This is a genomic window from Pseudomonas sp. RV120224-01b (assembly GCF_003208145.1).
GTDB classification, from domain to species: domain Bacteria; phylum Pseudomonadota; class Gammaproteobacteria; order Pseudomonadales; family Pseudomonadaceae; genus Aquipseudomonas; species Aquipseudomonas monteilii.
Map to the genome: position 1 here is coordinate 1 of NZ_QKMQ01000023.1, position 112,449 is coordinate 112,449.

A 112,449-nucleotide genomic window follows, 5' to 3' on the forward strand; every position below is an offset into this window, starting at 1 on the left:
GCCCAAAATAGTCAATCGAGCAGCTCAAGCACTCAAGCAGGCTGCATCCAATGCTCGTAATGACAAGGGTTTCATTGGTGCATCGCACCGAGCCAGGCTGACTCGAATGGATACCAGCTGCGCCATCAAAGCCACTGCCCACCAGTTGGCACGACTGGTGTACAACCTGCTAACCAAGAAACAGGCTTATGTCGAAAAAGGTCTTGAGGAATTCGAAGCCAGGAGCCAAGACCGACAGGTCCGGGCTTTGCTTCGCAAAGCCCGGAAACTGGGGTACCAACTGGTGGCTGCCTGAGTGCTTAAAAAACAGTGGGTTGCATTTTGTTTGATGAGAGCGGGCAAGCCCGCGAAGAGGCCATCAGCTTGAAACTCAAATCTCGATCCCCCCACTGACCAACCCATAAACGGCAATCACCGCCCCCAGCACCACCACCGCAAACACCCCCCGTTCGAACCCGCTGAACACCTGCCGCTGCTGCTCCAGCCGGGCCTTGATATACAGCACCGTCCCCGGCCCATAGATCACCGCCGACAACAGCAGGTACTTCATCCCGCCAGCCCACACCATCAACACCGCGTACGCCGTGGCCAGCAAGGCGACAAGCAGGTCCTTGCCACGCTCAGCCGCATCGGTTTCGTACGTCTCCCGGCTTGCCGCCAGCTTTAGCGCATACGCCGCCACCAGCAGGTAGGGGATCAAGGTCAGCGAACTGGTCAGCTCCAGCGCCAGGGTAAAGGCGTACTCGGTAAACCATGTCAGCAACAGGAACAGTTGCACGAACAGCGTGGTGAGCCACAGCGCCGCCAAGGGTACCTGTTGCGGGTTCTGTCGGGTGAGAAAGGCCGGCATGGCCTGGTCGTGGGCGGCCGAGTACAGCACTTCGGCGGCCAGCAAGGTCCACGACAGGTACGCGCCCAGCACCGAGATGATCAAACCGATGCTGATGAAGATCGCCCCCCAGCGCCCGACTATCGCCTCCAGCACCCCGGCCATCGACGGCTGCCGCAGGCCGGCCAGTTCCGGGCGCAACATGACGCCGTAGCTGAGCAGGGTAATGAGCACCAGCAGGCACAGCACGCCGACAAAACCAAGTACCGTGGCGATGCCCACGTCACGGCGGTTGCGCGCATAGCGTGAATAGACGCTGGCACCTTCGATGCCGAGGAACACGAACACGGTCACCAGCATGGTGCTGCGTACCTGTTCGAACAGCGATTCGCCTGGCGGCAGCAGCTCGGCAGCGGCATGCCCGACCCGACCATAGTCGTCGAGGTGGGCCAGGTCGGCTGCCGGGCCGGCCACGGGGGTACCCCAGAAGTTCTGGCTGAACAGGCCACCGTCGAACGCGGCGATGATCACCACGATGAACACCAGGATCGGAATCATCTTCGCCACGGTGGCAATGGTGTTGATCACTGCCGCCTGTTGTACACCGCGCAGGACCAGGAAGTGGAAGGCCCACAACAACACGGATGAAGCGGCGATGGCAGCCACCGTGTTGCCGTCGCCAAAGACCGGAAAGAAGGCGCCGAGCGTGGATTTGATGAGGATGAAGTAGGAGACGTTGCCGATGCAGGTGCCGGCCCAGAAGCCAAAGGCCGAGGCAAAGCCCAGGTAGCTGCCGAAGCCGGCGCTGGCGTAGGCGTAGATGCCCGAGTCCAGGTCCGGGCGGCGGCGGGCAAGGGTCTGGAACACGAAGGCCAGCATCAGCATGCCCAGGCCGGCGATGCACCACGCAATGATGGCACCAAGGCCGCCGGTGGCACGGCCAAAGGTGGCCGGCAGCGAGAAGATGCCGGCGCCGACCATGGAGCCCACTACCAGGGCAGTGAGCGCCCAGACATTCAGTTTGCCTTCCGTTGCTGTGCTCATTGGCCTGGCTCTCCCTTGCGCTGAAGGGTTGAGTAAAGACCGAGGGGACAGTGTGTGCCAGCTTGCCGGCGAATGGGCCGCAGCGCGGCCCCGGCGATTCAGAAGGTAGCCTTGACCTGCAGGCCAACCACCAACGCGTTGTCGATGTCCTTCCCGGAGAACGCCCCTGGCTCGATGATGTATTGCACATCCGGGCGCAGGTTCAGCCAAGGTGTGGCCTGGTAGCCGTAGCTCAGTTCGATCAGTTGCTCCGCGCTGTCGATGTCGGGGAACTGCTGGCCAGCATTGAAGGCTGCATCTTCCAGTACGTCGCGGCTACGCGGGTTGGGTACGGCACGGCCATAACCCAGCGCCACGGTGTCTTTCGGCCGGCCTTCGAACGGCTTGTACAGCACCACGCCCGCGCCATACCACTTGGTGAACGGCGAGGCCGCCTTGCTCGACGCCGAGTACTGGCCGAAGGCGTGCAGGCTGCGGCCTGGCGAGCTTTGGTCGTTCCACACCGCCTGGTCAACCAGCAGGTAATGGCCGCCACGGCCAGACACTTCATCATCGCTGCCGATGCGTTTCACGTCGGAGCTGTCGTAGTAGTAGCCCAGCTTGTACTCGCCCGGCAGTTCACCCTGCAGCTTGTACACCAGCTCCACCGGCACCACGGTGCCCGTGGTGTGCTTGGGGCCAAGGTGCCAGGCACGGCTGGAGTTGCCATTGCTCTCGGGGTCGACGTTGAACGCCGCTACGCGCAGTTGCCAGGCAGGCGAAAGGTCATACTTTACCCGCACGCCCAGGTGGGCATTGGGGTAGTTGGTCCAGCCACTGCCACCCGACATGTTCAGCGGGTGGCCGCAGAAACCGGCGTTCATGAAGTTGCACAGGATACCGCTGTCCAGGCCGCCCAGGTCGTTGCCCATGGCCATGTAGCCCAGCTTGACGTTGAGTGCCGGGGTGAACAGGGTGCGCTCGTAGCTCAGCTCGGTCAGGCGGGTATACAGGCCGCCGAAGTTTTCCTGGATTGGCAGGCGGTTGCCGACCAGGTCTTCCGAGGCGCTGTTGCCGCGACGGTCGTTGATGGTCAGCTGGACCTTGCCACCGTTGTCCAGGCCATACAGTTTCGACAGGTCGAACTGCACGCCCAGCTTCAGGTTCTGCGAGTAACGCGCCGAGCGGTGCAGGCCACCGTGGGCGTTGTAGGCGGTTTCGCCGCTGTAGTCGCCGGTGAACTTGACGCCGTCGTCTTCCAGCTGATGGCGCAGGCCACCCCAGTCACCGGTCAGGGTGCTGCGGGTCATGAGGTCGCCGTCGGCCAGGGCGGTGGTGCTGGCCAGGGCCAGCAGCAGGGTGGGGGTGATGCGGATTGCGGATGGCATTGCTAAATCTCGAATTATTTTTGAGGGCCATTCGCGGGCAAGCCCGCTCCCACAAGGACTGCACAGTTCGTAAGGGCAGTGAGTATCCTGTGGGAGCGGGCTTGCCCGCGAAGCAGGCGACGCGGTCTTACGGCAGAGCGTAAGAAATCACGTAGTCGCCACGGTCAGTCGACTGGCGCGCGCCGCCAGCGGTGATCACCACATACTGCTTGCCGGTTTTCGGCGAGACGTAGGTCATCGGGCCGCCCTGGCTGCCCACTGGCAGGCGGGCCTTCCAGACTTCGTTACCGTTGCTGCTGTCGTAGGCGCGCAGGTAGAAGTCCTGGGTGCCGGCGATGAACACCAGGCCGCCTTGGGTCGACAGGGTGCCGCCCAGGGTTGGCAGGCCGATCTTGATCGGCAGGTGCATGCGGATGCCGAGCGGGCCGGTGTCTTCAACAGTGCCCACCGGAACCTGCCAGGCCACCTGACGGGTCTTCATGTCGATAGCGGTCAGGGTGCCGAACGGCGGGGCCTGGCACGGAATGCCGGCGACCGACAGGAAGCGGTTCTTGTTCACCGCATACGGGGTGCCCTTGAGCGGTACCGCGCCCATGCCGGTGTTCAGTGCTTCGCCACCGGACGCCGCGCCACCCTTGTTCTGCGACGGGATCATCTGGATCCACAGGCCCAGGCGCATGTCGTTGACGAAGATGAAGCCATGCACCGGGTCGGTGGAGATGCTGCCCCAGTTCATGCCACCCAGCGAACCCGGGAAGCTCAGCGACAGGTCGGTGCCCGGCGCGGTGTACAGGCCGTCGTAGCGCATTTTCTTGAAGTCGATGCGGCACAGCAGCTGGTCATACGGGGTGGCGCCCCACATGTCCGACTCGGTCAGGGTTTGTGCGCCGATCTGCGGCATGCCCACCGACTTCGGCTGGGTTGGGGAATACGGCTCGTTCGGGATGTTGCTTGGCTTGACCGGTACTTCGTCGACCTGGGTCAGCGGCTTGCCGGTGGCGCGGTCGAGCACGTAGATCTGCCCGGCCTTGGTGCCGATCACCACCGCAGGTACCGACTGGCCGTCGTCCTTGGTGAAGTCGATCAGGCTCGGCTGCATGGGCAGGTCGAAGTCCCACAGGTCGTTGTGAACGGTCTGGAACACCCACTTCTGGTTGCCGGTGGTGGCATCCAGGGCCAGCACCGAAGCGCCGTAGGTGTGGTCCAGTTTGCTGCGCTCCACGCCGTAGATGTCGGTGGACGACGAGCCCATCGGCAGGAACACGGTGTTCATCGCCGGGTCGTAGGACATTGGTGCCCAGCTGTTCGGGGTGCTGCGCACGTAGGTGCTGTCGCCCTGCGGCGCCTGGCGATCTTCCGGGTTGCCCGGGTCGAAGGCCCAGCGCATTTCACCGGTGATTACGTCGAAACCACGGATCACGCCGCCTGGCATGTCGGTCTGGACGTTGTCGGCAACACGGCCGCCGACCACCACGGTAGTGCCGGCCATCAGCGGTGCCGAGGACAGCTGGTAGTAAGAGTCCGGTACGTTGCCCAGGCCGGCCATCAGGTTGACCTGGCCGTTGTTGCCGAAGCCTTGGCAGAACTCGCCGTTGTCGGCGTCGACAGCAATCAGGCGGCCGTCGATGGTATTGGTCAGCAGGCGACGCTGACAGTTGGCACCGGCCGGCACGCTTGCCACCGTGATCGGCGAGCTGTTCGGCTGGGTCGGCTGGGCGATGGCGGCGGTGGCATCGAAGTACGCCATGCCACGGCAACGCTGCCAGACCTTGGACTGGGCGTTGATTGCGTTCTTCCACAGCTCTTTGCCGGTGTCGGCATCCAGGGCGATCAGGTTGTTGTGCGGGGTGCAGATGAACACCTTGTTGCCGATCTGCAGCGGGGTCAGCTGGTCTTCGGCACCGTTGCCGTCACTGATGGCCACGTCACCGGTGTGGTAGGTCCAGGCGACTTTCAGCTTGTTGACGTTGTCGCGGTTGATCTGGTCCAGCGCGGCGAAGCGGCTGCCACCTTCGGTGTTGCCGTAGTGGGCCCAGTCTTTCTGCTGCTTGCCATCTTCGACCGGGGTCATGCCCGGGCCGGTGCCAGTGGGGGCAACGCTTGGGTGGGCAACGAACATGTTGCCGGCGGCAATCACCAGCACCACGGCCATCACCCCGGCAACGCCGTAGGCACCACGGCCGGCGCTGGCGCCGTTGGCACGTGCCAGCAGCGGGTAGACCAACGCCACGACCATGCCGATTGCGCCGAACATGAACAGGCGCGAGAACAGCGGCCAGAACACCAGGCCGGCGTCGATCAGCGCCCAGAGGGCGGTACCCACCAGGAATGCCGCGTACAGCCAGGCGCCTGCCTGCTTGCGCCGGGCAATCAGCACACCGGCGATGGCCATGGCCAGGCCGCCGATCAGGAAGTACCAGGAACCGCCCAGGCCGGCCAGCTTGACGCCGCCAGCAGCAAGGAGGAGGCCGAGCAGGGCGATGATTACGCCCAGGCCGACCAGGAGGATGTTTGTGGCGCCAGAGGCGCGCGGTGTTTCGTTCATGCCAGGGATCTCAGCAGGTGGAATGCGCGCAGTCTAAGCCCTTAGCTTGCTAATTAACAAGTTGGTACATAATTTTGTGAGGCTGATTGTCGCAGGGCTGAACTTGCGAAGATGTGGCTAAAAGTCTAGAACATGTGCTTAAAAATGCATTAAACGATATGTTCATGTTGGTTAATAATTTTGCACTCATACTTTGGTCGAGTTGGTGTTTGGCCGTCGTCACACCGGCCAAGGCGCGCTGCTGCTGTAAAAAACGGCGAGCCAGACCGTCGCCACTCCAGGTGCAGTCCACTCCACGCGGTGGCGGTAGTGCGGCGGGATGTCCAGGCAATCGCCCGGCGCCAGCAGGCGGGTGTGCTGCTCGTGTTCGAAACGCAGGCCGGCAGCCCCGCTGAGTAGCACGATCCACTCACCTTCGGCCTGGTCGTACCAGAACCCGGGCGGGCTGGCCTGGCCGCTGGAAACGATACGCTCCACGCGCAGGCCTGGGCGGCTGAGCAGTTCATCGATACATTCGGCGCTGGTAGGGTCGCACGGTGGCAGGGCAGTCAGCAGGTTGCCGGGTGTCATGGGAAGCCTCGCTTGAATGGGAGTGGTTCCACTATGGACGCAATCGCCGCGTAGCGCGCTTCTTGACCCGCCCTGCGGTTTGTAAGAACTTTCTGAGTTTTGGAAAACGTGCAGCAGATGGACAAACTCCTGGCGATGAAGATGTTCGTAGCTACCGTCGATGCCCAGGGCTTTTCTGCGGCTGCGCGCAGGCTTGGGCTGGCGACGTCGTCGGTAACCCGCCTGGTCGATGCCCTGGAAACGGCCGTGGGCGCCTCGTTGCTCAATCGCTCGACACGCCAGGTCAGCCTGACCGAGGCCGGGGCCCGTTACTACGAGCGGGCCCGCAGCATTTTCGAAGCGCTGGACGAGGCCGATGCCAGTGTTGCCGACCGTGGCGAGGAGCCTGTCGGTGTCTTGCGGCTGTGCCTGCCGGTGGAGTTCGGCAGGCGGGTCATCGCCCCGCACCTGGGGCCGTTTCTGGCACGGCACCCGGCGTTGGAGCTGGACATCGACCTCAGCGACCGGCTGGATGACCTGCTGGACGGCCGTTATGACCTGTCGATTCGCCTGGGCGACCCCTCGCCCAATGACGAACTGGTGTGCCGCCAACTTGGCCGCTTCGAGCGGTGGCTGGTGGCCAGCCCGGCATACCTGGCCGGGCGTGACCCGCTGCACCACCCCCGGCAACTGTTGGAGCACGCCTGCCTGCGCTTCCGTTACGGGCAAAAGGCACGGCCCTGGCGCCTGGCGCGCGGGCAGGACAGCCTGGAGCTGAACGTAACCGGGCCGTTGCGCAGCGCCAATGCCGACATGTTGCGTGAAACCGCGCTGGCGGGCAGCGGCATCGCACTGCTGGCCGATTGGCTGGTACGCGAGGATGTGCAGGTCGGGCGCCTGCAGCGGGTGTTGCCCGACTGGCAGGTCAGCCCAGGCATGGCCAACAACAGCATCAATGCCCTGTACCTGCCCAACCACCGTGGCTCGCGGCGGGTGAATGCGTTCATCGACTTTTGCGCAGCGCTGCTGGAGCGGTAGGCGCGGCATTGCGCAGTGTGCAAAGCCGCGTTGCGCCAGCAGCGGATTCTCTGCACTGAGGCGTGTGGGTAAGGTAGCCGGCATATTCCACCCCTTGCCGAGGAACCTCGCATGAATCCTTCCCTTGCCGCCGCGCAGCCCGCAGCCACCGGCCTGAGCCGGGCCCTGGTCGTGCTGCTGGCGTTCTGCTGTGGCGCAATCGTTGCCAACATCTACTACGCCCAGCCCATTGTCGGCCTGATCGCGCCGGACCTTGGGCTGACCACCGAACATGCCAGCCTGATCGTGTCTCTCACCCAGTTGGGTTACGCCCTGGGGCTGCTGTTGCTGGTGCCGCTGGCCGACCTGTTGGAAAACCGCCGGTTGATGGTCGGCACCGCTGTGCTGGCTTGCGTCAGCCTGCTGTTGGCGGGCACCAGCAGCAGCGGCCAGGGCCAGCTGTTCCTGGGCTATGCACTGTTGATCGGGTTCAGCTCAGTGGCGGTGCAGATGCTCATTCCACTGGCAGCGCACCTGGCGCCAGAGGCGCAGCGTGGCCGGGTAGTGGGCAACATCATGGGCGGCCTGTTGCTGGGTATCCTGCTGGCGCGGCCGTTGTCCAGCCTGGTGGCCGACCACTTCGGCTGGCGCGCCGTGTTCATTGGCGCCGCCGGGGTGATGCTGGCGATCATCCTGCTGCTGGCGCTGACCCTGCCGCAGCGTCGGCCCGAGCACAAGGCCAGTTATGCCGGGTTGATGCTGTCGTTGCTCACGCTGTTGCGCCGTTATTCGCTGCTGCGCCAACGCTCGTTGTACCAGGCACTGATGTTTGCAGCGTTCAGCCTGTACTGGACAGCCGTGCCGATGGCGTTGGCGGGTGAGCATGGCCTGTCGCAGAGCCAGATTGCCGTGTTTGCCCTGGTGGGGGCGGTGGGGGCTGTTGCCGCGCCCTTGGCTGGCCGCCTGGCCGATGCCGGGCATGCTCGGGCCGGCTCGCTGTTGGCCCTGCTGCTGGCGCCGGCGGCCTTGTTGCTGGGGCTGACGGCGCCGGGTTACAGCGTGATCGGCCTGGGCCTTACCGGTGTGCTGCTGGATTTTGCGGTGCAGATGAACATGGTCATTGGCCAGCGCGAAGTGTATGCCCTGGACCCGGCAAGCCGTGGGCGGTTGAACGCGGTGTACATGACCAGCATCTTCCTGGGCGGGGCACTGGGTTCGGCGGTAGCCAGTGCGCTGTTCAGCCAGCTCGGCTGGCAGGGTGTGGCACTGGTGGGCGCAGGCTTGCCCGGCCTGGCATTGCTGGTGTTCCTGTTCAAGGCCCGGAGCAACTGACAAGGGGCGTCATCGGCCAAGCGGCAGCGCCACACCGATCAGGGCAAACAGGCTGCCGCAGCAACGGTTGAAACCTTTACCCCCCTTGGCCAGCCAAGGCCGAATACGAAATGCCAACCGCGCCAGCAGGTACTCGACCAGGAACTCGACGCTGGCGAAGGTCGCCGCCATCACCACGAACTGCAGCATCAAGCCGCGTTGCGGGTCGATGAACTGCGGCAGAAAGGCCCCATAGAACAGCAGCACCTTGGGGTTGGCCATGGCCGACAACAGGCCCTGGCGGAACAGGCCGGCATTGCCAAACCGAGCGCTGCGCTCGTTCAGTTCCAGGTGCAGCCCCGGGCTGCGCCACAGCTGGATACCCAACCAGACCAGATAAGCACCCCCCACCCATTTCAATACGCTCAGCACCGAGGCCGAGGTTTGCAGCAAGGCACTGAGGCCGAACATCGCCAGGGCGATGAGGGCGCTGAAGCCGAACACCCCGCCAACGATCGTGAACAACGTTCGCCGGGCGCCGTACAGGGCACCATGAGTCAGGGCCAGCAAGCTGTTGGGGCCTGGGGTCAGTGACAGGCCAATGCTGGCCAGCAGGTAGATCAGCCAGGTGTCGAGTGCCATTTGCGCAATTGCCTTGTTGGTGAGGAGGGTGCCAGTTTATGGCGCGAACTGCGCCTATGCAGGGTAGTATCTGGACATTGAACAGTTGTTTTTGGACGCAACACCATGCTGCCTGATATCCGTTTGCTGATCCTGCCGTTACCGGATTTTGCCCTGTTGCCGTTCGGCGCCTTTCTCGACAAGTTGCGCTTCAGCGCCGATGACGAAGACTACAGTCAGCAGCGCTACTGCAGCTGGACCGTGGCAGGGCTCAGCCTCGACCCGGTGCCATCGAGCAGTGGCGCGGTGGTTCAGGTCGAGGCCGATGCCGGGCAGGTCGATCTGACCCGTTTCGACTATCTGGTCGTGTTCGGCGGGCGCAATGCCATGGCCACCGCCGCGTTGGCGCCGCGCTACCAGGCCTTGCTCAGGCGGGCCGGCAAAGCCGGGGTCAAGCTGGTAGGGGTCGACAACGGCGCCTTCCTGCTGGCTGCCTGCGGGCTGTTGCAAGGGCACAAGGTGGTGGTGCATTGGCGCCACGAAGCCGAGTTTCGTGCAGCATTCCCACAGTTGCAGGTGCTGCGTGAGCAGCTGTATTGCATTGACGGCAGCCGTATCACCTGCGCAGGTGGCACTGCGGCTATCGACCTGGCGGTGGCGTTGTTGTCACAGGCTTGCGGGCGAACCCGGGCGCTCAAAGGGCTGGCTGACATGCTGGTGGACGAAACCCGCGACAGCCGTCATGCCCTGCGCTCGCTTGAGCTGGCCGCCGGGCAGGGGCGGCAAGTGCAGCGGGCGCAGGCGCTGATGCGCCATCACTTGGGCACGCCGTTGGCAGTGGAGCAACTGGCGGCTGAACTGGGCATCAGCCGGCGTCAGCTCGACCGGCAATTTCAGGCCAGCCATGGCATGAGCGCCAAGGCCTGGTGGCTGGAGATGCGCTTGCAGCAGGCGCGCTGGCGCTTGCTCAATTCCAGCCACAGCCTGGCGCAGATTGCCGATGAAGTAGGGCTGGGCGATGCCAGTTACCTGGGCAAATGTGTGCGACGGCGGTTTGGGTGTACGGCCTTGGCGTTGCGAGCAGACAATCATCCAGGATGAAACCCGGTGCACATCCTTGTGGGAGCGCTTACTGCGGTGTCCCGAACAACCCCGTCCAGTAGATCCCTGCATCACTCTTAGGGTCCACCGCATAAGCCGCACCCATTTCACGGAAGTCCGGGTTCATCAGCGTGGCGCAATGCCCCGGGCTCTGCAGCCAGCCTTCGACTACCTTGTGCGCGGTATCACGCCCGGCCGCAATGTTCTCTCCAATCTGCTGATACAGGTAACCCGCCAGTTCTGCCCGGTCACCCGGGGTACGGCCTTCCTTGTCGATGTGGTCGAAGAAGTTCTGGTTGGCCATGGCCCGTGTGTGGCTGGCGGCGACGCCGGCCAGTACGGTGCTCCAGCTCAGGGCGGGGGCGGCGGCGAAGGGTTGGCCACCGCATTGGCGCGGCACCTTGCGCGCGGCGTTGATTTCCTGCAGCACCTTCTGCCCTTCGGCCTGCCAGTCACCCAGGCGGCCACTGAGCAGTGGGCGGGCCAGTACGATGCGCCAGTCGCGGCCCTCCTGGCTGACACCGATATCGACGAACTGCGGATCGAGCACCACCTGGCAAAAGCTTTCTTCGATGGCATGCATGGCAGCGCGCGCATCGCGTGGCCCCGACAGGCTGATGGCCTGAACGTTGACCATGGGGTAGGCGGCGCGGGTCATGGCCTGCTGCAGGTCACGGGTGCCCTCTGGCGAAAGCGCCAGGCGGGTGTCGCTGTTGAGCGGCGGCAGCTCCAGCGACGCCTCGCCACCGCAGGGCTGGGCCTGGCTGCGGTAGACATTGATCGAATCGATCAGTTGCGCCTCTTCGCCGGTGACAGCCAGTGCCCCGGTCGAGACGACCAGGCCCAGCGACAAGGCGGCAACGGATGACAGGACGCGCATGTGGATCTCCCTATGACTGGCAGCGTCGTGGTATGCGCTGCTCATCCTACACAAGCCCGGGGCTTTTGGCCCCTGGCGGGTGCAAAGCAATGAAAACGCCGGCAATCGTTGCGGGCGGCAAAAGAGGGAGTAGACCACTGGTCGGCACAAAAGTGCGATCACTTGGTAATCATTCGTAACATCGGCTAGAAACAATACTCAAACGCTAACTGTTCCCAGTCTGCCAGGAAGGCCATCACCCATGACCCGGAGGCCTGCATGGCACGTGTCTTTGCGTATCAATCGACCTTGCTCGCGTTCTGCTGTTCCGTCGCCGTCGCTGCCCAGGCGGCCGACGGCGCTATCGAGCTGGATGCCACTGCCATCAACGCCGCGGCGGCCAAACCGAAGGGCGAGCCGCCGGAACCTTTCGCTGGCGGCCAGGTAGCCCGGGGTGGACAGATGGGTATCCTGGGTAACCAGGACATGATGGATGTGCCGTTCACCATGACCAGCTACACCTCGCAACTGATCGAGGACCAGCAGGCCGAAGACGTCGGCGACGTGTTGCTCAACGATCCGTCGGTGCGCCAGTCGTTCGGTTTTGGCAACCAGTCGCAGGTGTTCGTCATTCGTGGGCTGCCGCTCAATGGCGATGACGTGGCGTTCAATGGCCTGTACGGCGTGCTGCCTCGGCAGATGATTTCCACCGATGCCATCGAGCGCGTGGAAGTGCTCAAGGGCCCCAACGCGTTCCTCAACGGCGCCAGCCCCACCGGTACCGGGCTGGGTGGCAACGTCAACCTGCAACCCAAGCGTGCCGGCGACACGCCCACCCGCCGTTATACCCAGGACATCAGCAGCGACGGCAGGCTTGGCGAACACCTGGACCTTGGCCAGCGCTTTGGCGAAGACGACCGCTTCGGTGTGCGCCTGAACCTGTCACAACGCGAAGGCGAAACCGCCGTGGACGACCAGCATCAGCGCAGCAAGCTGTTCATTGTCGGGCTCGATTACCGCGGCGACAACTTCCGCCTCTCTACCGACATCGGCTACCAGAAACAACGGGTCAACCACATGCGCAACAGCGTGCGCCTGGGTGCCGGTCTGACCGACATCCCGAGGGCGCCGGATGCCGATCACAACTATGGCCAGGACTGGTCCTGGACCGAGACCGAAGACACGTTCGGCATGGTGCGGGGCGACTACGACTTCAACGACAACTGGAGCGCCTACCTGGCCGGTGGCGTCAAGCACACCCACGAGAACGGCTTCTATGGCACGCCGATTCTCACCGATGCGGCCAGCGGCGCTGCCACCATCGCCGGCTCCGAGATCCCTCACAATGAAGACAACACCACCCTCATGGGCGGCATCAATGGCCGCTTCCAGACCGGCCCGGTCAGCCACCAGCTGAACCTCGGTGCCGCCAGTATCTGGACCCAGCAGGAAAACGCCTTCGTCTTCTACAATTCGCAAGATACGAACATCTACCACACCGACCCGTTACCCCGGCCGACCACGCCTACCTTTACCGGGGGCAAGCTGGACGACCCCGGGGTCACCGGTAAAACCCGCAACCGCAGCATCGCGCTGTCCGACACCGTCGGGCTGTTCGACGACACCTTGCTGGTTACCGTCGGTGTGCGACGTCAGCAGTTGCGGGTGGAGGGTTATGCCTACGACGGCGAAGGCCCAGACCTGGGGCGCAACGCGTTCTACGACGAATCGGTTACCACCCCGGTGTATGGCATCGTCTACAAGGTCAACCCGTCTATTTCGCTGTACGCCAACCGCATCGAGGGCCTGGCCCAGGGGGCGACGGCCTCGGGGCAGGGTATCGTCAACGTGGGTGAAGTGTTCCCACCGGCCAAGACCAAGCAGGTCGAGGCGGGTGTGAAGCTTGATTACCAGAGCTTCGGCGCCAACCTTGCGGTATTTCGCATCGAGCGGCCCACCGATGGTTTTGTGCAAGGCAATGTGTTTGTCCAGGATGGCGAGCAGGTCAACAAGGGTATTGAGCTGAGCGTGTTCGGCGAGCCGGTGCAGGGCTTGCGCCTGATGGCCGGTGGCACGCGCATGGATACCGAGTTGAAGAAGACCCTGAACGGCGCCGACGACGGCAACCATGCCGTCGGGGTGCCAACCTTCCAGCTCAATGCCAGCGTCGACTGGGATGTGCCGGGCTTGCAAGGCGTGGCGCTCAATGCCCGCATGCTGCGCACCGGTGGGCAGTATGCCAACCCGTCGAATACGCTCAGCCTGCCGACCTGGAACCGCTTCGATGTGGGCGCGCGTTACAGCTTCAAGGTGCAGGAAAAGGCGGTCACCTTGCGCGTGAACGTGGAAAACCTCACCGACAAGAACTACTGGGCGTCGGCCAACGGCGGCTACCTGACCCAGGGTGACCCACGGCTGGTCAAGTTTTCAGGCAGCATCGATTTCTGATTCAAGGGCAATGCGTCAACGGGCTAATGCCTGATTCGGCTTGTAGAACAGGAAATGTGTGGTCTGCGCCGTCTTGCGGTAAGTCTTGGCCCAGTCGGGGTGCACGGTGCGGTCGTGGAAGTACAGGGCGCCGCCGGTGGGGTCTTTCAACTGTTGGTTAAGCGCCTTGCGTGCGATTTCCTTGGCCACATCGTAGCGTTGCGCTTCCTCGACCTGGTCCGGGCGCCCGTCGCACCACCAGGAAAACTGGCACGCCTTGGTTTCCACGCCCTGTTTGACCACGCCGCAGATGGTATCGGGGAACCCATCGTGGCCCAGGCGGTTGAGCACCACACTGGCCACAGCCGACATGTCTTCGGCGTCGGCGCCCTTGGCTTCCCAGTAGATGGTGCGGGCCAGGCAGGTGATGCTGTCGTCCAGCGGTGCCTGGCCGGCGGGATCGACCGCCTGGGCTTCACCTGGGGTCAGTTTTTCTGCTTTCTTGGGAGGCGGGGCGTCTTCCACCACCTTTTCTTCAAGCACTTCGGCCTTGTCTTCAGCCACTGCGGCCTTGGCGGTGTCGGCTGCGTGCAAGGGGCCTGCGAGCAGGGCCGAGGTCAAGCCGATCAGGATCCAGGCAAGGCGCATGGGCAAGCTTCCGAAAGAGGGGCTGATACCAGTCTAGCCAAGCGTAAGCATTAGTACCAAAGGCAGGGTGGCTGCGGCGGCCACGGTCTGCAGGGCAATGATGGTGGCCATCAGTGGGGCGTTGCCACCCATTTGCCGGGCCATTACGTAGGACGAAGAGGCCGTAGGCAGGGCCTGGAACAGCACCGCCACGACCGCTGCCTGGCCACTCAGGCCAACCAGGCGACACAAGCCCCAGGTGGTCAGTGGCATAACCAGAAATTTGAACGCCGAGGCGGCCATCAACGGGCGCACTTGCTGGCCCAGGCTGGCGCCACCCAGTGCCGCGCCAACGCACAGCAGGCCCATCGGCAGGGCGGCCTGGCCCAGCGCCTTGACCGTGGGTTCGATGCCGGGCGGCAGGCCCAGCCCCGTCACCCGCAGCAGTAAGCCGCCCGCGCAGCCGACGATCAACGGGTTGGCGAAAATCGCCCTCAGCACCGTGGCCGGTGAACTGTGGCGGGCGCTGAAGCGGGCGAACACCAGCACGCACAGCAGGTTGACCAAGGGCACGATGGCGGCATTGGCCACCGCGGCCAGGGCGATGCCGGCGCTGCCGTAGATGCCGGCGGCCAGTGTGGCGCCAATGTAGTTGTTGAAGCGGATACCGCCCTGGAAGACCGACGTGAAGTCGGCACCGTCGTGGCTCACTGCGCCTTGGTACAGCACCAGCAGCAGCGCCCCGGCCAGGGTCGACAGCATCAGCACACCGACCATCCCCAGCACTGGCACGCCGTCGAGGTTGGCCGTGGCCAGGCCGTGCAGGAACAGCGAGGGAAGCAATACGTAGTAGCTCAGGCGTTCGGCACCCGGCCAGAAGCTTTCGGCCAGAAAGCCGCGAAGGCGCAGGAAGGTGCCCAGGGTAATCAGCAGGATGATCGGTAGCAGGGTGGTCAGCAGCAACGGGAGCATGGTCGACGTTCCGTGGTCGGGTACGCGCACAGACTACGGGTGAGAAAGGGTTTGTAAAAACGTTGTTTTCTGCACTGACTGTTGAGAAAAAATGCACGCTAGATGCCCTACGCGTCATTTGTGGGAGCGGGCGTGCCCGCGAAGAATCCAACGCGGTGGATGGCACCGGCTGCGCCGGTGTTCGCGGGCGCGCCCGCTCCCACAGAGATCACGCTAGAGCAGGCAGCTATGTGCAACTACGCCTCCAGCGCAGTCTTCAACACCGCACTCAAATGCCGCCGCTGGCTTTTCTCATGCTCCAGCAACACCACCCGCCGGGTCAGTTGCGGTTCGCCAAACGGCAGGCACGTGGCGGGTGGCAGGCGTTGCAGGTCGTCGTCCGCCATGGGGATGATCGCCACGCCCAGGCCCATCACGGCCATGCGCGCCAGGGCCTCCTGGCTGTCCAGTTCCATCTGCTCGCTCACCTGCAGATGCTGCCGGCGCAGTTCCTGCTCGATCTGCCGCCCGGCCCAGGCGCGTTTATCAAAGCGCAGGAACGGTTGGCTGGCCAGCAACTCGGCTACGCTGTGCCCAGCCAGTTCCGGGCTGGCGATGGCCCAGAAGCGGTCCTCGAACAGCGGTGTGAAGTCCAGGCTTTGCGGGTAGGGGCTGACCGGTTCGGTGGTGATCGCTGCATCGAGTTCGCCGTCCTCCACGCGCCGCGCCAGTTCCGCCGACATCCCTGACGCCACGCTGATATGCAATTGCGGATGGTGGGTCTTGATCCAGACCAGCGCCTTGGGCAGGCGCCGCGCCAGCACCGTGTGGATGGCCCCCAGGCGCAGACGGCCACGCAGGCTCGGGCCGCTGGCCAGGGCGTCGGCCAGTTCGTCATAGGCGCCCAGGATGGTTTCGGCACGCGCCACGGCCAACTGGCCGGCCTCGGTCAGTACCACCTGCCGACGGCTGCGGTCGAACAAGGTCACCTGCAATTCGTCTTCAAGGGTTTTGATGTGCAGGCTCACTGCCGAAGGTGTGAGGCTGAGCAGGTCGGCGGCGCGGGCGAAGGTGCCGTGGCGGGCAATGGTTACCAGGGTGCGCAGGGCTTTGAGGGACATGCGGATGAGGTCCGGTTTCAAGCTGACAGAGCTGTATTCTCAGGCCCGGCCCTATCGCCGGCAAGCCAGCTCCCACAAGTACCCCACAGGCAGCGGCCATTGTGGTGACCTTGTGGGAGCTGGCTTGCCGGCGATAGGGCACGGGCAGGCAACACTGTTCAGCGCCCGTTGCGCCCATACGCCTGGCTGATCCGGTCAATCACCATGGCCAACGCGACAATTGCCAGCCCGGCCTCCACACCTTGCCCCACATTCAGCGTCTGGATCCCCACCAGTACATCCTCACCCAACCCGCGGGCGCCGATCATCGAAGCCATCACCACCATTGACAGGGCCATCATTACGGACTGGTTCAGCCCGGCCATGATGCTCGGCAGCGCCAGCGGAAGGGCAACGCGCCGCAGGCGTTGCCAGCGGCTGGCCCCCAGACCATGCGCGGCCTGTAGCAGCGAGGGGTCGATCTGGCTCAGGCCCAGTTCGGTCAATCGCACCAGCGGCGGCAGGGCGTAGATCAATGTTGCAAACACGGCGGGCACCTTCCCCAGGCCGAACAGCATCAGCACCGGGATCAGGTAAACGAAAGCGGGCAGTGTCTGCATCACATCCAGCACCGGTAACAGCAGCCGCTTTGCCAGTGGCCGGGCAGCCAGCAGAATGCCCAGCGGCACGCCCACCAGCACGCACAGGCCGGTACTCACCAGCACCAAGGCCAAGGTTTGCAGCAGTTTGTCCCATAACCCGATCATGCCGATCAGGGCCAGCAGCGACACCAGCACCGCACTGCGCAGCAGGCTTCGGCTGGCGTGCCAGGCCAGCACGCCGACCAGCAGCAACAACAGCCACCACGGCAACAGGCGCAGCAGGTTTTCCAGGCCTACCAGCAATTGCAGCAACTGGTCGGAAACGCTACGCAAATGATCGCCGTAGTTCAGCACCAGCCAATCGACCAGCCGGTTGACGCTGTCGGCAAAGGAAAACTGCAAGGCTTGCGGGAAGCCGTTGCTCACAGGCTGCCCTCGACCTTGGCGGCGACTTCACTGGGCAGCCAGGCCTTCCAGACGTCACGGTTGTCACGCAGGAAGGCGAGGGCGGCATCGCGCGGCGGCGTGCGTTTTTCGCTCATGTCGGCCAGCGCCTTGTTGAGCCGGTCGATCGGCAAGTCGACTTGTTCGAACACCGTCACCAGGTCCGGGTAGCCTTCACGGAAGGCTTTGGACACGCCAATCGACAACTTCGCCGGCAGCGAACGGCTGCCCTGCGGGTTGGGGTTGCTGGCATCGGTGAGGGTGGCCCAGGCCTGGGCATCGAACGGTGGTTCTTCAAGCCGGATGAGCTTGTAGCGCCCCATCAATGGGGTCGGGTTCCAGTAGTAGAACAACACCGGCTGGCCACGGCGGATGGCTGAGCCGATTTCGGCATCCATCGCAGCGCCGGAGCCACTGCGGAAGTTGGTGTACAGCTTGTCCAGGCCGTATGCCTTGAGCTTCTGGCTGTTGACCGTTTCCGACGTCCAGCCACTGGGGCTGTTCAGGAAACGACCTTTGTCGGGCGACTCGGGGTCACGAAATACCTGCGGGTAACGCTTGAGGTCGTCGACATGGCGCAATTCGGGCGCCATGGGCTTCAATTTGCGCGCGGCGTCGCCCTCGATCACATACGCAGGCACCCACCAGCCTTCTTCGGCATTCTTCACCGTATCACCCAGTGCGAATACCTGGCCTGCCTGCTCGGCTTTGACCCACGCCGGGCTGCGTCCGGCCCACTCTTCGGCAATCACTTGCAGGTCGTTACGGGCCAGGGCCACCTCCATGCTGAGCGTGCTGCCGGGCAGGGTGTCTGTGGGGTAGCCGTAGCCGCGCTCCACGATCAGCCGCAGGATTTCGGTGGTGAGGGCGCCGCTTTCCCAGCCGATGGCACCGAAATGGATGGGTGGGCGTTGTTCTGCCGAAGCGGCACTGTCAGTACTTGCCAGGCCTACGGCCAGCAGCAGGCCGGCCAGCAGTGTTGAAATCTTCTTCATCCAGACCTCGTCGTTTGCCGCGCCTTGGGTGCAGGCAAGTGTAGACGACGAGGTTTGAGCGGCATTCAGGGCCGCACGAGGCGGCCCTGCCTGCCTCAGACGCGGAACTGGTCCATCAGCGCCTGCTGCTGGTTGGCCAGGCTGTTCAGCGACTGGCTGACCCGCGCCGACTCGTTGGCCTGGCCCGACAGCGACTCCGTGACGTCGCGGATGGTCGCCACGTTGCTGTTGATTTCTTCAGCCACCGCGCTTTGCTCCTCGGCGGCCGAGGCGATCTGCAGGTTCATGTCGGTAATCACGCTCACCGCCTGGCCGATACGCTGCAATGCCGTCACGGCCTGGCCAACCTGCTCGACGCCGCCCTGGGCCTGGCGATGGCTGTTGTCCATGGCGCCGACCACTTCGCGGGTGCCGGCCTGCAAGGCTTCGATCACCTGGCGGGTTTCTTCCACCGACTCCTGGGTACGCCGGGCCAGGTTGCGCACTTCATCGGCCACCACGGCAAAGCCACGGCCGGCTTCACCTGCGCGGGCAGCCTCGATGGCCGCGTTGAGGGCCAGCAGGTTGGTCTGCTCGGCAATCGAGCGGATCACCTCCAGCACCGAGCCGATCTTCTCGCTGTTCTGCGCCAGGCCCTGGACCTCGGCCATGGCGTCGCTCATGTTGGCGGCCAGGGCGTCGATGCTGGTGGTGGTGTGGTCGATCACCGCCAGGCCTTCACGGGTGGCCTGGTCGGCGTCGCGGGCAGCTTGCGCGGCCTGGGCCGCGCTGCGGGCCACGTCCTGGGCGGTGGCGCTCATTTCGTGCGAGGCGGTGGCCACCTGGTCGACCTGGCGGTACTGCTGTTCCATGCCGGCGCTGGTTTCACTGGCAATGGCCGAGGACTGGTCGGCGGTACCTCGGGCGGCCTGCACCGAGCGTTTGACCTCGGCGATGGTCGGCTGCAGCTTGTCGAGGAAGCGGTTGAACCAGCCGGCCAGCTCGCCCAGTTCGTCCTGTTTCTGGTAGGTCAGGCGGCGGGTCAGGTCGCCTTCACCGCTGGCAATGTCCTTGAGCATGGCGGCCACGCCAAGGATAGGACGGGTAACGCCACGGGCCATCAGCCACACCATCAGCAGGCCGGCAATGGCTGCAGCCAGGCCCAGGCCCAGCTCAAGCAGGGTGCCGCTGGTGTTCAGTGTGTCCAGTTCCTGCTTCAGCTTTTCGGCAGGCCCTGTCAGGGCGTTTTCCGGCACATCCAGCAGCACGCCCCAAGGCTGGGCGTCGGGGATCGGCCGGAACGCGGCCAGCACTTTCAGGCGCTGTTGGTCGTGCAGGATGGTCATCTTGCCATCGGCCAGCTTGCGCACCAGCTCGGCGCCCTTGGTCGGGTCCACCTGATCGAAGCGCTGGGCCAGCTTGCTGGCGTCTGCGCTGTAGCCGGCCAGCAGGCCGACCGGGCTGAGGATGCCGACCGTGGTGCGGCCTTCGTACAGGCTGCGGCTGGCTTCCTGGCTCAGGGCCTGCAGGCTGTTGAGGTTGATGTCGATGGACAGGGTGGCAATGATCTTGCCGTTGACCGTCAGCGGGAAGACGATGCTGGTCATCAGCACCTGCTGGCCATCGATGTCGTAAAAGTACGGCTCCACCACGCACACCTTGCCGGTGGTGCGCGGGCACACCCACCAGGTGTTGGCCGGCTGGCCGCTGGGGCCGATCTCGGTGTTGGCCATGTCATGCTCGGGCAGCGCCATGGCGGTCAGCTGGCCGGCGCGTGGTTGCGACCAGTACAGGGCAAAGCGCCCGGTTTCGTTGCTGCCCAGCTCCGCCTTGCCGGCAAACAGGCTGTCCTTGCTGTCCAGTGCGTTGGGTTCGAACACCAGCGAGAGGCCAAGCAGGTCGGGGTTGGCCTGCAGTGCGGCGCGCACTTGGCGGGTAATGTCCTCGCGCAGGTCAAAGGCATCGAGAAAGCGCTTCTCTGCCTGTTCACGCAAGAACAACACTTGACGGGCGAAGCCGGCGCCGTACTGGTAGGCGTCCATGAACTGGCGGCGGATGTTCAACGCCTGCACCTCACCTTGCGATTCGATGCGCGACTGCGCCGCTTCGGTCAGCATTTGCATGCTGCTGGCCTTGACCAGGTCTGAGCTGTGGTCCATGCGGTACAGCGACAGGCCGACGAGCAAAGTGACGATGCCGGCCAGGCAGAGACCGGCGAGCAGGGTGATCTTCCACTGGATGGAAAGTTGTCGCAAAGGCATGGGGGCGGATCCCTTGTAATAAGAGTGTGGCTAGCGACTGTGTCGGCGGGCGCGGTTTTTTCTTTATTCAAACGTTCAATTTAATTGTTGCGGCCGCTTGCGCTCCCACAGTGATCACGTGTTCCTTCAGGCATTGGTAATGCGCCGCAACATGGCGCTTTTGACATCTGCCGCCCACTGCTTCAGAGTTCGCGCTTTTTTCTGTCGTAATGAGGTAAGCCAACCATGAATGCAGTGATCGCCGCGGTCGGCATCATGCTGATACTCAGCCTGTCCCGCGTGCACGTGGTCATCGCCCTGATCATTGGCGCCCTGGTCGGTGGGCTGGTGGGCGGCCTGGGCGTCGAAGGCACGCTCAAGGCCTTCAACGGCGGCCTGGGCGGTGGTGCCACGGTGGCTTTGTCGTATGCACTGTTGGGCGCTTTTGCGGTGGCCATCGCCAAGTCCGGCCTGGCCCATGCCTTGGCTGACCGTGCACTGGCCATGATCGATCGCCAGGGCCACGCCAATGGCGGCAAGGTCAAATGGCTGATGATTGGCCTGATGCTGGTGGTGGCGGTGTCGTCGCAGAACATCCTGCCCATCCACATTGCCTTCATCCCGCTGCTGGTGCCGCCGCTTTTGTATGTGCTGACCCGTTTGCGCATCGACCGCCGGCTGATCGCCTGCGTCATCACCTTCGGGCTGATTACCCCGTACATGTTCCTGCCGGTGGGCTTTGGCAACATCTTCCTCAACGAAATCCTGCTGGCCAACGTTGCCCGTGCCGGTGTCGATGTGAGTGGCGTCAATGTCACCCACGCCATGGCCATCCCGGCGGCAGGCATGCTCGCAGGCCTGTTGCTTGCCGTCTTCATCAGCTACCGCAAGAAGCGTGACTACGACCTGGCCCGCATCGAGCAGGTGGAGCAGGTGAGCGTGCAGTACAACCCGCTGACACTGCTGGTGGCCGGGCTGGCAATTGCCGCAGCGTTCATCGTCCAGCTGTTGCTGGATTCGATGATCATCGGGGCCATGGTCGGCTTCCTGATTTTCTCGCTGTCGGGCATCGTCAAATGGAAGGACACTGATGACCTGTTCACCGAGGGCATGAAGATGATGGCCATGATCGGCTTCATCATGATTGCCGCTTCGGGCTTTGCCGATGTGATGAAGGCCACCGGTGAGGTGAAAAGCCTGGTGGAAACCTCGGCGCAGTGGATCGACCACAGCAAGGGCATCGGCGCCTTGCTGATGCTGCTGGTGGGCCTGCTGGTGACCATGGGTATCGGCTCGTCATTCTCCACTGTGCCGATCCTGGCCGCGATCTTCGTGCCGCTGTGCGTGCAACTGGGCTTCGACCCGGTGGCCACGGTGTGCATCGTTGGCACTGCCGGTGCCTTGGGAGATGCGGGCTCGCCGGCTTCGGACTCGACCCTGGGCCCAACCTCGGGCCTGAACGTCGACGGCCAGCATCATCATATCTGGGACACCGTGGTGCCGACCTTCATCCACTACAACCTGCCGCTGCTGGCGTTCGGCTGGCTGGCTGCGATGACCTTGTAAGGCGGGGAGGGCGTCAGCCCTTGTCGGGCGGCGGCGAGATGCGGTTGAGCACGGTGCTGCCGTCCTTGCTGCGGGTCAGGTAGACCGGCAGCACCTTGGGCAGGTTGTTGACCAGGCGCCCCACTTCACGGGTGTTGTAAATGCCGCTGATGCGGATACGACCGGTGCTGGCATCGGCCAGCAGCAGCGGCGCGTCGAGGTAGCGGTTGATCACCGGCAGCGCCTGTTCCAGGCTCAGGTTGTCGAGCACCAGCTTGCCGCTGCGCCAGGCCAGGCTGTTGCCGTAGTCGTCGCTCTGCTCCAGTTGGGGCTCGAAATCGCCCTGGTGGTAGCTGGCCTGCATGCCAGGCCCAAGGCGATAGCCACCGGTGCTGCCGTCGCTGGACACCAGCACCGAGCCTTCTACCAGGGTGACCTTGACCTGGTCCTGGTATTTCCACACGTTGAACTGGGTGCCGGTGACCCGTGTCTGGCCGCGACCGGCGCGCACGATGAACGGGTGGTTGCTGTCGTGCTGAACCTTGAAGAACGCCTCGCCGCGCTTGAGCGTGACCTGGCGCTGGTCCTTGTAGTTGAGGTAGGTGAGCTCGGTATTGAGGTTGAGCTGCACCGTGCTGCCGTCGCTCAACTCCACGGTCTGCATGCGGTCACTGGCTTCGAAGTGCTGGTAGTGGTTGGGCAGCCAACCTTGTTCCCAGCCCACCCAGCCGGCCAGCGGCAGTACCGCCAGGGCGATGGCTGCGGCAGATGCCAGCGGGCGCCAGCTGCGTGGACGCGCAGGGTGTCGGGCAGGCGGGTTGAACTCGACGACAGTGGCGGTGCGTGGCAACAGGTCGGCGGTTTGCCAGATTTCCAGCATCGCCTCGTATTCCTCGGCATGCCGCGGATCTGCTGCCAGCCAGCGGGCGAAAGCCTCGCGCTCGCCAGCCGTGCAGTCTTCGGCGTGCAGGCGCATGCACCAATGCGCGGCGGCGTCGGTGATGGCATCGTCAGGGCTGGGATTGAGGCGGTCGTGGTTCATTGCGGCTCCGGGTTTTGCGCATTCTACCCTTGCTAGAGGGCTCCCGAGAACCGACGTAATGGCGAATGACTATCAGTTGTGCCGTTTTTTCGTCGGATTTGCAACGGTTTTTCAGCGTTTGAGAACCCTTCGCGCAAGTAAATGCAGGCTTGAGATCCTTGGGGCTGCTGCGCAGCCCATCGCCGGCAAGCCAGGCTCCCACAGGGACTGCACAAGGTTTGCGGCCTGTGCAATATCTGTGGGAGCCTGGCTTGCCAGCGATGGGGCCGGCGCAGGATTGTCAGAATTGTTCGGCTGGCATCCCATAAAGGCTGTCACTACCCGCCCGAATACTGGCCTCAAGCCCCATCCCACGCGGCAAAACCCGTTGGAAGAAGAACGCCGCACACGCCAGCTTGGCCCCATGGAAGTCAGCGTCCTCGCCCTGCTTGGCCAACGCCACTGCCGCCATCCGCGCCCACATGTAGGCATATGCCGTCAGCCCGAACAGCTGCAGGTACTCTACCGCCACCGAGCTGACCAGGTTGGCGTCCTCGCCGACACGCGCCCGCAGCCACGCACTGGTCGCCTCCAACCGCGCCAGGCTTGCCTGCAGGGCTTCGCGGTGCAACGGGGCATCCACGCTGAAACTCCGCACTTCGGCGGCAAAGCTGGCCAGCGCCTGGCCGCCGTCGGCCAGTACCTTGCGGCCGAGCAGGTCCAGGGCCTGAATACCGTTGGTACCTTCATAAATCTGTGCAATGCGCACGTCACGCACCCGCTGCTCCTGCCCCCACTCGCGGATATAGCCGTGGCCGCCATACACCTGCTGGCCAAGCACGCAGCTTTCCAGGCCGTTGTCAGTGAAAAACGCCTTGGCCACTGGCGTCAACAGCGCCACCAGGCGCTGGGCATGTTCGCGTTCGCCGGCGTCTTCAGCGTAACGGGCCAGGTCCAGCTGCTGTCCAACGTAGGCGGCAAACGCCCGGCCACCTTCGGTGAGGGTGCGCATGGTCAGCAGCATGCGCCGTACATCGCCGTGGTGGATGATGGGGTCGGCCGCCTTGTCCTGCGCCTGCGGGCCGCTGGCGGCGCGGCTTTGCAGGCGCTCGTTGGCGTAACGGGCGGCGCTTTGGTAAGAGGCTTCGGCACAACCGATGCCCTGGATACCGATGGACAGGCGCTCGTAGTTCATCATGGTGAACATGGCTGCCAGGCCCTTGTTCGGCTCGCCCACCAGGTAACCGATGGCACCATCGAAGTTCATTACGCAGGTGGCCGATGCCTTGATGCCCATCTTGTGCTCGATCGAGCCGCAATGGGCGGCGTTGCGTGGGCCCAGGCTGCCGTCGGCCTCGACCAGGTACTTCGGCACCAGGAACAGCGAGATGCCTTTGGCGCCAGCGGGCGCATCCGGCAGTTTGGCCAGCACCAGGTGGACGATGTTCTCGGTCAGGTCCTGCTCGCCGCCGGTGATGAAAATCTTGCTGCCACTGATGTGATAGCTGCCATCGGCCTGGGGTTCGGCGCGCGTGCGGATCAGCCCCAGGTCGGTGCCGGCGTGGGGTTCGGTGAGGCACATGGTGCCCGCCCAGCGGCCTTCGTACAGGGGTGGCAAGTAAGTGGCCTTGAGCGTTTCGCTGGCGTGGGCATCGATGGCCAGGCAGCTGCCAGCACTCAAGGCCGAATACAGGCTGAAGCTGCAATCGGCGGCGTAGAGCATTTCTTCGAACAGTACGCCCAGCATTTTCGGCATCCCCATGCCGCCATACGCCGGGTTACCGCCCAGGCCCACCCAGCCGCCTTCGCGGTAGGTGTGCCAGGCCTCGCGGAAACCGTCTGGCGTAGTGACCTGGCCTGCTTCGAAGTGCACGCCTTGTTCGTCGCCGTTGCGGCTGAGCGGGGCGATCAGCTGGCCGGTGACTTTGGCGGCTTCTTCGAGGATGGCGTCGGCGGTGTCGGCGTCGATGCGTTCGGCCAGGGCAGGCAGGCGGGCCCACAGGGCCGGGGCGTTGAATACGTCGTGCAGGACGAAGCGCATGTCGCGCAGTGGGGCTGAATAGGTCGTCATCGTTGGCTCTTGAAGGGGAGAAATCAGGTTTGGCTTCTTCGCGGGCATGCCCGCTCCCACAGGTACTACGCAACGTTTGGATTCGGTGCGTTCCCTGTGGGAGCGGGCGTGCCCGCGAAGAGGCCACTACGGGATCAGAGGGCTTTGGCCCGGTCGCGCAGCACGTACTTCTGGATCTTGCCGGTGGAGGTTTTCGGCAGCTCGCCAAACACCACGGTCTTGGGCACCTTGAACCCGGCCAAGTGCTCGCGGCACCAGTTGGTGATGTCGGCTTCGCGGGTGTCTTCCCGGCCAGGCTTCAGGGCTACGAAGGCGCACGGGGTTTCCCCCCATTTTTCATCCGGGCGCGCCACCACGGCGGCCTCGAGCACCGCCGGGTGTTTGTACAGGGCGTCCTCGACCTCGATGGTGGAAATGTTCTCGCCACCGGAAATGATGATGTCCTTGAGCCGGTCCTTGATCTCCACATAGCCATCGGCATGCCACACCGCCAGGTCGCCCGTGTGGAACCAGCCGCCGCGGAAGGCTTCGGCGGTGGCCTCGGGGTTTTTCAGGTAGCCCTTCATCACCGTGTTTCCGCGCATGAAAATCTCGCCCAGCGTGTTGCCGTCGCGCGGCACCGGCTCGAGGGTTTGCGGGTCGGCAACCATCAGGCCGTCGAGGGTCGGGTAACGCACACCTTGGCGTGACTTGATGCGCGCGCGTTCTTCCAGCGTCAGTTCGTCCCACTCGTCATGCCAGGCACACACGGTCACCGGGCCGTAGACTTCGGTCAGGCCGTAGGTGTGGGTAACCTGGATGCCCATTTCTTCCACGGCACCGATCACCTTGGCCGGTGGTGCGGCGCCGGCCACCATGGCCTGCACCGGGTGCTCGATGGCGGCCTTGGCGGCTTCCGGCATGTTGACCAAAGCGTTGAGCACGATCGGTGCGCCGCACAGGTGGCTGACCCGGTGTTCGCGGATAAGGTTAAGGATCTTCTGCGGGTCGACCCGGCGCAGGAAAACATGCGTACCGGCCAGGGCGGTGATGGTCCAGGGGTAGCACCAGCCGTTGCAGTGGAACATCGGCAAGGTCCACAGGTACACCGGGCGATGCCCCATGGCCCAGGTCATCTGGTTACCCAAGGCGTTCAGGTAGGCGCCACGGTGGTGGTAGACCACGCCTTTTGGGTTACCGGTGGTGCCGGAGGTGTAGTTGAGCGAAATGGCCTGCCACTCGTCATCCGGCCACTCCCAGGCATATTCCGGGTCGCCCTCGGCGAGCAGGGCCTCGTAGTCCAGCTCACTGACCGCACGGCCTTCGCCGTACTCGGGGTCATCCACGTCCACTACCAATGGCGGATGTTCGAGCAGCGCCAGGGCGGCTTCAATCACCGCATGGAACTCGCGGTCGGTAATCAGCACCTTGGCCTCGCCGTGCTGCAGCATGAAGGCGATGGCCTCGGCGTCCAGGCGTACGTTCAGGGTATTGAGCACGGCACCGGTCATGGGCACGCCAAAGTGGGCTTCGAGCATGGCCGGGGTGTTGGGCAGCATCACTGCCACGGTGTCGCCACGGCCGATGCCGCGGCCCACCAGGGCACTGGCCAGGCGGCGGCAGCGTTGGTAGGTGTCTTGCCAGTTGCGGCGGATGGCGCCGTGGATCACGGCGGGGTAGTTGCCGTAAACGGCAGCAGTGCGTTCGATGAAACTCAGCGGGGTGAGGGCGACATGGTTGACGGCAGCGGGCATCAGGCCCTGGGCATAGATCGACATGCGGTAATCCTGTAAGGGAGGCAGGCGCAGCCTGTGCGCTTGGCCCCCGGTGGCTGATTGTTAGCTCTGTTCAGGGTGCGGGAAGGCGTACGGTAGGCTGCCTTCCTCTGTCGCAGTTTTACGCGAACCGCTATGGTAGTAGGAATATCGACTATAGCAATATAGTAAAACTACTATAACAACGAGCCGCCTACCGTGGACAAGACCGCTTATCCCTTGCTCGCCAAGGACCCTCAACCCAGCCTGCTGCTGGCCGATGACGCCAGGCCGCTGGCGCTCAACCCCGCGCTGCAAGCCTGGGTAGATGAAGGCCCGGGGCTGGCCAGCTGGCTGCCGGCCAACTGCGCCGCGCTGGTACGTGCCTGCCTGCGCCAGCACCGGGCGATTGCCGATGTCGAAGTGCAGGTGGGTGAGCGCATCGTGCTGTGGACGTTCATGCCTGATGACCAGGGCCAGCAGGTGCTAGGGCGCTGCCGTGACGCCAGCGAAGAGCGCCAGGGCGCGCGTGAGGCCAGCCGTGCACGGCGCTTGTATCGGTTGATCATCGAGAACACCACCGACCTGATCTCCCGGCACAGCCCCGATGGCCGCTTTCTCGATGCTTCTCCGGCCGCATTCCGCCTGCTCGGGTTGTGGCCCGAGCAACTGCGCGGCATGCCCGTGCACAGCTTGCTGCACCCGCGCGAGCGGCGCCAGGTGCTGCGCCAGGCGGCAGCGGCGCTGGACCAGGATGGCTACCACACCATGACCTGCCGGGTACGCCAGGCTGCGGGTGGTTACCGCTGGTTCGAAATCGCCAGCCGGGCCATCCGCGAAACCTACACCGGCACGGTGGTGGAGGTGGTCAGCGTGTCCCGCGACATCACCTTGCGCATCGAAGCCCAGGAAAGCCTGGCGCACAGTGCCCGGCTGGCCACCCTCGGCGAACTGGCCTCGGGCATCGCCCACGAGATCAACCAGCCGTTGGCTGCGGTGGTCAATTACGCCAACGCCAGCTTGCGCTACCTGTCGAGCATCGAGCGCGACCCGCAGGCCCGTGAGCGTGTAGGGCAGGGGCTGCAACGCATCAGCGAACAGGCTACCCACGCCGCTGAAGTGATCCGCCGCTTGCGCGCCTTCCTGCGCAAGGGGCCACGGAACCTGCAGGCGCTGGACGTGACCGAGGTCGCCGAAGAGGCCATGCGCTTGTGCGCGTGGGAGGCCGCGCGCGACCAAGTGACGGTGGAGCTGCACATGAGTACGCAATTACCCTTGGTGTACGCCGACCGGGTGTTGCTGGAACAGGTTCTGCTCAACCTGTTGCGCAATGCCATCGATGCCAACCGCGAGCAGCAGGGCGAACGGCCGTCACGTATCCTGCTCGGCGCTGCGCGTGATGGCGACGGCGTGCTGGTCGAGGTGGCTGACCAGGGACCGGGTGTGGACCCCGAGCGCCTGGACGAAATCTTCACGCCGTTCACTACCAGCAAGGCCGACGGCCTGGGCCTGGGTTTGAGCATGAGCCGCAGCCTGATCGAAGGCTTTGGCGGCAGCCTGTGGGCGCGGGCGGGTGACAACGGCGGTCTGGTATTGTGCTGCCGCCTGGCGGTCAGCAGGGGATAAGGGGGGAGTTGAGGGTGCAAGCGAAAGTGTATGTGGTCGATGACGACCAAGGGATGCGCGACTCGACGGTCTGGCTGCTGGAATCGGTGGGTTTGCAGGCCTTGCCCTTTGTCAGTGGGCAGGCATTTCTCGATGCCTGCGTCGACGATGGGCCTGCCTGTGTGCTGCTGGATGTGCGCATGCCGGGGCTGGGCGGGCTTGCGGTACAGCAGGCAATGCGCGAGCGCGGCCTGGCGCTGCCGGTGATCTTCGTCAGTGGCCATGCCGATGTGCCGATCGTGGTGCGTGCGTTCAAGGCTGGCGCCTGCGACTTCATCGAAAAGCCTTACAACGACCAGTTGCTGCTCGACAGCGTGCAGGCCGCGCTGGAGCGTGCCACGCGTGCGCGGCAGGGTGATCAGGCATTGGCCCAGGTGCAGGCGCGTATCGACGGCCTGACGCCGCGCGAGCGTGACGTGTTCGTGCCGCTTGCACAGGGGTTGAACAACCGAGAGATTGCCGAGCAACTGGGCATCAGCGTAAAGACCGTGGACCTGTACCGGGGGCGTGTGATGAAGCGTTTGCAGGCGGATAGCCTGGCAGAACTGGTGGGCATGGCGATTGCCTGCGGGGCTGTTGCGGCACTTGGCCTGAGCGCACGGTATTAACAGCAATCACAGATCCCTGTAGGAGCGGGCGTGCCCGCGAAACAAGCAGCGCGCAGGATGGCACGGGCTTCGCCCGTGTTCGCGGGCGCGCCCGCTCCCACACTGAGAAGGGCGCAGGGCTTCAGATTTGCACTTGAATCATGAAATTTTACATAGCTACCTAATCAAAGCTTTGACATTCACTGCCTAGGCAGTAATATTTTCACACAATTACCCGAGCAATCCCCGATGGCCCATTTTTCCCCCGAAAACTTCCAGACCTGCGCCATCGGCATGTTGCTCGGCCGCGCAGCGATCCTGAAGGACCGCATTCTCGACTGGCACCTTGAGTCAGAGGGCGTCACCGCCGCGCAGTTCAAGGTGCTGATCATCGTCACCCAGTACCAGGTGGACACCCCGGCCGAGCTGTGCCGCTACCTGGGTCTGGACAGCGGTTCGATGACCCGCATGCTCGACCGCCTCGAACAGAAGGACCTGATCGTGCGCAACCGCTGCGCCGACGACCGCCGCCAGGTACGCCTGGCGCTCACCGCCGACGGCCAGCGCCTGGCCGACCGCCTGCCGGAAATTGGCGCTGCCGCCATGAACGAATTGTGCGGCGTGCTGGCACCGGAAGAGCTCAAGGCCCTGGAAGGCCTGCTGGCCAAGGTGCTGCTCAGTGCTGGCGACCCGTTGACGATCCGCCGTTTTGGCGACCGTTGAACCCTGTCACGAATTATCCAAGGTATTGTCATGGCCACTCCCGCAGACACCCCGACTCCCTCCGCCGCGCCAGAGCCGTCGCGCAAGCGCAAGGCCTGGCTGCTTGGCCTGGTGTTGTTGCTGATCCTTGCCGGTATCGGCACCTGGGCCTGGTACAGCCTGGTCGGGCGCTGGCACGAAAGCACCGACGATGCCTACGTCAATGGCAACGTGGTGGAGATCACCCCGCTGGTCACCGGCACCGTCACCAGCATTGGTGCCGATGACGGCGACCTGGTCCACGCCGGCCAGGTGTTGCTGCAATTCGACCCGGCCGACAGCGAGGTGGCCTTGCAGTCCGCCGAGGCGAAGCTGGCGCGCAGCGTGCGGCAGGTACGCGGGCTGTACAGCAACGTCGACTCGCTCAAGGCTCAGCTGGAAACCCGCCAGGCCGAATTGCGCAAGGCACAGCAGGACTTCAACCGGCGCAAGGTGCTGGCCGACAGCGGTGCCATTGCCGCAGAAGAGCTGTCCCATGCTCGCGACGACCTGAGTGTCGCCCAGGCGGCCGTCAACAGTGCCCGCCAGCAACTCAGCACCAGCAGCGCGCTGGTCGATGACACCGTGGTGTCTTCGCATCCCGAAGTGATGGCTGCTGCTGCCGACCTGCGTCAGGCCTACCTCGACCATGCCCGTACCACCCTGGTGGCACCGGTGACCGGCTACGTTGCCAAGCGCACCGTGCAACTGGGCCAGCGCCTGCAACCGGGCACTGCGACCATGGCGGTGATCCCGCTGGACCAGGTGTGGATCGATGCCAACTTCAAGGAAACCCAGCTGCGTGACATGCGCATCGGCCAGCCGGTGCAGATCAGCGCCGACCTGTACGGCAGCGAGGTCAAGTACAGCGGCACGGTGGACAGCCTGGGGGCCGGTACCGGTAGCGCCTTCGCGCTGTTGCCGGCACAGAACGCCACTGGCAACTGGATCAAGATCGTGCAGCGGGTGCCGGTGCGTATTCACCTCAGCCCTGACCAGCTCAAGGACCACCCGTTGCGCATCGGCCTGTCCACGGTGGTGGAAGTCGACCTGCACGACCAGAGCGGTCCGGCCCTGGCCCAACAGCCGCCGCAACAGGCCAGCTACACCACGCAGGTGTACGACCGTCAGTTGGTCGAGGCCGATAACCTGATCGCCCGGCTGATCCACGAAAACAGCGCAACCGGCAAGACGGCCCAGCGATGAGCAACAACGCCGCTGCCCAGTTCACGCCGCCGAGCCTGTTGCTGACCACCATCGGCCTGTCGCTGGCGACGTTCATGCAGGTGCTCGACACCACCATCGCCAACGTGGCGTTGCCGACCATTTCCGGCAACCTGGGGGTGAGTTACGAGCAGGGCACCTGGGTCATCACGTCGTTCGCGGTGAGCAACGCCATCGCCTTGCCGCTGACCGGTTGGCTGAGCCGGCGGTTTGGTGAGGTGAAACTGTTCATCTGGGCCACGCTGCTGTTCGTGCTGGCCTCGTTCCTGTGCGGTATCGCCCAGTCGATGCCGGAGCTGGTCGGCTTTCGCGTGTTGCAGGGGGTGGTTGCCGGGCCGTTGTACCCGATGACCCAGACCTTGCTGATTGCCGTGTACCCCCCGGCCAAGCGGGGGATGGCGTTGGCGCTGCTGGCGATGGTCACGGTGGTGGCGCCGATTGCCGGGCCGATTCTGGGGGGCTGGATTACCGACAGCTACAGCTGGCCGTGGATCTTCTTCATCAACGTACCCATCGGCCTGTTCGCCGCCGCCGTCGTGCGCCAGCAGATGCGTACGCGGCCTGTGGTCACCAGCCGCCAGCCGATGGATTACATCGGTTTGCTCACGTTGATCATCGGTGTCGGCGCGTTGCAGGTGGTGCTGGACAAAGGCAATGACCTGGATTGGTTCGAGTCTTCGTTCATCATCGTCGGCAGCCTGATTTCGGTGGTGTTTCTGGCCGTGTTCGTGATCTGGGAGCTGACCGACCGCCACCCTGTGGTGAACTTGCGCCTGTTCGTGCACCGTAACTTCCGGGTTGGCACCATTGTGTTGGTCGGGGGGTATGCGGGGTTCTTCGGCATCAACCTGATCCTGCCGCAATGGTTGCAGACGCAGATGGGCTATACCGCTACCTGGGCGGGCCTGGCGGTGGCGCCAATCGGCTTGCTGCCGGTGATCATGTCGCCGTTCGTGGGCAAGTATGCGCACCGGTTCGACCTGCGGGTGCTGGCGGGGCTGGCGTTTCTGGCGATCGGTACCAGCTGCTACATGCGTGCGGGCTTCACCAGTGAGGTGGACTTCCAGCATGTGGCCTTGGTGCAGTTGTTCATGGGTATTGGTGTGGCGCTGTTCTTCATGCCGACCTTGAGCATTCTGCTGTCTGATCTGCCGCCGCACCAGATCGCCGACGGTTCGGGGCTGGCGACCTTCCTGCGTACGCTGGGGGGGAGTTTTGCGGCTTCGTTGACAACCTGGATCTGGATTCGTCGGGCGGATCAGCACCATGCTTACCTGAGCGAGAATATCAGCCAGTTCGACCCGGCTACGCGGCATACGCTGGAGCAACTGGGTGGGGCTAACCCGCAGAGCTATGCGCAACTTGAGCAGATACTCAATGGGCAGGCGTACATGATGTCGACGGTGGATTACTTCACCTTGATGACCTGGGTGTTTGCCGGGTTGATCTTGCTGGTGTGGTTTGCCAAGCCGCCGTTTACGGCCAAGGCGGGGCCGGCGTCGGCGGGGCATTGAGCTGGGCTAGTAGGGCCAAAGCAAGATCAAGATTGAGAGCGGGGCGGTGTTTGGGCTGACTTTGGTCATTCCCATGCACAGCCGTTTCGCCTATTGTCGACTCTCCTTTCCCAAACGATTGGCACATTCATGGAGAACGTCATCGTCATCACGGGTGGTAGCCGTGGCATCGGCGCCGCCACGGCGCTGCTGGCTGCTCGCCAGGGCTACCGTATCTGCATCAACTACCACGCCGACGAGCAAGCCGCCGAAGACATCCTCGGCCAGGTCCGCGCCTTGGGCGCCGAGGCCATTGCCGTGCGCGCCGACGTCAGCGTCGAGGATGAAATCATCCAGCTGTTCCAGCGCGTTGATGATGAACTCGGCCCGGTCACCGCATTGGTCAACAACGCCGGCACCATCGGCCAGCAAAGCCGGGTGGAGGATATGTCCGAGTTTCGCCTGCTCAAGGTCATGAAAACCAATGTCGTCGGCCCCATGCTCTGCGCCAAGCACGCCCTGCTGCGCATGGCACGCCGGCATGGCGGGCAAGGCGGCGCCATCGTCAACGTGTCATCGGTGGCCGCACGCCTGGGCTCGCCCAACGAATATGTCGACTATGCCGCCTCCAAAGGCGCGCTCGATACCTTCACCATTGGCCTGGCCAAAGAGGTGGCAGGCGAGGGCGTGCGGGTCAATGGCGTACGCCCGGGCTACATTCACACCGGCTTCCATGCGCTGTCCGGTGACCCGGACCGCGTCAGCAAACTGGAACCCGGCTTGCCCATGGGCCGGGGCGGGCGCCCTGAAGAAGTGGCCGAGGCCATTCTCTGGTTGCTGTCAGACAAGGCGTCCTACTCCACGGGCAGCTTCATCGACCTGGGCGGCGGGCGCTGAACGCGCCCGTCAATCCTCAAGCAGGGTACTGACCCGCTCGGCCAGCGCCTCCAGTTCAAACGGCTTGGTTAGCACCAGCGTGCCTTGTAGCAGCTGGCCGTCACTGAGCGCCGCGCTTTCATCGTAGCCGGTGATGAACAGCACCTTGAGGTCCGGGTAGCGTTCGCGGCAGCGCTCAGCCACCTGGCGGCCATTCAGGCCGCCGGGCAAGCCGATATCGCTCAGTAGCAGGTCTGGCCGTTCGCCGTTTTGCAGGTAGGCCAAGGCAGTGGGGCCGTCCTCGAATGCATCAACCCGGTAACCCAGCTCTTCCAGCACTTCGCAAACCACCAGGCGCAAGGCCGTCTGGTCTTCGATCAACAGGATACGCCGCGCCACGGTACTGCCTTTTTCCAGTGCCTTGCGCTGCGGTTTGGGTGCTGGCGGCTTGGGTTGCTCGTAGTGGCGGGGTAAAAGCAGCTCGATGCGCGTGCCTTCACCCAGCGTCGAAAGTACACGCAGTTGCCCACCCGATTGGCGCACGAACCCGTAGGTCATCGACAAACCCAGGCCAGTGCCCTGGCCCATGGGCTTGGTGGTGAAGAAGGGGTCTACGGCCCGTTTGGCCACCTCCGCCGACATGCCATTGCCGTTGTCGATGATGCTCAGCCGCACGTATTCGCCGACGGGCAGTTCCAGCGCCTGGGCCTGTACCTCGTCAAGCAGCAGGTTGTCGCCGACGATATCGATGACGCCGCCCGCTGGCATGGCGTCGCGCGCGTTGATGCACACGTTGAGCAGGGCGCTTTCCAGTTGGGGTGGGTCGATGAATGTTGGCCACAGTTCGCTGGCAAACCGGCTGCTCAGGGTGATGGCCGGGCCAATGGTGCGGCGCAACAGCTCTTCCATGCCCGCCACCAACGTTGCCATTTGCGTTGAGCAGGGCTGCAGGGTCTGCTGGCGTGAGAACGCCAGCAGGCGGTGCACCAGCGAGGACGCCCGTTGAGCCGAACCGCTGGAGAGCTCCAGCAAGGGTTCGAGGGTGTCGAAGCGTGACTGGTCCAGGCGTTGGCGCATCAGCTCTTGCGCGCCCAGAATACCGCTCAACAGGTTGTTGAAGTCGTGGGCGATGCCGCCACTGAGCTGGCCCACGGCTTCCATCTTCTGCGCCTGACGCAGGGCCTCCTCGGCTTTGGCCAGGCGCTTTTGCTCCTGTACGCGCTCGCTGATGTCATAAGCGAACAGAAAAGCGCCTTGTATTTCGCCATCATGGTCGCGCAAGGCATTGAAACGCAGTTCGTAATGGTACTGCTCGGGCGCCTTGCCGAATGTCCCGATCTCGACGAATTGCTCGCCCGCCAAGGCACGCTGCCACATGGCCAAGCTCAACGTCCGAACGTTTGGCTCATCGTCGATCAGGTCTGGCAGGTAATCGCCAATTTCAGGCGTGCGCCCGAACAACCGTTGAAAGTCATGTTTCGCCTGGCGATTGATCGCCAGCCAACGCATGTCTTTGTCGACCACATGCACATTGACCACGCTGTGGTCGACCAGCTCGGCGAACAGCCGTCGCTCTGCCAGTGCAGCGCTTACCCGTTGCTCCAGTTCTTCGTTCAGGCGTTGCAGGGCCTGCTCTGCCCGACGGCGTTCGGTAACGTCCTTGAACAACACCGCTACCTGGCGTTTCTCGGCAGGCTCCACGCGGAAGGTGGTAACAGACAGCACGTGGCCGGTGGCGACCAGTTCCTGCTCGAAATGCAGGGGCTCGCCAGTGCGCAGCACCGCGCCGTAGCGGGCTACCCAGTCATCGGCTTCATCGGGCACCATCTCGCGCAGCTTCTGCCCGACCACGTTGGGGATGCCGGCGTGCTTGGCGTAGGCCGCGTTGGCCAGTACATGTACGTAGTCACTGAGCGGGCCGTGCGGGCCGTCGAAGAACTCGATGATGCAGAAGCCTTCGTCCATGGTGTCGAACAACGAACGGTAGAAGTTCTGATCGTGGTCCTGGAGGCTGGCAAGCTGTGATTTCAGTTGCGCGTTCTGCCGCTGGAGGGCTTCGACGTGTTGGCGCAGTGAGCGCAGGTCGCGGGAGGGCATGCCGACGTCCGACAAAAGGGGAGGCTCTGACTTTAGCGTGTTCACCTGCACGCGAATAGCGGGTCAACGCAGTTGGCGGGCGATGCCCGGCAGCCGTCGTTCGGCCGCCGGGCGTTCGATGGTCAGAAGGAGCGGATGATCCGCCCGAGGGTCTCCATGGCCCGTTCGGCGCCGTCATGCCAGGGGCTTCCGTAGTTCAGGCGGATGCAATTGCCAAAGCGCCGGGTGGGCGAGAAGATCGGCCCAGGGGCGATGCTGATGCCTTGCGCCAGGGCCATGTGGAACAGCTTGAGGGCGTCCATTTGTTCGGGCAACTCCAGCCACAGGAAGTAGCCACCGGAAGGCTGGCTGACCCGCGTCTGCGCCGGGAAGTGGCGAGCGATGGCCGCCAGCATGTTGGCCTGCTGGCCTTCCAGCGCGTAGCGCAGCTTGCGCAGGTGGCGGTCGTAGCCGCCGTGCTGCAGGTAGTCGGCAATTGCCGCCTGGGCCGGCATCGAGGCACACAGCGAGGTCATCAGTTTCAGCCGCTCGATCTTCTGCGCAAAGCGCCCGGCGGCGACCCAGCCGATGCGGTAGCCCGGTGCCAGGCTTTTGGCGAACGAGCCGCAGTGCATGACCAGGCCCTGGGTGTCGAAGGCCTTGGCCGGTTTGGGCGCCTGTTGCGAGTAATACAGCTCGGCGTACACGTCGTCTTCGATCAACGGCACCTCATGGCGCGCCAACAATTCCACCAGGGCCTGTTTCTTGGCTTCCGGCATGCTGGCGCCCACCGGGTTCTGGAAGTTGGTCATGCACCACACGGCCTTGACCGGGTGCTTCTCCAGGGTTTGTGCCAGCACGCCCAGGTCCATGCCTTCGCGCGGGTGCACCGGAATTTCCACCGCCTTGAGCTTGAGCCGCTCCAGCACCTGCAGGCAGGCATAAAAGGCCGGGGCCTCGATGGCCACCAGGTCGCCGGGCTGGGTCACTGCCTGCAGGCACAGGTTCAGGGCTTCCAGGGCGCCGTTGGTGATCAGCAGTTCTTCCATGGGCAGCATCAGCCCGCCAACCATGTAGCGCAGGGCAATCTGCCGGCGCAGTTGCGGGTTGCCGGGCGACAGGTCGGTGACCACCATGCGCGGGTCCATGCTGCGGCTGGCGCTGGCCAGCGAGCGCGACAGGCGTTGCAGCGGGAACAGTTCGGGGCTGGGGAAGGCCGAGCCGAACGGTATGGTGTTGGGGTCCTTGATCGAGTCGAGGATCGAAAACACCAAGGCGCTTACGTCGACATCGGTAGACTCGCTGACCGGCTGCAGCGCCTGAGGTTCGCTGAACTGGCGCGGGGCGTGGGCGTTGACAAAATACCCCGAGCGGGGCCGGGCGCGGATCAGCCCGCGCCGCTCCAGCAGGTAATAGGCCTGGAAAACGGTAGAAGGGCTGACCCCGTGGGTCTGGCTGGCGTAGCGCACCGAGGGCACGCGCTGGCCGGGGCCCAGTACCCCGGAGCGGATCAGTTCGGCAATGTCGTCGGCAAAGCGTTCGTAGCGTTTCATTCTGGCCTTCTGTCGAAGCCTGGCAGGCAAGGTGGCGTCAGTGTAAGGGATCAACGGTTCAGGGGGGCGACGAAGCGGCTGTGGGCCACGCTGCGGATGGCGGGGTCGTCGCGCTCGCTGATTTCGAAGCTGAGTGTTTGCGAGCTGCTGGTCGGGCGCTCGGCAAGCATCGCCACCGACACCGGCAGTTCACTCATTTCGCCCGCCGGGATGACCAGCGCCGTGTTGCCCTGCAAGGTGAAGCCGTCGGCGTCCAGCAGGCGCAACGCATAGTGCTGGGTGCGCTCGGTCTTGTTGATGACCTTGAGCAGGTAGATGTTCTCGATCTGGCCCTGGGCATTTTCACGGAACAGGCCACGGTCCTTGATCACATCCAGCGACACCATCGGGCGCAGTTGCAAGGCCACCACCAGCGCCGCGATCATCACCACCAGCGCAGCGGCGTAGCCGAGCAGGCGCGGGCGCAGCCAGTGAGTCGTACCGCCCTGCAGGCTGTGTTCGGACTTGTAGCCAATCAGCCCGCGAGCGTAACCCATCTTGTCCATCACCCCGTCGCAGGCGTCGATGCACGCTGCGCAACCGATGCAGGCCATTTGCAAGCCATCGCGGATATCGATGCCGGTGGGGCACACCTGCACACACAGCGTGCAGTCGATGCAGTCGCCCAGGCCCTGGGCCTGGACGTCGCTGCCCTTCTTGCGCGGGCCACGGGCCTCACCGCGCCGTGGGTCATAGGCGACGGCCAGGGTGTCCTTGTCGAACATCACACTCTGGAAGCGCGCATACGGGCACATGTGCAGGCACACCGCTTCACGCAGCAGGCCGGCATTGATGTAAGTCGCGGCGGTAAAGAACAGCACCCAGAACAGCGCCACGCCGCCCAGTTGCAAGGTGAACAGTTCTGCGGCCAGTGGGCGAATCGGTGTGAAATAGCCGACGAAGGTCAGCCCGGTGAGGATACCAATCGCCAGCCACAGGCTGTGTTTCAGGGTGCGGCGCCCCAGTTTGTTCAGGCTCCAGGGCGCGGCGGCCAGCTTGATGCGCTGGTTGCGGTCACCTTCGGTGACCTTTTCGCACCACATGAACAGCCACGTCCAGGTGCTCTGCGGGCAGCTGTAGCCACACCACACGCGGCCGGCGTACACGGTGATGGCGAACAGGCCGAAGGCGCAAATGATCAGCAGCGCTGACAACAGGATGAAGTCCTGGGGCCAGAAGGTTGCGCCAAAGATGTGAAATTTGCTGTTGGCCAGGTCCCACAACACGGCCTGGCGGCCGTTCCAGTTCAGCCACGCGGTGCCGAAGAACAGCACGAACAGGGCACCGGCAAAGCCGATGCGCAGGTTGCGGTACAGCCCGCTGAAGCTGCGGGTGTGAATGCCGCTGTCGGTGTGTCGCAGTCGGGGGCTGGCTGGGGTGGGGGCGATCTCTGTGAAAGGGATTCTATTGTTCATGGCTCGGTGCTCATCAGGCCTCGATCAGGCATGAGCACTATGGCCCTGAGGCTGTTATCAGCACAGGCTCAGATTTTGCGATAAAAACCATATCAGATTACCCGGCTTCGACCGCCAGGCCTTAAATTACCGAGCCTGGCACGCTGGCCTTCAGATGCCTGCGGCTATCCACCGCACCCGCTACGGTCAGTGCATCGGCCTCGGCTTCGGTGATGGGGACGCGCTGGCCTGCCAGCAGGGCCACTGACATGCGCAGGTGTTCGTCGGTGACGATTTCGATAGCAGGGCCATCGCCCTCGATGCGCAGGTTTTCGCCGATCAGGGTGCAGCGGCGGGTGGTTTCGTCGATTTCAACGGGCATGGTGTTGTCCTCCTTGCAGGGTTACAGGGTGGACCACAATGCAAGGCGGGTTACTGCATCAGGGGGCTGAAAGGAGAAGAAAGGAGGAGGGCGGGAAGCACTGAGGGGAGCCGAAGCTCCCCTCAAAGCGTTGTTGCTTGCTCTTTTTTTATTATTGGGACTGGCCTTTTGTTGTTTTTGTCAGCCTGTCCTGGTGTTGCGGGCGACCCCCATGCGGGGTCAAGAGCAAACGTATTTTTTTGAGCGCTGACCTGCTTTCATCATGGCTGATCCGAACCTGGCTGCTGCTACCTTGAGGTAGTTTTATTGTTCTGTGCCAGACCGCGGGGCGTACCCCTGAAAAGCGTGTCTACTCCAAAAAAATCTGCTTGCTACGCCTCTGCCGTGTTGTTCTTGTTATGTCAGAGCCGTTACCTGTTGTTTTTATTGGGTGTCACATTTTTATTGTTCTTGTACCAGAGATATAGCAGGGTGCGTGCCAACTTTTGAAAATCCTTTAAAATCAGCTACTTAGCGATTTTCTTCAAAAGTGCTTGGCCTGAAATTCTGCCGATTTGTTTCCCTGTTACCCGATTTTTTGCTGTGAAATGTGGGGGCGGTAACACTTCGCCCACACCTGTGTGACACCCGTATGACTTACTGCGCGCTACGCGCCCGTGCTACCCGCGACCCATTGCCGCGGCCCAGCACGCTACTGATACGCTGGCCGGCGGCGATCAGCCGGTCCAGGTCGATGCCGGTCTGAATACCCAGTCCCTGTAGCAGGTACACCACGTCTTCCGTGGCGATGTTGCCCGTTGCGCCTTTGGCGTAAGGGCAGCCACCCAGCCCGGCCACCGAGCTGTCGAATACGCTGATGCCTTCGAGCAGGCTGGCATAGACGTTGGCCAGGGCCTGGCCATAGGTGTCGTGGAAGTGCCCGGCCAGCTGCTCGCGCGGCACCTGGGCAGAGACCACCTCGAACAGGCGCCGGGTATCGCCGGCAGTGCCGGTGCCGATGGTGTCACCCAGCGATACTTCGTAGCAGCCCATGTCGTGCAGTGCGCGGGCCACCGGGGCCACCTGTTCGGCGCTGACCTTGCCTTCATACGGGCAGCCGAGTACACACGATACGTAGCCGCGCACGCTTATACCGTGGTTGCGCGCAGCTTCCATGATCGGCTCGAAGCGCTTGAGGCTGTCGCTGATCGAGCAGTTGATGTTGCGCTGCGAAAACGCTTCGGAGGCGGCCGCGAACACCGCCACTTCCTTCACCCCTGCAGCCAGCGCGTCCTCGAAACCGCGCAGGTTGGGTGCCAGTGCTGCATAAGTGACTCCGGGGCGCTGGTCGATACCGGCGAACACCTCGGCAGAGCCGGCCATTTGCGGCACCCACTTGGGCGAGACGAAGCTGCCCACTTCTATATAGGCAAGGCCTGCTTCGGTAAGGTCGTTGACCAGGCGCACCTTGTCGGCAACGCTGATGGGCTGGGCTTCGTTCTGCAGGCCGTCGCGGGGGCCGACTTCGACCAGGCGGACGTGTTTGGGCAAGGACATGGCGGGTTTCCTGTGGCGTTCAGCGGTTGTCTTTGTTGTTCAGGGTGGCGGCCAGGGCTTGTTCGCAACGCTCCTGGGCGGTGTCCAGTTCCAGTTGCATCTGGTGGATGTCGAGCATCTGCTGCTCCAGTTGGGCGCGGCGCTCGGCGATTTTCGCCAGCATGCTGTTGAGCTGTTTAAGGTTGCCGCTGGTGGGGTCGTACAGCTCGATCAGCTCGCGGCACTCGGCCAGTGAAAAGCCGATGCGCTTGCCGCGCAGGATGAGCTTGAGGCTGACCTTGTCGCGGGCCGAATAGATTCGCTCCAGGCCGCGGCGTTCGGGGCTCAGCAGGCCCTGCTCTTCATAGAAGCGGATGGCCCGGGTGGTGATGTCCAGCTCGCGGGACAGGTCGGAGATGCTGTAGGTCTGGGTGCTCATGCTGGGGCTCGGCGTGGGGTATGCGGGTATCCTGAAGGCAGGTTGACGTATACGTCAAGCAGCCTGCCGCAATCAGTCCGGCTGCGCCGCGCGCCGGTACCCGTTAGGCGTCTCCCCCGTCAACCGCTTGAACCACCGGGCAAAGTACGTCGGGTCTGTGAATCCGAGGCTATCCGACAACTGCCCGATACTCATCCGCGTATAAATCAGGTTACGCCGCGCCTCCAGCAGCAACCGCTGGTGCACCACCTGCAACGCTGTCTGCCCGCTCAAGGCCCTGCACAGCTGGTTCAGTTGCAGGCTTGGAACGTTCAGCCGTGCGGCAAAAGCCTCTACTGACAGATGCTCGCGGTAATGCGCCTCGACCAGCCGCAGGTACTGCCCCAGTAACTGCCGGTCGCGTTCATCGCGGTTACGCGGTGCCTGCCCCAGTTGCTGGCGGCGGTTGATCCACACCATCAGCGCGGTCACCAGCGCTTCGAGCATGGCCGCGCGCGCCGGGGCATTGCCCTGGTACTCCTGCTGCAAGGTGTCGATCAGGCTGCGCAGGTGCACACGGTCATGCCCAAGCGGGTAGCACGCAGGTTGGGCCAGCACCGCCAGCGGCATGCCCAGGCGCTGTTCCAGGTTCGCCACCAGCGCGGTGCCGAAGGTGAGCACATAGCCCTGGATATCGGCGCTGAAGCGAAAGCCATGCACGGTCATCGGCGGCACCACCTGGATCGCCGCTTCGCCGATGGCGCTGCGCAACCCTTCGATCTCCACCTGGGCCTGGCCGCGCTGTACATACAGCAACTGGAACAGCTCGGCATGCTGGTGTGGCTTGATCTCCCAGTGGTGCAGGCGGCTGCGTGCAGGGATCGATTCGCAATGCAGCAGGTCGGTGCCGGGCCAGGCCTGGTTTTCGCCATACAGCTTGAACAACGGAACGCCGGGGAGGGTGGATTTCATCAGGGGTAGTATGTCCGTTAATCGAACGTTTTTTATAAAAGTGCAGGTTTTAGATGGAATAGCACACTTCGGTAGCACTTTTTGCCAGTAAAAATGCAAGGGCAAACCCTAACAGCAGATGCCGCCCCACTGCCAGTCCAGGGCCGGCATCGTCCGAACAGAGACAACAACAATGAAAACTCAGGTTGCAATTATTGGTGCAGGTCCGTCTGGCCTGCTGCTGGGCCAACTGCTGCACAAGGCCGGTATCGATAACGTCATCGTCGAGCGCCAGACGCCTGAATACGTACTTGGCCGCATCCGCGCCGGGGTGCTGGAGCAAGGCACTGTCGACCTGCTGCGCGAAGCCGGTGTGGCCGAGCGCATGGACCGTGAGGGCCTGGTGCACGAAGGGGTCGAGTTGCTGGTCGGCGGGCGCCGCCAACGCCTGGACCTGAAAGCCCTGACCGGCGGCAAGACCGTCATGGTATACGGCCAGACCGAAGTCACCCGCGACCTGATGCAGGCCCGCGAAGCGAGTGGCGCGCCGATCATCTATTCCGCCAGCAATGTCCAGCCACATGAGCTGAAGGGCGAGAAACCCTACCTCACGTTTGAGAAGGACGGCCAGTTGCACCGGGTGGATTGCGACTACATCGCCGGGTGTGACGGCTTCCACGGTGTGTCGCGCCAGAGCATTCCCGAAGGTGTATTGAAGCAGTACGAGCGGGTTTATCCGTTTGGCTGGCTGGGCCTGCTTTCGGACACGCCGCCGGTCAATCACGAGTTGATCTATGCCCACCACGAGCGTGGTTTCGCGCTGTGTAGCCAACGCTCGCAAACACGCAGCCGCTACTACCTGCAGGTACCTTTGCAGGACCGTGTCGAGGCATGGTCTGACGAGCGCTTCTGGAATGAACTGAAAGCCCGCTTGCCCGCCGACGTAGCGGCTGACCTGGTCACCGGCCCGGCTTTGGAAAAAAGCATCGCCCCGCTGCGCAGCCTGGTGGTCGAACCTATGCAGTATGGCCACCTGTTCCTGGTGGGTGACGCCGCGCACATCGTCCCGCCTACCGGTGCCAAGGGCCTGAACCTGGCAGCGTCGGACGTGAATTACCTGTATCGCATTCTGGTCAAGGTTTACCGCGAAGGGCGCACCGACCTGCTGCAGCAATACTCCCCGCTGGCCCTGCGCCGGGTGTGGAAAGGCGAGCGCTTCAGCTGGTTCATGACCCAGTTGTTGCATGACTTCGGCAGCCACAAGGACGCCTGGGACCAGAAGATGCAAGAGGCCGACCGCGAGTACTTCCTGACGTCGCCAGCCGGGTTGGTGAACATTGCCGAGAACTACGTGGGCTTGCCGTTCGAGGAAGTGGCTTAGTTTTTTTCAGGGGGACGACAGGGTATCTTCGGGGCTTTTGAAGTTCGCAGGAAGCATGCCGATGTATTTCTCCCCACCCCTGATCAGCGCCCTTTGCCTGGTAGCCGCCAGTGGCCTGGCCTGTGCCGATCAGGTGCTGCCCGCACCTCCCGAGCTGGCCTCTGGCTACCGCACAGGCTTGCAGCCCGTGCAGGCCAGCCGCCATATGGTTGCTGCAGCCAACCCGTTGGCCAGCGAAGCAGGGCGGGCAATGTTGCGTGCCGGAGGCAGCGCCATCGATGCGGCCATTGCGATGCAGATGGTGCTGACCTTGGTCGAGCCGCAATCCAGCGGTATTGGCGGCGGGGCATTCATCCTTTATTGGGACGGCGAGCGTGTGCAGGCGTTCGATGGCCGCGAGGCCGCGCCGGCAGCTGTGACGGAAAGGCTGTTCCTGCAAGCCGACGGCACGCCGATGCCATTCAGGGCGGCGCAGATTGGCGGGCGCTCGGTTGGCGTGCCGGGTGTTCTGCGTGCTTTGAAACTGGCCCACGATCAGCACGGCAAGCTGCCTTGGCGCGATCTGTTCGCGCCGGCCATCGCGCTGGCACGCAACGGTTTCCCGGTGTCCGAGCGCCTTCACACCTTGGTGTCCGGTGACCCGTTCATTGCCCGGTCACCGGCAATGGCCCGCTACTTCCTGGATGAGCAGGGCAAGCCGCTGTCGGTGGGAACGATCCTGCGCAACCCCGAGCTTGCGGATGCCTTCGATCAGATTGCCGCGCAAGGCCCTGACGCGTTCTATACCGGCGAGATCGCCGAAGCCATCGTGGCCAAGGTGCGCAGCCATGCCAATGCCGGTTACCTCTCGTTGCAGGACTTGCAGCAATACCAGGCCAAAGAGCGCGAGCCCGTGTGCGGCCCCTATAAGGCCTGGCGCATCTGCGGCATGCCGCCGCCGTCTTCGGGCGGGGTGACGGTGTTGCAGACCCTGGGCATTCTCGAAGCCGTACAGCGCGCCACGCCGCAGCGCGATCTGGCAGCGTTGCGCCCGCTTGCGAGCGCATCCCCGGCTGGCCTGGAGGCATCACCACTGGCCGTGCACCTGATCGCCGAGGCTGAGCGTTTGGCCTATGCCGACCGCGCACAGTACCTGGCCGACAGCGATTACGTGCCGGTCCCGGTCAAGGCGCTTACCGACGCCAACTACCTGGCCAGCCGTGCAGCGCAGATTGGCGAGTACAGCATGAAGCGCGCTCGCCCGGGCCGACCCCAGGGCGCCGACTTGGCCCTGGCGCCGGATCGCTCGCCATTGCGCATTTCCACCTCGCACCTCAGCGCGGTGGATGACAGCGGCCAGGCCCTGGCCATGACCACGTCGGTGGAGGCGGCGTTCGGTTCGCACATGATGGTCAAGGGCTTCCTGCTCAACAACCACCTCACTGACTTCTCGTTCATTGCGCAGGAGCACGGCAAACCCGTGGCCAACCGGGTACAGCCGGGCAAGCGGCCGCTGTCGGCCATGGCGCCAACGCTGGTGTTCTCGCGAGCCTCGGGTGATCTGGTGGCCAGCCTGGGTTCACCGGGCGGCTCGCAGATCATCGGCTATGTGAACAAGGCGTTGGTTGGCTTGCTGGACTGGCAGCTCGACCCGCAACAGGCCGCAGGCTTGCCCAACTTTGGCAGCCGCAATGCCGGCACCGAGGTGGAAGCGGGGCTGAGCAGCCCGGCGCTGATCCGGCAGTTGGCAGCCTGGGGGCATGAGGTGACGCCCATGACCATGACCAGCGGCATGCAGATCATCCAGCGCAGTGGCGAGGGTTGGTCGGGTGGGGCCGACCCGCGGCGTGAAGGTGTGGCCCTTGGCGACTAGCCGTGATAGAACGCAGTCTTGTCATTCAGTAGTTGAATACCCAGATGTCCATTAGCGTTAAATCGAATAGGGCGCTGTTCGACCTCGACCTGCTACGCGCCATTGTGGTGGTGGCCGATTGCGGCAGCTTCACCACCGCTGCCGCTCGCCTGCACTCGACACAGTCGACCATCAGCCAGAAGGTACGCCGCCTGGAAGACATGGTCGGCCACCGTTTGCTGGTGCGGGGCAACCGCGATGTGCTGCCCACCGATGCCGGGCAAACCTTGCTCGGCTACGCCCGGCACATGCTGGCCTTGAACGACCAGATGCTCGAAGCCCTGGCCGGGGCGATGGTGGGCACCACCGTGCGCCTTGGGGTGCCCGAGGACTTCGTTGGCGGGCGCACCACCAATGCGCTGTCGGCCTTCAGCCGCCTGCACCCGCAGGTGAAGCTGGAAGTGACCAGCGGCCTGTGCCGCGACCTCAGCCAGGCCTACGACAACGGTGAGCTAGACCTGGTGTTGCTCAAGCAGCGGCGCAACACCCGCGAGGGCGTGGCCTGCTGGCCCGAGCGCCTGCAATGGATCGACAGTGCGCGCACCCCCGCCTTCGAGCTGGACCCGATCCCGTTGGTGACCTTCCCGCCGCGGGGGCTGTACCGCGAAGACATGATCACCGCCATCGAAGGCATGGGGCGGCGCTGGCGCATCAGTTTCACCAGCTCCAGTCTCAGTGGTATCCAGGCGGCAGTGGCCGATGGCATGGGTGTCAGCCTGCTACCGCCAAGGGCGGCCACTGGCGAGCATCGGGTGCTGGGGGCGGGGCAGGGGCTGCCGGAGGTCGACAGTTATGAAATCGTCATCGTGCATCGGCCGACGGCGGATGTGATGGTCAAGGCGTTGGCCGAGGTGATGACGCAGCTGCTGGCGGGCGGTGGTATCTGACACTATTGGGGCTGCAAAGCAGCCCCAATATTGCAGCGCCGACGCTAGCTTCTCGGCGACAGGTGAATGCCCGCAATCATGCAGCGCACCGAGCCACCGGCCATCTCGATGGTGGGCACATCCAGCGGCACCAGCCGCGCCGAACGCTCGATGCGCTGGCGCTGCTCATCGGTCAGGCTGTCGAAGGCCTTGCGTGATAGCGCCAGAATACGCCCGTCACGCCCGGACAGCTCGATGGCGTTGCCGGCAAACTGACTGATTTGCTGGTTGCTCAGGTCAATTACGTCGCGACCGGATTCGATCAGCCGCATCCGCACTTCCTCGGCCCGTGCCTTGTTGGTGAAGGTGTCAAAGCCCACCAGTGCGAACGCGGTCGCCACGCACATCAGCACGTTGGTGTGGTAAATCGGCGTGCCTTGCTCGTCGGCGGTGTCGAACACCATCGGCTCGAAGTTGAAGTGCGTGCTGAAGCGCTCAAGGGCAATCGGGTCGGCGCGGTTGGAGCGCGCGGTGTAGGCCACCCGTGACAGGTGGTCGAACACCATGGCGCCGGTCCCTTCAAGAAACAGCTCGTCCTGCTCCAGCCCGGAATAGTCGATGACATCCTGCACCCGGTACTCATGCTTGAGCATCTCGATCACATCCGCGCGCCGTTCGCGGCGGCGGTTGCGCGAGTACATCGAGTAAATCGCGATATGCCCCCCGGGGTGGGTGGAGAACCAGTTGTTGGGGAATACCGAGTCCGGGGTGTTGTGCTCGCCAAAGTCGTCGAACAGGTGCACGCGTACACCTTCGGCCTCCAGCCTGCCAGCGGCCTGGGTGACTTCATCGCGTGCCACATCGGCCAGGGCCTGCGCCGCGATGTCGGGGCTGCTGCGCTGGAACGAGTTGTCGGCTGCGGTTTCCGGGTTGGGGGTGAACGCATGTGGCCTGACCATGACCACTGCTGCCGGGGCTTGAATCGAACGCGTTGGAAATGCCATGTGGAAATACCGGGTAAGAGCTGGGTTAGGCAACGCGTCGGATGCGGTTTTTGGCAGCGCGGCCACGGGTGTGGCTGAACAGGTCTTTCGGGTCGTCTTCCACCCACGGCACCAGGTCGATCTTCGAACCCATGCCGCGTTTTTCGGCTTGCTGTAGTACGTACCGTAGTACGGTGTAGTCTTCCAGGGCGAAGCCAACCGAATCGAACACGGTGACCTGGCTGTCACTCTGGCGGCCTTCGGTTTCGCCGCGCAGTACACGCCACAGGTCGACGACAGGGAAGTCCGCCGGCAGTTGCTGGATATCGCCTTCAATACGGGTTTGTGGTTCGTACTCGACGAACACGCGGGCCTTGCGCAGTACATCAGCGTGCAGCTCGGTCTTGCCCGGGCAGTCGCCGCCCACGGCATTCAGGTGCATGCCGGGTTCGAGCATGTCGGGGGTGATGATGGTGGCGTAGGCCTTGTCGGCAGTAACAGTGGTGATGATGTCCGCGCCTTTCACGGCTTCGGCTACCGAGCCGGCCCGGCGGATGGTGAGGCCGCTGTATTCCTTGAGGTTGGCAATCAGCTTGGCGGTGGCCAGCGGGTCGGTGTCGAACGCAACGATTTCTTCGATACCCAAGTGCTTATGGAAGGCCAGCGCCTGGAATTCGCTTTGTGCGCCGTTGCCGATCAGCGCCATCTTGCGTGCGTTCGGCCGGGCCAGTGCCTGCGCGGCCATCAACGAGGTGGCGGCGGTGCGCAAGGCGGTGGCGATGGTCAGTTCGGACAGCAATACCGGGTAACCGGTGTCGACATCGGCCAGCACGCCGAAGGCCATTACCGTATGCAGGTCACGGGCAGTATTGGCCGGGTGGCCGTTAACGTATTTGAAGGCATAGCGGCTGTTGTCGGCAACCGGCATCAATTCGATAACACCCACTTCCGAATGGCTGGCAACACGCGCAGACTTGTCAAACTCCTGCCAGCGTTTGAAGTCTTCACGCAGGGCCTCAGCCAGTTCGCCTATGAACGGCGCTACGCCAATGTCATGTACCAAGTCCGACATGGTTGGAACATCAATGAAATACGTCATGCTCTTGCACCTTGTTATTGCGCTGTCACCCCGGTCACGGCAGGCGGCACGCTTAAGATTGTTGAAGTGGCATGAACATTTTGATGAAAGGTTGCGTCAATCGGAAGAATGCAGGTTGCCAGTTTCATCAACTTTCTAGACAATCTGCCACCCCAAAGTAGCAATCTGATTATTGGCAGGCGTTATGGATACGATCGATCGGGAACTGATTGCGCTGTTGCGGGACAATGCACGTACCCCTGTGTTGACCCTGGCGAAGAAGCTCAAGGTGGCCAGGGCAACCGTGCAAAACCGCATTACCCGGCTCGAAGAGCAGGGCGTGATCATTGGCTACACGGTACGCCTGCGCTCCGACGCGCTGGAGCAGGGCGTGCGGGCAATCACCAGCATCGGCATCAGTGGCCACCACGCCGCAGAGGTCAAGCACGCGCTGCGCGGGCATCCCAACGTGGTGGCCATCCATACCACCAATGGCCGCTGGGACCTGATGGCAGAGCTGCGCGCCGACACCCTCGAAGCCTTCGACCGGGCGCTGAACACCATTCGGTCGATCCCGCACATCGAGAATACCGAGACCAGCATCCTGCTCTCGACCTACAAGATGTGACCGCTGGGTCAGGCCTTTTGACAGACGCATTGCGCAAACTGTCACCTGGGCTTTTCACACTGCAAAAAATCCCTTTGCCGGTGTGCATTCTGTAGCGTTCCGCTTGACCTGGGCCGCTGGCAGAATGAAACGGCTTTCGCGGGACGGTTTCAGGCGCACGTTCTGACGGTGCGTTTAAACAATAAGAAAGTCCGTTGCGAAGTTGCATCGGGCATTAGTTTAATTTTTTGTTATTGCCTGCGCTCTCATCATTTAAATGACATGAAACCTGCACCTTGGTACCAACTTGTTGGTGCGCTGCGGGGCGTGGAAGTTTTACAAAAAAAGAATAAGAGGTTGACTATGCATCACACGTGCAACGCGCAAAGCACCGCGCCGGAAGAGGGCCGAGTGCTCAAACGACGGCTGGAAAACCGGCACATACAGCTTATTTCGATCAGTGGCGCAATTGGTACCGGGTTGTTCATGGGGTCGGGCAAAATCATTGCGCTGTCCGGCACTTCGATCATTCTGGTGTACGCCATCATCGGCTTTTTCGTCTTCTGCATCATGCGGGCCATGGGCGAAATGCTGCTGGCCAACCTGCAGATGGAGTCGTTCGCCGACCTGGTGCACAACTACCTGGGGCCAAAGGCCGGCTACATCCTCAGCTGGTCGTACTGGCTCAGCTGGGTGGTGGCGGCGGTGGGTGATGTGGTGGTCGTGGCAGGGTTCGTGCAGTACTGGTACCCGGACGTGCCCACCTGGCTACCGGCGTTCGCCACCATGTTCCTGCTGCTGGGGTTGAACATGCTGGCGGTGAAGGCGTTTGGCGAGGTGGAGTTCTGGTTCGGCCTTATCAAGATTGTGGCCATCGTGCTGCTGGTTGTGGCCGGCCTGGTCATGGTCGCCACGTCCTACACTTCGCCGACCGGGGTCACCGCCTCGTTCAGCCACCTGGTGGCGCCGGGCGTGGTCATGCCGCATGGCATCCTCGGCTTCCTCGCCGGGTTCCAGATTGCGATCTTCTCCTTCGTCGGCACTGAACTGATCGGCACTGCAGCGGCAGAGGCGAAAGACCCGGAAAAGACCTTGCCCAAGGCCATCAACACCATCCCTGTGCGCATCCTGCTGTTCTATATCTGTTCGCTGGTGTGCATCATCAGTGTCATTTCCTGGGCCAATGTTCCGGCCAACCGCAGCCCGTTCGTTGAGTTGTTCCTGCTGGGCGGGCTGCCCGCTGCTGCTGGCATCATCAACTTCGTGGTACTGACCTCTGCAGCCTCGTCGGCCAACAGTGGTGTGTATTCCGGGTCGCGCATGCTCTACGGCCTGTCGCATCAGCAGCAGGCGCCCGTGGCGTTCGGGCGCTTGTCCGGCTCGGGCACACCGGTGCGTGCGTTGGTGTTTTCGGGGGTGTGCATGGCGATTGCACTGACGCTGCTGTTCGTCATTCCGGAAGTGATGACGGTGTTTACCCTGGTGTCGACCATTTCTGCGGTGATGATCATCGTTACCTGGTCGCTGATCCTGCTGTCCTACTTCGCCTACCGTCGGCAAAACCCGCAGGCGCATGCACAATCGACGTTCAAGCTGCCTGGCGGCAAGGTCACCGCCGCGCTGTCGCAGCTGTTTCTGATCTTCGTGTTGTGCCTGCTGGCGCTGGAGCCGGACACCCGTACTGCGCTGTACATCATGCCGCTGTGGTACGCGGGCCTGTTGCTGGCTTACCGGCGCAGGGCCAAGGCCTGTGCTGCACCACAGACCGTTAGCGCCAGTTAGCGTTTCGGGGGGGGGCTTGTTCAGGTGGCTGGCGGATTGTCACGCAGCCAGTCCACCAGCCCCAGGATGGTCGGGGTCGTGGTGCGCCCATGAGGCACGACCAGGTAATAGGCCTCGCGCGGCCGCACCACCAGGTCGGTCAGGCGCACCAGCTCGCCGGAGGCCAGCAGGTGGTCGAGCATCCGCCCCCAGCCCAATGCCACCCCATGCCCGTGCAAGGCCCCCTGGATGGTGTCGGTGTACAGCTGGCAGCGCAGGTTGTAATGCAGCTTCGGCGGGTTGCCACCCAGCGCGCGGAACCACGTGGGCCAGGTCATCCAGCCTTCGGTGGTGGCATCGGCATCCAGCAGGTCGGCACGGTACAAGGCTTCCAGCGACTCCGGTTGCGGGTTGCGCGCCAGCCAGGCCGGGGCGCACACCGGGAAAATCTCTTCATCGAACAGGTGCAGGGCGCTGCCGTCTTCCCAGCGGCCATTGCCAAAACGCACCAGCAGGTCGACATCGTGGTTGCGCAGATCGCCGGTAAACATCTGCGTGGCCAGGCGCAGGCGTACCTGCGGCAGGGCGCTGCGCAAGCTGCCCAGGCGCGGCATCACGCGTAACTGGGAGAAGGTTGCGGTGGAGCTGAGCACCAGCTCCTGCTCGCTGTCGCCTTCGCTGAGGCGGTCGAACACCGAAGCGATCTTTTGCATGGAATCGGAAATCACCGCATACAGCGCCTGGCCTTCACTGGTCAGGCGGATGCCGCGGTGCAGGCGCTGGAACAGTTGGCTACCGAGGTTTTCTTCCAGTTGCCTGACCTGCTTGCTGACCGCTGCCTGGGTGACCCCCAGTTCCTGGGCGGCCAGGGTGAAACTGTTGTGGCGGGCTACCGCCTCGAATTCGAGCAGCGCTGTCATTGACGCAATGATGCGCCGATAGCCTTTGTGCGTGTTGCCGTTTTCTTGTGTGTTCATGCGACGTCCTGGCAAGCGCGACGCGCTGGTCCGCACCGCGCGGGCACAGTGGCAGAAATTGACTCAGGGCGATAGGGCCTGCACGCGATCAATCAGCGCTCGACGGCACTGTCTGCTGCAATGATGTTTCCCACGCGGCAACAGTGGGCTTCCCAGTGATCTGGAGGCAATTGCCTAAAGCCCGATGGGTTGGGTGGCGCATAGGATCTTTCGGGCAAGTCCCTTAATGTTGTTACAGGAAACCAAAATGAAAAAAATTGCATTCATTACACTGCTGGCCGCCGCAGGCCTGGTTCAGGTTGCCCATGCCAACGATGCCGTCTTCAGCGAGCAGCCTCAAGCTGACCGTGGGGGTGTCAACAGTATAGGCGTGCCAGAAATACCGTGCCCTGAGGGTACTTTCTTGACCCCGATCGGCACTTGCGAGCCAGGTTTCGATTTTGACTGATACCCAGGCGATCTGGTGGATAGCCCTCAAGGCTGACGTTCGGCGACAGCCCTCAGGGTTCTGAGGGTTACCACCGGCGCATCCACCACGAACCGATTGGCAAGCCAGCCCGGCACATCTCCGGCCGGGTCGGCTTGCAACTGGTACGTCACTTCGGTCAACCGCTCACCCAACGGTTTCATTCGCCACTCACCACTCAGGTGCTGCACCCGGATCAACCCGTCAACCTGGGGAATCCTGTCGGGCTCAGCGCTCAGGTGCCGCAGCAGCGTGCCGTCATCCAGGCGTTCGCTGCTCACCTTCAACACAATGTCCCGTGGCATGGTCGGCCAGGGCAGGTTGGTGGTCAGGTGCACCCAGGTATTGGCACCGTCCACGTCCAGCAGGCGCATCTGGTCACAGGCATACAGCCACTTGCAGGCCACCCGCAGGTTCTCCTGCAGGTCGGTGAGCGTGCGCACGCTGGCTTTCATGGTGCTCACACCACGAAACTGCTGGTAGGGCGAGTCGGGTACGCCACTGAGGTACACGCGGATGCCTTCGCGGTCGTAGGCGAGGTTCCAGGCATCGGCGGCCAGGGCAGGGGTGCACAGCAGCAGGAGGGTAAGCAGCAGGCAGCGGGGCATGGCCGGTACCGTGCGGGGGATGGGTGTTTCAGTATGCGCGGCAAATGGAAAGCCCGCCAGATTGGCGGGCTTAGGGCATCAGCCTGAGCTTAGCGCTTAGGATTCAGCGTCAAATGCACATGACGGTTCACGTCCTTGTACAGCAGGTAGCTGAACTTGCCTGGGCCGCCGGCGTAGCAGGCTTGCGGGCAGAAGGCGCGCAGCCACATGAAGTCGCCGGCTTCCACTTCGACCCAGTCCTGGTTCAGGCGGTACACCGCCTTGCCTTCCAGCACGTACAGGCCGTGTTCCATCACGTGGGTTTCCGCGAACGGGATCACGCCGCCCGGCTGGAAGGTGACGATGTTCACGTGCATGTCGTGGCGCATGTCGGCCATGTCGACGAAGCGGGTGGTGACCCAGCGGCCTTCGGTGCCCGGCATTTCAATGACGGTGGCGTTGTCGCGGTGGGTAACGAATGACTCGGGTACGTCCAGGCCTTCAACTTTCTGGTAGTGCTTGCGCAGCCAGTGGAAGGTGACATTGGACTTGCTGTTGTTGCGCAGGCTCCACTCGGCGCCCGGGGCCAGGAAGGCGTAGCCGCCCGGTACCAGGGTGTGATGCTTGCCTTCGACGGTGATGTCCAGCTCGCCTTCAACGATGAACACCACGGCTTCGGCGTTCGGGTCCAGCTCTGGGCGCTCGCTGCCGCCTTCCGGGGCCACTTCGACGATGTACTGGGAGAAGGTTTCGGCAAAACCGGTCAGTGGGCGGGCAATGACCCACATGCGCATCTTGTCCCAGAACGGCAGGTGGCTGGTGACGATGTCACGCATCACGCCTTTAGGGATAACGGCATAGGCTTCGGTGAACATGGCACGGTCAGTCAGCAGCTCGGTTTGAGCCGGGTGCCCACCGTGGGGGGCGAAGTACGAATGGTTCGACATGGACGATCTCGACTTGTTGTTCTCTCCCCATGCCGTGAACCGCACCGGCCGGTGCGGCGCAGGGGATGTGGCGACAGAATAGGGTCGAGCGCGTGGCATCCACAAATTAAATGTTGGAATACCCGGTATTTGATCGCTGAATGTCAACCTGACGCCCAATGTGCTGTGCCGGCAGCTGGTCGCCTTGGCCGAACAGCTTGTGGCGCAAGGTGCCCTCGGTGTAGTGCGAAGGGTAGCGGCCACGGCGTTGCAGTTCGGGCACCAGCAAATCGACGACATGGGTCAGGTCGTCCGGCTGCACGGCATAGGTCAGGTTGAAGCCATCGATGCCGGTCTGGTCCAGCCAGTTTTCCAACTGGTCGGCGACCTCGCTGGCTGAGCCGACCAGCACCGGTCCGCGACCACCCAGGCCAACGAATTCGGCGGCCTCGCGCACGGTCCAGCGGCGCTTGGGGTCGGCGGCGGTGAACGCGGCCAGGGCGGCGCGACCGGCATCGTTTTCGACATATTCGATCGGCGCGTCGGGGTCGAGGCCGGCAAAGTCGATGCCGGTCCAGCCCGACAGCAGTGCCAGGGCAGCGTCCAGGTCGACGTAGCGACGGTATTCGGCGAAGCGGGCCTTGGCTTCTTCCCGGGTGGGGGCGACGATCAGCAACGCCTGGGCATAGATCAGCACCTCATCACGACCCCGCCCGGCGGCCTCGCTGGCCTGGCGGATGCCGTCGGCGTAGCGGCGCAACACTGTGGGCGTCGGGCCGCTGATGAACACGCATTCGGCATGCTGCGCGGCAAATTGCTGGCCACGTGCCGAAGCACCGGCCTGGAACAGCACCGGCGTGCGTTGTGGCGACGGCTGGCACAAGTGCATGCCGGGCACCTGGAAGTGCTCGCCCACATGGTTGATAGGGTGCACCCGCGAAGGTTCGATATAGCGCCCACTGTCACGTTCCAGCAGCACGGCATCGTCGTCCCAGCTTTTCTCCCATAGCTTGTACAGCACCTGCAGGTACTCTTCGGCAAGGTCGTAGCGCTGGTCGTGGCCCAGTTGGCGCGCCAGGCCGAGGTTGCGTGCGGCGCTGTCGAGGTAGCCGGTGACGATGTTCCAGCCAACCCGGCCATTGCTCAGGTGGTCGAGCGTGGACATGCGCCGGGCGAAGGGGTAGGGGTGTTCGTAGGTCAGCGAAAAGGTAACGCCGAAACCGAGGTGCTCGGTGACCCCGGCCATGGCCGGTACCAGCAGCAGCGGGTCGTTGACCGGCACCTGCACACCACCGCGCAAGGCGGCTTCGGGCCCGCCTTGGTAGACATCGTAGATGCCCAGCACATCGGCGATGAACACGGCGTCGAACAGGCCGCGCTCCAGCAGGCGAGCCAGGTCGGTCCAGTAGCTCAGGCGGTTGAATGCCACGCTGGTGTTGCGCGGGTGGCGCCACAGGCCGGGGGACTGGTGGCTGGCGGCGTTCATGCTGAAGGCGTTGAAGCGGATCGGGCGGGGCATGGTGGCTGCGCTCCGCTCAAGGCAACACGGAAGCCGGGTAGACCGCGTCGGCCACCTGCAGCTTGCGTGGAATCAGGCCCAGGCCCTGGAAGGTATCGGCCAGTTTCTGTTGTTCGGCAACGATTTGCGGGGTGATGGCCACGGCATTGTAGTTACGCCGTTCGCTGGCCACTTCCAGCACGTTGGCGCTGATGCCCAGTTGCGGCGCCAATAGCGCGGCAACCTCGGCAGGCTTGGCGTTGGCCCACTGGCTGACCTTGCCCAGTTCGCTGAAGAAGGTTTTCAGCAGCGCACGGTGCTGGTCGGCATAGCTGGCGGTGGACAGGTAGAACGTCCGGTTGTTGGACAGGCCGCTGCCGTCACGCAGGTTCTTCAGGCCAGGCTGGCTTTCTGCTGCGGCGAGGAACGGGTCCCACAGGGTGACGGCCTGGACACTGCCGGATTGCAGGGCAGCCACGGCATCGGCGGCATTGTTGACGTAGGCGGGGGTGATGTCCTTGTAGGTAAGACCTGCTTGCTCCAGCGCTACGGCCAGCAGGTACTGGGCGTTCCAGCCGCGGCCGGTGGCCACGCGCTTGCCTTTCAGGTCTTGCACGCTGGCCAGGTGGTCCTGCTCGCGCACCACCAGGCCGATGCCGCGTGGGTAGGGTTGTTCGGCGGCCAGGTACACCACCGGTTTGCCGGCGGCCTGGGCGAACACGGACGGCGCATCGGCGGCATGGCCCAGGTCGATGGCACCCGTGCTCAAGGCTTCGAGCAACTGCGGGCCGGCGGCAAATTCGTGCCAGCTTACGGTTACACCTTGTGGTGCCAGCGCTTTTTCCAGGGCGCCGCTGCCTTTGAGGATGTTGATGCTGTTGAACTTCTGGTAGCCGATGCGCAGGGTCTTGGCGTCGTCGGCCAGGGCTTCGGACCAAGGCAGCAGGGCGCTGGCGACACTGGCCAGCAGGCCGCCGATCAACAGCCGGCGCAGGGGAGAGAAAGCACGGGTTGGCATGGGTTTGCTCCTTGAAACCGAGTGGGAAACGATGTGCCCAGCCTAAGGAGGTGGCGTTTGGCTTTCAATTTTTATATTCCTGTTTGTTAGAATGTTTAGTTATTTTTATATCCTTTTGTTTTTTGTAATGTTCTGCATTTTTCGACATTTTTTTCACATTCGCTTGCTAGCATCGCGGCAATCCCGAGGAGCCCCTACATGCCGCACATCCTGCGCAAGCGCAGCACCCGCATCGCCCTGACTGCCACTACCGGCCTGCTGACCGCCACCTTGGGCTTTTTCGCCTGGCAGAGCTTCTACCCGGTTCAGGCTGCCTCCGGCTGGGATGTCGAGGTACTGCACCGCGATGTGACCAAAGCCGCCTCGCTGCTGCCGCAAGCCGATGGCAGCCTGCTGGTCAGCCGCGAGCTGGATGATGGCCGTGGCAGCATCCTCAAGATCACCGCGACCGGCGACCGGGTCGTGGTCATCGACAACCTGTCCAAGCCCGACGGCATGGTGGCGGCTCAAGGGGGGTGGGTGTTCAGTCAGGAAGGCGGCCGGGCACCTGTCAGCCTGGCCCGCGATGGCCAGGTGACCCCCCTGTTCGACGGCGATAGCGTGCAAGGCCTGTGGAATGACGGCGACCACCTGTATGCCATCGAAGACCGCAAAGGCAATGGTCGCTTGATGCGTTACGACTGGAACAGCGGCCAGCTCGATGTGCTGCGTTCCGGCCTGACCGAAACCGAAGGGCTCACCCGCTGCGCGGGCCGTTTGCTGTACACCGAAAAGGCCAATGGCAAGGTCCGCGCCTTGTCCGACGATGGCAGCGACCCGGTGGTGGTCGAAGGCCTGCGCAACCCGACGTTCCTGTACTGTGACCAGCGCGGCTTGTGGATCAGCGAAGACAACACCCACCGTGCCCGGCTGCTGCGTGTTGACGCCGGTGGCGTTCAGCACACGGTGCTGACCTTCCTCAAGGCGCCACAGTCGATCGTGGCGGATGGCAAAGGTGGTTACTTGCTGGCCGAAGGCGGGCGTAACCGCGTGCTGCACCTGACCCCGCCGCTGGAGCGCAATACTGCCCAGCGGGAGTGATGCCCGCGGCGTGCCGTGAATGATTTCACGGCCAGCCACCCGTGAGGTTTTATGGCTACCCGACCAACAGCGCGCTTCCCTGCATGGCCGCGCTCACGGATAATCCCCCTCATTCCAATAAATAGCCTGTGAGTGGGTATGAGTGATTCCGTAGTTGGCCTCGGCCAGCCTGAAACCGAAGGGGGGCGCAGAACGCGCAAGAACAACCCCGAGAAAACGCGCGAGGATATCCTCCAGGCGGCCATCAACGAGTTCGTCCAGCAAGGGCTGGCCGGCGCCCGCGTCGACGCCATCGCCGAACGCACTGCCACCTCCAAGCGCATGATCTACTACTACTTCGGCAGCAAGGAGCAGTTGTACTGCGAGTGCCTGATCAAGCTGTATGGCGACATCCGCAAGACCGAGCAAAGCCTGGACCTGGAATCGCTGCCGGCCGAGCAGGCGATTCGTCGTCTGGTTGAGTTCACCTTCGATCACCACGACCGCAACGTCGATTTCGTGCGAATCATCTGCACTGAAAACATCCACTATGGCGAGTACGTCAAGCAGTCGCCGGCCATTCGTGAAATGAGCAGCCTGGTGCTCGAAGCGTTGGGTAACACCCTGCGCCGTGGTGTGCAGGAAGGGGTTTTCCGTGGCGGCATCGAAGTGATCGACCTGCACATGCTGATGAGCTCGTTCTGCTTCTACCGGGTGTCGAACCGCCATACTTTTGGCGAGATCTTCCAGATCGACCTGTTGGATGACGAGATCAAGCTGCGCCACAAAGCCATGATCTGCGACGCCGTGCTGCGTTACATACGCGCCTGAACGGCGCTCACTCGCCCAGCCGCTGCTCCCGCGACGGCGGGTAGCCGAAGTAGGCCGCATAGCACTTGCTGAAATGCGACACCGAAACAAACCCGCAGGCCACTGCCACTTCCATCACCGACAGGTCGGAATACTGCAGCAGGCGGCGGCTTTTGGTGATGCGCAGCTCCATGTAGTAGCGCCGCGGCGACGTGCCCAGCTGGGCCTGGAACAGCCGGTCGATCTGCCGTCGCGAGCGCCCGCTGTAGGCGGCCAGCTGGTCGAGGCTGAGGGTTTCCTCCAGGTTGTTTTCCATCAGTTCGACGATGGTGCGCAGGTGCAGGCTCATGGACTTCTTCGCCCCCGGCCCAACCTGACGGTAACGCGCTCCGGAGAATGACAGGATTTCTTCCACGCCTTCGGCCAGGCCATCACCATACAGCCGACGTACCAGGCCCAGCATCAGCTCCATGGCACCGTTGGGGCTGGCGGCGCTGAGGCGGTCGCGGTCGAGGGTGAAGCTGGCCGGGGTGATGCGCGTTTGCGGGCTGCGTTCGGACAGGCTGGCGCGCTGTTCGGGGTGGATGCTGCAACCGTAGTCGTCCAGCACCCCGGCGCGGCCAAGGAACCAGGCGCCGTTCCACAGGCCACCCAGGGCCATGCCGTGGGCCGCGCAGTCGTCCAGCAGGCGGTCGAGTTCCGGGTATTTCAGGGGCGTGCGCAGGCCGCCGCAGATCACCAGCAAGTCCAGCTCCTTCAGCGCCTCGGCGGACAGCTCGGTGGCCACCAGCTCCAGCCCCAGGTCGCTGAGCACCCGGTCGCCATCCATCGACAGCGGGGTGAACCGGAAGCTGTCCGCACGCAGCAGGTTGGCGGTGACCAGCACATCCATGGCGACGGTAAAGCTGGCCATCGAGAAATGTTCGAGCAAGACGAAGTCGACCCTGTACGGGGCCTGGGCATTGGCGCTGGTGGATTTCAGCCGCAGCATGTTGCTGGTACTGGTCTTCTTGCTGAACTGACGTGGCGTGGGCACTCTGGTCTCCGCTTCCTGGTTGGCCCGCAGAGTGTGGCGGCTGGCTGGGGGAAAGACAATCACCCGGGTGGGCGTGTCGTATTTCAGGTCGTGTTCAGGCAATCGCTTGCGGTGATGATTGCGAAGCTCCGCTCCTGCCGGAGGAGGGAAAACAATCTGAACCCTCGGCGCTTGCTGAAACCCAACCCATTACATGCCAAATGGGAGAGCGCTCATGGAAATCGGAACGATCTGGATCATTATCGCGGCCTTCGTCATCCTGCTGGAGGTCTGGGCGATCTGGCACATCATTGGCAGTGATCGGCGCGCCGAACGCAAGATGCTGTGGGTCGTCTTCGTGGTGTATGCGCCATTCCCCGGGTTGTTGTTCTGGGCATGGCGCGGGCCCAGGGCGGTGAAGGGCAGGGCGGTACTGCAGGAAAAGTGACGGTGTCCGGCATCAGGCGCGGGGGCGCCTGATGCCTGTGAGGCTCACTTGGGCAGGATGTCGAAGCGTATGGCGGGGCCTAGCCCGTTCACCATCAGGCAGCCGTAGAATTTCACGGTAGACAGCACACGCAGCTGCTTGAGCGCATTATGAATATATTCGTGAATCAGTTTCTCAGCCTCGCGCTTGCGCTCTGCAAGAGTGGAGCCCTTGAGTTCGACCGTCCCAAGCAAGGTGGTTTCAATGTGCTCAACGGTGCCCAGGCCGAGATTTTCCCGTAGATGCACCCGTGCCTGGGCGGCATCGGCGTCATCGCGTGCGGTGTGCGGCTTGATGGTATAGGCCAGCTGGAAATCAAAATTACTCATGCGCTTTTCCTTGTTGGATTCAGGCCTCCATGCCGGGGCTGGCAATCTAGCGCGTGACGGCCGCCGCGCAAACAGACGCGTGGTTCACATCAGTTCGCCTTCTGTGCGAAACGTCCTACGCTGCGCTTGACCTCGAGTTAACTTAAGGTCCGATACTCCGCCACTCTTCCATCCGATCGAGGGCATGTCGTGACCCATCCAGCCGTATTCCAGCTGAGCAACCCTGAGGGCCTTTACGATCCCAGTGGCAATGCCTATTCCCACGTCGCCGAGGTACGCGCCGACAGTCGGCTGTTGTTCATCGCCGGCCAAGGCGGGGAGGGCAGCGATGGCCAGCTGTCGCCTCTGTTTGCCGAACAGGCCCGCCAGGCGCTGGCCAACCTGGAGCTGGCGTTGGCATCCAAAGGCGCCAGCCTGGCCCAGGTGTTCAAGCTGACCTTGCTGATTGTCGAGCATTCCGAAGCGCGCCTGCGCCAATGGGTAGCGGAGGCGGACAGGGCGTGGGGGCCGTATTTGAAACCGACCTGCACCCTGATCCCGGTGCCACGGCTGGCGCTGGACGGCATGCTGGTGGAAATCGAGGCTGTGGCAGCACTGCAATGACGCGTTAACAGTCGCTGAGCGAACCTTGGCGTGGCCGGTGCCAGCCAACGCCTGGGGAAGTATCTTGTATATCGGCACTGGTCGTGACTACATTGCCGCTATAACAACAAGCTTCCCTCAGAGGTGACCACACCATGAGCACCGGCAGCACTGCGCTTACCGACCGCAAGGCTCGCGCCTGGGTCTGGCCTGCCCTCTTCAGCCTGGTGGCCTTCGCCGCCAATTCGGTGTTTTGCCGGCTGGCGTTGAAGGATGGGGCTATCGACCCGGCTTCTTTCACCGTGGTGCGTCTGGCCAGTGGTGCATTGTTCCTGCTGCTGCTCATCCGCCTGCGCAGACCTGCGTTGGCCATGGGCGGCAGCTGGCGTGGCGGCCTGGCGCTGTTCCTGTACGCGTTCCTGTTCTCTGCCGCCTACCTGCAACTGGGTGCAGGAGCCGGTGCGCTGCTGCTGTTCGGTGCCGTGCAAATCACCATGTTCGGCTTTGCCTGGTACAAGGGCGAACACATCTCGGCGCGTATGCTGCTGGGCATGCTGATCGCGTTTGCCGGCCTACTGGTGCTGCTGTTGCCCGGCGCCGCTGCGCCGCCGTTGGCCAGTGCCTTGCTGATGGGGTTGTCTGGCGTGGCCTGGGGTGTCTACACGCTGCTGGGCAAAGGCTCCCCCAGGCCGCTGGCCGACACCGCCGGCAATTTTACCCGCAGCCTGCCTTGCCTGGTGCTGCTGTTACCGATGCTGTTGGTGGGGGCCGGCCCGCACCTCACACCGTTTGGCTTGTGGTATGCGCTGGGTTCAGGGGTGCTGGCTTCTGGCGCGGGTTACGCCGTGTGGTATGGCGTGGTCAGGCAGGTCAGTGCGCAACAGGCTGCAACCCTGCAACTCAGTGTGCCTGTGATTGCCGCTCTGGGCGGTGTTGCTCTGATTGGTGAGCCGCTATCGCTGCGCTTGCTGATTGCGTGCGTGGTGGTGCTGGGTGGCATTGCGCTTGCTCTGGCACCGCGACGTTAGTGCGAGATGAAGAATGGGTGGGTAGGGGCCGCTTAGCCTCTGGTCGAACGGTCTGCGTCGGTCGCTTCCGTTACTACAGGCAGGTTGCCTGCGCGCTGGATGATCCGCCGTTGCTGCTCGTAGTCGTCAAGGGAAAGACCGCGACGCTGTAGCGCTTCCAACTGCAACTGGCGGGTTTCTTCGGCTGTGTAAGGGCGCAGTTCCGGGTGGCTGGCACAGCCGCTCATGATGGCGATGGCAAAAACGGCGAAGGTGGCGAAAAGCAGGCGGGCCAGGGTGTTCATCGGGGTAGCTCCAAGGGCCGGGGTCGTGGGCGGCGAGTCGATGGAGCAAGGTTATTAGGCCAAGGCGCCCGGTAGAAATTGCCCTGCTCGATAGTGACTATCGATGAACCGGGCGGGCTTTCGACACCTGGCCAAAACCGCCAGCATGGCTACGCTTAACCCACGCGGTCAGACCTCATGGGGAAAAGCGATGCGCATGCCATTGTTTGCTTTCCTGTCGGCGCTCCTGTGCCTGCACGCCGCGCCCGGCCTGGCGTTGGCGCAAGACGTACCGGCGCCTGATCCGGCCCCGCAAAGCGAAACGGTATTGACCAAAGACCCGGTCTTCACCCAGGAGCAACTGGACCAGATGCTGGCGCCGGTTGCCTTGTACCCCGATGCGCTGCTGGCCCAGGTACTGATGGCAGCCACTTACCCGGGGCAGGTGAGTGAAGCCGTGACCTGGTCCAAGGCCAACCCCAAAGCCTCGGGTGACGACGCGGTCAAACAAGTGGCGAAGCAGCCCTGGGACCCAAGCGTGCAAGCGCTGGTGGCTTTCCCGCAGCTGCTGGCGACCCTCGGCCAGGACCCGGTGTGGGTGCAGCGCCTCGGTGATGCCTTCCTGGCGCAACCCGACGATGTCATGGGCGCCGTGCAGCGCTTGCGCCATCAGGCACAGGCTGCCGGCAACCTGCAAAGCAACCAGTACCAGAACGTGACTGTGCAGGCTGCCCCGTCGACACAGGCGGCCAGCAGCGCGCCGTCCACCATCGTCATCCAGCCGGCCGACCCGCAGGTGGTGTACGTGCCCAGCTACAACCCGACCACGGTGTATGGCACCTGGGCCTATCCGGCCTCGCCGCCGGTATACTACCCGCCACCGCCGATGTACTACCCCGGCTCCGCGCTGGTGGCCGGCCTGGCCTTCGGGACCGGCGTGGCGATTGTGGCTTCGCTCTGGGGCGACTGTGACTGGGGCAACAACGACATCGATATCGACGTCAACCGTTACAACAACATCAACGCCAACAACCGCATCACCAACAACCAGAACAAATGGCAGCACAACGCAGCCAACCGCGATGGCGTGCCTTACCGTGATGCCCGCAGCCGCCAGCAGTATGGCCGCCAGCTGGACGGTGCCACCCAGCGCACGGCCTTCCGTGGCGACGACGTACAGCGTGCCCAGGCACGGGACAAGGCCAGGGCCTCGATGGACCGGGCCGGTATTGAACGGCCCGCCACCAGCAACCGCCAGGCGCGTCAGCAAATGCGTGAGGCGCAGACGGGCAACGCGGTGGGTAACCGTATGCAATCGCGTGCCGACAACCCGAGGGTCGCCGAGCGTCGGCAGGAACCCCGCACAGCCCAAGGCCGGCAAGTGGCCCAGAACCGACCCGCCAATACCGCCGGCCGGGCACGTAACAATGCGTTTGACGGCGTACGCTCGCCTTCACGTACCAACCTGCAGGCTAACCGTGGTCGCACCAGCCAGTCCTTCGCTCAGCGCCCGAACACCTCACGTGCCGCCGGACACCCGATCTCCCGACCCAGTGCGCCCATGCGTCGCGGCGGAGGTGGCCGTCGATGAACCGTCCAGCATTTGCAGGGTTGCTGTTCATTGCGAGCCTGGCCTGGTCCTGCCTGGCGGCTGCTCAAGAAACCTTTCCAACGCCGGAGAAGGCTGTGGCGTCCTTCGTTACGGCACTGGGCGCGGAAAAACCGGATGAAGCCCGCCTGGCGCAATTGCTGGGCGATGACTGGCGTACCTACATACCGCGTGGTGGTGTGCAGCGCAGCGACGTGGACACCTTCCTCGCGCAGTACGGTGCGCAGCACACCATCGACAGGACGGGCGAGGGCAAGGCCATTCTGGCGGTGGGCAGTGATCACTGGACCTTGCCTATTCCTTTGACCAAAAGCAGCCAGGGTTGGCGGTTCGACCTCAAGGCCGGCAGCGCCGAAATCCGCGCCCGGCGCATCGGCCGCAACGAACTGGGGGTGTTGCAGTCGTTGCTGGCTTATCACGATGCGCAAATGGACTACGCCACCGAGGACCACAACGGCAACGGTGCGCTGGAGTACGCGCAGAAAATCTTCAGCGAGCCCGGCAAACATGACGGGCTGTACTGGGACGAGGATGGCGACGGCGAGGTAAGCCCGTTGGGCCCGCTGTTCGGCCAGGATGTGGTTGGTGATGACTGGTACGGCTACCACTTCCGCATCCTCGATGCACAAGGCCCCTCTGCCCCTGGCGGCGCCTACAGCTACCTGATAGGCAACCAGATGAGCCGTGGTTTCGCCATGGTCGCCTGGCCGGCCAGGTACGACGACACTGGGGTGATGAGCTTCATGATCAGCCACGACGGCCAGGTGTTCGAGAAAGACCTCGGGCCACAGGGCGACAGGCTGGCCAAGGCGATGAAACGCTTCGACCCGGATGACAGTTGGCAGGTGGTGGACGTGGCGGCCGAAGACTGACTCCGGTCGCGCAGTGACCGCCGCTTGCACCGTTCAGTGCGTACGCGCAGCCCTGACCTCCCGTGCCGTGCACCCAAATTGCTGGCGAAATGCGCGGGTGAACTGCGCCTGATCGGCAAAGCCCCAGCGGAACGCCAGTTCGCCAATGGCCAGGTGGCAATACGGGTCGCGCAGTTGCCGGTGCACAGCCTCCAGGCGTTGCAGGCGCACCCATTCGCCAAGGGTATAGGGCGTGATCGCGAACAGCTTGTGCAGGTAACGCAACGACAGCCCGCAGGCGCTGGCGATGGTTTGTGGCGTGAGTTCGGGGTCGCCCAGATGTTGCAGCACGTACTGCTCCACCCGCGTCAGGTGCAGGGTGCTGAGGTTGCTGCCTTCGCTGCCCAGTACGCGGTCGTCCTGTTGCAGGGCCAGCAACAGGGTGGCCGAGGCCTGTTCCAGCAGCAGATGCCGGGCAGCCACAGGGCTGGCATCGAAATGGCGGGCGCACAGGTCCAGCTGTTCGACGAAGATGCGCCCCAGGCCCTGGCTGGCATCGAAGCAATGCCGGGTATAGCGTTTGTGCCCCAGCAAGTTGGCCTTGAGTGCCTGCTCAGGCAGCTTGAGCACCCACAGGTCGTTTTGTGTGCCGTAATGGAAGCGGTAGGGGGCGTCGCCGCGCTCGACGATGAAACCACCCGGGCGACAACTGATCGGGTGGCCGTCCTGTTCGAAGTGCACCTCGCTGCTGTGCGGCACGGTCACCAGGTAGAACGCTTCATGGTCCTGGCCGATGTGCGCCTTGCTGCGCGAGTAGCCCAACGGGCTGGAGCGCAGGCGCGACAGGCTGAGCGGCGTGCTGGGCGTGCTCCAGCGCTGCAGGTGGCCATTGAACGGCTGTTCGGCGGCAAACTGCAGGCTCAATGGGAAATAGGTGTCACTGATGGCTTCGGCCCAGCGCGCCTGGCGCTCCGGCTGAGCCCAGCCGTGGGTCGAGAGTTCTGTGGGCATGGTGGGTCCTTTTTCAAAGAGGGCAGCATTGAAAAAAGGAACTGCAGGCAAGCTACTCAAGCAGCTCTTGTTATTGTGCAAACCGCCCGGCAGCGCGAGGCTGCCAGGCGGCTTTCAGGCCCATGATCGGCGCACGCCAACCGTTTGATCAAGCCCCGCGTGTCACCCGGTAGGTGGCCGAAGGCTCCAGGCGCGCCTGCCAGCCCGGCGGCAAGACGATGTTGGTGGTGTCTTCCTCGATCACGCAGGGGCCCTGCACGGTCTGCCCCGGCAGCAGGCGATTGCCGTTGAACACGGGCGTGGGTTGCCACGCGCCGTCGGCGCTGAACAGCATCGGCCGGACGCTTTGCGGGGTGGCTGCCGGCGGTTCGGCCGGGCCTTGCAACTCAGGTTGCGGTGGGCGTGGCAGGTGGCCGATCACCGAACACTCCAGGTTCACCAGTTCCACCGGGCTGTCGGGTTCGCTGTACGAGTACAGGGTCTGGTGGCGGCTGTGGAAGCGGTTGATCAGCGCGGCCAGGCCTGCTTCATCCAGGGCATGCTGCGCCAGCTCCACGCTGCATTCATGGATCTGCCCCTGGTAGCGCATTTCCAGGGTGTAGTGGCAACTGCTGGCCTGGTCGCCAAAGCCGTCTTGGCGCAAGTTGGCCAGGCCTTGCTGGCGCAATTCGGCAAGGGCCTGGTTGAGTTGCTCGAGGTTCACGTGCCCGGCGTCCAGGCGCATCGACAGGCTGGTGAGCTGGTCGTAACGTACATCGGACAGGATCTGGCCGAACGCACACAAGCCCGAGGCCACCTTGGGGATCAGCACGGTCTGCATGCCGATTTCCTCGGCCAGACGCACCACGTGCATGCCCGCCGCACCGCCTGCGCCAATCAGGGCGAAGTCGCGTGGGTCGTGGCCGCGCTCAATGGATACGCGGCGAATGCCGTTGACCATGTTCAGGTTCACCAATGTGGTGATGCCGAACGCCGCCCGTTCCACGCTGATGCCCAGTGGCTCGGCGATCTTGCTGCGTATGGCATCCAGTGCGGCCTGGCGGTTCAGGCGGATGCTGCCGCCCAACAGTGCACCATCCGGGAGGTAGCCCAGCGCCAGGTTGGCGTCGGTTACCGTGGGCTCACTGCCGCCTTTGCCGTAGCACACGGGCCCCGGCATGGCACCGGCGCTGCGCGGGCCGACCTGCAGCATGCCGAACTCGTCCAGGTGGGCGATGGAGCCGCCGCCGGCACCCAGCGTCTCCACCTGAATCATCGGCACGCCAATGCGCTGGCGCAGGAAGTCCACATCCTTGCTGAAGTTGGTGCGCCCGGCGTTGGTCAGGGTGATGTCGAACGAGGTGCCCCCCATGTCCACGGTAATGACGTTGTCGATACCGAATGGCCGTGCCACGGCCAGCCCGGCCTGTGGCGCCGAGGCTGGGCCGGAGTTGATGGCATTGACCGCGCGCTCACGCATCAGGTGCCCCGGCGCCAGGCCACCGTTGGACTGGAAGTAACGCACCGGTTGTTGCACGCCAAGCTCGTGGAACAGGCTGTCGATGCGCGCCACATAGCGGGCCATCACCGGGCTGAGGTAGGCGTTGACCACCGTGGTGGAGGTGCGGGTGTACTCGCGAATCTGCGGAAACACCTCGCAGCCCGTGCAGACGAATACCCCGGGCAGGGCTGCCCGCACCAGCTCGGCGGCACGCTGCTCATGGCTGGGGTTGCGCACCGACCACAGGAAGGAAATGGCCACGGCCTCTACGCCTTCGGCACGGAAGTAGTCGATGGCGGCGTGGATGGCGCGTTCGTCCAGCGGGCTGTGCTCACGGCCATCGCCGAGGATGCGGCCACCAATCGGGCGGCGCAGGTGGCGGGGGGCGAGCATGTGCGCTGGCGGATAATGGGCGTCGTAGCGGTGGCCTTCTTCCTTGTGCCCCAGGCGGATTTCCAGGCTGTCTTCATGGCCCTCGGTGCACAGCAGGCCCACCTTGACCCCGGTACGCTCGATCAGCGCGTTGAGGGCTACGGTGGTGCCGTTGATGCACAGGTCACAGTTGGCAATCAGCTCGGCCGGGCTGCGGCCGGTGGCGTCGGCGATCTGCGCCAGCCCGGCCCGAATGGCCAGGGTGCCGTCCTGCGGCGTGGACGGGGCCTTGAACAGCTGCACGCCGCCGTCGCGGTCGGCCAGGATGAAATCGGTGAAGGTGCCGCCGGCGTCGATGCCCAGGCGATATTGGTTGCGCATGATGGGTCTCCGGTCAGTGCGGGGCGCGGGCAAGGCGGGTTGCGGGTTCATCCAGCTGGCCATCGGCATCGACGACCACGCCGTATTCCAGGGCTGCGCCCTGGGGCGAGACCAGGCCGTTGCGCAGGTCTTGCAGGACGGCGACAATCGGCCGGCGCAGCGGGTCGCCGTAGCCACCGCCACCGGGGTTGATGTTGATGATTCGCTCACCGGGCTGCAGGGTGAGCATCGGGTTTTGCGTGTAGTGGTCTTCGCTGCCATCGGCATGGCGGTGGATCAGCCGGCCCAGCTTGGGCTCCAGCAGCGCATTGCGTGCCCCGGCGGCCCCGGCGGTGGGCAGTTGCCGGCCTTCACCGAAGCCGACCACGGTCATGGCGTGGTCCAGCGGCTCGATCTCCAGCCGGGTGCCCGAACCACCGCGAAACTCGCCAGCGCCGCCACTGTCGGCCATCAGGCTGTAGCGGTGGATGAGCACCGGGTAGGCATGTTCCAGCAGCTCGATGTCACCGCTCATCAGCGCGCCGAAGCAGCACAGCGGGCCGCACGCGTGCCAGCCATCCATCACCTTGTTGGCACCGGCACCGGCAATGATCGAAGCCAGCACCATGGTCACGTACTCGCTGTTGCCGTTGCGCGGGTCATGGCCGGCGATGTTGATACCGCTGGTATGCCCCCAGGAGGCCGTAACCCGTTGTGGCGAGGCTTGCTCCAGCGCAGTGCGCACGGCATCGGCCAGTGTTTCCATCGGCGTGGTGGTGCAGTTGACGTGGGGTGCCGGTTCTTCGGCGTTGCACAGGGTACCCCTGGGCCCGACATCGACCGTGACGCAGCGGTACAGGCCTTCGTTGTAGGGCGGCGCTACCTGAGCGAACATCATCAGCCCCAGGTACACGCCCGACACCGAGTTGCCCTCGTAGGAGTTGATGAAGTAGGGCACTTGTGGCGGGCTGTCGATGCGCACATGGGCCTGGTCACCGCGAATCTGCACATGGGCGGTGATGGCCAGCTCGCCCAGGCCGTGGCCGGCATCTTCGAGCACGGCGGTGCCGCTGTAATCACCGTCCGGCACGTCGCGCAACAGCGCGCGCATGTGCCGGTCGGCCATGTTCTTCAGCTCGGCGATGCAGGCACGCACCTGGGCCACGCCGTACTTGTCGAGCAGCTCCAGCAAGTGCCGCTCGCCCACTTTGCAGGCGCCGTACTGGGCATTGAGGTCGCCTTCCTGGTAGGGGCGTGCGCGCATGTTGGTGAGCATGAAGTTGATCACGTCTTCGCGGCGTTTGCCTTTTTCCCACAGCTTGACGGGTGGAATGCGCAGGCCCTCGGCGTAGATCTCCTTGGCGTCGGGGTTGTAGCCGGCAGGCACCGGGCCGCCGATGTCGGTCAGGTGGCCCTTGCACACGGTCCAGAACACCAGCTCGCCCTGGTAGTACACCGGTTTGTACATGCAGCAGTCGAGAATATGGCTGCCCTTGTAGGCCGGGTCGTTGTGGTAGATCACATCGCCTTCGGCGATGTCGTCGCCAAAGAACTCGGCTACGCACTTCATGGCCGGGATCAGCGAGCCCAGGTGAATGGGGATGTCCTGGCCCTGCAGGATCATTTCCGGCAGGTGGTCGAACAGCGAGTTGGAATAGTCGTGGGCCAGGTTGAACACACTGGACCGGCCGGTCTTTTCCAGGGTCAGGGTCATTTCGCGTTGCGCTGTCTCCAGCGCACCCCGGACAACCGCAAGGGTGATCGGATCTACTGTCTGCATAGGTCACCAACGTTTGTTCTTGTGCTTTGGGTGCGTGCCGCAGCGGGGCGGCGCGTGGTGACAGGCTACGGGGGAGGGTGGGGGGAAGGCTTGTCGTTGGGTGTACTGGATCTTGCGTTTTGGTGCACAAGGGGCGCGAAAGAGAGCTACCGCCCCAGCATCTGCCGTACCAGCCACTGCCCCGCTGGCCCCAACGCCCGCCGGCTAGACCAGGCCACATCCATATCGACACGGCGCGGGTAACCCGCTATCTGCAACTCCACCAACTCAGTGCCAAACCTTGCCACCAGCGCCCTGGGCAGCTCGGCCCAGCCAAACCCGCGCACGGCGAACTCCAGCAACGTGAGGTAATCCGGTGCCGACCAAGCCTGACCACGGCCGTGATGCAGGCTGGGGGCGTAGGTCTTGATGTACAGTTGCCGCGCGTTTTCGAGGTGGTGCGTTTGCACCTGCCCAAGGCCCGCCAGCGGGTGCCCGCTGGCCACGTACACACCAAACTCCGCCTGTTCGGGCAAGCGGGCAACGGCAACGTCGGCGGGGTAGCCGGGTTGCGTGGCAAGGATGCCGACATGCGCCAGGCCCTGCTGGATCATGTCGATCACATCAGCGTCCTCCGCCGGGCCGCAGCGCAATTCGGTATGCGGATAGTGCTCGGCGAAGCGGGCCATTACCGCGCCCTGGAAGGTGACACTGTAGCTGTCCGACATCACCACCGACACCAGCGGCTCCACGTTTTCCGCCAGCCGCACCGCCAAGGCATCGAGCTGGGCGCTGGCATCAAGAATGGCCTCCACATGGCTCAGCACCTGTCGGCCTGCCTCATTCAGCGTGGGGTGGCGGCCACCCCGGTCGAACAGCGGGCAACCGATATCCGCCTCGAAATTGGCAATGGCAATGCTGACGGTGGACTGGCTTTTGCGCAGTTTGCGCGCCGCAGCGGAGAACGAACCGAGCGATGCGGCTTCGACAAAGGCAACCAGAGCTTCGGGTGAGTAGCGCATGGTATTGATAAAACCGATGGTAGCTATGTCGCGAGTATCAGTTTTACCAAAGAAAATGGAAAGCACGACTTACGCAATGGATGGATTTTGCAATGAAAAACGTGTCTTTCACCGAACGCCTGGTTCACGCCGTGGGTTACGAAGTGTTCGCGGTGTTGTTGTGCGCGCCGCTGTTGTCCTGGGTAATGGGCAAATCGCTGGCGACGGCGGGGGCCTTGGCGGTCACCCTGTCGGTGATCGCCATGCTGTGGAACATGGTCTACAACGCGCTGGTCGATCGCTGGGTACAAACCGAGCGTATCCACTGGAAGGCCAGTGCGCGTTTTGTGCACGGTCTGGGCTTCGAGGCCGGGCTGGTGGTGTGGTGCTTGCCGGTGGCGGCGTGGATGCTGGATATCTCGCTGCTGCAGGCGTTCATGGTGGAACTGGGCTTCTTCGTGATCATCCTGCCCTACACCGTGCTGTACAACTGGGCCTTCGACAAAGCCCGGCACCTGGTGATGCAGCGCCGCAGTGCCGCGTTGTCCAGGTGAGCACGAAACGCCTGTATTCGTTACCTGTATTTTCGCGGTTGGGTGGCATCGCATTTGTCGCTAATGAGATGCTCTATCATTCGTATTTATTTGTTGATTTTTTTGCATTAGACTCCCGCCAAATTGCAGAAATGCAGCGTGCAGAACGCAAGAAAAACCATAAAAATCTGTCGCAAGGGAGCGGGGCGTGGAATTCAAGAAAAATTCAATCGCGTTGGCAGTAGGCTCGGCAATCTGTTTCGCTAACAGCGCCTGGGCGCAAGACCCGACCGCTGCCGTGGAATTGACACCGATTACGGTCACCGGGGAAAAAATCAACCGCACCCTTGAGCAGACGCAGTCCAGCGTGGTTGTGGTGACCGAGCAGCAACTGCGCGAGAAGGCTGACCAGGACCTGGCCGATGTATTCGCCCGCACACCGGGGGTGTACACGCAGGCCGGTAACGAAAACTGGGGTATTCGTGGGGTGCCGGTTTCTGGCTTCGATGACCAGGGGCCGGCCACGCTCAATGGCGCGGTATCGGTATTCGTAGACGGTGCCGTGCAACCCAACCGTGCGTTGACCTTCACCCCGACGCAAATCTGGGACGCTGAACAGGTAGAGGTGTTCCTCGGCCCGCAGTCGACCACCCAGGGTCGCAACTCCTTGGCCGGTGCGGTGGTGATCCAGACCCGTAACCCGACCTTCACCCCAAGCTTCTCGGCGCAAACCAGTGTCGGCAACTACGGCGAACGGGGTGCCGCCGTGGCCGGTGGCGGGGCAATTGTCGATGACAAGATCGCGGGGCGCATCGCCCTGGATTACACCGAAGGCGATGGTTACATCGACAACGTCGCACGCAATGACGATGCCAACCCCAACCGTTCGACCAACGGCCGCGGCAAGCTGCTGATCCTGCCCAACGAAGACCTTGAAGTGCTGCTGACCTACGCGCACAACGAGCATCGCCAGGGCGACAACTCGGTGCTACGCGAGAACGACCGGGTGCGTTACTACAAGATGTCGTCCAACACCCAGGCGTTCGACAACCTCAAGCAGGACACCGTCAGCGCCAAGGTCGATTATCGCCTGGATGACAACTGGTCGCTGACCAGCCTGACAGCCAATACAAGCTCTGATTACAGTGCGCGGCTGGACTTCGATCAGACGGCTGTCGATAACCAGGTCATTCTGCGCAAGCAGGACGGAGATTTGTTCAGCCAGGAGCTGCGGCTGAACTACACGTCAGACACGGTGAAGAGCTTCGTCGGGGCCTATTACGGCCATAACACCAACAACTTCCATGACCGGTTGTTGTTCGACGACGAGCTGTTCGGTACCGTCAAAGGCGATACCAAAATCGAGAACAAGGCCGTATTCGGTGAAATCAACTGGACGTTCGTCCCGCGCTGGACGCTGATTACCGGGCTGCGCTACGACCACGAAACCAATGACACCGACATTGACCAGGACGACTTCTCCAGTGCTGGCAAAGTTAGCAAGTCGTTCGATGCCGTGCTTCCCAAACTCGGTCTCGACTATGAGCTGGCCGCAGACCAGTACCTGGGCTTGATGGTACAGAAGGGCTACCGCGGTGGTGGGGTGAACGTGCGGGCCGGTGGCGGCCACGAGGCTTACGACCCGGAATACACCACCAACTACGAGCTGTCTTACCGTGGCGCGTTCCTCGACAAGAGCCTGCGCGCACGGGCCAACCTCTATTACACCGACTGGAAGGACCAGCAGGTCAGTGTGCTTGACCCGGATACCCAGTTCGCCCACATCTTCAATGCCGGGAGCAGTGATATCAAAGGCCTGGAAGTCTTTGTCGAAAAGGATTTCAGCGAACAGCTGACCCTGAACCTGGGGGCTGCCGTGACAGCGGGCAAGTACAAGGACTTCGTCACCGGCGATGGTCGTGACATGAGCGGTGAAGACTTCCTCTATTCGCCCAAATACAAGGTGTCGGTGGGCGGCACCTACCGCTGGAACGACCGCCTGACCTTGAACACCGATGTCGTCTACCAGAGCACCGCGCCGTCGGAGTATGAGTTCGATGCTGCCGGTCAAGTCATTGACGAGCGCCGTAGCGACAACTACTGGTTGGTCAACTTCAACACCGAGTACAAGGTCACCCGCAACATTTCGGTGTCCGGCTTTGTGAAGAATGCCTTCGACAAGGAGTACATCACCAACAACCGTAGCGGCGACATTCTCGACGTCGGTGCGCCTCGCACAGTCGGCCTGGCTCTGCGTTACGACCTGTAAGGCTCTGGGCGCGAGGCAACAGGCTCTCGCGCCCCGTTTGCGACGCTCAGGCTCATCTAAGTATTCATCCGTAACCTCCAGCTCAGCCCCTGACGGGACCTGAGGAGTTACGCCCGATGAACCATTCAAGCAAAGGTTGGCTCAACAAAGTGCCGGAAGTGACGCTGTCCTTCTGGGTCATCAAGATCATGTCCACCACGGTGGGCGAGACGTTTGCCGACTTCCTTGCCGTTGACGTCGGCTGGGGGCTGGTCATTACCAGCGCCGTCATGGCAGTGCTGCTGGCGGGTGCGTTGGCCTTGCAGTTGCGCAAACGCATGTGCGAGCCCTGGATCTACTGGCTTTGCGTGGTGCTGGTGAGCATCCTGGGTACCCAGATTACCGACATCCTGACGGACGAACTGGACGTCAGCCTGTACGCCAGCACGGCGGTATTCTCGGTGCTGCTGGCTGCCAACTTCGTGGTCTGGTACGCGGTGGAACGCAACCTCTCCATACGCCAGATCGTGACGGCAAGGCGCGAACTGTTCTATTGGAGCACCGTGCTTTGCACCTTCGCACTGGGCACTGCCGGCGGCGATCTTGCAACCGAGGCACTTGGCTTGGGCTTTGGTATTGGCACTGTGATCTTTGCCGCACTCATTGCCGTGTGCCTGGTCGCCTGGCGCCTGGGAGGCAACACTGTCCTGGTGTTCTGGGTGGCCTACATCCTGACGCGACCGCTCGGCGCATCGCTGGGTGACCTGCTGACGCAATCCCATGATTACGGTGGGCTCGGTATGGGCGCCACCTGGACCAGTGCGCTTTTCCTTTGCGTCATCTTCATTCTGGTCGCTGCTGCCCAGTTCAGCACCGAACAGTCCAAGCGTCTCGCCCGTTGATAATGAGGCAATTACCCATGATTTCGAACCGTTTCAGCAAAACCATGGCGGCTATCGCCTGTGCGGCGGGTGTGCTGTTGACCCAAGGCTGCTCCAAGCCTGAGCAAACGCAAGCGGCTGGCGCTGGTGTTCATGCACCGACCCGGTTGGGAGACCTGAGCACCTTCCGGCGCATTGCCGAGGATGTGGCGGCCAAGGTCGATGGGCAGGACCTGGCAGCGGCCAAGGCACGTATCAAGGACCTCGAAAAAAGCTGGGATGACGCCGAAGCCGGCATCAAGCCACGCGCTGCGAGCGATTGGCATGTTCTGGACAAAGCCATTGACCGGGCGCTGGACGCGCTTCGCGCCACCCAACCCCGACAAGGCGACTGCAAGGCGGCCATGGATGCGCTTCTGAAGGCGTTCGACAGCTTGCAAGGGCAGCAAAAAGGCTGAAGTGCAAAGGTGGCAATGGCCTTGCGCTTGGCTATTGTTCCCTCACATGCTCACATCGGGGAAGCCAATGCGCGTTTTACTGGTCGAGGATGACGGCATGATTGCCCAGGCGCTGCAAGACGCGCTGGCGGCGGCGGGTTATGCCGTGGATTGGGTCGCGGATGGCCAGGCGGCCGAAGCGGCCTTGCGCACGCATCCCTATGACCAGGTGCTGCTCGACCTTGGGTTGCCTGGGCAGGATGGCCTGCAATTGCTGCAACACCTGCGCGCCGCCGACAACCCGGTGCCGCTGTTGATCATTACCGCGCGCTCGGGGCTGGATGACCGTGTGCGTGGTCTGGATGGCGGGGCAGATGACTTTCTGCAAAAGCCTTTCGAAATGGCCGAGCTGCTTGCCAGGATGCGCGCGGACATGCGCCGCAAGGGAGGGCGGGCGGGCCCCCAGTTGAGCAACGGTACGCTTAGCCTGGACCCGGTCAGCAAATGCGCTCGCGTGTTGGACGAGCAGCCTGTCCAGCTGTCGAACCGGGAGTTTGCCTTGCTTCAGGCCTTGCTGATCCGCCCCGGGGCGATTTTGTCGCGTGGCGACCTTGAGGACCGGCTTTACGGCTGGGGGAACGAGGTGGAAAGCAATGCCGTGGAGTTCATCATCCATGCATTGCGACGCAAGCTGGGCAAGGATGTGATCCGTAATATCAGGGGGCTGGGATGGAGGGTTTCAAAAGACGCGTGAGTCAGTCCCTGCAGCTGCGCCTGTCGGTGGCGCTGTCGGTTGCGATCCTGCTGGTGGCAACGTTGAGCGGGGCATTCAGCTACTTCTCGGCCTACGATGAGGCGCTTGAGCTGCAGGACAACAGCTTGCGTCAGGTAGCGGCCTTGTTCATGCGCCAGGGCCTGACATTCAATTACCCTGCCGGCGGGCAGCCTGTGGTGGGCGACGATGAAGAAACCCGCATCGTGATCCAGTATCTGTCCGATGGCCTTGCGGTCGGCCATACGGATGACAGCCAGTTGCCGTTGCCCTTGCCGGGCGCTGTGGCCGACGGGTTGTCTACCGTCACCGTAGGCAATGAGCCTTTTCGCGTATTGGTACGCAAAGACTTGCACGGCAAGCGCTTTGCCGTGGTGCAGGAGATCGACAGCCGAAACCGCGATGCCCGCGAGAGCGCGTGGCGTGCATTGCTGCCATTTGCCATTCTGTTTCCCATCTTGCTGCTCGTGGTGTCCAACTTGATTCGTGAGCTGTTCAGGCCTGTCGGAGCATTGGCGACAATGCTGGATACCCGGGATGATCAGGATTTACGCCCCATCGATGAGCGTATGCTGGCCAACGAGATACGCCCATTCGTACAGGCGATAAACCGGCTGCTGGGGCGAGTGGAGCGAACCCTTGAAAGCCAGAAACGCTTTGTCGCCGATGCGGCCCACGAACTGCGTACCCCCCTGACTGCGCTCTCGCTTCAGGCCGAAGGCCTTGAGCCCGAAACGCTGTCACCGCGCGCCCAGGCGCAAGTGGCCCAATTGCGGCTGGGCATCGGCAGGAGCCGCAAGCTCATCGAGCAACTGTTGGCGTTGGCAAGTGCTCAGCTTGGCGATATGCCGCCAGGCGCTGTGTCAGTGCATGAAGCCTGCCGGCTGGTGCTGGAGGACCTGCTGCCATTGGCCGAACAGAAACAGATCGACATCGGCCTGGAAGGTGAAGATGTCTACTTGCCCATGCGGGAAATTGAATTGAGGGCCGTCATCAAGAACCTTGTGGAGAACGCTATTCGTCACGCTCCAGTGACCGGTCGTGTTGAATTGTTTGTTGAGCAGGGCGCCGGGACGGTCATGCTGTGTGTGCGTGACGATGGTCCAGGTGTCGCCCCGGAAGAATGGGGGCGTGTCTTCGACCCCTTCTATCGCAGCACGGACAGCGCAGGAGAGGGCGCTGGCCTTGGGCTCTCGATTGTACAAACCATCGTTGTACGTTCAGGAGGAGAGGTGAAGGTGGGCTACACAGACGAAGTCAGCCGCAAGGGTTGGTGTGTCTGTTTGCACTGGGCGTGTACTACTGACTGACGGTGTGGGTTGTGGGGCTTTACATTTTTCCAGGCCCTGCCGCCGTTGAGTGTGAAAAAACGGGGCATGCCATCAACTGGCATGCCCCGTTCCTATATCGCTACAGCGCCTCAGGCGACTTTGACGATCCAGCCTGCCGGTGCTTCAACGTCACCGCTCTGGATACCGGTCAGCTCGTTGTAGAGCTTTTGGGTAACCGGGCCAACCTTTTCCAGGTCGTGGAACACGTGCAGCTTGCCGTTGTACTCGATACCGCCGATCGGGGTGATCACCGCCGCAGTGCCGCAAGCGCCGGCTTCAATGAAGCGGTCCAGCTTGTTGATTTCGACATCACCTTCGATCACGGTCAGGCCCAGGCGCGATTGCGCCAGTTCCATCAGCGACAGGCGGGTGATGCCTGGCAGCACCGAGGCCGATTTCGGGGTCACGAACTCGTTGTTGGCGGTGATGCCGAAGAAGTTGGCCGAACCGACTTCTTCGATCTTGGTGTGGGTCAGCGGGTCGAGGTAGATGGCGTCGGCGAAGTTGGCCTTCTTGGCTTCAGCGCCCGGCTGCAGGCTGGCGGCGTAGTTGCCACCGACCTTGGCCGCACCGGTGCCTTGCGGGGCGGCGCGGTCGAAGCTGGAGATCTGGAAGTTGTGCGGCTTCATGCCGCCCTTGAAGTACGAGCCAACCGGGATGGCGAATACCGAGAAGATGAACTCGGGGGCGGTGCGCACGCCAATGTTGTCGCCGGTGCCGATCACGAACGGGCGCAGGTAGAGGGCGCCTTTGCCGTGCGGTGGCACGAACTTCTCGTTGGCCTTGACCACTTGCTTGCACGCTTCGATGAACACATCGGTCGGCACCTGCGGCATCAGCAGGCGGGCGCAGCTGCGTGCCATGCGGGCGGCGTTCTGGTCCGGGCGGAACAGGTTGATCGAGCCGTCCTTGCAACGGTAGGCCTTCAGGCCCTCGAAGCACTGCTGGCCGTAGTGCAGGGCAGTGGAGCCCTCACTGATGTGCAGTACGTTGTCTTCGGTCAGGGTGCCTTTGTCCCACTCGCCATTGCGCCATACGGACAGGTAGCGTTTGTCGGTCTTGATGTAGTCGAAACCCAGCTTGTCCCAATTAATGCTTTCGTTGCTCATGACACCCTCATTGTCTTGCAAGTGCCCGATCGCTCGGGCTGCTGTTATATGCGCACCACGCCACCATAATACATCCGTGGCGGATCGGGAACGGCCAGTCACGAATTGATAGCCTGCGATGCATTTTTTTCGGTATCTACAACTGCAGGTACTCATCCAGCGCCAGGTTTTGCAGCAGTACCGCATCATGGGATGCCACCATGAGCGCCCCGCCAAACTGCCCGAGCATGCGCTCCAGTGCGGCCAGTGACGGCAGGTCCAGGTGGTTGCCGGGTTCGTCCAGCAGTAACAGGTCGAGCGGCCGTTCGCGATACAGCACGGCGGCCAGTGCCGCCTTCATCCGTTCTCCGCCGCTGAGCAGGCTGCTGGGCAGTTCGATACGGGCCACATCCAGACCGAGCTGCGCCAGGCGGCTGCGTAATTCGCCCTGGGCCATTGCCGGGTTGGCCTTGCCCAGGTGGTCGAGCACACTGCTGTGGCCGCATAGCGTGCTGCAATGCTGGTCGAGCAGGGCCGTCTCGCCCGTGAGGCGCACGTTGTCAGGCGATGCCGGTAATTCCCCGTTCAGCAGCCTGAGCAGGGTGGACTTGCCGCTGCCATTGGCCCCGACCAAACCCACCCGCTGGCCCAGGCATACGCGCAGGTCGAGCGGTTTGCGGGTGCCACGGGGCAGGCGAAGCGCCTGGAGGGCCAGCACTTCGCGGCCTGCATGGCGCAGAGGTGTGGGGGCATGCAAGGTAATGGCGGTCTCCTGCTCGACCTTGCGGGCGGCATCGCGCACTTGGTCATGCAGGGCCTGCCGGGCTTCGCCGTGGTCGCGGCGCTGCTTGCCCGCCGTGGCCTGGCTGCGCTCGTGCTGGCGATCGACCAGAATTTTGGCCTGATTGGCGTGCCTGGCCTGGCGCCCGGCCCGGGCCTGATGGCGCTCCAGGTCTTCGCGCTGGCGTTGCAGTTCACGGGCCTGGCGTTGCTGCGCCTGCTTCAACCGGGCGAGTTGCTGCTGGGCCTGGGTTGTCTGGCTGGCCTTTTGTTCTGTATAGAAGCTGTAATTGCCGCCATAGGCCTGCAACCCCAGGCTGGACAGCTCGACGATACGCACCATGTGCCCAGCAGGCTGCGGTCGTGGCTGATCACCAGCAGGCCCCGGTCCCAGGCTTCGATCATGCCCAGCAGCCGGGCGCGGGCTTCGCTGTCCAGGTGATTGCTGGGTTCGTCGAGAATCAGGTAGTCGGCATTGCTCAGCCATGCGCCAATCAGCGCCACGCGCATGGCCTGGCCGCCGCTCAGGCTGCTGGCGGGCTGGCGCCAGTCCAGGTGCCCCAGGCCGTGGCGTTGCAGGTGTATCTGCAATTGTTCGCGGATATCCCAGCGCTCGCCTACGGTGTCAAAATCCTGGGGCTCGATGCTGCCTTGCTCGATACGCGTCAGCGCTGCAATCAGCGTGCCGGCCTGGGCCAGGTCGGCAACCGTGGCGCTCTGCTCGATTACCTGCTGGTTCAGCAAGTGAATACGGCCAAGGCGTCGACAATGGCCGCCGCTCGGTTCGCGCTGGCCGGCCAGAATCTGCCCGAGCAAGCTCTTGCCCACACCATTGCGCCCGACCAGGCCAGTGCGGCGGTGGTCAAAGGTTTCGTTAAGGTCGGTAAACAGCTGCCTGCCATCCGGCAAGGTCAGGGAGACGCTGTCCAGCGTCAGGATTGACGTGTTCGTCATGCACAACTCCACAAATGCCGCGACATCTCCGGAGCGAACCGGAGGCTGAAGACTGGCCGTCGAAGGGGACGGCGGCATTAGTGGCGCATTGGACGAACACCTCGTAGTAGGGGAACGTAAAGCCTAATGGACTGGCGAGGGCGGGTAAAGCACTTCCCGCCAGCTGGCCTCAGCGCTGCTTCTGCAAGCGCTTGGCCCAGTCGCCACCTTGGCCGTGTGCGCAGGCCTCTTCACTGTCGAAACGCACATGCCAAGCCGGGTGGTCTAGCTGGACGCCGGCCTGCTCCAACGCCTGGCTGGTCAGTGCCAGCATGCGCGCCTTCGCCTGGCCTGCCACGGCAGCGGTTTTTTCGGCCTCTTGCTCGAACACCCAGGTAACGCGCAGGCTGCCCGGAAAATCCTCGGGGTCGAGCCGGTGGGTAAGCCAGCTGAAACCGACAATTTCCGCCTTGGCGGTTTCGCAGGCTTCGGTCAGGTACGCCACCAGTTCCCGCTCCAGCCGGGCCATTTCGCGCTTGCCCAACGCTTTCAAGGGTTGGCCTCGTCATCGATCTGCTGGCAAAAGCGCAGGCGGTTGCCAAACGGGTCATACACCTGCATCTGCAGGCCCCAGTCCAGGCGTTCGGCTTCGGGGCGAGCGTAGCCGTATTGTTTATCCTGCAGTTCACGCTCCAGCGCGCGCAGGTCGTCGATGCGGGCGAACACGGTGGAGCCTGGGCAGGCGTCACCGTGGTGCTCGGAAAGGTGCAAAACCAGCCCGTCGCGGTGAATTTGCACATACAGGGGCAGGTCCGGGCTGAAGCGGTGCTCCCAGTCCACGCTGAAACCGAGGAAATCAAGGTAGAACTCCTTGGCCTTGTCGACCGAGAAGATGCGCAGTACCGGTATGGCGGGGGCGAGGTGCATGGGGCGTCCTTGACCGTAGTTGAAGGCGCCACTGTAACGCAGTTGGGTGCCTTGTGGTCAGCCAGCGCTGCGCAACGGTTGACCACCCGCCAGCCACTGCGTAGCCTTGCCACTTCGAGGTTCTTCGGCCAGGCCGAAGCTAAGACGGGAACGCGGTACAAGCCGCGGCTGCCCCCGCAACTGTAAGCACCGATAACGGATCGACACAGCCACTGCGCCCGCGCGCGGGAAGGCGTCATCCCGCCACCGCCTGCTGTTTGTCAGGCCTATGGAACGGTGCGAGCCAGGAGACCTGCCTCGTCACGTTTTCGACTTTAAACCGGGCGGGGTGATCCGGTGGCGAACAAGCCCGGCCGTGCTGGCCCGTGGCTGTCGTCCTGCATGCCCGCGCCACACTGCCAAGGGCACTGCGACATGAAAACACTGGCCAAGCTCCCCGTCACCATCGTCACCGGCTTCCTCGGCTCGGGCAAGACCACCTTGCTGCGCCACATGCTCGACAACGCCCAGGGTCGTCGCATTGCGGTCATCGTCAACGAATTTGGCGAACTGGGCATCGACGGCGAAATCCTCAAGCAGTGCAGCATTGGCTGCACCGAAGAAGAAGCCAGTGGCCGCGTCTACGAGCTGGCCAACGGCTGCCTGTGCTGCACCGTGCAGGAAGAGTTCTTCCCGGTGATGCGCGAGCTGGTGGCACGCCGTGGCGACCTGGACCACATCCTGATCGAAACCAGCGGCCTGGCCCTGCCCAAACCGCTGGTGCAAGCCTTCCAGTGGCCAGAAATCCGCAATGCCTGCACCGTCGATGCGGTCATCACCGTAGTCGACAGCCCGGCCGTGGCCGCCGGCACGTTCGCTGCCTACCCGGACCAGGTCGATGCCCAGCGCAAGCTCGACCCTAACCTGGACCACGAATCGCCGCTGCACGAACTGTTCGCCGACCAGTTGGCCAGCGCCGACCTGGTGGTACTGAACAAGGCTGACCTGATCGATGCCGAAGGCCTGGCCAAGGTCCGTGCCGAAGTGGCCGAAGAGCTGCCGCCAGCCGTCAAGGTGATCGAAGCCAGCAGCGGCAAGCTGCCGCTGGAGGTGCTGCTGGGCGTGGGCGCCGAGTCCGAGGCGCACATCGATGGCCGCCGTACCCACCATGACTCGCACCATGACGGTGACGACCATGATGATCATGACCACGATGCCTTCGACTCCATCTCCATCGACCTGCCAGAAGCCGACGAAAGCCTGCTGCTCGACGCCCTGACCCAGCTGGTGGTGGAGTTCGGCATCCTGCGCGCCAAAGGCTTCGCCGCCATCCCGGGCAAGCCGATGCGCCTGCTGGTGCAAGGCGTGGGTACCCGTTTCGACAAACACTTCGACCGCGCCTGGCGTGCTGACGAGCCGCGCATCACCCGCCTGGTGCTGATTGGCCAGGACCTTGACGCAGCCCAGCTGGAAGCGCGCCTGCGCCAGGCCCTGGGCGCCTGACCCATGCACCTGCTGCGGACCCAGCCCGGCGGCTTCGTGCCGGATGACAGCATTGCCGACCTCGGCCAGACCCCCGCCGAGCTGGTGATTCTCTGCAGCGGCGATTCACACCTGGCATTGCTCGCCGATACCGCCGAGCAATTGCCAGACGATTTCCCCAGCCTGCGTCTGGCTAACCCGATGCAGGTGCAAAACCATGCTTCGGTCGACCTGTATATCGACCAGGTGCTGCGCCATGCCAAAGTCATCCTGGTGTCGCTGCACGGTGGTGTCGGTTACTGGCGCTATGGCGTCGAGCAACTGGTCGAGCTGGCCGCCCGTGGCGTGCAGCTGATTCTGGTGCCGGGCGATGACCGCCCGGACCCGGAGCTGACCTCCCTGGGCACTGTCGCTGGCGAGCAGGCCGAGCGCCTCTGGCACTACTTGCGCCAGGGCGGCAAGGCCAACGCCATCAACCTGTTCAACTGCCTGGCCAGCCAGTGGCTGGGCCGTGACTATGCCTGGGAGGAGCCGCAGCCCTTGCCGCGCACGGCGGTGTATCACCCGGCCAAGGGCAGCACCACGCTGGAAGACTGGTACCCGCATTGGCACCCCGAGCACCCGGTAGCGCCGCTGCTGTTTTATCGCTCGCACCTGCAGGCCGCCAACACCGCATTTGTCGACGTGTTCTGCCAGCGCCTGCAGGCTGCCGGGCTGAACCCGTTGCCGATCGCGGTGGCCAGCCTCAAGGAAAGCGCCTGCCTGGAGCAGGTCGAAGCCTGGCTGGACGAGGTCGGCGCCGAAGTGCTGGTCAATACCACAGGCTTTGCCCTGTCCAGCCCCGAACGCCCCAACCTGCGCCCGTTCCGCCGCGACATCCCGGTATTGCAGGCCATCTGCGCACAGGACAACCAGCCCGGCTGGGAAGCCAGCGAACAGGGGCTGGGCGCGCGCGATCTGGCCATGCACATTGCCTTGCCTGAGCTGGACGGGCGCATTATCACCCGGCCGGTCAGTTTCAAGGACATGGCCTGGCGCAGCGAGCGCAGCCAGTCCGATGTGGTGTGCTACCGCGCCCACCCCGAACGCATGGACTTCGTTGCCGAGCTGGCCCGCCGCTGGGTTGAGCTGGCGCGCCTGCCCAATGCGCAGAAGCGCGTGGCCCTGGTGCTGGCCAACTACCCAACCCGCGATGGCCGCATTGGCAATGGCGTCGGCCTGGACACACCTGCCGCCGCCTTGAACATTCTCAAGGCACTGCAGGCCGAGGGCTATCCGCTGGCCGAATTGCCGGGCAGCGGCACACAACTGATCCACCAACTGCTTGGCGGCGTAACCAACGACCTCGACCACCTGGACCTGCGCCCCTGCGCCCAAAGCCTGAGCCTGGCCGACTACCAGGCCGCCTTCGAGCGCCTGCCCGAGGCCAACCGCCAGGCTGTGTTGGAGCGCTGGGGGCCGCCCGAGCAGGACCCGATGTACCGCAGTGGGCGGCTGATGGTGGCCGGCCTGCGTTATGGCCTGACGTTTGTCGGCATTCAGCCGGCCCGGGGCTACCAGGTAGACCCGAGCGCGGTCTACCACGACCCCGACCTGGTGCCGCCGCATGGCTACCTGGCGTTTCACTTCTGGCTACGCCATGCCTTCGCCGCCGATGCAGTGATCCACGTCGGCAAGCACGGCAACCTCGAATGGCTGCCCGGCAAGGGCGTCGGTTTGTCGGCGCATTGCTGGCCAGACGCCTTGCTCGGCCCGTTGCCGAACATCTACCCGTTCATCGTCAACGACCCCGGCGAGGGCGCCCAGGCCAAGCGCCGTACCCAGGCGGTGATCATCGACCACCTGATGCCGCCGCTGACCCGCGCCGAAACCTATGGCCCGTTGCGCCACCTGGAACAGCTGGCCGATGAGTTCTATGAAGCGCAGATGCTCGACCCACGGCGTGCCCGCGAGTTGCAGCGCGACATCCTGGAGTTGGTCAAGGCCAACCACATCGACCGCGAGCTGCAGCTGGAAGGGCAGCTGGACGATGCCGCCATATGGCTGCCGCGCCTGGACACCTACCTGTGCGACCTGAAGGAATCGCAGATTCGCGACGGCCTGCACGTGTTCGGCCAGTCGCCCGAAGGCCGCTTGCGGCTGGATACCTTGCTGGCGCTGTTGCGGGTTGAGCGGGGCGACGGGCGCGGCGGCAATGCCAGCCTGTTGCGTGCCCTGGCCAAGGCCCTGGTGCCGGGCTTCGATCCGCTCGATTGTGAGCTTGGGCAGCCGTGGCAGGGCGCACGCCCGGCGCAATTGCAGGCCATGAGCAGCGAACCGTGGCGCACCTGCGGAGATACCCGCGAGCGCCTTGAGCTGTTGGCACTTCAGGTGATCGGTCAGGCCTTGGCCGGCACGCTACCGCTACCCGAGCAGAACGAATGGCAGCCTGTGCACGACGTGGTGCAGGCCTTGCGCGAAGCGGTAGCCCCTAGCCTGGACGCTTGCGGCGCAGCCGAAATGAATGGCCTGCTGGCAGCGCTGGCCGGGCGCTTCGTGCCCGCCGGCCCTAGCGGTGCGCCGAGCCGTGGGCGCCTCGACGTGCTGCCCACCGGCCGCAACTTCTACACCGTGGACGTGCGCAACCTGCCCACCACCACAGCCTGGCGCCTGGGCTTCGCCTCGGCCAACCTGATCCTAGAGCGGCACCTGCAGGACCACGGCGACAACCTGCGCCAGCTCGGCCTGTCGGTGTGGGGCACGGCGACCATGCGTACGGGCGGCGACGACATCGCCCAGGCCATGGCATTGATGGGCGTGCGGCCGGTGTGGGCCACTGGCAGCCAGCGTGTCGACGACTTCGAAATCCTGCCGTTGAGCCTGCTCGACCGCCCACGGGTGGATGTGACTCTGCGCGTTTCGGGCTTTTTCCGCGATGCCTTCGGTAACCTTATCCGCCTGTTCGATGCGGCGGTGCAGGCCGTCGCTGCGCTGGATGAACCTGACGACCTCAACCCTTTGGCCGCCCGTGTACGCAGCGAGCGTGCCGCGCTGCAAGGGCAAGGCGTGGACGCCGAGCAGGCCGCGCGCCAGGCCGGCTGGCGGGTGTTCGGGGCCAAACCTGGGGCCTATGGCGCTGGCGTACAGAACGCCATCGACGGGCGCTTGTGGCACAGCCGCGACGACCTGGCCGAGGTCTACCTCAACCACGGCGGCTACGCCTATGGTGCGAGCGACGACGGTACCCCGGCCCGCGCCCAGTTTGCCCAGCGCCTGGCCAAGGTGCAGGCGGTGCTGCAGAACCAGGACAACCACGAGCACGACCTGCTCGACTCCAACGATTACTACCAGTTTCAGGGCGGCATGCTGGCCGCATCGGAAACCCTGTCCGGTGCTACCGTGGCCAGCTACCACGGCGACCACAGCCAGGCCGACCGGCCGCGCATCCGTACCCTCAAGGAAGAGTTGAACCGGGTTATCCGCGCCCGTGCGCTGAACCCCAAGTGGATCGACGGGGTGAAGCGCCACGGTTACAAAGGCGCCTTCGAGATGGCGGCGACGGTCGACAACCTGTTCGCCTTCGACGCCACCACGCACCTGATCGACGACCATCATTACCAGGGGCTCGCCGATGCCTATGTGCTCGACCCGGCGACCCGCGACTTCATGCGCGAGCACAACCCCGAGGCCCTGCGCGACCTGACCGAGCGCCTGCTGGAGGCCCAGCAGCGCGGGCTGTGGCAGGCGCCAGGCGACTACCGCGAGGCCCTTGAGGCGCAATTGCTCGACGGCGAGGAACAGGCTTGAAATGAGTGAACCCGTACAATTCCCGCTGGCCGCGGTGGTCGGTGCCGACGACCTGAAGCTGGCGCTGTGCCTGACGGCCATCGACCCGAAAATCGGCGGTGTGCTGATCGAAGGGCCGCGCGGCATGGCCAAGAGTACGCTGGCCCGTGGCCTGGCCGACCTGCTGGGCGAGGGGCCATTCGTCACCCTGCCGCTGGGTGCCAGCGAGGAACGGCTGGTCGGCACCCTGGACCTGGGCGCCGCGCTGGGGCAGGGCAAGGCGCAGTTCTCCCCGGGCGTGCTGGCCCAGGCTGACGGTGGCGTGCTGTATGTCGATGAAGTCAACCTGCTGCCCGACACCCTGGTCGACCTGTTGCTCGACGTGGCGGCCAGCGGCACCAACCGCATCGAGCGTGATGGCATCTCGCACCGGCACAGTGCCCGTTTCGTACTGATCGGCACCATGAACCCGGAGGAGGGCGAGCTGCGCCCGCAGCTGCTCGACCGTTTTGGCCTGAACGTGGCCCTGGAAGGCTCGCCTGAGCCTGAGGCGCGTCAGCAGATCATTCGGCGTCGTCTAGCCTTCGACAGCGATCCGCACGCCTTCTGTGCCCACTGGGCTGAGGCCCAGGCGCAGTTGCGCGAACGCTGCCAGGCGGCGCGCCGGGCCTTGACCGGCATAGCGCTGGACGACCAGGCGCTGTCGTGGATCACCGAGCGCTGTTATGCCGCTGGCGTCGATGGCCTGCGCGCCGACCTGGTGTGGCTGCGCGCTGCGCGCGCCCACTGCGCCTGGCGCGGGGGGGCGGCTATTGAAGAAGCGGATGTCGACGCGGTGGCCGAGTTTGCCTTGCGCCATCGTCGCCAAGTGGCGCCCCAGGCCCCTTCGCCGTCGGCGCCGCCGCAGCCCGATCAGCAGGGTGCCAGTCACCCTGGCGAACAGGGCGGGCAGGGTGACTGGGGGGCGTTGCCGGCGCAGCCGGTGGCCAGCGGTGCCCGCCGCGAGGTGCCGAACTGGGCAAAAAAGCCCTGAGCATTCGCCAGCCACCTGCCAAAGGGGCGGATGCCAGACCTGGCTCGGGCAAGCAGGGTGGGGCCAGCCGTGGCCGGGCACGCAGTGCGGCGACCGGTCGGGTGGCCTGGCTGCCGACCTTGCTCAAGGGGCGGCCACGGTTACCCCGGGACCTGTGCTGGCAACAGCGCCAGGCCAGGCCCGCAGAACTGTGGTTGGTGATTGTCGATGCCTCGGCCTCCACCCGTCGCCATCAGGCGCTGGCGCAAACCAAAGGGCTGCTGGCAGCCCTGTTCGACCAGGCTTACCGCCAGCGCGCCCGGTTGGCCCTGCTCACCGCCAGCGGGCAAACGCCACAATGGCAACGCCACGGCCTGAAGGCTTCGGCGGCCTTGCAGCCCTGGCTGCAGGCCTTGGGTGCCGGTGGCGGTACGCCGCTGATCGCCGCGTTGGAACAGGCTCGGCACTGGCTTCTGGCGCGTCAGCGCGCCCATCCGGCTGAAGCCATGCGCTGCCTGGTGTTTACCGACGGTCGCCTGCAACATTGGAATGCCGTGCAGCCCATGCCCTGTGCAACATTGTTGGTGGATATGGAACTTGCCCCCGTTCGTCTCGGGCGCGCACAGCGTCTGGCTGAGCAATTGCAGGCCGATTACCAGCACTTGCAGCACTTCAAAGTCTTGGACTGAACCGTATTGGCGCGACACTATGTCGCAATAGAAAAAGTTGCCAGAACAGCAACTTTGCATGCAAACAAGTGCGTGACCTTGCACGCACTTGAATTGCCGGGCGTTATTACTTCGGCATCGACCACGGTTGCAGGTCGTACCCTTTTTCGCACAGTTCGGCGCGCACTTCCTCGATCAGGCTGGCCCACTGGGCCGGGTCTGAATAGATACGCGAAGACACTTGTTTGCTGCCGATGCGGGTGCTGGTCCGGTCGATCACTGCCAGGCTCAGTTCACCAGTACCGTTGGGTGCATCCCAGGCTACGCACTGGAAAGGTTCGAAGGCGTGGTCGGCAATCAGCAGTGCTTCGTTGACACGGAGCGGGGCATTCATGGTTCGGTCTCTCTATGGTCCCAAACAGCGAAGTTAAGTCCGCGTTGCTTCAAAGTCGCCTCAATCATCGCGAAGTGCAGCGCGGGGTTATGTGTACTGATGCTCGTTGTCCGGGGGCAAGTCACACAATGGATGTAAAATTTTTTGTCAGGGTCGAATCCGTTCTTGCCTGCGCCGCCATGTGATGTCGATAAAACGCGAAAATTCCCGTGACGCTTTGTAAAAAAATGCGTCGGCAGACAGACGGTACTGGGAACCGTCAACTTCGTTGCTACTGTTAAACGGGCGCCACAACTTGCTGTTTTACTTCATAAAACCAAAAACTGGCGCCAAGGATCGGTCATGCAACAGCTTGTCGCTCAACGCCGTTTGCTTATCGTCGACCCCTGCGACGACTGCCACCGATTGTTACCTGGCCTGCGCAGCGCAGGCTGGGATGTGGACAGCTGCGTGCTCGGCGGGGCGCTGGACCATCCTTGTGATGTAGGCCTGTTGCGCTTGCAGGCTTCGCACCTCAGGCACCCTGATGCGGTCAAGGACATGATCAAACGCAGCAATACCGAATGGATTGCCGTGCTCAGTGCCGAACAACTGCGCATGCCGGCCGTCGGCGATTTTGTCTGCGAATGGTTCTTTGACTTCCACACCCTGCCATTCGACGTCTCCCGCGTGCAGGTCACCCTTGGCCGGGCGTTCGGCATGGCACGCCTGCGTGGCAAAGGGGCGGTGAAGGTGGATGAAGCCACCCACGAACTGCTCGGCGAAAGCCGGCCGATCCGCGAGCTACGCAAATTGCTGGGCAAACTGGCGCCCACCGAGTCGCCGGTGCTGATCCGAGGTGAAAGCGGTACCGGCAAGGAACTGGTGGCGCGCACCCTGCACCGCCAGTCGCAACGCAGCGAGCAGCCCTTCGTTGCCATCAACTGCGGGGCTATTCCCGAGCACCTGATCCAGTCTGAACTGTTCGGCCATGAGAAGGGCGCCTTCACCGGTGCGCACCAGCGCAAGGCCGGGCGCATCGAAGCGGCCCATGGGGGCACGTTGTTTCTTGATGAAATCGGTGACTTGCCGCTGGAGTTGCAGGCCAACCTGCTGCGCTTTCTGCAGGAAAAGCACATCGAGCGGGTGGGGGGTAGCCAGCCGATTCCGGTGGATGTGCGCGTGCTGGCCGCCACCCATGTGGATCTGGAACGGGCCATCGAGCAAGGGCGCTTTCGCGAAGACCTGTATTACCGCCTGAACGTGTTGCAGGTGGTGACCGCGCCGTTGCGCGACCGGCATGGCGACCTCTCGATGCTGGCCAGCCACTTTGCTCATTTCTACAGCCTGGAAACCGGGCGCCGGCCGCGCTCGTTCAGCGACCACGCCCTGGCGGCGATGGGCCGGCATGACTGGCCGGGCAATGTGCGCGAGCTGGCCAACCGCGTGCGCCGTGGCCTGGTGCTGGCCGAAGGGCGGCAGATCGAGGCGCAAGACCTGGGGCTGCAGCTGCTCGACCAGGAGCAACAGCCGCTGGGTACGCTGGAAGAGTACAAGCACCGGGCCGAACGCCAGGCACTGTGCGATGTGCTGAACCGGCACAGTGACAACCTGAGTGTGGCGGCCAAGGTGCTGGGAATTTCACGGCCGACGTTTTACCGGCTGCTGCACAAGCATCAGATTCGCTGACTGAAGCCAGGATCTTCAGTGCGTTTCGCGTGGATTCCAAGCTTCACAATTATTAACAAAGTATCAAATGAGACAAAATTGACTCATTTGATTATCCCTCCTATCATCCGGGCCGTTTTTCCATCTCAAGCTCGGGTGAATCATGAGCAACTTGCGTGCAATAGGAATGGCCAGCTGCCTGGCGGCGGCAGTCGTCCTGGCCGGCTGCGGCGATGCAGAAGCGCCGCCGTCTGCGGCCCAAACGGCCTTTCCGGTGCAGACCGTTACGGTCGCCAGCGAACCATTGACCCTGGCGGCAACCCTGCCGGGCCGGGTCGAACCCATGCGGGTGGCCGAGGTGCGCGCCCGGGTAGCCGGCATCGTTCTGCACAAGCGCTTCGAGGAGGGCGCCGACGTCAAGGCTGGCGACGTGCTGTTCCAGATCGATCCTGCGCCATTCAAGGCCGCACTGGCCCGCGCCGAAGCCGATCTGGCACGGGCCCGGTCGGTGATGCTCGAAGCCCAGGCACGGGTGCACCGCTATGAGCCGCTGGTAAAGATCGAGGCCGTCAGCCAGCAGGACTTCGACACCGCCAGCGCCGACCTGCGCAGTGGCCAGGCCGCCGTGCGTTCGGCCCAGGCCGATGTCGAGACTGCGCGCCTGAACCTGGGCTACGCCACGGTCAAGGCGCCGATCTCTGGCCGTATCGGCCGGGCGCTGGTCACCGAAGGGGCACTGGTCGGGCAGGGCGACGCCACGCTGATGGCGCGCGTACAGCAACTGCACCCGATCTACGTCGATTTCACCCAGTCCGCTGCCGATGCCCTGCGCCTGCGCCAGGCGCTGAAGGACGGTGCGCTGGCCGCCGGTGACCGGCAGGCCCTGACGGCCCGGGTGGAAGGCACCGACTACGAGCGCCAGGGCGCGCTGATGTTCACCGACATCGCCGTGGACCGCGGCACTGGCCAGGTCACCCTGCGCGGTCGCTTCGACAATGCCGACGGCATCCTGCTGCCGGGCATGTATGTGCGCGTGCGCACCCCCCAAGGCACCGACAACCAGGCCATTCTGGTGCCGCAGCGCGCCATCCAGCGCGGTAACGACGGCGAGGCGCGGGTAATGCTGGTGGGCATTGGTGGGGTTGCCGAAGCACGCAGTGTGCGCACCGGCGCCATGCACGGCGCCCGCTGGCAGGTTACCGAGGGCCTGCGCCCAGGTGACCAGGTGATCGTAGGCAGCCCTGCCGGCCTGGCCCCGGGCATGCCGGTAACACCGGCCCCGGCGCAACAAGCCGCAGTGCGTTGAGGCGAGGGTAACGCGATGTCCAAGTTCTTCATCAAACGGCCGAACTTCGCCTGGGTCGTGGCGCTGTTCATTTCGCTGGCCGGGCTGTTGGTTATCCCTACGCTGCCGGTGGCCCAGTACCCCAACGTGGCGCCGCCACAAATTACCATTACCGCCACCTACCCGGGGGCCTCGGCCAAGGTGCTGGTGGATTCGGTCACCAGCATCATCGAAGAGTCGCTGAACGGCGCCAGGAACCTGCTGTATTTCGAGTCCACCAACAACTCCAACGGCATGGCCGAAGTGGTGGTCACTTTTGAGCCGGGTACCGACCCGGAGCTGGCTCAGGTCGATGTGCAGAACCGTCTGAAAAAGGCCGAAGCGCGCATGCCGCAGGCGGTGATCACCCAAGGCATCCAGGTGGAGCAGACCAGCGCCGGCTTTTTGCTGATCTATGCCCTCAGCTACAAGGATGGCGCAGGCCAGGCCGACACCACGGCGCTGGGTGACTACGCTGCGCGCAATATCAACAACGAGCTGCGCCGGGTACCGGGCGTGGGCAAGTTGCAGTTCTTCTCGTCAGAAGCGGCCATGCGCGTGTGGGTCGACCCACAGAAACTGGTGGGTTACGGGCTGTCTATCGACGACGTGAGCAATGCCATCCGCGGCCAGAACGTGCAGGTGCCGGCCGGCAGCTTTGGCAGCGCGCCGGGCAGCAGCCAGCAGGAACTGACCGCCACCCTGGCGGTGCAGGGCACGCTGGACGACCCGCAGGCATTCGGCCGCGTGGTGCTGCGCGCCAACCCGGACGGTTCGCTGGTGCGCCTGGCCGACGTCGCCCGCCTGGAAGTGGGCATGGAAAGCTACAACTTTTCCTCGCGCCTGAATGGCAAACCGGCGGTGGCTGGCGCCGTGCAGCTGGCACCGGGTGCCAATGCCCTGAAAACCGCCGAGCGGGTCAAGGAGCGCCTGGCCGAGCTAAGCGCGTTCTTCCCCGAAGGGGTCGAGTATTCGGTGCCCTACGACACCTCGCGGTTTGTCGACGTGGCGATTGAAAAGGTCATCCACACCTTGCTCGAAGCCATGGTGCTGGTGTTCCTGGTGATGTTCCTGTTCCTGCAGAACATCCGTTACACGCTGATCCCGTCGATCGTGGTGCCGGTGTGCCTGCTGGGTACGCTGATGGTGATGAAGCTGCTGGGCTTCTCGGTGAACATGATGACCATGTTCGGCATGGTGCTGGCCATTGGCATCCTGGTCGATGACGCCATCGTGGTGGTGGAGAACGTTGAGCGGATCATGGCCGAGGAGGGGCTGTCGCCGGCCGACGCCACCGTCAAGGCCATGGGGCAGGTGTCTGGCGCGATCATCGGCATCACCCTGGTGCTGTCGGCGGTGTTCATGCCGCTGGCGTTCATGTCCGGCTCGGTGGGGGTGATCTACCAGCAGTTTTCTCTGTCGCTGGCGGTGTCGATCCTGTTCTCGGGCTTTCTCGCGCTTACCTTCACACCAGCCTTGTGCGCTACGTTGCTCAAGCCGGTGGCACCCGGGCACCATGAAAAGGGTGGCTTCTTCGGTGCCTTCAACCGTGGCTTTGCGCGGCTGACCGAGCGCTACTCGGTGATGAACAATGCGCTGGTGCGCCGTGCCGGCCGCTACATGCTGGTGTACGCCGGCCTATTGGCAGTGCTCGGTTACTTCTACCTGCGCCTGCCGGAATCCTTCGTGCCGGTGGAAGACCAGGGCTATGCGATTGTTGACGTGCAATTGCCGCCGGGGGCCAGCCGTGTGCGCACCGACGCGACCGGGCAAGCCCTGGAGCAGTTCCTGATGTCGCGTGAGGCGCTGGCGTCGGCGTTCATGGTCAGTGGTTTCAGTTTCTCGGGCATGGGTGAAAATGCCGCGCTGGCGTTCCCTACCTACAAGGACTGGTCTGTGCGCAGCGCCGCGCAATCGGTGGATGCCGAAACCCAGGCGATCAATGCGCAGTTCGCCGGTTACGGTGATGGCGCGATCATGGCGGTCAACCCGCCACCCATCGATGGCCTGGGTAACGCGGGTGGTTTTGCCTTGCGCCTGCTCGACCGAGGCGGCCTGGGCCGTGACGCCTTGCTGGCGGCACGTGACAAAGTGCTTGGTGAGGCCAACGGCAACCCGGTCATCCTCTACGCGATGATGGAAGGCCTGGCCGAGGCCCCGCAGCTGCGGGTTGACATTGATCGGGAAAAGGCCCGCGCCTTGGGCGTCACCTTCGAAACCATCAACAACACCCTGGCCACTGCCTTTGGCTCGGCGGTGATCAACGACTTCACCAACGCCGGCCGGCAACAGCGGGTGGTGGTGCAGGCCGAGCAGGGCGAGCGCATGACGCCAGAAAGCGTGCTGCGGCTGTACGCCCCCAACGCCGATGGCCAGCAGGTGCCGTTCAGCAGCTTTGTCAGCACCCACTGGGAAGAAGGGCCGGTACAGATCGTGCGGTACAACGGCTACCCGTCCATCCGTATTTCCGGCGATGCCGCACCGGGCTACAGCACCGGCCAGGCCATGGCCGAGATGGAGCGTCTGGTCAGCGAGCTGCCGCCGGGGATCGGCTACGCCTGGACGGGCCTGTCGTACCAGGAAAAGGTTTCCAGTGGCCAGGCCAGCAGCCTGTTCGCCTTGGCCATCCTGGTGGTGTTTCTGCTGCTGGTGGCACTGTACGAAAGCTGGGCGATCCCGCTGACGGTGATGCTCATCGTGCCGATCGGTGCGCTGGGGGCGGTGCTGGCAGTGATGGTCACCGGCATGCCCAACGACGTGTATTTCAAGGTCGGCTTGATCACCATCATCGGCCTGGCAGCGAAGAACGCCATCCTGATCGTCGAGTTCGCCAAAGAGCTTTGGGAGAAGGGCTACAGCCTGCGTGACGCTGCCATCGAGGCTGCACGCCTGCGTTTCCGGCCAATCGTGATGACGTCGATGGCGTTCATTCTCGGCGTGGTGCCCCTGGCCATCGCCAGTGGTGCCGGTGCCGCCAGCCAGCGGGCGATTGGCACCGGGGTGATCGGCGGCATGCTTAGCGCGACGTTGCTGGGGGTGGTGTTCGTGCCGATCTGTTTTGTCTGGGTGCTGTCGCGGCTCAAGCGCAAACCGGCGCAGCAGGCCCAACCTGCCGAGGTGCTGGAATGATGACCCTGCGTAATCTGTTGGTACCCTTTACCCTGGCGGTGCTGGCCAGCGGCTGTTCCCTGGCCCCCACCTACCAGAGGCCCGAAGCGCCGGTGGCCAGCCAGTGGCGCGATGAGGCCCACTTTCCGGGGCAGCAGGTGGGCCAGCTGGACTGGCAGGCGTTTATCGTTGACCCGACGTTGCGCCAACTGGTGAGCGCGGCGCTGGACAACAACCGCTCGCTGCGCCAGTCCCTGCTGGACATTGACCAGGCGCGGGCGCAATACCGCATCCAGCGTGCTGAGCGCATGCCGGGGTTGAGCGGCGTGGCGTCAGGTAACCGCCAGCACCAGCCTGCCACGCTGGCCAGCGAGGGCCGCGAAGGGGTTGCCAGTACGTATCAGGTCGGCCTGTCGCTGCCCGAATACGAAGTAGACCTGTTTGGCCGGGTGAAGAGCCTGAGTGATGCGGCGTTGGCGCAATACCTGGCTACCGAAGAAGCGGGCCGGGCGGCGCGTATCGCATTGATTGCCGAGGTAAGTCAGGCCTACCTGAGCCTCGACGGCAGCGAGCGGCGCCTGGCGCTGACCCGGCAGACCCTGGCCAGCCGCGAAGACTCGCTCGCGCTGATTGGCCAGCGTCGTACCGCAGGCACCGCCACGGCCCTGGACCATCAGGAGGCGCTTGGCCTGGTCGAGCAATCCCGCGCCGAGCAGGAGAGCAACCTGCGCCAGCAACGCCAGGCCTATAACGCGCTCGTGCTGCTGGTGGGCAACAGTGAGGTGACCAAGGCTTTGCCGACCGAGCGCCAAACCGCGCCGAGCGTGCTGCAGGACATCGTCCCCGGTGCGCCCTCGGCGCTGCTTGAGAGGCGTCCGGACATCCTCGCCGCCGAGCACCGCCTGCGGGCGCGCAATGCCGACATTGGCGCGGCGCGGGCGGCGTTCTTCCCGCGTATCAGTCTTACCGGCAGCCTGGGTACATCGAGTACCCAGGTGTCTGGGCTGTTTGACGGCGGCTCGCGCAGTTGGAGCTTCATGCCCCAGGTGTCGCTGCCCATCTTCGATGCCGGGCGCAACCGGGCGGGGTTGAGCCTGGCCGAAGCGCGCAAGGATTCAGCGGTAGCCGCGTACGAAGGAACAATTCAGCAGGCGTTTCGTGAAGTGGCAGATGCCCTGGCGGCCACCGATACCCTGCGCCGCGAGGAAGTGGCGCGGCGAACCCTGGCCGACACCAGCCGTGCCACCCTGGCCCTGGCCAAGGCGCGTTACGAGGGCGGGATCGATAGCCACCTGCGCTACCTGGATGCGCAGCGGAGTGATTTTGTGAACGAGGCGGCGTTTATCGAGGTAAGTACGCAGCGGCAGCTGGCGCTGGTGGACCTGTTCCGTGCCCTGGGCGGCGGGTGGCCTGAGCGCGGCTGACAACGGCTCCTTTGGTTGGATGATCCAACCGCTTTGGCCCCTGGGACTTGTGCTCAGGGGCCTTTTTTTTTGCTTGAGGCCACTCAGGGCCCTTGCCACCTTGGCTTTCAGGGCCTGGCCAGCGCGCCTTGCAGAAACAGCTGCTCCAACGCCTGTGCCGAATTGGCACTGGCGGCGCGCCCACGCCGCTCGGCATCGACCATGCCGTAGATCTGGGTGATAAACATCTCGGTAAACACGGCCGCGCTGATGTCGATACGCAACACGCCCATCTGCTGCGCGCGCAGGAAAAACGCATCCATCGCCTGGGTGTAGGCCAGCCAGCGGCGGTCTTCGCTGTCGCCCAGCAAGGTGTCGGGGCGGTACTGGAACATCAGGAACACCAGCATTTCGCGGTGCTTGAGGTGTTCGGCAATCAGGTGCCGCACGGCAGCCAAGGGCTCGGCGGTGTGCAGGGCGGCATTGTCGATCACTTGGTTGAGCACCTGTTCGCCGTGGTTTTCGAGCATGGTCACCAGGTTGTCGCGGGTGCCGCAGAAGCGGTGCAGGGTGGCTTTACTGACACCGGCGGTTTCGGCCAGCTCCTTCAGGGTGGCGCGGGGGTGAACCACGATGGCGTGGGCGAGGGCCTTGAGCAGGCGCTCGTCGTGGGGTGTGGGATGCATCGCTATGCCTCGCGTGGGTCGCATGGCAATTATTGTGCAGAAATCAGGTGGGGGATCAAGTGGAAAGGTCTCATATGAGACCTTTTTGTATCTTTCCGGGCCCTTTCGCGGCTAAAGCCGCTCCTACAGGGATTTTCACCGCTTCGAATGCTGTGATTTCCCTGTGGGAGCGGCTTTAGCCGCGAAGAGGCCCGTACAGATCGAAGATCAATGCGGCCCGCGCGGGATGGTTTTCAGCAGGTCTTCCGGGCTGATGTGCCCCACCACCTGGGCCACCGCGCTGCCTGGGGTAGGCAGGTCGATGATGTGGCTCTTCATCTTGCCGATCACATGCATTTCGCACGGTTTGCAGTCGAACTTCAGGGTCAGCACTTCGTCACCCTGAATCAGTTGCATCGGCGCCACCTTGGTGCGCACGCCGGTCACGCCTTTGGCCTGCTTGGGGCACAGGTTGAAGGAGAAACGCAGGCAATGCTTGGTGATCATCACCGGCACTTCGCCGTGCTCTTCGTGGGCCTCGTAGGCCGCGTCGATCAGTTGCACGCCGTGGCGGTGGTAGAAGTTGCGGGCCTTCTGGTTGTACACGTTGGCCAGGAACGACAGGTGCGACTCGGGGTACACCGGTGGCGGCGTGGTCTCGGCCTTGCGCCCGCCACGCGGATGCGCCTTGATACGCGCTTCGGTCAGTGCCTCGATGGCTTCACGGCGCAGGGCCTTGAGCTGCGAGTTGGGGATGAAGTACGCCTGCGGGGCGTCCAGCTGGATGCTGTCGGCGTGGTACAGGGTGGTACCCAGCTGGCCGAGCAGGTCATGCAACTGGTCCAGCGCCTGCTGCGGTTTGTTGGCCGCGCCGAACGGGCCATCCAGGGCCACCTGCACGCTCACGCCTTCTTCGCTGCTCAGGGTCAGCATCAGGCGCTGCTCGCGCAGTACCGCGTGCCACTCCACGCCGACCCGGCGCTCGGACGAGGTGCGTTGCAAGGCCTGCTGCCAGTTGTGGTCGAGGTTGCGCGACAGCGGGTGGTTGGGCCGCAGCTTGTAGAGGCCCTCGGGCATTTCGTTGGGCTCGACACGGTAGCGGTAGCGCGTGTGGCCGTCTTCCACGAATTCGCCGCGCGGCTCGGCGATGTTGGCACGGAAGCCCACCACTTCGCGCTTGACCAGCACGTTGAGGCCGTCGCCGTTGGTCAGCGGTACGTCGGTAACCACTTGCATGTCACGCTTGCCCACCTTTTCCACCACGCCCACCGGCAGGCCGGTGAAGGTTGGCGAGTCGAAGGCGCCGATATCGACTTTGCGGTCGGTGACGAAGTAGTCGGTACTGCCACGGTGGAAGGTCTTGTCCGGGTCGGGCAGGAAGAAGTGCTCGGTGCGGCCGCTGGATGCACGGGCATAAGCCGGGCGGCCTTCGAGGATGGCGTCGAGCTCTTTGCGGTAGTGGGCCGTGATGTTCTTCACATAGCCCATGTCCTTGTAGCGGCCCTCGATCTTGAACGAGCGCACGCCGGCATCGACCAGGTCGGCCAGGTTGGCGGTCTGGTTGTTGTCCTTCATCGACAGCAGGTGCTTCTCGAACGCCACCACGCGGCCTTGGTCATCTTTCAGGGTGTAGGGCAGGCGGCAGGCCTGCGAGCAATCGCCACGGTTGGCACTGCGGCCGGTTTGCGCGTGGGAAATGTTGCACTGGCCGGAGAAGGCCACACACAGCGCACCGTGGATGAAGAATTCGATGGCGGCGTCGGTTTCGGCGGCAATGGCGCGGATTTGCTGCAGGTTCAGCTCACGGGCCAGTACCAGTTGCGAGAAACCGGCCTGGTCGAGGAACTTGGCCCGTTCCAGGGTACGGATGTCGGTCTGCGTACTGGCGTGCAGCTCGATCGGCGGGATGTCCAGCTCCATCACCCCCAGGTCCTGCACGATCAGTGCGTCGACACCGGCGTCGTACAGCTGGTGGATCAGCTTGCGCGCCGGCTCCAGCTCGTTGTCGTGGAGGATGGTGTTGATGGTGGTGAACACGCGTGCGTGGTAGCGACGGGCGAACTCGACTAGTTCGGCGATATCGCTGACTTCGTTGCAGGCGTTATGGCGCGCGCCAAAGCTCGGGCCGCCAATGTAGATGGCATCAGCGCCGTGCAGGATCGCTTCACGGGCGATGGCCACGTCACGGGCAGGGCTGAGCAGTTCCAGGTGATTCTTTGGAAGGGACATGTCGTTATATTTTCGGGCTGTCACGGTAGGCGGGCATTGTAGCGGCGAAACGGGCTGGCGGCATCATCGGGGTGCCGGGAGGTGCAAGGTGGGAGCGCAGGCGGCTCCCACAAAGAGCAGGTCAGCGCTTGGCGGCCATTGCGGTCACTTCAACGCGCATACCTTCGAACGCCAGGGAGGCGACACCCACGGCGGCACGCACCGGCCAGGGCTTGCTGAAGAAGCGCTGATACACCTCGTTGAACGCGGCACGGTCGGCCATGTCGGTCAGGTAGATGGTCAGGTGCAGCACGCGGTCCATGCCGCTGCCGGCTTTCTCCAGCGCCACTTTCAGCGCCTGCAGGGTGCATTCGCTTTGTTCGACGATGCCGCCCAGTTCCAGGCTGCCATCGGCGTGGGTCGGGATCTGGGTGGTGACCAGCACGCCGTTGTATTCGGCGACGTCGGACGAAATCGACTCGGCGTCCGGGTCCGGGGTGTAGATGATGTCTGCGTTTGCCATGGTGTGTCTTGCCTTGCAACGGAAGGAAAGCGGCAAGCCTACGCGAGCGGGGCGGGCGGGTCGAGGGTGCCCCGGTGTTTGAAATGCGCGGCGTTCACCGTCAGAATCGCGCCCCATTGCAAAACCGGGGGTTTACGGTGAACGAACAGACTTTGTCCAGGCGCCTGGAGCGCGTGGCCGCCCATGTACCACAGGGCGCGCGCCTGGCCGACATTGGCTCGGACCACGGCTACCTGCCGGTGGCCTTGATGCTGCGGGGTGTGATCGAGGCCGGGGTAGCGGGGGAGGTGGCGCAGACGCCATTCGCCTCGGCCCAGCGTAATGTCCGCAGGAATGGCCTGGAAGGCCGTATCACCGTGCGCCTGGCCGATGGCCTGGCTGCAGTGGAGGCAGACGACCGCATTTCGGTGATCAGCATCTGCGGCATGGGGGGCGACACCATGTGCGACATTCTGCAGGCCGGCAAGCAGCGCCTTGCTGGCGTCATGCGCCTGGTGTTGCAGCCCAATGGCGCTGAGCGCGAGCTGCGCGAGTGGCTGGCGGGTAACGGTTACCGCATCGTCAACGAAGAACTGCTGCGGGAAAACCGCTTCGACTACGAAATCATCGTTGCCGAGCCCGGCGAGGCTGCGTACACCGCTGAACAGCTGTACTTCGGCCCGGTGCTGTTGCAGGAAAAAAGCGAGGCGTTTCGGGTGAAATGGCGGCGCATGCTGAAACAGAAGCAGCAAACCCTGGCCAACTTCGAACGTGCCCGTGATGCGGTGCCTCAGGTAAAGATTGACGACTTCAATCGGCAGGTGGGCTGGATCACCCAGGTGCTGGCCTGACTTACTGCTGTGAGCAGTTGCCCATTTCGCGGTAGTCCACTTCGCGTTTCTGGCCTTGATGGTCGACGTACACCATGTGCGCCGTGCCAACCTGGCAGTCGGCGGCATTGCTGGCCGGGGTAATGGAGATCACTTTGGCCACATCCAGCGGCATGCCGTACTCGTAATTGCTGCTCACAGGCTGGTTTTTGGCGGTATCGGCGAAGGCACCGAACGTGCTGAGGGCAGCGGCAACGGCAATTACAGCGATCGAACGTTTCATGGCAGGCTCCTTGTGTTCAATGTATGGCTAATGATGTATTCATTGGTGATCCACAATAAATGGGCTAAGCCGTGATAGATTCCTGCCTGTAACGCAAGAATAAGACTGAACAAGGAGCACACTGTCATGGACATGCTGCATGCCATGCGTACCTTCGCCCGTGTGGTGGAATGCGGCAGCTTCGCTGCAGCCGCCAATGCCCTGGACATCTCTGCGGCGCAGGTTTCGCGCATTGTCGCCGAGCTGGAAAACCAGCTGCAGACCCGCCTGCTGCACCGCACCACCCGGCGCCTGCGCATGAGCGAGGCCGGTGAGCGGTTTCTGGAGCGGGCGCGGCAGATCATGCTGTTGACCGAAGAAGCGGTGGGTGAGGCGCGTGGCGCGCACCTCACGCCTCGCGGCCACCTGCGTTTGCATTGCCCACACGGGCTGGGCCTGCTGTTGATGCCGCTGGTGGCGGGCTACAACGCGTTGTGCCCGGAAGTGGTGATCGAGCTGACGCTGTCCCAGCGCAACCCCGACCCGTTGGCCGAAGGGCACGATGTGGTGATTACCGTGGACGGTGCGCTGCCGGACTCACAGCTGATCGCTGTGCCGCTTGGCGATATTTTCAGTATCCCCTGCGCAGCACCCAGCTATCTGGAGCGGCATGGCGTGCCTGAACGCCCAGAAGACCTGCATGCGCATCGCTGCCTGCGCATGGCTTATCCCATGTATGAAGGCGACTGGGTATTCCCCCACGGTGTGGATCAGTGCGTGATCGCACCGCGTGACAATTTTTCCACCAACGTGGCCGATGCCATGCTGGTAGCCAGTGAGCTGGGCATGGGGATCGGCCTGCTGCCGTTCTATACCGCCAGCCAGGCCATCGAGCAAGGGCGCTTGTGCCGGCTGCTGGCGCCGTACCGCCTGCGCGAAAGTGCGCTGTACGCGATGTACCCGTCACGGCATTACCTGGATGCCAAGGTGCGGACCTGGATCGACTACCTCAAGGAGCAACTGCCGGCGCTGTTCGAGGGGCATGCGAAGGTGGTGGATGATGCGCGGTATTGGCGTTGAAACACTGATTTGCTGGTCTGAGTCGATTTCTTGTACCGCCTGCACTGGCCCTATCGCCGGCAAGCCAGCTCCCACAAGGTCTCCACTGGTCTTAAAGGAAGTGCAATTCCTGTGGGCGCTGGCTTGCCGGCGATGGGCCGCGCAGCGGCCCCAGTGTTCCAGCCAGTTACAGGGGATAGTGCTTCAACTCCCGCGCAATCAGCATGCGCTGGATCTCGCTCGACCCTTCATAAATCTGCGTAATCCGCGCATCCCGGTAGTACCGCTCCACCGGGTAGTCCTCCAGGTAGCCATACCCGCCATGCACCTGGATCGCCATCGAGCAGACCCGCTCGGCCATTTCCGAAGCGAACAGCTTGGCCTGTGACGCCTCCGACAGGCACGGCTTGCCGGCGCTGCGCAGGCGGGCGGCATGCAGGATCAGCAACCGTGCGGCATTCACCTGCACCTGCATGTCGGCCAGCAGGTTGGCGATGCTCTGGTGCTCGTTGATCGGCTTGCCGAACTGCACGCGGTCACGTGAGTACACCAGTGCCGCCTCGAACGCGGCGCGGGCGATGCCCAAGGCCTGGGCGGCGATACCGATACGGCCACCTTCCAGGTTGGACAGGGCGATGGCCAGGCCCTTGCCACGCTCGCCGAGGATATTGGCGGCAGGAATGCGGCAGTTGTCGAAGGTAACTGCGCAGGTATCCGAGGCACGGATGCCCATCTTGTGCTCGCTGCGGTCAACCTTGAACCCCGGGTTGTCGGTGGGCACCAGGAACGCCGACAAACCCTTCTTGCCCAGCTCCGGGTCGGTGACCGCGAAGACGATGGCCAGGCCGGCGCGGCGGGCATTGCTGACGAACTGTTTGGCGCCATTGATGACCCACTCGCCGTCGACCCGCTCGGCGCGGGTGCGCAGGTTGTGTGCCTCGGAACCTGCTTGCGGCTCGGTCAGGCAGAAGCAGCCGATCACTTCACCACTGGCCAGGCGCGGCAGCCATTGCTGTTGCTGGTCGGCAGTACCGTAAGCCAGCAACGGGCCGCAGCCTACCGAGTTGTGAATGCTCATCATCGCCCCGGTGGCGCCGCAGCCCGCGGCAATTTCTTCCACGGCCAGGGCGTAGGCCACGTAGTCGGTGTAACTGCCGCCGAAGTCCTCTGGCACCACCATGCCCAGCAGGCCCAGTTCGCCCATTTTGCGCACCACGCCATCATCGATCCAGCCGGCTTTTTCCCAGGCCTGGGCATGCGGGGCGATTTCGCCACGGGCAAAGTCCCGGGCCATGTCGCGGATCATGATTTGTTCTTCGCTCAGTTCCAGGTCTTGCATCTGTGTACTCCCGGGCTCACAGGCCTTCGAAGAATTGGTCGACCCGCTGTTGCTGCAGCGCGGCCAGGGTCGGCGGGTTCCAGCGGGGCTGCTTGTCTTTGTCGATGATCAGCGCGCGCACGCCTTCGATGATGTCGCCGTGCCGGAACCACTGGCGGTCCAGGTGCAGTTCCATGGCGAAGCAGTCGTCCAGGCCCAGGTGGCGGCCACGGCGCAACATCTCCAGCGTAACCGCCATGGCCAGCGGCGAGCGGCTTTCCAGCTGGTCGGCAGTGGCGACGGCCCAGGCATGGCTGTCGCCGATGCTCACCGCACGCAGCTGCTCGACGATGGCCTGCACGGTCGGCAGGGCGAAGAAGTGGTCGATGGCCGGGCGCAGTTTTTCCAGTGGCGCATCGCCCAGCGCCTGCGTGCCCAGCCTGGCCAGCAGGTTCTGCAGGTCTTTGAGCGGGTTGTCGCCAAAGCTCAACTGGTCCAGGCCTTGGTCAAGGGCGGCGAGTTGGTCGCTGGCCAGGTACCAGTCGGCCAGGCCGCAGTACAACGCGTCGGCCGCCTGGATTTGTGCGCCGCTGACGCCCAGGTAGGTGCCCAGCTCGCCAGGGATACGCGACAGGAAGTAGCTGCCACCCACATCCGGGAAATAACCGATGCCGACTTCGGGCATGCCGAGGCGGCTGCGCTCTGTAACCACGCGCAGGTCGCAGCCCTGGGCCAGGCCCATGCCGCCACCCAGGGTAAAGCCGTCCATCAGCACCAGCACCGGCTTGCGGTAGCGGTGGATGAGCAGGTCGAGGGCGTATTCTTCGACGAAGAAGGTTTCATGCAGCGTGTCGCCAGCTTTGAAGCTGTCGTGCAGCGAGCGGATGTCACCACCGGCACAGAAGCCCTTTGGGCCTTCGCCGCGCAGCACCACCGCGCGCACGTGCGGGTCTTCGGCCCACTGGTCCAGATGCTGGCGCAGGCTACGGACCATATCCAGGGTCAGGGCATTGAGGCCGGCGGGGCGGTTCAGGGTCAGGTGGCCGATCTGGTTGCGGACCTCGGCCAGTACATGCTCGGTTACCGAGGCTTGAGCGTGCGCAGTCATTGCGTTCTCCCTGCTTTGTTATTGATTTTCCAAGTGAAGTCTGGAGTTCGCTGGAGGATCGCAGGATCCTGTCATGCGAATTTGCCTTGCACAATCGACAATTATGCAGGGGCATCGTGCATTTTTGCTGTTGGCCAGTCGCCCAGCCCGGCAAATCATTAATCTGAGCGTAACGAACCCACCGGTAGCTTGATTGATCCGTCAGGCAACACAGCCCTAAGGTGACCCCACGACAGCGAACCCGTGGAGTCACCATGACAATAACGCAGAATCCACCGCCGCAATGGTCGCGGCGGCGTGCCGAAAAGCAGCGCCGCCTTGATCGGGTACGCCACCTCGCCGACGGCGTGGTGCTGCCCACCGAACGTATGGTCGAAGCCCTGGAGCTGTTGCTGGCCCCCGGCGACCGGGTGGTGCTGGAAGGCAACAACCAGAAGCAGGCAGACTTCCTCTCACGCTCGCTGGCCAAGGTCGACCCCGGGCGCCTGCACGACCTGCACATGATCATGCCCAGCGTTAGCCGCGCCGAGCACCTGGACCTGTTCGAACGCGGTATCGCCCGCAAGCTCGACTTTTCCTTTGCCGGCCCGCAGAGCCTGCGCATCGGCCAACTGCTGGAAGATGGCCTGCTCGAAGTCGGCGCCATCCACACCTACATCGAGCTTTACTCGCGGCTGCTGGTCGACCTGATCCCCAACGTCACCCTGGTGGCCGGCTTCATGGCCGACCGCGACGGTAACCTGTACACCGGCCCCAGCACCGAAGACACGCCGGCACTGGTAGAGCCGGCCGCCTTCAGCGACGGCATCGTCATTGCCCAGGTCAACCAGCTGGTGGACCGGGTGGACGACCTGCCACGGGTGGATATCCCGGCCTCCTGGGTCGATTTCGTGGTGGTCGCCGACCAGCCCTTCTACATAGAACCGCTGTTCACCCGCGACCCGCGCCATATCAAACCGGTGCATGTGCTGATGGCGATGATGGCCATTCGTGGCATCTACGAAAAACACCAGGTGCAGTCGCTGAACCATGGCATTGGCTTCAACACCGCCGCCATCGAACTGATCCTGCCCACCTACGGCGAGTCGCTGGGCCTGAAGGGCAAGATCTGCCGCAACTGGACGCTCAACCCGCACCCAACCTTGATTCCGGCTATCGAGACCGGCTGGGTGCAAAGCGTGCATTGCTTCGGCACCGAGCTGGGCATGGAGGACTACATCGCCCAGCGCCCGGATGTGTTCTTCACCGGGCGGGATGGCTCGATGCGCTCCAACCGCATGATGTGCCAGCTGGCGGGGCAGTACGCGGTCGACCTGTTCATCGGCGCCACGTTGCAGGTGGATGGCGATGGCCATTCCTCCACCGTCACCCGCGGCCGCCTGGCCGGTTTTGGCGGTGCACCGAACATGGGCCACGACCCGCGCGGCCGACGCCACGCCACCCCGGCCTGGCTCGACATGACGGTGCCGGACACAATGCTCGAACGCGGCCGCAAGCTGGTGGTGCAAATGGTCGAGACCTATCAGGAAGGCGGCAAGCCCACCTTCGTGGAAACCCTCGATGCCGTGGAAGTGGCCAAGAAGGCCGGGATGCCGTTGGCACCGGTAATGATCTATGGCGACGACGTCACCCACTTGCTGACCGAGGAGGGCATTGCCTACCTGTACAAGGCCCGCAGCCTGGAAGAACGCCAGCAGATGATTGCCGCCGTGGCCGGGGTCACCGCCATCGGCCTGCGGCATGACCCGAAAGACACCTTGCGCATGCGCCAGCAGGGCCTGATCGCCTTGCCCGAAGACCTCGGCATCCGCCGCACCGACGCCAGCCGCGAACTGCTGGCCGCGCGCAGCATCGCCGACCTGGTCGAGTGGTCCGGCGGCCTCTACAACCCGCCTGCACGGTTCAGGAGTTGGTGATGAACGCACACGACTTGCAACCGCATGTGCAGCTTCGCGAGCACGCTCGCTCCCACAGGGTCACTGCTGAACTTGATACTGGTGCGATCCCTGTGGGAGCGGGCATGCCCGCGAAGAGGCCAGCCCAGGCAACCCAAATCCCGCTGCATGACCACCTGGCCGACCTTGCCGTAGAAGCCTTGATCGACGAAGCCGACCTGTCCCCCAAACCCGGCCTGGTCGACCGCCGCAGCAACGGCACCCACCCCGACATGTCGCTGCCCCTGATGCACGCCTCGGCGCTGTCACTGTGGCCCTGCCTGCGGCAAATGGCCGAAGCTGCCCAAACCTTCGGCGAAATCAGCCAACCCCTGCGCGCCTCACTCGGCCAGCTAGGCCGCGAAGGCGAGGCCGCCATGCTCGCCACCACTGGCGGAGTAAACACCCACCGCGGCGCCATCTGGGCACTGGGCCTGCTGGTAGCGGCCACAGCCCTTGATACCCAGGCCGACGCCAGCACCCTGGCCGCCCGCGCCGGGCGCATCGCTTTGCTGGACGACCCGGCCTTGGTCCCGCAAGACAGCCACGGCCAGCAGGTCCGCCGCCGCTACGGCACCGGCGGCGCCCGCGAGCAGGCGCAACAAGGCTTCCCCGCCGTCATCGGCCACGGCCTGCCACAACTGCAACGCAGCCGCGCCGCCGGTGCCAGCGAGCAACATGCCCGGCTTGACGCGCTGCTGGCGATCATGGCCGTGCTCAGCGACACCTGCGTGCTCTGGCGCAGCGGCCCAGCCGGCCTGGCCACCGTGCAGCAAGGCGCGCTGGCCGTACTGGCCGAAGGCGGCAGCGCCACCCTGGCCGGGCGCCGGCAACTGCGCCAGCTGGACCAGCACCTGCTGCACCTGAACGCCTCACCGGGCGGCGCCGCCGACTTGCTGGCCGCCTGCCTGTTCCTCGACAAAGCCGGGAGCCTGTGACATGGAAACCCTGAATTTTCAATTTCCCGCCGCCGAACCGGGGCGTGGTCGCACGCTGGTGGGCTGCGTCAGCTCCGGCGACCTGGAAGTACTGATCGAGCCTGGCACTGCCGGCAGCCTGAACATCCAGGTAGTCACCTCGGTCAACGGCAGCGCTGCCCGCTGGGCGCAACTGTTCCAGCGCCTGTTCGAGGGCCGCGCCTGGCCGGCCGTGAACATCGACATCCATGACTTCGGCGCCACCCCTGGCGTGGTGCGCCTGCGCCTTGAGCAAGGCTTCGAGGAGATTGCCCATGACTGACACTGAACGCTTGCTGCAAAGCCGTAGCTTTGTCGAACTGGGTGCCCGCCAACGGGCGCGTGCCGTGCTCGACCCGGGCAGCTTCCGTGAATTGCTGGGGCCGTTCGATCGGCTGATGTCACCCTGGTTGCCGCGCCAGGGCATCGTGCCCCAGGCCGATGATGGCGTGGTGATCGCCAAGGGCCGGCTGAACGGGCGCCAAACGGTGGTAGCCGCCATCGAAGGCGGCTTCCAGGGCGGCAGCATGGGTGAGGTGGGCGGTGCCAAGATCGCCGGCGCATTGGAGCTGGCCATCGAAGACAACCGCAACGGCATCCCCACGTGCGCCGTGCTGCTGCTGGAAACGGGCGGGGTGCGCCTGCAAGAGGCCAACCTGGGCCTGGCAGCCATTGCCGAGATTCAGGCCGCCATTGTCGAACTGCGGGCCTGGCAACCTGTGATCGGCTTGATCGCAGGTTCGGTCGGCTGCTTTGGCGGCATGTCCATCGCGGCAGGCCTGTGCAGCCATTTGCTGGTCACCCGCGAAGCCCGCCTGGGCCTCAACGGCCCGCAAGTGATCGAGCAGGAAGCCGGCATTGGCGAGTACGACGCCAAGGACCGCCCCTTCATCTGGAGCCTGACCGGTGGCGAGCAGCGCCATGCCAGCGGATTGGTGGACGGCTATGTGGCCGACGACATCGATGCACTGCGCGAACGCTTGCTGCAATTGCTGGACGCACCTTCCAGAGATCGCGCCCGCCAGCATGTCTGGTTCCTGGACAGGCTGGCCCGGCTGGGCGATGACTGCCCGCAACTGGATGCCGCTGCCGTACGCGCTCTTTATCAAGGAGAAGCCCAATGAACCGTGCCCTGAACTGGCTGCCGGGCCTGGCCGGCGGGCAAGCGTTGCCCGGTTACCCCGCATCGTTGCGGGTGATCGATGGCGAACTGGACAACCGCCTGGCGCGCTTCATCGCCGTGGTGCCTGATGCTGAAAACCCGTTCCCCCGCGCACGCTCGGGCGAGGTCGGCCTGCTGGAAGGCTGGGGCCTGGCCAAGGCCGTGAGCGAGGCGGTGGCGGCTGACCGCAACGGGCAGAAGCGGGCCATTGTCGCGGTGATCGATGTACCCAGCCAGGCCTATGGCCGCCGTGAGGAGGCCTTGGGTATCCATCAGGCCTTGGCCGGTGCCGTGCAGGCCTATGCCCAGGCGCGGCTGGCCGGGCATCCGGTGATCGGCTTGCTGGTTGGCAAGGCCATGTCGGGTGCCTTCCTGGCCCACGGCTATCAGGCCCAGCGCCTGATCGCCCTGGACGATGAAGGCGTGATGGTGCATGCAATGGGCAAGGCGGCGGCGGCGCGGATTACCCTGCGCAGCGTCGAGCAACTGGAGGCCCTGGCCGCCGAAGTGCCGCCCATGGCCTACGACCTGGATAGTTACGCCTCGCTGGGCCTGCTGTGGCGTCGCCTGACCGTGGACAACGCCGAGGCGCCGAGCAGCGCCGACATTGTGCAGGTGCGTGCCTGCCTGGCCGAAGCGGTACGCGATATTGGTAGCTCGACTGACCTGTCGTCGCGGCTGGCGGGGGAAAACCGCAGTGCCTCGCGCCAGGTGCGCGAACAGCTGCGCCGCCAGTGGCAGGGCGCTTGAGATGAACGCGCCAAGGCCGCACGACCTGCTGTGGGGGATGCCCGTGTCGGGCTTGCCCACGGACGCGCCGCAGTGGGCGCTGGAGGTGTTGGCAAGCGGTCAGCCGGTGGTGGTGCGCCGTGCCACCTGTGAAGCGGGCTGGGTGGCGGTGGGGCTTCGCGGTCACGGCCGGGCGCAGCGGTTGGGTGCCTTGATGCGCCTGACCGATATCCAGCGTCAGCAAGGCCCTGAAGCGCTGCGCGTGCATGAGCAAAGCCCATGGCCTGCATTGCAGGCACTGGCTTCGGTCACACCGGTATTGCAGGCCCGTGGCTTGGCCTGGGGGCCGACGGGTGGGGTGGGGTACCAGCTTGCGACCGGCATTGAAGTGGTACACGCCGACAGTGACCTGGACCTGCTGTTGCGCACGCCACGACCGCTGGCCCGCGCCCAGGCGCGGGAGCTGCTGGATATCCTCGACTGCGCGCCGTGCAGTATCGATGTGCAACTGGAAACCCCGGCGGGTGCGGTCGCCCTGCGCGAGTGGGCCAGCTTTGCCCCCCGCGTGCTGCTCAAGTCGCCCCATGGCCCGCGCCTGGTCAGCGACCCTTGGGCCTTGATGGAGCATGTCGCATGAGCAGCCTGTTCGCCTTCCCCGGCCAGGGTGCCCAGCAGGTGGGCATGCTGCAACGCCTGCCTGAAGGTTGTGGGCAACTGCTGGAAGAGGCCAGCGATGTCCTCGGCCAGCAGGTGCTGGGCATGGATAGCCAGCAAGCCTTGCACAATACCCGCGCCGTGCAGCTGTGCCTGCTGCTGAGCGGCGTGGCCTGGGCGCGTTGGCTGATACAACGCAGCCCGGCACCGGATTATGTGGCGGGCTTGTCGATTGGTGCTTATCCGGCAGCGGTCGTGGCGGGTGCCTTGGGCTTTGCCGATGCCGTGCGCCTGGTCGCCTTGCGTGGCGAGCTGATGCAAGGTGCCTATCCGCAAGGTTACGGCATGACCGCGCTCAGTGGCCTGGACCTGGCCAGTGTCGAGCGCCTGCTGATTGAGGTGGGCGGTGAGGTATACGTCGCCAACCTCAACAGTGATAACCAGATTGTGATTGCCGGTAGCGATACGGCGATGGCTGAGGTGGCGACCAGGGCTCGTCGCCTGGGCCAAGGTGTGGCAAGGCGCTTGGCGGTCAGCGTGCCGTCGCATTGCCGGTTGCTCGACGGCCCGGCTGCGGAATTGGCCCGTGCATTCGCGACGGTCGAGCTCCAGCGGCCACGCATTACCTACCTCAGCGGCAGCAGCGCACGGCCGGTGTCCGACCCACAGCGCCTGCGCGACGACCTGGCCTGCAACATGGCGCGGGTGGTCGACTGGCGTGCTACGTTGCGCAACGCCTATGAACGCGGCGTGCGCCTGCACCTTGAAATACCGCCTGGCAGCGTACTCAGCGGGCTTGCCCGGCCCGTGTTTGAGCAGGGCAGGGTGGTGGCGGTGGAAGGTACCCGTTGGGACACCCTGGATGCGCTGCTGCGCCAGGAGGTGGCCGGCGACCGATGATGGCGGGTTTGCGGATGGCGAAGAACAACAACAAGCAACTTCGACACTACCTGAGGACAACAACAATGATCATCTATGGTGTGGCACTGCTGGCGGTCTGCACGCTGGCCGGCGTTATCGTCGGCGATTTCCTGGGCGTGCTGCTGGGCGTCAAATCCAATGTGGGCGGGGTCGGCATTGCCATGATCCTGCTGATCTGTGCACGGCTGTACATGCACCGCAACGGCGGCATGAGCAAGGAATGTGAATTCGGGGTGGGCTTCTGGGGAGCCATGTACATCCCGGTCGTGGTCGCCATGGCGGCCCAGCAGAACGTGGTCACCGCCCTGCACGGCGGGCCTGCGGCACTGCTGGCAGCGGTAGGTGCGGTGCTGGTGTGCGGCGCGACCATTGCCCTGATCAGCCGCAGCCATCGCGGCGAGCCTTTGCCTGCACTTGACCCCACCCCCGAAACCAGCACGCAAGTTGCCCCGGCAGGAGGTCGTTGAACATGTGGCCAATCATTGAAAATGCCCTGGAACACAACGGCCTGATCACTGCCTTTGCAGCGGTGGGCGCCATCATGTGGTTGTCGGTCGTGCTGTCGAAGTACCTCACCTTCGGCCGGGTGCACGGCTCGGCCATCGCCATCGTCATCGGCCTGGTGCTGGCCTGGGTAGGCGGCACCGTCACCGGGGGGCAGAAGGGCCTGGCCGACATGGCGCTGTTCTCCGGTATCGGCCTGATGGGCGGAGCCATGCTGCGCGACTTCGCCATCGTTGCCACGGCCTTCGAAGTGCAGGCCACCGAAGCGCGCAAAGCCGGCATGATTGGCGCAGTCGCGCTGCTGTTGGGCACAGTGCTGCCGTTCATTGTCGGTGCGGCGGTGGCCTATGCCTTCGGCTACCGCGATGCCGTGAGCATGACCACCATCGGCGCGGGCGCGGTGACCTACATCGTCGGGCCGGTGACCGGGGCGGCGCTGGGGGCGAGCTCGGATGTGATGGCGCTTTCGATTGCTACCGGGCTGATCAAGGCGATTCTGGTGATGGTGTTCACACCGGTGTCGGCGCGCCTGTTGGCGCTGGACAACCCGCGTTCGGCAATGGTGTTTGGTGGTTTGGCGGGGACCGTGTCGGGGGTGACGGCGGGGCTGGCGGCGACGGACCGGCGGTTGGTGCCGTATGGGGCGTTGACGGCTACCTTCCATACCGGGTTGGGGTGCTTGATGGGGCCGTCGATTCTGTACTTCTGCGTACGCGGTCTGGTCGGCTGAAGGGAAGCTGGCGCGATCGCTGTGGAAGCGGGTACGACCCTCCCACAGCGATCGCGCCAGCTTTCAGGTTTTGTGCAATACAGTTGCTCTCAAAGGGGATGTAACTTGCTGACGACCACTGCATGAGGCCAGCATTTATCAAGATGTTGCCCAGGAAATGTCTGGTAATTTTTCGAAGAGACAGATCCTACAGCTGTTTAGGAAGCCCCAGACTCCTTGAAGAATTGATTCCCCGATAGTGTTCGTGTCTTCAGCCCGCTGGAAGACAAGGACCCCTTCATGCCCGGCCCAACTGATACCCCTCTGTTGCTTGCTCGCTATTTCGAAGCGCACTGGTGCTGCCTGATCGATTCCCTTCGAAAAATCGGGAGGCGCTTATGACCCTCAGTCAACGTATCGCCATTGCGACAGCCGAAGCCGGGCTCCCTTCTGACCAGTGCATGGCCTGCGAACGGCAAGGTCTGCCGATCCTGCCCCTGCGCCGCGCCCTGGTGCCGGATACCCGCCCGCAGGGCCTCACCACTGTGGCCGGCAACCTGCATGTCTCGGCGAAGCTGGGCGTGCGCACCTTGCGCATGGGCTACCTGTACGTGCTGCTCGACCAGCAGGTCTGGCATGCCTACGAAGTGAGCGAGCAGGGCCATCTGCGCCGCTTCAACCCCTACGAACCGTCAGAGGGCCTGCCTGCATCGCTGCCCGAAAAATGCGTGAATGAAAACCACGACATTCCCTCGTCCTTCCTGAACATCGACACCGACCGCTATGGCAGCGCCTGGCTGGCCTTCTCCAGCGACCCTTGGCCGGTGAGTGTGCTGAATGCCTACAAGCAGGGCCAGGCGCCTGCCCATCGCTTCGAAGGGGTAGACCTGACCCAGGCGCGTAACAACCCCGAGTTGCTGGGCATCGCCATGACGCCCGACAACTTGCAGGTCGACAAGGAAGTGCTCGAATACGCGCAGCATGGGTGTTCGCCATTCGACAGTGCGCATGGCTTTCACACGCGCTGGCTGCGAAGGTTTGCCCTGAAGGGGTATCTGGTCAACGCGATGAACCGGCACACGCTGAACAAGGGCGTGCTGGCGGTGGTGCTGGACGATACCGTGGGTTTGATTCAGGAGTTCAACCATCAGCGGCTGAGCTGGGTGGTGAAGCGTCAGGTCTGGCGCGAAGACCCCATGCGGGCCTACCAGCTGCAGACCTCGCAAATCCTGCAAGTCATTCGCGCCACACACCGGGAGTGGGCGGCGCAGAAGGTGCCGTCGCTGGAGCCCGTGACCGGCGACGGACCACCGGTGTTCACCGACCCGACGGTGGAGCGCCAACGGTTGGTGGAGCGGGCACAGCTGGAGAGTGACGAGCGGCTTGAGGAACGCTACGACGAAGCGAAACGGGCAGCGTTCCAGGCCGAGTATGACCAGCAGGAAATCGAGTTTCAGGGTTACATCGACAAGAACGCGCGTGCTTATGTTGCGCTGTTCGACACGCCCATGTTCAAGGTGGCCGAGCAGTACGACTACGACGGCGATCATCGTGAGTCAGGCGTGGCGTATGCCAAGACCATGGCGCTGTGTCTGGGTGGCGGTATCACCGAAACGGTGACACCCGATGCGGCGCCTGCGGTCGGCACCAGCGAAACGCTCTGGCTGAAATGGCTACAGGACCCTGACAGTCCACCTTACCGCGCGTTGCTGATGCGCGACCGTGCGTTGTTGGCCGGGCTGCTGCCCAGCTTTTCCGCCACCGACGTGATCAACTGGAATGACAGCGACAAATTCTACGGCATGCTGAGCAAGGTCATCGGCAGCGATGACGCCGGTCTGCGCATGCGCAACACCCTCAAGCAGGCCATTGCCGAAACCCAGGGTGCCCTCAACGCCGCCAGCCAACGCCTGGCACCCCGAATGCCGCCAGGCATTCAGAACGCTGTGCGGCACCTGAACAGCGCGACGCAGTTTCTCTATAACGGCGTGCACCTGATAGAGCTGGAAGTGAAGATGAAGCTGGGCGAGTACTACGCCCTGCAAAGTGCCCACTTGCGCGAGTTGCAGCACAAGGCCAATGCCTCGATTGCCGAGGCCAGGGACCGGATGCATCGCAATATCGATGACTTCGACCTCCATTCAACCAAGGCCTGGAACAAGGTGCGGCCGATCATGCAGCACGGGCTGATGAGCCTGGCCGTGCTCGACCCACGGTTTACCCACACCATGATCAGCGTGACGGTGTGGGTGGAGGGTACGGCTGAAGA

Annotated in this window: 96 protein-coding genes, 2 pseudogenes and 1 riboswitch; of the genes and pseudogenes, 51 read left to right on the forward strand and 47 right to left on the reverse strand. The window is 63.7% G+C overall.

Annotated features, from left to right (window positions below):
* Positions 1-295, forward strand: a pseudogene (locus tag N436_RS26065) (IS110 family transposase); the annotation flags it as partial.
* 75 nt (positions 296-370) lie between these two features.
* Here the strand turns inward: N436_RS26065 and N436_RS26070 are convergent.
* From N436_RS26070 to N436_RS26085, 4 genes are all read right to left on the reverse strand, one after another.
* Positions 371-1,873 carry an amino acid permease gene (locus N436_RS26070; RefSeq protein WP_110742324.1) on the reverse strand — a complete coding sequence of 501 codons (1,503 nt, stop codon included), beginning with the start codon at positions 1,871-1,873 and terminating at the stop codon, positions 371-373.
* A 98-nt stretch (positions 1,874-1,971) separates the two neighbouring features.
* The gene (locus tag N436_RS26075) at positions 1,972-3,240 is read right to left on the reverse strand and encodes a carbohydrate porin (protein ID WP_105947499.1); all 1,269 of its coding nucleotides are present in this window, start codon (positions 3,238-3,240) and stop codon (positions 1,972-1,974) included.
* Positions 3,241-3,367: 127 nt separating this feature from the next.
* Positions 3,368-5,785 carry a glucose/quinate/shikimate family membrane-bound PQQ-dependent dehydrogenase gene (locus N436_RS26080; protein WP_110742325.1) on the reverse strand — a complete coding sequence of 806 codons (2,418 nt, stop codon included), beginning with the start codon at positions 5,783-5,785 and terminating at the stop codon, positions 3,368-3,370.
* A 219-nt stretch (positions 5,786-6,004) separates the two neighbouring features.
* Complete coding sequence (locus N436_RS26085) at positions 6,005-6,355, reverse strand: cupin (RefSeq protein ID WP_105947501.1); 351 nt, start codon at positions 6,353-6,355, stop codon at positions 6,005-6,007.
* Positions 6,356-6,472: 117 nt separating this feature from the next.
* On the opposite strand from N436_RS26085, the gene N436_RS26090 reads away from it, so the two are divergent.
* A complete protein-coding gene (locus tag N436_RS26090; protein WP_105947667.1) occupies positions 6,473-7,372 on the forward strand; it encodes a LysR family transcriptional regulator in 900 nt (299 codons plus the stop codon).
* Positions 7,373-7,483: 111 nt separating this feature from the next.
* Positions 7,484-8,683: an MFS transporter gene (locus tag N436_RS26095; protein WP_110742326.1), complete on the forward strand. Its 1,200-nt coding sequence runs from the start codon at positions 7,484-7,486 to the stop codon at positions 8,681-8,683.
* 9 nt (positions 8,684-8,692) lie between these two features.
* Here the strand turns inward: N436_RS26095 and N436_RS26100 are convergent, their stop codons facing one another.
* Positions 8,693-9,304: a LysE family translocator gene (locus N436_RS26100; protein ID WP_105947503.1), complete on the reverse strand. Its 612-nt coding sequence runs from the start codon at positions 9,302-9,304 to the stop codon at positions 8,693-8,695.
* A 105-nt stretch (positions 9,305-9,409) separates the two neighbouring features.
* Between N436_RS26100 and N436_RS26105 the strand changes: the two genes are divergently transcribed.
* Positions 9,410-10,384, forward strand: coding sequence for a GlxA family transcriptional regulator (locus tag N436_RS26105; protein ID WP_105947504.1), 975 nt, complete (start codon positions 9,410-9,412; stop codon positions 10,382-10,384).
* 28 nt (positions 10,385-10,412) lie between these two features.
* Here the strand turns inward: N436_RS26105 and N436_RS26110 are convergent, their stop codons facing one another.
* Positions 10,413-11,264 carry a CAP domain-containing protein gene (locus N436_RS26110; protein ID WP_105947505.1) on the reverse strand — a complete coding sequence of 284 codons (852 nt, stop codon included), beginning with the start codon at positions 11,262-11,264 and terminating at the stop codon, positions 10,413-10,415.
* 258 nt (positions 11,265-11,522) lie between these two features.
* Between N436_RS26110 and N436_RS26115 the strand changes: the two genes are divergently transcribed.
* Positions 11,523-13,691, forward strand: a complete 2,169-nt coding sequence (locus N436_RS26115; RefSeq protein ID WP_105947506.1) for a TonB-dependent siderophore receptor — start codon at positions 11,523-11,525, stop codon at positions 13,689-13,691.
* Between the two features lie 15 nt (positions 13,692-13,706).
* Here the strand turns inward: N436_RS26115 and N436_RS26120 are convergent, their stop codons facing one another.
* The 6 genes from N436_RS26120 to N436_RS26145 form a co-directional block, all read right to left on the reverse strand.
* Positions 13,707-14,318 (reverse strand): cell wall hydrolase, encoded by a 612-nt coding sequence (locus N436_RS26120; protein WP_105947507.1) that lies wholly within the window; start codon positions 14,316-14,318, stop codon positions 13,707-13,709.
* A 33-nt stretch (positions 14,319-14,351) separates the two neighbouring features.
* A complete protein-coding gene (locus N436_RS26125; protein ID WP_105947508.1) occupies positions 14,352-15,269 on the reverse strand; it encodes an AEC family transporter in 918 nt (305 codons plus the stop codon).
* A gap of 236 nt (positions 15,270-15,505) precedes the next feature.
* The gene (locus N436_RS26130; protein WP_105947509.1) at positions 15,506-16,369 is read right to left on the reverse strand and encodes a LysR family transcriptional regulator; all 864 of its coding nucleotides are present in this window, start codon (positions 16,367-16,369) and stop codon (positions 15,506-15,508) included.
* A 158-nt stretch (positions 16,370-16,527) separates the two neighbouring features.
* Positions 16,528-17,376, reverse strand: a complete 849-nt coding sequence (locus N436_RS26135; RefSeq protein WP_110742327.1) for a proline/glycine betaine ABC transporter permease — start codon at positions 17,374-17,376, stop codon at positions 16,528-16,530.
* A complete protein-coding gene (locus tag N436_RS26140) occupies positions 17,373-18,389 on the reverse strand; it encodes an ABC transporter substrate-binding protein (protein WP_110742328.1) in 1,017 nt (338 codons plus the stop codon). The genes N436_RS26135 and N436_RS26140 overlap by 4 nt, the downstream gene beginning before the upstream one ends.
* 95 nt (positions 18,390-18,484) lie before the next feature.
* A complete protein-coding gene (locus N436_RS26145) occupies positions 18,485-20,629 on the reverse strand; it encodes a methyl-accepting chemotaxis protein (RefSeq protein ID WP_105947512.1) in 2,145 nt (714 codons plus the stop codon).
* A gap of 225 nt (positions 20,630-20,854) precedes the next feature.
* Here N436_RS26145 and N436_RS26150 point away from each other — a divergent pair, with 225 nt between their 5' ends.
* Entirely contained in the window at positions 20,855-22,174 is a 1,320-nt protein-coding gene (locus N436_RS26150) for a Na+/H+ antiporter family protein (protein ID WP_105947513.1), read from the forward strand.
* Between the two features lie 13 nt (positions 22,175-22,187).
* On the opposite strand, the gene N436_RS26155 is transcribed toward N436_RS26150, so the two are convergent.
* The 3 genes from N436_RS26155 to N436_RS26165 form a co-directional block, all read right to left on the reverse strand.
* Positions 22,188-23,195 carry a FecR family protein gene (locus N436_RS26155; protein ID WP_105947514.1) on the reverse strand — a complete coding sequence of 336 codons (1,008 nt, stop codon included), beginning with the start codon at positions 23,193-23,195 and terminating at the stop codon, positions 22,188-22,190.
* A gap of 280 nt (positions 23,196-23,475) precedes the next feature.
* The gene (locus N436_RS26160) at positions 23,476-25,245 is read right to left on the reverse strand and encodes an acyl-CoA dehydrogenase C-terminal domain-containing protein (protein WP_110742329.1); all 1,770 of its coding nucleotides are present in this window, start codon (positions 25,243-25,245) and stop codon (positions 23,476-23,478) included.
* 134 nt (positions 25,246-25,379) lie between these two features.
* Positions 25,380-27,002 carry an acyl-CoA synthetase gene (locus N436_RS26165; protein ID WP_110742330.1) on the reverse strand — a complete coding sequence of 541 codons (1,623 nt, stop codon included), beginning with the start codon at positions 27,000-27,002 and terminating at the stop codon, positions 25,380-25,382.
* 195 nt (positions 27,003-27,197) lie between these two features.
* On the opposite strand from N436_RS26165, the gene N436_RS26170 reads away from it, so the two are divergent.
* The 6 genes from N436_RS26170 (at position 27,198) to N436_RS26195 (ending at position 33,585) form a co-directional block, all read left to right on the forward strand.
* Complete coding sequence (locus tag N436_RS26170; RefSeq protein WP_110742331.1) at positions 27,198-28,604, forward strand: sensor histidine kinase; 1,407 nt, start codon at positions 27,198-27,200, stop codon at positions 28,602-28,604.
* Between the two features lie 14 nt (positions 28,605-28,618).
* Positions 28,619-29,251 (forward strand): response regulator transcription factor, encoded by a 633-nt coding sequence (locus N436_RS26175; protein ID WP_177410903.1) that lies wholly within the window; start codon positions 28,619-28,621, stop codon positions 29,249-29,251.
* A gap of 228 nt (positions 29,252-29,479) precedes the next feature.
* A complete protein-coding gene (locus N436_RS26180; RefSeq protein WP_060496987.1) occupies positions 29,480-29,953 on the forward strand; it encodes a MarR family winged helix-turn-helix transcriptional regulator in 474 nt (157 codons plus the stop codon).
* Positions 29,954-29,983: 30 nt separating this feature from the next.
* Positions 29,984-31,177 (forward strand): HlyD family efflux transporter periplasmic adaptor subunit, encoded by a 1,194-nt coding sequence (locus N436_RS26185; RefSeq protein ID WP_105947519.1) that lies wholly within the window; start codon positions 29,984-29,986, stop codon positions 31,175-31,177.
* On the forward strand, positions 31,174-32,709 hold the full coding sequence (locus N436_RS26190) for a DHA2 family efflux MFS transporter permease subunit (RefSeq protein ID WP_105947520.1): 1,536 nt from the start codon (positions 31,174-31,176) through the stop codon (positions 32,707-32,709). The genes N436_RS26185 and N436_RS26190 overlap by 4 nt, the downstream gene beginning before the upstream one ends.
* Before the next feature lie 129 nt (positions 32,710-32,838).
* Entirely contained in the window at positions 32,839-33,585 is a 747-nt protein-coding gene (locus N436_RS26195) for an SDR family oxidoreductase (protein WP_105947521.1), read from the forward strand.
* Between the two features lie 9 nt (positions 33,586-33,594).
* Here N436_RS26195 and N436_RS26200 read toward each other — a convergent pair whose 3' ends face one another.
* From N436_RS26200 to N436_RS26230, 7 genes are all read right to left on the reverse strand, one after another.
* Positions 33,595-35,661 (reverse strand): PAS domain-containing sensor histidine kinase, encoded by a 2,067-nt coding sequence (locus N436_RS26200; RefSeq protein ID WP_110742332.1) that lies wholly within the window; start codon positions 35,659-35,661, stop codon positions 33,595-33,597.
* Between the two features lie 122 nt (positions 35,662-35,783).
* Complete coding sequence (gene mapR / locus N436_RS26205) at positions 35,784-37,193, reverse strand: GntR family transcriptional regulator MpaR (protein ID WP_016713897.1); 1,410 nt, start codon at positions 37,191-37,193, stop codon at positions 35,784-35,786.
* 50 nt (positions 37,194-37,243) lie between these two features.
* Positions 37,244-38,647 carry a cytochrome c oxidase accessory protein CcoG gene (gene ccoG / locus N436_RS26210; RefSeq protein ID WP_110742333.1) on the reverse strand — a complete coding sequence of 468 codons (1,404 nt, stop codon included), beginning with the start codon at positions 38,645-38,647 and terminating at the stop codon, positions 37,244-37,246.
* A gap of 121 nt (positions 38,648-38,768) precedes the next feature.
* Positions 38,769-39,008, reverse strand: a complete 240-nt coding sequence (locus N436_RS26215) for a DUF3203 family protein (protein ID WP_016713899.1) — start codon at positions 39,006-39,008, stop codon at positions 38,769-38,771.
* A gap of 636 nt (positions 39,009-39,644) precedes the next feature.
* The gene (locus N436_RS26220) at positions 39,645-40,544 is read right to left on the reverse strand and encodes a hydroxymethylglutaryl-CoA lyase (protein WP_110742334.1); all 900 of its coding nucleotides are present in this window, start codon (positions 40,542-40,544) and stop codon (positions 39,645-39,647) included.
* Positions 40,545-40,563: 19 nt separating this feature from the next.
* Complete coding sequence (locus tag N436_RS26225) at positions 40,564-40,962, reverse strand: MerR family DNA-binding transcriptional regulator (protein ID WP_019099730.1); 399 nt, start codon at positions 40,960-40,962, stop codon at positions 40,564-40,566.
* A 72-nt stretch (positions 40,963-41,034) separates the two neighbouring features.
* Positions 41,035-41,913, reverse strand: coding sequence for a helix-turn-helix domain-containing protein (locus tag N436_RS26230; RefSeq protein ID WP_016713902.1), 879 nt, complete (start codon positions 41,911-41,913; stop codon positions 41,035-41,037).
* Between the two features lie 172 nt (positions 41,914-42,085).
* On the opposite strand from N436_RS26230, the gene pobA reads away from it, so the two are divergent.
* The 3 genes from pobA to N436_RS26245 all read left to right on the forward strand — a co-directional run bounded on the left by pobA (position 42,086) and on the right by N436_RS26245 (position 46,051).
* Positions 42,086-43,273, forward strand: a complete 1,188-nt coding sequence (gene pobA, locus N436_RS26235) for a 4-hydroxybenzoate 3-monooxygenase (protein ID WP_027614940.1) — start codon at positions 42,086-42,088, stop codon at positions 43,271-43,273.
* Positions 43,274-43,334: 61 nt separating this feature from the next.
* Positions 43,335-45,125: a gamma-glutamyltransferase gene (gene ggt / locus N436_RS26240; protein WP_110742335.1), complete on the forward strand. Its 1,791-nt coding sequence runs from the start codon at positions 43,335-43,337 to the stop codon at positions 45,123-45,125.
* 44 nt (positions 45,126-45,169) lie between these two features.
* Positions 45,170-46,051: a LysR substrate-binding domain-containing protein gene (locus tag N436_RS26245; RefSeq protein ID WP_105947526.1), complete on the forward strand. Its 882-nt coding sequence runs from the start codon at positions 45,170-45,172 to the stop codon at positions 46,049-46,051.
* Between the two features lie 44 nt (positions 46,052-46,095).
* Here the strand turns inward: N436_RS26245 and ctlX are convergent, their stop codons facing one another.
* Both ctlX and N436_RS26255 read right to left on the reverse strand, forming a co-directional pair.
* Positions 46,096-47,034, reverse strand: coding sequence for a citrulline utilization hydrolase CtlX (ctlX, locus tag N436_RS26250; RefSeq protein ID WP_177410293.1), 939 nt, complete (start codon positions 47,032-47,034; stop codon positions 46,096-46,098).
* Positions 47,035-47,059: 25 nt separating this feature from the next.
* Entirely contained in the window at positions 47,060-48,112 is a 1,053-nt protein-coding gene (locus N436_RS26255) for an ornithine cyclodeaminase (protein ID WP_110742336.1), read from the reverse strand.
* Between the two features lie 184 nt (positions 48,113-48,296).
* Between N436_RS26255 and N436_RS26260 the strand changes: the two genes are divergently transcribed.
* Together N436_RS26260 and N436_RS26265 are read left to right on the forward strand one after the other, a co-directional pair.
* Positions 48,297-48,719, forward strand: coding sequence for an Lrp/AsnC family transcriptional regulator (locus tag N436_RS26260; protein WP_012272037.1), 423 nt, complete (start codon positions 48,297-48,299; stop codon positions 48,717-48,719).
* A 342-nt stretch (positions 48,720-49,061) separates the two neighbouring features.
* The gene (locus N436_RS26265; RefSeq protein ID WP_110742337.1) at positions 49,062-50,480 is read left to right on the forward strand and encodes an amino acid permease; all 1,419 of its coding nucleotides are present in this window, start codon (positions 49,062-49,064) and stop codon (positions 50,478-50,480) included.
* Between the two features lie 20 nt (positions 50,481-50,500).
* Here the strand turns inward: N436_RS26265 and N436_RS26270 are convergent, their stop codons facing one another.
* Positions 50,501-51,436, reverse strand: a complete 936-nt coding sequence (locus N436_RS26270) for a LysR substrate-binding domain-containing protein (protein WP_105947530.1) — start codon at positions 51,434-51,436, stop codon at positions 50,501-50,503.
* 247 nt (positions 51,437-51,683) lie between these two features.
* On the opposite strand from N436_RS26270, the gene N436_RS26275 reads away from it, so the two are divergent.
* On the forward strand, positions 51,684-51,884 hold the full coding sequence (locus tag N436_RS26275) for a hypothetical protein (RefSeq protein WP_104834623.1): 201 nt from the start codon (positions 51,684-51,686) through the stop codon (positions 51,882-51,884).
* Between the two features lie 26 nt (positions 51,885-51,910).
* On the opposite strand, the gene N436_RS26280 is transcribed toward N436_RS26275, so the two are convergent.
* The 4 genes from N436_RS26280 to N436_RS26295 form a co-directional block, all read right to left on the reverse strand.
* The gene (locus N436_RS26280) at positions 51,911-52,510 is read right to left on the reverse strand and encodes an START domain-containing protein (protein ID WP_110742338.1); all 600 of its coding nucleotides are present in this window, start codon (positions 52,508-52,510) and stop codon (positions 51,911-51,913) included.
* Between the two features lie 89 nt (positions 52,511-52,599).
* Positions 52,600-53,436 carry a bifunctional allantoicase/(S)-ureidoglycine aminohydrolase gene (locus N436_RS26285; protein ID WP_013972924.1) on the reverse strand — a complete coding sequence of 279 codons (837 nt, stop codon included), beginning with the start codon at positions 53,434-53,436 and terminating at the stop codon, positions 52,600-52,602.
* Positions 53,437-53,542: 106 nt separating this feature from the next.
* On the reverse strand, positions 53,543-54,934 hold the full coding sequence (locus tag N436_RS26290) for an LLM class flavin-dependent oxidoreductase (RefSeq protein ID WP_110742339.1): 1,392 nt from the start codon (positions 54,932-54,934) through the stop codon (positions 53,543-53,545).
* A gap of 16 nt (positions 54,935-54,950) precedes the next feature.
* Positions 54,951-55,931 (reverse strand): aliphatic sulfonate ABC transporter substrate-binding protein, encoded by a 981-nt coding sequence (locus N436_RS26295; protein ID WP_105947532.1) that lies wholly within the window; start codon positions 55,929-55,931, stop codon positions 54,951-54,953.
* 198 nt (positions 55,932-56,129) lie between these two features.
* Here N436_RS26295 and N436_RS26300 point away from each other — a divergent pair, with 198 nt between their 5' ends.
* Positions 56,130-57,011 (forward strand): hypothetical protein, encoded by an 882-nt coding sequence (locus tag N436_RS26300; RefSeq protein WP_110742340.1) that lies wholly within the window; start codon positions 56,130-56,132, stop codon positions 57,009-57,011.
* Between the two features lie 138 nt (positions 57,012-57,149).
* Entirely contained in the window at positions 57,150-57,821 is a 672-nt protein-coding gene (locus N436_RS26305) for a TetR/AcrR family transcriptional regulator (protein WP_019096306.1), read from the forward strand.
* A 7-nt stretch (positions 57,822-57,828) separates the two neighbouring features.
* Here N436_RS26305 and N436_RS26310 read toward each other — a convergent pair whose 3' ends face one another.
* Entirely contained in the window at positions 57,829-58,836 is a 1,008-nt protein-coding gene (locus tag N436_RS26310; RefSeq protein ID WP_016713912.1) for a GlxA family transcriptional regulator, read from the reverse strand.
* Between the two features lie 214 nt (positions 58,837-59,050).
* On the opposite strand from N436_RS26310, the gene N436_RS26315 reads away from it, so the two are divergent.
* Positions 59,051-59,263 carry a PLDc N-terminal domain-containing protein gene (locus N436_RS26315; RefSeq protein WP_105947535.1) on the forward strand — a complete coding sequence of 71 codons (213 nt, stop codon included), beginning with the start codon at positions 59,051-59,053 and terminating at the stop codon, positions 59,261-59,263.
* 44 nt (positions 59,264-59,307) lie between these two features.
* On the opposite strand, the gene N436_RS26320 is transcribed toward N436_RS26315, so the two are convergent.
* Complete coding sequence (locus N436_RS26320) at positions 59,308-59,631, reverse strand: hypothetical protein (RefSeq protein WP_105947536.1); 324 nt, start codon at positions 59,629-59,631, stop codon at positions 59,308-59,310.
* A gap of 189 nt (positions 59,632-59,820) precedes the next feature.
* Here N436_RS26320 and N436_RS26325 point away from each other — a divergent pair, with 189 nt between their 5' ends.
* Together N436_RS26325 and N436_RS26330 are read left to right on the forward strand one after the other, a co-directional pair.
* Entirely contained in the window at positions 59,821-60,234 is a 414-nt protein-coding gene (locus N436_RS26325; protein WP_110742341.1) for a RidA family protein, read from the forward strand.
* A gap of 134 nt (positions 60,235-60,368) precedes the next feature.
* Positions 60,369-61,241: a DMT family transporter gene (locus tag N436_RS26330; protein ID WP_110742342.1), complete on the forward strand. Its 873-nt coding sequence runs from the start codon at positions 60,369-60,371 to the stop codon at positions 61,239-61,241.
* Between the two features lie 32 nt (positions 61,242-61,273).
* On the opposite strand, the gene N436_RS26335 is transcribed toward N436_RS26330, so the two are convergent.
* On the reverse strand, positions 61,274-61,525 hold the full coding sequence (locus tag N436_RS26335) for a hypothetical protein (protein WP_110742343.1): 252 nt from the start codon (positions 61,523-61,525) through the stop codon (positions 61,274-61,276).
* A 190-nt stretch (positions 61,526-61,715) separates the two neighbouring features.
* On the opposite strand from N436_RS26335, the gene N436_RS26340 reads away from it, so the two are divergent.
* Both N436_RS26340 and N436_RS26345 read left to right on the forward strand, forming a co-directional pair.
* Complete coding sequence (locus N436_RS26340; RefSeq protein WP_110742344.1) at positions 61,716-63,095, forward strand: DUF3300 domain-containing protein; 1,380 nt, start codon at positions 61,716-61,718, stop codon at positions 63,093-63,095.
* Entirely contained in the window at positions 63,092-63,985 is an 894-nt protein-coding gene (locus N436_RS26345) for a DUF2950 domain-containing protein (RefSeq protein WP_110742345.1), read from the forward strand. The genes N436_RS26340 and N436_RS26345 overlap by 4 nt, the downstream gene beginning before the upstream one ends.
* Before the next feature lie 33 nt (positions 63,986-64,018).
* Here N436_RS26345 and N436_RS26350 read toward each other — a convergent pair whose 3' ends face one another.
* From N436_RS26350 to N436_RS26365, 4 genes are all read right to left on the reverse strand, one after another.
* Complete coding sequence (locus N436_RS26350) at positions 64,019-64,975, reverse strand: helix-turn-helix domain-containing protein (RefSeq protein WP_110742346.1); 957 nt, start codon at positions 64,973-64,975, stop codon at positions 64,019-64,021.
* 148 nt (positions 64,976-65,123) lie between these two features.
* Positions 65,124-67,208, reverse strand: a complete 2,085-nt coding sequence (locus tag N436_RS26355; protein WP_110742347.1) for a hydantoinase/oxoprolinase family protein — start codon at positions 67,206-67,208, stop codon at positions 65,124-65,126.
* A 13-nt stretch (positions 67,209-67,221) separates the two neighbouring features.
* Complete coding sequence (locus N436_RS26360; protein ID WP_110742348.1) at positions 67,222-68,967, reverse strand: hydantoinase B/oxoprolinase family protein; 1,746 nt, start codon at positions 68,965-68,967, stop codon at positions 67,222-67,224.
* 146 nt (positions 68,968-69,113) lie between these two features.
* The gene (locus tag N436_RS26365) at positions 69,114-69,968 is read right to left on the reverse strand and encodes a LysR family transcriptional regulator (protein WP_110742370.1); all 855 of its coding nucleotides are present in this window, start codon (positions 69,966-69,968) and stop codon (positions 69,114-69,116) included.
* Between the two features lie 92 nt (positions 69,969-70,060).
* Between N436_RS26365 and N436_RS26370 the strand changes: the two genes are divergently transcribed.
* From N436_RS26370 to N436_RS26395, 6 genes are all read left to right on the forward strand, one after another.
* Positions 70,061-70,501, forward strand: coding sequence for a multidrug/biocide efflux PACE transporter (locus N436_RS26370; protein WP_110742349.1), 441 nt, complete (start codon positions 70,061-70,063; stop codon positions 70,499-70,501).
* Between the two features lie 187 nt (positions 70,502-70,688).
* Complete coding sequence (locus N436_RS26375) at positions 70,689-72,749, forward strand: TonB-dependent receptor (protein WP_110742350.1); 2,061 nt, start codon at positions 70,689-70,691, stop codon at positions 72,747-72,749.
* 116 nt (positions 72,750-72,865) lie between these two features.
* The gene (locus tag N436_RS26380; protein WP_110742351.1) at positions 72,866-73,630 is read left to right on the forward strand and encodes a hypothetical protein; all 765 of its coding nucleotides are present in this window, start codon (positions 72,866-72,868) and stop codon (positions 73,628-73,630) included.
* 17 nt (positions 73,631-73,647) lie between these two features.
* On the forward strand, positions 73,648-74,067 hold the full coding sequence (locus tag N436_RS26385; RefSeq protein ID WP_110742352.1) for a hypothetical protein: 420 nt from the start codon (positions 73,648-73,650) through the stop codon (positions 74,065-74,067).
* Positions 74,068-74,134: 67 nt separating this feature from the next.
* On the forward strand, positions 74,135-74,800 hold the full coding sequence (locus N436_RS26390; RefSeq protein ID WP_110742353.1) for a response regulator: 666 nt from the start codon (positions 74,135-74,137) through the stop codon (positions 74,798-74,800).
* Positions 74,776-76,128: a HAMP domain-containing sensor histidine kinase gene (locus tag N436_RS26395; RefSeq protein ID WP_110742354.1), complete on the forward strand. Its 1,353-nt coding sequence runs from the start codon at positions 74,776-74,778 to the stop codon at positions 76,126-76,128. Before N436_RS26390 ends, N436_RS26395 begins: the two co-directional genes overlap by 25 nt.
* Positions 76,129-76,238: 110 nt before the next feature.
* Here N436_RS26395 and N436_RS26400 read toward each other — a convergent pair whose 3' ends face one another.
* From N436_RS26400 to N436_RS26415, 4 genes and pseudogenes are all read right to left on the reverse strand, one after another.
* On the reverse strand, positions 76,239-77,258 hold the full coding sequence (locus N436_RS26400) for a branched-chain amino acid aminotransferase (RefSeq protein WP_027916771.1): 1,020 nt from the start codon (positions 77,256-77,258) through the stop codon (positions 76,239-76,241).
* A gap of 136 nt (positions 77,259-77,394) precedes the next feature.
* A pseudogene (locus N436_RS26405) lies at positions 77,395-78,971 on the reverse strand (ATP-binding cassette domain-containing protein).
* Positions 78,972-79,140: 169 nt separating this feature from the next.
* A complete protein-coding gene (locus N436_RS26410; RefSeq protein ID WP_110742355.1) occupies positions 79,141-79,503 on the reverse strand; it encodes a hypothetical protein in 363 nt (120 codons plus the stop codon).
* Entirely contained in the window at positions 79,500-79,877 is a 378-nt protein-coding gene (locus N436_RS26415) for a glyoxalase superfamily protein (protein ID WP_105947547.1), read from the reverse strand. The genes N436_RS26410 and N436_RS26415 overlap by 4 nt, the downstream gene beginning before the upstream one ends.
* A 100-nt stretch (positions 79,878-79,977) precedes the next feature.
* A riboswitch (cobalamin riboswitch) is annotated at positions 79,978-80,192 on the forward strand.
* Positions 80,193-80,291: 99 nt separating this feature from the next.
* Between N436_RS26415 and cobW the strand changes: the two genes are divergently transcribed.
* From cobW to N436_RS26435, 4 genes are all read left to right on the forward strand, one after another.
* Complete coding sequence (cobW, locus tag N436_RS26420) at positions 80,292-81,359, forward strand: cobalamin biosynthesis protein CobW (protein WP_003247913.1); 1,068 nt, start codon at positions 80,292-80,294, stop codon at positions 81,357-81,359.
* 3 nt (positions 81,360-81,362) lie between these two features.
* Entirely contained in the window at positions 81,363-85,124 is a 3,762-nt protein-coding gene (gene cobN / locus N436_RS26425) for a cobaltochelatase subunit CobN (RefSeq protein WP_110742356.1), read from the forward strand.
* A 1-nt stretch (position 85,125) separates the two neighbouring features.
* Positions 85,126-86,136, forward strand: a complete 1,011-nt coding sequence (locus N436_RS26430; RefSeq protein WP_110742357.1) for an ATP-binding protein — start codon at positions 85,126-85,128, stop codon at positions 86,134-86,136.
* A 101-nt stretch (positions 86,137-86,237) separates the two neighbouring features.
* Positions 86,238-86,804 (forward strand): VWA domain-containing protein, encoded by a 567-nt coding sequence (locus N436_RS26435; RefSeq protein WP_105947669.1) that lies wholly within the window; start codon positions 86,238-86,240, stop codon positions 86,802-86,804.
* A gap of 106 nt (positions 86,805-86,910) precedes the next feature.
* Here N436_RS26435 and N436_RS26440 read toward each other — a convergent pair whose 3' ends face one another.
* A complete protein-coding gene (locus N436_RS26440; RefSeq protein ID WP_013972506.1) occupies positions 86,911-87,177 on the reverse strand; it encodes a hypothetical protein in 267 nt (88 codons plus the stop codon).
* A 342-nt stretch (positions 87,178-87,519) separates the two neighbouring features.
* Here N436_RS26440 and N436_RS26445 point away from each other — a divergent pair, with 342 nt between their 5' ends.
* The 4 genes from N436_RS26445 (at position 87,520) to N436_RS26460 (ending at position 94,680) form a co-directional block, all read left to right on the forward strand.
* Positions 87,520-88,845: a sigma-54 dependent transcriptional regulator gene (locus N436_RS26445; protein WP_110742358.1), complete on the forward strand. Its 1,326-nt coding sequence runs from the start codon at positions 87,520-87,522 to the stop codon at positions 88,843-88,845.
* A 142-nt stretch (positions 88,846-88,987) separates the two neighbouring features.
* Positions 88,988-90,130, forward strand: a complete 1,143-nt coding sequence (locus N436_RS26450) for a MexC family multidrug efflux RND transporter periplasmic adaptor subunit (protein ID WP_110742359.1) — start codon at positions 88,988-88,990, stop codon at positions 90,128-90,130.
* Positions 90,131-90,145: 15 nt separating this feature from the next.
* Positions 90,146-93,277: an efflux RND transporter permease subunit gene (locus N436_RS26455; RefSeq protein ID WP_110742360.1), complete on the forward strand. Its 3,132-nt coding sequence runs from the start codon at positions 90,146-90,148 to the stop codon at positions 93,275-93,277.
* Positions 93,277-94,680: an efflux transporter outer membrane subunit gene (locus N436_RS26460; RefSeq protein WP_110742361.1), complete on the forward strand. Its 1,404-nt coding sequence runs from the start codon at positions 93,277-93,279 to the stop codon at positions 94,678-94,680. The genes N436_RS26455 and N436_RS26460 overlap by 1 nt, the downstream gene beginning before the upstream one ends.
* Before the next feature lie 107 nt (positions 94,681-94,787).
* On the opposite strand, the gene N436_RS26465 is transcribed toward N436_RS26460, so the two are convergent.
* The 3 genes from N436_RS26465 to N436_RS26475 form a co-directional block, all read right to left on the reverse strand.
* Positions 94,788-95,345, reverse strand: coding sequence for a TetR/AcrR family transcriptional regulator (locus N436_RS26465; protein ID WP_105947554.1), 558 nt, complete (start codon positions 95,343-95,345; stop codon positions 94,788-94,790).
* Positions 95,346-95,552: 207 nt separating this feature from the next.
* Positions 95,553-97,553 carry a U32 family peptidase gene (locus tag N436_RS26470; RefSeq protein ID WP_110742362.1) on the reverse strand — a complete coding sequence of 667 codons (2,001 nt, stop codon included), beginning with the start codon at positions 97,551-97,553 and terminating at the stop codon, positions 95,553-95,555.
* A 121-nt stretch (positions 97,554-97,674) separates the two neighbouring features.
* Positions 97,675-98,055, reverse strand: a complete 381-nt coding sequence (locus N436_RS26475) for a RidA family protein (protein WP_003247927.1) — start codon at positions 98,053-98,055, stop codon at positions 97,675-97,677.
* 137 nt (positions 98,056-98,192) lie between these two features.
* Between N436_RS26475 and N436_RS26480 the strand changes: the two genes are divergently transcribed.
* Positions 98,193-98,885, forward strand: coding sequence for a tRNA (adenine(22)-N(1))-methyltransferase TrmK (locus N436_RS26480; protein WP_105947670.1), 693 nt, complete (start codon positions 98,193-98,195; stop codon positions 98,883-98,885).
* Position 98,886: 1 nt separating this feature from the next.
* On the opposite strand, the gene N436_RS26485 is transcribed toward N436_RS26480, so the two are convergent.
* Positions 98,887-99,147, reverse strand: a complete 261-nt coding sequence (locus tag N436_RS26485) for a DUF2790 domain-containing protein (protein WP_105947556.1) — start codon at positions 99,145-99,147, stop codon at positions 98,887-98,889.
* A gap of 126 nt (positions 99,148-99,273) precedes the next feature.
* Here N436_RS26485 and N436_RS26490 point away from each other — a divergent pair, with 126 nt between their 5' ends.
* Positions 99,274-100,206: a LysR family transcriptional regulator gene (locus N436_RS26490; RefSeq protein WP_110742363.1), complete on the forward strand. Its 933-nt coding sequence runs from the start codon at positions 99,274-99,276 to the stop codon at positions 100,204-100,206.
* A gap of 166 nt (positions 100,207-100,372) precedes the next feature.
* Here the strand turns inward: N436_RS26490 and N436_RS26500 are convergent, their stop codons facing one another.
* Both N436_RS26500 and N436_RS26505 read right to left on the reverse strand, forming a co-directional pair.
* Positions 100,373-101,524, reverse strand: a complete 1,152-nt coding sequence (locus N436_RS26500; protein ID WP_060496945.1) for an acyl-CoA dehydrogenase family protein — start codon at positions 101,522-101,524, stop codon at positions 100,373-100,375.
* A gap of 16 nt (positions 101,525-101,540) precedes the next feature.
* The gene (locus N436_RS26505; RefSeq protein ID WP_105947558.1) at positions 101,541-102,611 is read right to left on the reverse strand and encodes an enoyl-CoA hydratase/isomerase family protein; all 1,071 of its coding nucleotides are present in this window, start codon (positions 102,609-102,611) and stop codon (positions 101,541-101,543) included.
* 254 nt (positions 102,612-102,865) lie between these two features.
* Here N436_RS26505 and mdcA point away from each other — a divergent pair, with 254 nt between their 5' ends.
* The 10 genes from mdcA to N436_RS26555 all read left to right on the forward strand — a co-directional run.
* Positions 102,866-104,527 carry a malonate decarboxylase subunit alpha gene (mdcA, locus tag N436_RS26510; protein ID WP_110742365.1) on the forward strand — a complete coding sequence of 554 codons (1,662 nt, stop codon included), beginning with the start codon at positions 102,866-102,868 and terminating at the stop codon, positions 104,525-104,527.
* The gene (locus tag N436_RS26515; RefSeq protein WP_110742366.1) at positions 104,527-105,483 is read left to right on the forward strand and encodes a triphosphoribosyl-dephospho-CoA synthase; all 957 of its coding nucleotides are present in this window, start codon (positions 104,527-104,529) and stop codon (positions 105,481-105,483) included. Before mdcA ends, N436_RS26515 begins: the two co-directional genes overlap by 1 nt.
* A 1-nt stretch (position 105,484) precedes the next feature.
* Complete coding sequence (locus N436_RS26520) at positions 105,485-105,784, forward strand: malonate decarboxylase subunit delta (RefSeq protein ID WP_105947561.1); 300 nt, start codon at positions 105,485-105,487, stop codon at positions 105,782-105,784.
* Entirely contained in the window at positions 105,777-106,625 is an 849-nt protein-coding gene (locus tag N436_RS26525) for a biotin-independent malonate decarboxylase subunit beta (RefSeq protein ID WP_105947562.1), read from the forward strand. The genes N436_RS26520 and N436_RS26525 overlap by 8 nt, the downstream gene beginning before the upstream one ends.
* Positions 106,622-107,413 (forward strand): biotin-independent malonate decarboxylase subunit gamma, encoded by a 792-nt coding sequence (gene mdcE, locus N436_RS26530; RefSeq protein WP_105947563.1) that lies wholly within the window; start codon positions 106,622-106,624, stop codon positions 107,411-107,413. Before N436_RS26525 ends, mdcE begins: the two co-directional genes overlap by 4 nt.
* A gap of 1 nt (position 107,414) precedes the next feature.
* Positions 107,415-108,029 carry a malonate decarboxylase holo-ACP synthase gene (locus N436_RS26535; protein ID WP_105947564.1) on the forward strand — a complete coding sequence of 205 codons (615 nt, stop codon included), beginning with the start codon at positions 107,415-107,417 and terminating at the stop codon, positions 108,027-108,029.
* A complete protein-coding gene (mdcH, locus tag N436_RS26540; RefSeq protein ID WP_105947565.1) occupies positions 108,026-108,946 on the forward strand; it encodes a malonate decarboxylase subunit epsilon in 921 nt (306 codons plus the stop codon). The genes N436_RS26535 and mdcH overlap by 4 nt, the downstream gene beginning before the upstream one ends.
* Before the next feature lie 65 nt (positions 108,947-109,011).
* Positions 109,012-109,434, forward strand: a complete 423-nt coding sequence (gene madL / locus N436_RS26545; protein ID WP_110742367.1) for a malonate transporter subunit MadL — start codon at positions 109,012-109,014, stop codon at positions 109,432-109,434.
* Positions 109,435-109,436: 2 nt separating this feature from the next.
* Positions 109,437-110,201, forward strand: a complete 765-nt coding sequence (gene madM / locus N436_RS26550) for a malonate transporter subunit MadM (RefSeq protein WP_110742368.1) — start codon at positions 109,437-109,439, stop codon at positions 110,199-110,201.
* Between the two features lie 377 nt (positions 110,202-110,578).
* A partial coding sequence (locus N436_RS26555) for a T6SS effector BTH_I2691 family protein (protein ID WP_305887907.1) occupies positions 110,579-112,449 on the forward strand: 1,871 nt, incomplete at its 3' end.

Bases quoted from the DNA above. Each gene is read 5' to 3' on its own strand.
- N436_RS26195 (WP_105947521.1), top strand. From the start codon at position 32,839: ATGGAGAACGTCATCGTCATCACGGGTGGTAGCCGTGGCATCGGCGCC.
- N436_RS26295 (WP_105947532.1), bottom strand. From the start codon at position 55,931: ATGCCAACCCGTGCTTTCTCTCCCCTGCGCCGGCTGTTGATCGGCGGC.
- N436_RS26110 (WP_105947505.1), bottom strand. From the start codon at position 11,264: ATGCGCGTCCTGTCATCCGTTGCCGCCTTGTCGCTGGGCCTGGTCGTC.
- N436_RS26220 (WP_110742334.1), bottom strand. From the start codon at position 40,544: ATGTCCTTGCCCAAACACGTCCGCCTGGTCGAAGTCGGCCCCCGCGAC.
- madM (WP_110742368.1), top strand. From the start codon at position 109,437: ATGTGGCCAATCATTGAAAATGCCCTGGAACACAACGGCCTGATCACT.
- ccoG (WP_110742333.1), bottom strand. From the start codon at position 38,647: ATGAACAATAGAATCCCTTTCACAGAGATCGCCCCCACCCCAGCCAGC.
- N436_RS26485 (WP_105947556.1), bottom strand. From the start codon at position 99,147: ATGAAACGTTCGATCGCTGTAATTGCCGTTGCCGCTGCCCTCAGCACG.
- pobA (WP_027614940.1), top strand. From the start codon at position 42,086: ATGAAAACTCAGGTTGCAATTATTGGTGCAGGTCCGTCTGGCCTGCTG.
- cobW (WP_003247913.1), top strand. From the start codon at position 80,292: ATGAAAACACTGGCCAAGCTCCCCGTCACCATCGTCACCGGCTTCCTC.
- N436_RS26350 (WP_110742346.1), bottom strand. From the start codon at position 64,975: ATGCCCACAGAACTCTCGACCCACGGCTGGGCTCAGCCGGAGCGCCAG.
- N436_RS26265 (WP_110742337.1), top strand. From the start codon at position 49,062: ATGCATCACACGTGCAACGCGCAAAGCACCGCGCCGGAAGAGGGCCGA.
- N436_RS26150 (WP_105947513.1), top strand. From the start codon at position 20,855: ATGAATGCAGTGATCGCCGCGGTCGGCATCATGCTGATACTCAGCCTG.
- N436_RS26120 (WP_105947507.1), bottom strand. From the start codon at position 14,318: ATGCGCCTTGCCTGGATCCTGATCGGCTTGACCTCGGCCCTGCTCGCA.
- N436_RS26285 (WP_013972924.1), bottom strand. From the start codon at position 53,436: ATGTCGAACCATTCGTACTTCGCCCCCCACGGTGGGCACCCGGCTCAA.
- N436_RS26100 (WP_105947503.1), bottom strand. From the start codon at position 9,304: ATGGCACTCGACACCTGGCTGATCTACCTGCTGGCCAGCATTGGCCTG.
- N436_RS26280 (WP_110742338.1), bottom strand. From the start codon at position 52,510: ATGCCCCGCTGCCTGCTGCTTACCCTCCTGCTGCTGTGCACCCCTGCC.
- mdcE (WP_105947563.1), top strand. From the start codon at position 106,622: ATGAACCGTGCCCTGAACTGGCTGCCGGGCCTGGCCGGCGGGCAAGCG.
- N436_RS26490 (WP_110742363.1), top strand. From the start codon at position 99,274: ATGGACATGCTGCATGCCATGCGTACCTTCGCCCGTGTGGTGGAATGC.
- N436_RS26345 (WP_110742345.1), top strand. From the start codon at position 63,092: ATGAACCGTCCAGCATTTGCAGGGTTGCTGTTCATTGCGAGCCTGGCC.
- N436_RS26105 (WP_105947504.1), top strand. From the start codon at position 9,410: ATGCTGCCTGATATCCGTTTGCTGATCCTGCCGTTACCGGATTTTGCC.
- N436_RS26160 (WP_110742329.1), bottom strand. From the start codon at position 25,245: ATGACGACCTATTCAGCCCCACTGCGCGACATGCGCTTCGTCCTGCAC.
- N436_RS26380 (WP_110742351.1), top strand. From the start codon at position 72,866: ATGAACCATTCAAGCAAAGGTTGGCTCAACAAAGTGCCGGAAGTGACG.
- N436_RS26275 (WP_104834623.1), top strand. From the start codon at position 51,684: ATGAAAAAAATTGCATTCATTACACTGCTGGCCGCCGCAGGCCTGGTT.
- N436_RS26155 (WP_105947514.1), bottom strand. From the start codon at position 23,195: ATGAACCACGACCGCCTCAATCCCAGCCCTGACGATGCCATCACCGAC.
- N436_RS26315 (WP_105947535.1), top strand. From the start codon at position 59,051: ATGGAAATCGGAACGATCTGGATCATTATCGCGGCCTTCGTCATCCTG.
- N436_RS26090 (WP_105947667.1), top strand. From the start codon at position 6,473: ATGGACAAACTCCTGGCGATGAAGATGTTCGTAGCTACCGTCGATGCC.
- N436_RS26305 (WP_019096306.1), top strand. From the start codon at position 57,150: ATGAGTGATTCCGTAGTTGGCCTCGGCCAGCCTGAAACCGAAGGGGGG.
- N436_RS26360 (WP_110742348.1), bottom strand. From the start codon at position 68,967: ATGCAGACAGTAGATCCGATCACCCTTGCGGTTGTCCGGGGTGCGCTG.
- N436_RS26215 (WP_016713899.1), bottom strand. From the start codon at position 39,008: ATGCCCGTTGAAATCGACGAAACCACCCGCCGCTGCACCCTGATCGGC.
- ggt (WP_110742335.1), top strand. From the start codon at position 43,335: ATGTATTTCTCCCCACCCCTGATCAGCGCCCTTTGCCTGGTAGCCGCC.
- N436_RS26260 (WP_012272037.1), top strand. From the start codon at position 48,297: ATGGATACGATCGATCGGGAACTGATTGCGCTGTTGCGGGACAATGCA.
- N436_RS26320 (WP_105947536.1), bottom strand. From the start codon at position 59,631: ATGAGTAATTTTGATTTCCAGCTGGCCTATACCATCAAGCCGCACACC.
- N436_RS26400 (WP_027916771.1), bottom strand. From the start codon at position 77,258: ATGAGCAACGAAAGCATTAATTGGGACAAGCTGGGTTTCGACTACATC.
- cobN (WP_110742356.1), top strand. From the start codon at position 81,363: ATGCACCTGCTGCGGACCCAGCCCGGCGGCTTCGTGCCGGATGACAGC.
- N436_RS26130 (WP_105947509.1), bottom strand. From the start codon at position 16,369: ATGTCCCTCAAAGCCCTGCGCACCCTGGTAACCATTGCCCGCCACGGC.
- N436_RS26255 (WP_110742336.1), bottom strand. From the start codon at position 48,112: ATGACGTATTTCATTGATGTTCCAACCATGTCGGACTTGGTACATGAC.
- mdcA (WP_110742365.1), top strand. From the start codon at position 102,866: ATGACAATAACGCAGAATCCACCGCCGCAATGGTCGCGGCGGCGTGCC.
- N436_RS26245 (WP_105947526.1), top strand. From the start codon at position 45,170: ATGTCCATTAGCGTTAAATCGAATAGGGCGCTGTTCGACCTCGACCTG.
- N436_RS26080 (WP_110742325.1), bottom strand. From the start codon at position 5,785: ATGAACGAAACACCGCGCGCCTCTGGCGCCACAAACATCCTCCTGGTC.
- N436_RS26180 (WP_060496987.1), top strand. From the start codon at position 29,480: ATGGCCCATTTTTCCCCCGAAAACTTCCAGACCTGCGCCATCGGCATG.
- N436_RS26290 (WP_110742339.1), bottom strand. From the start codon at position 54,934: ATGCCCCGCCCGATCCGCTTCAACGCCTTCAGCATGAACGCCGCCAGC.
- N436_RS26365 (WP_110742370.1), bottom strand. From the start codon at position 69,968: ATGCGCTACTCACCCGAAGCTCTGGTTGCCTTTGTCGAAGCCGCATCG.
- N436_RS26165 (WP_110742330.1), bottom strand. From the start codon at position 27,002: ATGTCGATCTATGCCCAGGGCCTGATGCCCGCTGCCGTCAACCATGTC.
- N436_RS26230 (WP_016713902.1), bottom strand. From the start codon at position 41,913: ATGAAATCCACCCTCCCCGGCGTTCCGTTGTTCAAGCTGTATGGCGAA.
- N436_RS26505 (WP_105947558.1), bottom strand. From the start codon at position 102,611: ATGACTGCGCACGCTCAAGCCTCGGTAACCGAGCATGTACTGGCCGAG.
- N436_RS26525 (WP_105947562.1), top strand. From the start codon at position 105,777: ATGACTGACACTGAACGCTTGCTGCAAAGCCGTAGCTTTGTCGAACTG.
- N436_RS26390 (WP_110742353.1), top strand. From the start codon at position 74,135: ATGCGCGTTTTACTGGTCGAGGATGACGGCATGATTGCCCAGGCGCTG.
- N436_RS26355 (WP_110742347.1), bottom strand. From the start codon at position 67,208: ATGCGCAACCAATATCGCCTGGGCATCGACGCCGGCGGCACCTTCACC.
- madL (WP_110742367.1), top strand. From the start codon at position 109,012: ATGATCATCTATGGTGTGGCACTGCTGGCGGTCTGCACGCTGGCCGGC.
- N436_RS26335 (WP_110742343.1), bottom strand. From the start codon at position 61,525: ATGAACACCCTGGCCCGCCTGCTTTTCGCCACCTTCGCCGTTTTTGCC.
- N436_RS26190 (WP_105947520.1), top strand. From the start codon at position 31,174: ATGAGCAACAACGCCGCTGCCCAGTTCACGCCGCCGAGCCTGTTGCTG.
- N436_RS26185 (WP_105947519.1), top strand. From the start codon at position 29,984: ATGGCCACTCCCGCAGACACCCCGACTCCCTCCGCCGCGCCAGAGCCG.
- N436_RS26225 (WP_019099730.1), bottom strand. From the start codon at position 40,962: ATGAGCACCCAGACCTACAGCATCTCCGACCTGTCCCGCGAGCTGGAC.
- N436_RS26460 (WP_110742361.1), top strand. From the start codon at position 93,277: ATGACCCTGCGTAATCTGTTGGTACCCTTTACCCTGGCGGTGCTGGCC.
- N436_RS26145 (WP_105947512.1), bottom strand. From the start codon at position 20,629: ATGCCTTTGCGACAACTTTCCATCCAGTGGAAGATCACCCTGCTCGCC.
- N436_RS26070 (WP_110742324.1), bottom strand. From the start codon at position 1,873: ATGAGCACAGCAACGGAAGGCAAACTGAATGTCTGGGCGCTCACTGCC.
- ctlX (WP_177410293.1), bottom strand. From the start codon at position 47,034: ATGGCATTTCCAACGCGTTCGATTCAAGCCCCGGCAGCAGTGGTCATG.
- N436_RS26500 (WP_060496945.1), bottom strand. From the start codon at position 101,524: ATGCAAGACCTGGAACTGAGCGAAGAACAAATCATGATCCGCGACATG.
- N436_RS26200 (WP_110742332.1), bottom strand. From the start codon at position 35,661: ATGCCCTCCCGCGACCTGCGCTCACTGCGCCAACACGTCGAAGCCCTC.
- N436_RS26140 (WP_110742328.1), bottom strand. From the start codon at position 18,389: ATGAAGAAGATTTCAACACTGCTGGCCGGCCTGCTGCTGGCCGTAGGC.
- N436_RS26300 (WP_110742340.1), top strand. From the start codon at position 56,130: ATGCCGCACATCCTGCGCAAGCGCAGCACCCGCATCGCCCTGACTGCC.
- N436_RS26270 (WP_105947530.1), bottom strand. From the start codon at position 51,436: ATGAACACACAAGAAAACGGCAACACGCACAAAGGCTATCGGCGCATC.
- N436_RS26115 (WP_105947506.1), top strand. From the start codon at position 11,523: ATGGCACGTGTCTTTGCGTATCAATCGACCTTGCTCGCGTTCTGCTGT.
- N436_RS26095 (WP_110742326.1), top strand. From the start codon at position 7,484: ATGAATCCTTCCCTTGCCGCCGCGCAGCCCGCAGCCACCGGCCTGAGC.
- N436_RS26075 (WP_105947499.1), bottom strand. From the start codon at position 3,240: ATGCCATCCGCAATCCGCATCACCCCCACCCTGCTGCTGGCCCTGGCC.
- N436_RS26520 (WP_105947561.1), top strand. From the start codon at position 105,485: ATGGAAACCCTGAATTTTCAATTTCCCGCCGCCGAACCGGGGCGTGGT.
- N436_RS26455 (WP_110742360.1), top strand. From the start codon at position 90,146: ATGTCCAAGTTCTTCATCAAACGGCCGAACTTCGCCTGGGTCGTGGCG.
- mapR (WP_016713897.1), bottom strand. From the start codon at position 37,193: ATGAAACGCTACGAACGCTTTGCCGACGACATTGCCGAACTGATCCGC.
- N436_RS26415 (WP_105947547.1), bottom strand. From the start codon at position 79,877: ATGCACCTCGCCCCCGCCATACCGGTACTGCGCATCTTCTCGGTCGAC.
- N436_RS26535 (WP_105947564.1), top strand. From the start codon at position 107,415: ATGAACGCGCCAAGGCCGCACGACCTGCTGTGGGGGATGCCCGTGTCG.
- mdcH (WP_105947565.1), top strand. From the start codon at position 108,026: ATGAGCAGCCTGTTCGCCTTCCCCGGCCAGGGTGCCCAGCAGGTGGGC.
- N436_RS26430 (WP_110742357.1), top strand. From the start codon at position 85,126: ATGAGTGAACCCGTACAATTCCCGCTGGCCGCGGTGGTCGGTGCCGAC.
- N436_RS26395 (WP_110742354.1), top strand. From the start codon at position 74,776: ATGGAGGGTTTCAAAAGACGCGTGAGTCAGTCCCTGCAGCTGCGCCTG.
- N436_RS26445 (WP_110742358.1), top strand. From the start codon at position 87,520: ATGCAACAGCTTGTCGCTCAACGCCGTTTGCTTATCGTCGACCCCTGC.
- N436_RS26470 (WP_110742362.1), bottom strand. From the start codon at position 97,553: ATGTCCCTTCCAAAGAATCACCTGGAACTGCTCAGCCCTGCCCGTGAC.
- N436_RS26125 (WP_105947508.1), bottom strand. From the start codon at position 15,269: ATGCTCCCGTTGCTGCTGACCACCCTGCTACCGATCATCCTGCTGATT.
- N436_RS26475 (WP_003247927.1), bottom strand. From the start codon at position 98,055: ATGGCAAACGCAGACATCATCTACACCCCGGACCCGGACGCCGAGTCG.
- N436_RS26465 (WP_105947554.1), bottom strand. From the start codon at position 95,345: ATGCATCCCACACCCCACGACGAGCGCCTGCTCAAGGCCCTCGCCCAC.
- N436_RS26385 (WP_110742352.1), top strand. From the start codon at position 73,648: ATGATTTCGAACCGTTTCAGCAAAACCATGGCGGCTATCGCCTGTGCG.
- N436_RS26440 (WP_013972506.1), bottom strand. From the start codon at position 87,177: ATGAATGCCCCGCTCCGTGTCAACGAAGCACTGCTGATTGCCGACCAC.
- N436_RS26450 (WP_110742359.1), top strand. From the start codon at position 88,988: ATGAGCAACTTGCGTGCAATAGGAATGGCCAGCTGCCTGGCGGCGGCA.
- N436_RS26085 (WP_105947501.1), bottom strand. From the start codon at position 6,355: ATGACACCCGGCAACCTGCTGACTGCCCTGCCACCGTGCGACCCTACC.
- N436_RS26340 (WP_110742344.1), top strand. From the start codon at position 61,716: ATGCGCATGCCATTGTTTGCTTTCCTGTCGGCGCTCCTGTGCCTGCAC.
- N436_RS26370 (WP_110742349.1), top strand. From the start codon at position 70,061: ATGAAAAACGTGTCTTTCACCGAACGCCTGGTTCACGCCGTGGGTTAC.
- N436_RS26515 (WP_110742366.1), top strand. From the start codon at position 104,527: ATGAACGCACACGACTTGCAACCGCATGTGCAGCTTCGCGAGCACGCT.
- N436_RS26330 (WP_110742342.1), top strand. From the start codon at position 60,369: ATGAGCACCGGCAGCACTGCGCTTACCGACCGCAAGGCTCGCGCCTGG.